Origin of the sequence: Halorhabdus salina, assembly GCF_013839425.1 — an archaeon.
In the GTDB taxonomy this organism is placed as follows: domain Archaea; phylum Halobacteriota; class Halobacteria; order Halobacteriales; family Haloarculaceae; genus Halorhabdus; species Halorhabdus salina.
Genome location: NZ_JACDNP010000010.1, coordinates 1 through 91404, shown reverse-complemented (window position 1 = coordinate 91404; position 91404 = coordinate 1). Strand labels below are relative to the sequence as shown.

Here is a 91404-nt window from a genome sequence, read left to right as displayed (position 1 = left end):
GAGCGAAGCGAGCGAGGACACCCGAGGAGAAAAAGGTGGTTGCCGGACCAGGCGGAGAACCGGTTGCACGCACAGAACGGACTTCTCGTGTGGTTGAGCGAGCGGTAATCCCGCGAGGAGCGAGACGCGACCAGCGGGAGCGTCTCGGAACTGTGAGTGGTGGAACCGCGAACAGAGCGAACGGTGTTTTTGGTCCAGCTTTTCGCGAGTCGGGTTCGCCCCGCGAATCTGACGAAATGAAAAGGTGGTGGCGTGGATTCCGCGGCTTTTTTCCACTGCGACACGTCGGAACACACAATGAGCTATCTGGAGATCACCCAAGACGAGCCGGCCGAGGCAACGGACGGGGTCTGGCTGACCTGCATCGAGTGCGGTGAGACGTTCGCTCCCTTCGAAGGGATTCGCTACACCTGCGACGACTGTGACGGATTGCTCGAAGTTCGCTACGCCGACCTGCCGACCTTCGAGGATTTCGGTGACGAAGCGAGTGCCTTCCACGGGGGCGTCTGGCGGTACAGTGCGGCATTGCCGTTTGACACCGGGGTCACGCTCCCGGAGGGCAACACCCCACTCCACGAGGTGCCCCGGCTGGAAGCCGAAGTCGGCGTCGAGCGCCTCCGGGTCAAACACGAGGGAATGAATCCGACCGGGAGCTTCAAGGATCGCGGGATGACCGTTGGCGTCCGGGTCGCCCAGGAAGTTGGTGTCGATCGACTCGCGTGTGCCTCGACTGGCAACACGTCGGCGGCGCTGTCGGCCTACGGGTCGCGGGCAGGACTGGAAGTGCTCGTACTCCTCCCGGAAGGAAAGGTCGCCGCCGGAAAGATCGCCCAGGCGAGCCTCCACGGGGCACACATTTTGGAGGTCGATGGAAACTTCGATCGCTGTCTCGACATCGTGCAAAATCTCGCCGATCGAGGCGAGGCCTACCTCCTGAACTCGCTGAACCCCTTCCGGCTGGAAGGACAGAAAACGATTGGCCTGGAGATCATGGAGCAGTTCCGCGACGAAGAAGGCCACTTCCCCGACCGGATCGTGCTGCCGGTCGGTAACGCCGGGAACACGGCCGCGCTGTACAAGTGCTTCCGGGAACTGGAGGCCAGCGGAGCGATCGACGCCGAAGATGTACCAAAACTCACGGGTGTCCAGGCCGAAGGGTCGGCACCGATGGTCGAAGCCATCGAGAAGGGGTGGGATCACGTCGAACGATGGGCGGACGTCGAAACGATCGCGACGGCGATCCGCATCGGCAATCCGGTCAATGCACCCAAAGCGTTGCCGGGTATTCGGGAGACGGACGGGACCGCAGTCGCTGTCAGCGACGACGAAATCACCGACGCCCAACGAACCCTCGCCGAGGAGGGCGTCGGCGTCGAACCCGCGTCGGCGACCTCGATCGCGGGATTGCGAAAACTCCGCGAGGAGGGCGAGATCGGTGCCGACGAATCCGTGGTCTGTCTGACAACTGGCCACCTGCTGAAAGACCCCGACGCCGCCGTCGCGGCCGGGACGGAGCCCGAACCGGTGCCAGACGATACCGACAAAGTGCTCGAACACCTGCGCTCCTGAGGAACGACCGGCAGTTGCGGCCCAGGTGGTGCCAGCGGTGCGCGTCAAACCCCAGGCTGACGCGTGTCTGCCGATGTTTTTTGCTGGCTGGCCAACTGTGACGGGTTGCCATGTCAGCCGATCACGAATCAGTCCCGACAGATCACGATCGACAGGTGGGGAACCACCGTAAGGATCGAGATCCGGTGCGTGCCGGCACCGACGACGGAAACGCCGGGGAGGGGGTGGATCGGCAGGCGACAGTCGTCACGGCCGAAACGGACGACCGCGGCGGATCGCCCGTCGAGTCGCCCTCCCCCGTGCATCAGGCAGTCGCAGCGCGAGAATTCCTCTGGCAGAGCTATCGCGGCTCGCGCGAAGACGGAGTCTACATCTGGATGCGGACGGGGGCCGGAGATCTGGGTGACACGGAGAAACAGCTGTAGAAACGTGGGACTGCTCAGAAGCCGTTGAGTTGGACGACCGTCGTATCGAGGATCCGGTCGTCGTCGTTGAGCGCCTCGAGGACGGCCGTCGTCGGCTCGTCGTCGAGATTGTACACCGACATGGCCTCCCCACCGATCGCCTCGCGGCTATTGAACATGCCCGCGATGTTGACGTCGTGGTCGCCCAGCACCGTGCCGATGTATCCGATAACGCCCGGTTCGTCCGCGTTCCGGACGATCAGCATGTAGCCGTGGGGAATCGCCTCGACCCAGTAGTCGTCGATACTGACGATACGGGGGTCTTGATCGGCAAACTGGGTTCCTTCGACGCTGAGGGAGCGCTCGCCGTCGCTGACCGTCACCGTCAGCAGGTTCTGGAAGTCCGGGGCCTCGTGGCTCGTTGAAACGTCGACTTCGACGCCCTCCCGCTGGGCGACGCGGCGGGCGTTGACCGGATTGGCGTCCCACCCGTGCGAATCGAACACGCCCGTCAGGGCGCCTGCCGTGATCGGTTCGACGTCCTCGGTCGCAATCTCGCCGGCATAGTCGACCGCGACGACCGAAGGTGTCCCCCCGAATAGCTGGAGGGCAATCCGACCGGCCGTCTCGGCCAGATCGGCGTACGGGCGGACCATCGGGTACTTGTCCGGCGAGATCGAGGGCGTGTTGACGGCGTTTTCGACTGGTTCGTCCGCGAACGCGGCGAGGATCTGTCGGGCGATCGCCGTCGAAACGGATTCAGCGGTTCCGGTCGTACTGGCAGCGATACCAGGCGTCACGATGACGTCCTCGACATCACGGAGCGGACTGTCCTCGGAGAGTGGTGCGTCCTGTACGGTGTCGAGCGCGGCGCCGTGAAGCGGCCCGTCGCCGACAGCCGAGGCCAGTGCGGACTCCTCGATGAGTGCCGGATCGCCGCAGTTGACCAGGTATCCCTCACCGAGTGCGTCGAACGCGTCTTCACCGAGGACGACATCGGCATCGGCGCTTTCGTGCAATGAGAGGAAGTCCGCCCGGTCGAGCACCGTCTCGTAGTCGACGATCTCGGCACCGATCCGTTCGATCCGTTCGTCCTCAGCGTCGGGGGCGTAGACGACGATATCGAGCCCGAGGTTCCCCAGCCGCTTTGCGACCTCCTGACCGACGTCGTCGAACCCGATCAAGCCGGCCGTTTTGCCGTCGAGTTCCGACCCAAGAATGTCACCTTTCGCCCACTCGCCGCCCTTGAGCCGGACGTGGCCCTGTGGGATCCCACGGCTGGTGGCGAACACCAGTCCGACGACGAATTCGGCGATCGATCGGACGCTCTCTTCAGGGGCGTTGGCGACCAAAACGCCCCTGTCGGTCGCCGCTTCTACGTCGATCGCGTCGACATCGATCCCGGCCTGTCCGACGATCTGCAGGTCCGGAGCGCGCTCGAAAACGATCGAGGTGACCGCTACATCGCCGGCGACGATCAGTGCGTCTGCGGTCTCGGCTTGGTCGGCCAGTGCCGTCGGCCCGTCGACCTCGACAGTCCGGACGTCGTGGCCAGCCTCGGAAAGCAGTGTCAGTCCGATCTCGTCGACCGGGCCCGTGACTACGATCTCCATATCAGGGGAGACTGCACGCCCCGGCATAACGCTTGTTTTCTCCCGCTCGCGACGGGAAGCAGTCCTGGAAGGCACAAACCCCAAAATAGCAAGCCCTATCGCCACGCCGACAGCGATGCCGCCTCCGCAACCGGCATCGAAAGATACGCGTTGTCGCGGCTGATGTCGGCAATGACGAGCGCCTCGTCTTCCTCGATTGCGGCCATGATCTCACCGTCTGATTGACCATCTGCCGCGAGCGCGTCGGGCTGTTGCGACATACTATGTGAGTAAGTAACAATCATACATAAACGTGCCGAAACCCACTGACAGTACCGCGATTCGTCCGCCAACCGTCTGACGATCGGCGACGGTTGGCTAATACAGTTTGGCCCCGACCGAGGCGAAAACCCATACTTTACGGGGTGAAATCGGGCACGTCGACTAAACAAAGATTTAGTACGTGGACCTGGGAGTACTTGCCAGTATGAACGTCGCGGACGTCATGACGCCACGGGAGGATGTCGTCACGGTCGAGATACCGGGCACCAGAGACGACGTCCTCGAGTATTTGCAAGAACGGCAATTCTCGTCGGTCCCAGTCGTCAAAGTGGCCGACGACGGCGAACAGTTCCGCGGGATCGTCACGCGTGACTCGCTGATTAAATCCCCTGATGAGGACCAGCTCGCCTTGCTCGTCGAGGAGGTGCCGACGACGACTGCGGACACTAATCTCACAGATGTCGCTCAAACGATCGTCGAGACGGGCGAGCCACGCGTGCCGGTCGTCGACGGACGGTTGGAAGGCATCGTCACCATCACTGACGTAGTCCGAGCGATCGCCGAAGGGAGCGTCGACGACGGCGATCGACCGGTCGGCGAACTCGCGCGACGTGACGTCAACTGCGTCTACGCCGGAACGCCGTTGCCGGTCGCCGAGCGGGAACTCTCTCACGCCGACGTGCCCTACGGCGTCGTCCTCGACGACGGCGGCGAGATGTGTGGCATGTTGACCGAAGTCGACGTCCTGACGGTCGCCGAGGTCGTCGAGGGCGAAGCCGAGACGGGCGAATCCATCGCCAATCAGGACGACGACTGGATGTGGGAAGGCATCAAAGCCGTCGGGAACAGCTACATGCCCACCCGGAACGTCGAGTTCCCCGACGAGCCGGTCAGCGAGTACATGACGGCCGACCTCGTGACGGTCAACGGCCGCCGGACTGCCCAGGAGGCGGCCCAGCTGTTGATCCGCCACGACATCGAACAGGTGCCGCTGGTCTCGGGTGACGACCTCGCGGGCATCGTCCGCGACATCGACATCCTGAAAACGCTACGATGACCCAGGTCGAGGCGGAACGACTGGTCGAACTGGCAAAGCGCCGCGGTTTCTTCCTGCAATCGGCCGGTGCCTACGGCGGCGTCTCCGGCTTTTACACCTTTGGGCCACAGGGCGCGGCGATGAAACGCAACGTCGAGGCGACCTGGCGCGACCGGTTTGCCATCCAAGAAGGGCACATGGAGGTCGACGCGCCGACAGTCCTGCCCGAACCGGTCTTTGAAGCCTCGGGCCACCTTGACGGCTTCGACGACATGCTCGTCGAGTGTCCCGAGTGCGGAGAGTCCCACCGGGCCGACCACATCGTCGAGGACACCGAGACAGGGATCGAAGAAGCCGAATCGCTGGCACCTGAACGCATCGAAGAAGTCATCGCCGAGTACGAACTCGTCTGCCCGACCTGCGGGACGGGACTGGCCGGCCAGGCGATCGAGCAATTCAACCTCATGTTCGAGACGACGATCGGTCCGGGCTCGTCTTCACCGGGGTATCTTCGACCCGAAACGGCCCAGGGCATCTTCATCGAGTTCCCCCAACTCGCCGAGTACGCCCGCAACCAGCTCCCCTTCGGCGTCACGCAGATCGGGCGAGCCTACCGCAACGAGATCAGTCCCCGGAAGTCACTACTTCGTGTCCGGGAGTTCAGCCAGGCCGAACTCGAACTGTTCATCGACCCCGAGGTGGACGAGCCGGACCTCTCGGCTGTTGGGGACGTTTCTGCGCGGTTCTATCCGGCCAAAGCCCAAGACTGCGAGGGCGGCGGCGTCATCGAGACCACGATCCAGAAAGCAGTCGACAATGGTATCATCGCCGACCCGTGGATCGCCTACTACCTGGGCGTCGCCGCTGAATGGTACCAGCGCATCGGGCTGGACATGGATCGGTTCCGCTTCCGCCAGCACCGCCCGGGCGAACTCGCCCACTACTCCGAGGACTGCTGGGACGCCGAGGGCGATGTCAGCGACCCCGGCAAGGAACCCGACTGGATCGAACTCGGTGGGTTCGCCTACCGGGCCGACTACGACCTCTCGAAACACGATGCCCACAGCGAAGAAGACTTCACGGTCTTCAAACAGTACGACGACCCCGTCACCGTCGAGAAACCGACGGTGGATCCGGACATGAGCTATCTCGGGCCGGAGTTTGGCGGCGCGGCCGGCGATGTCGCAGACGCACTCGAGTCCCTGGCTGAGGACACGCCGGATGCCTTCGAAGGCGAGGACGTGACAGTCGAAGTCGGCGGCGACGAGTACACCGTTCCGGTCGAGAAAACCGGCTTCGCCGTCGAAGAGATGACCGAGTCCGGCGAACACATCACCCCGCACGTCGTCGAGCCCTCACTCGGGATCGACCGGGCGCTTTATACCGCGCTGGATCACGCTTACCGCGAGGACGAAGTCGACGGCGAGGAGCGGACCTATCTCTCACTCCCGCCCGAAGTCGCCCCGACGACCGTCGGCGTCTTCCCGTTGATGGACAAGGACGGGTTGGGCGAGCGCGCACACGAGATCGCCGACGACCTCCGGGAAGCCGGCTTCGCGGTCACGTACGACGACTCGGGGGCGATCGGACGTCGCTACCGCCGCCAGGACGAGGTCGGCACGCCGTACTGCGTGACCGTCGACTACGACACCCTCGAAGACGGGACAGTGACGATCCGGGACCGTGATTCGACCGACCAGCGGCGAGTTGCCGTTGAGGACCTGGCGGCAACGGTCGAAGCCCTCGTCGCCGGCGAGGAAACGTTCGCGACGCTTTAGACCAGTGTTTCCCAGCGCACTCGAACGGCTGAACGACGAGATCGCCCGACGGCTCGTCCACGCGAGTACGAGTGCCATCCCGCTGTCGTACGTGTTCCTCGCGGAGGTCACGTGGCGAGCGGTCCAGCTGTTCCTGGGTGTGGCAGTCCTCGGGGCCCTCGGTCTCGAGATCGTTCGCCTGTACGTCGGTCTGGATTGGGCGATCTTCGATCGGCTCACCCGGAGCTACGAGCAAGAAAACCTCGCGGGCTACTTCCTAGGCGCGGTCGGACTTGCCGTCGTCGCCGTCGCCTTCACACCGCCTGGGGCCGAGTACCTGGTCGTCGGTCTGACGGAATCGCCGGTCGCCGTCCCGGCGATGCTCATGCTCACCATCGCCGACCCGTTCAGTGGGCTGCTCGGGTCGGGTGAACTCCGCCCGGCCAAGCAGACGTGGGTGTTGCTGGCGACGTTCGGACTCTGCCTGTTGCTCGCGGCTCCGTTCGTCGCGACGCCCGTCGCAGTGATTGGTGCGGTCGCCGCGACGCTCGCCGACGGGATCAAGCCGATCGTCCGGGGCTACGTCATCGACGACAACCTGACGATCCCGATCGGGGCCGCCGTGGCGATGGAAGCCGCTCTGACAGTACTGTAGCGATCGTCCTGGCGACTGGCGTCACTCCTCGAGATGAGCGGTCTCGCCGGAAAACGCCAGTTCCCAACTCTCCCCATCACGGACGAGTTTCGTCAACCCCGCAAGCGGTGCGTCCACACCGTCAGTGACACCGGCGAGACCGGCGACCACGCCCCCGATCGTCGCGCCGTGGCCGACCAACAACACGCACTCGGCACTCGCGTCGTCGACGATCCGGCGGGTGGCCTCGCCGATGCGTCGCTGAGCCTCCTCGTGGTCCTCCGGGAACGTCGGTTCTAGGAGCGGGCGATAGTTGGACTCGATCCGTGGCACGCGCTCAGCGAGGTCGTCCTCAGGGAGGCGTTCGGGGAACGAGTCGAACCACTCGGGATTGAGATGCTCACCGAGACCGGGTTCGAGGCGAACCGAGGCCTGGGTGGCAGCAGCGACGTGGCCGGCAGTCTGGGCGGCCCGGAGAAACGGTGACGCATATATTTCGCCGATAGTCACCTCGCTGAGGCGATCGCCAGCCTGTGTGGCTTGCCAATGGCCGTGGTCGGTGAGCCCGGGATCGTGGATGCGATCCGCGTGATCGTCCCAGTCGGGGTCGACGCTATCCTGTCGCTGTCCGTGCCTGAGCGCCCAGACGACGGTGGTCATCCCTGGGTGATTCGGTGACGGGAGTGAAAACAGCGTCGGCTGCTGGCCGCGTGATACCCGGATCACTTTCACCGTGGTATCCGAACGCTTAGGCGCTGTCGGGGCAAACGATGGCCCAATGGCAGCGACAGGCGAGGGTGACGAAGCAGACGGCAAGTCCGTCGACCGGCCGCTCGTCGAAGCAGGCGTACTCGAACAGCGGGCCTACCAGACCCAACTGGCAGCGGCAGCGGCGACCAGTCACACCCTTGTCTGTCTCCCGACCGGCCTGGGAAAGACGACCGTCAGTCTGCTGGTGACCGCCGAACGTCTCGATGATGTCGGCGGGAAGGCCCTCCTGCTGGCCCCGACCAAGCCCCTCGTCCAACAACACGCCGACTTCTACCGCGAAGCCCTCACGATCGACGACGATGAGATCGTCGTCTTCACCGGCGAAGTGCGGCCCGACGACCGCGCCGAACTGTGGGACGAGGCAACGGTCGTGATCGCGACGCCGCAGGTCGTCGAGAACGACATCCTCGGCTCGCGGATCGACCTTTCGACGGTGACCCACTGTACGTTCGACGAGTGTCACCGGGCGAGCGGCGACTATCCGTACACCTTCATCGCCGAGCGCTATCACGCCGAGGCAACGGACCCCCTGGTGACCGGCATGAGCGCTTCCCCAGGCGACGACGAGGAAGCGATCCTCCAGGTCTGTGCTAACCTCGGCATCCGCGAGGTCGAGGTGATGACCGAGGATGATGCCGACGTGGCCGCCTACACCCACCAGACGAGTGTCGACTGGGAGCGCGTCGAACTGCCCGAGCCGGTTATCGAGATTCGGGACGCCCTGCATGCGGTAATCGAGGACCGGATGAGCCAACTGAAAGAACTCGGCGTCACCGGGAAAACCCAGCCGGATGTCTCCGAGCGGGTGATCCGGAAGATCCAGGCCAAGATTCAGGAGTTGATGGACGCGGATCAATCAGAGGGCTATCAGGGAATGAGTCTGCTGGCCGAAATACGGAAATTGCGGACGGCCGTCACCTACGCCGAGACCCAGAGCGTCGAGAGCCTGCGCCGGTACTTCGAGCGATTGAAGAACGCCGCCCGATCCTCCGGAGCCTCGAAGGCCGACCAGCGGCTGGTCAGCGAACCGAAGGTCAGGGAAGCAGTCCGGAAGGCCGAGAACTTCGACGATCTGCACCCGAAATTCAGGCGGACGCGCATGCTGATCGCTCAGACGCTCGGGATCGAAGACGGCGAGCGCGTCATCGTCTTCACCGAATCCCGCGACACCGCCGAGACGCTGACGGACTTCCTGGGTGAGCACTTCGACACCCGGAAATTCGTCGGCCAGAGCGACACTGAGGGCAGTGACGGGATGACCCAGACCGACCAGCAGGAGACCCTGGATGCCTTCCGCGAGGGCGAATTCGAGGTCCTCGTTTCGACCAGTGTCGCCGAGGAGGGCCTGGACGTCCCTGAAGTCGATCTCGTCCTCTTTTATGAACCCGTCCCGACGGCGATCCGGTCGATCCAGCGCAAGGGCCGAACCGGCCGCCAGACTGAAGGAGCCGTCACGGTCCTGATCGCCGAGGACACCCGCGACGAGGCCTACTTCTGGAAATCCCGCCAGGACGAGAAGCGCATGGAGGAGGAACTGCGATCGCTGAAAGACGTCGCCGGCGAAATCGAGTCCCGGCTGGACGAACAGGTCAACCTGACGGCTTTCGACGCCGACGAGGAGAGTACAGCTGCCGACGCGAAATCTGATACCCACGAAGGCACCGGCGGCAAGCGCGAGGACAAAGACGGATCGACGGATGACGATAGCAGCAAGACCACAGACGACACCGACAGCCAGACCGGGCTCGATGCCTTCGCGCCGACCGAGGAGGATGCAGTCGAGTCGGCTGATGACGGAGACGATGGCAACGCGGACGAACCAGAGGGGACAGCCGCCACAGCCGACCGCGAGGAGGGATGTGAGATCGTCATCGACCAGCGGGAACTCGACAGCGCGATCGGCCGGGATCTGGCCCGGCGCGAGGGGATCGAAACCCGGCTTGAGACACTGGAAGTCGGCGACTACGTGCTCTCTGATCGGGTCGTCGTCGAGCGCAAATCGGTCGCGGACTTCCTGGATACACTCACGGGCGGCGACCGGTCGGTCTTCGAGCAAGTCAAAGACGACGCCCGCTACTACGATCGGCCGGTCGTGATCCTCGAAGGCGAGGGCCTCTACGAGGAACGCAACGTCCACCCGAACGCGATCCGAGGCGCGCTGGCGGCGCTGGCGGTGGACTTCGGCGCGAGCGTCCTCCGGACCGAGAACGAAGAGGGGACGGCGGCCTTGCTGGCGACCATCGCCCAACGCGAACAGGAGACCGCTGATCGCGAGATCAGCGTCCACGGCGAGAAACAATCGAAGACGCTTCCCGAACAGCAGGAGTACGTCGTCGCTTCGATCGCCGACGTCGGGCCGGTGACCGCCCAGGCGCTACTCGAAGAATTCCGGACCGTCGAAGCCGTGATGACCGCAAACGAGGATGACCTACAGGAAGTCGAGGGGGTCGGTGAGGTGACGGCCCAGCGAATCCGGGAGGTCGTGGGCAGCGACTACGAGGGGTAAGTGGGATGGCGACGACCAGACCCGTCCGGCCGGACGAACGCGACGAGGTGCCGGATCTGTACGGGATGCTCTTCGAAGAGCCCCAGCAGCGGACGGCCGCGGTCGAGGCGGCCTGGGAGACGCTCCAGGCCGACGACTCGACGGTCCTCCTCGGCGTCGAACACGAGGGCCAACTCGTCTCGACGTGCCAGCTCTCGATTATCCCGTCGGTGACCCACGGCGGGCAACCGTTTGGCGTGATCGAATACGTCGTGACCCACGAAGACTGGCGCGGAGAGGGCTTCGGGACCCGGTGCGTCGAGGCGGCGATCAGCCGGGCGCACGAAGCAGATTGCTACAAAGTGCTGTTGCAGACCGGACGATCTGAACCCCGCGTTCACGACTTTTACGAGCAGTGTGGATTCGATCCAGACGCGAAGACGGGCTACTCGTTGCGGTTGGACGAGTACGGACAACTCGACAGGTTGTAGCTCGCTCGAGTTCACTGCATCCCGAGCGCCGTCGAAAACACCCAGTAGATGCCGTAGCCGACACCGACAGAGGAGGCCAGCGTGATGAGCCAGAAACTGACGGTGACGCCGATCTTCCGGCGGGAAACGCCGGCCGATCCCGCAGCCAGGCCGCCGCCGATCACGCCCGAGATGATGATGTTGTTGAACGAGATCGGGATGCCCAGCGCGATGGCTAACTGGGCGATGATGAACCCAGGGACGAGGGCAGCGATGGAGCGCCGCTCACCCAACTGGGCGTACTCCCGGGAGGTGGCCTGGAGCAGCCGTGGGGCACCCATCCAGGCACCGGCGAGAATCCCGGCACCACCGATCGAGAGCAGCGCGATCGTCGGTAGCCCGAGTTCGGTGACGAACAGCGATTCCAGGGGCCCGGTCGCCAACCCGACCTGGCTCCCGCCCGAGGAAAAGGCCACGACGCTGCCAAGCGCCACCAGAAAGGTCCGGATGCCCCGTTGGACCGACGCCTGGGTCCGCCGACGGATCACGAGAAATCCGAGGACGGCAAAGGCCACGGTGGCGACGCCCCGGACAAGCGGGGACGGGAGGTCGACCAGCATGGTCGCGAACCCGGCGACCGAATTCTGGGTCGCCCCGCCGGAGACGGCACTATCCCGAGTTCGACGTTCGCGATAATGCCCGACACGATGGCGGCCAACAGCGGGACACCGACCGTCTCGGGGATGTCGTCTCGGCGAAGGATCGTCGCGGTCTCGAACGCGAGTCCACCCGAGACGGGCGGGACGAGCAGCCAGAATAGCGCGAGTTCCTGATACTTGGCGAGGGCCGGATCGCCACCCAGCGACAGCCCGACACCGACCATCGCGCCAGTTGTCGCGAACGCGGCCGGCACCGGATAGCCTGTCCGAACACCGAAGGCCATGAACGCCGCCGCTGTGAGGAGTCCGGCCGTCGCGGCCAGCGGCGTGATCTGCGTGTTCAAAATGAGCTCCCTGCCGACGGTTTCCGAGATCGAGCCGCCCTGCAGGAGTGCACCCATGGCCGCGAGGATCCCAATCAGAAACGCCGCCCGCATCGTCGAGATGGCGTTGGCCCCGATCGCCGGCGCGAACGGCGGCGAATTCGAGTTTGCCCCCAGCGCCCAGGCCATCCCGATACAGGTCAGCGTCGCAAGCACTGCCAGCGCCCAGAACGTGAGTGCCATTTCAAGACGACCTCCCGCAAGCGGCGGCCTCACGAGAGACGCTTGACCACGATTGGGATGCCATTGGACGATCGTTCGTTCGGTTTATGTTAACAAGTTGCGGTGCCTTGTCGATCCCGGGGCCCTAAGAGACACGTCAGTCATATACCCCGTCGGTGGAACTATGTGTCAGCTAATACCACACACAGTATGGCGGATTCCTCAGAGACCGGCGAAGGGACCGGCCAAAACATCGAGGGGGAACGACCGGAACCCGAACCGGAAACGGTCACCGAGGAGACGACGACGCACGACGAAGGTGTCGAACTGGAGCGGACGATCGGGCTCGTCGGTGGGCTGGCGATCGGTATCGGCACGATGATCGGGGCGGGAATCTTCGTCTTTCCCGGCCTCGCAGCCTACCAGGCTGGCCCGGCGGCGGCGCTATCCTTCGCGATCGGTGGTGTGATCGCGCTGCTGGTCGCCCTGCCAGCCTCGGAACTCGCGACGGCGATGCCCCGCAGCGGGGGTGGGTACTACTTCATCTCCCGCAGCCTGGGGACGGCCGGCGGCGCGATCGTCGGGCTCGGCCTGTGGCTCGGGTTGGTCTTCGCCGCGGCGTTTTACCTCGTTGGACTGGGCCACTACGTCGTCGCCGTCCTCGATGAGATTGGAGTTGCCCTCACTCTCGGACCAATTCCGCCTCACGTAGTGCTCGGGCTGATCGCCGGAGCCGCACTGACTGCGCTCAGCGTCGGCGGCACCGAGCGGACGGCAGCGCTCCAGAACGGCATCGTCGTCATCTTGCTCGTGATTTTGACTGGTGTCCTCACCTTCGGCGTCCTCGACGCACTGGGCGTGTTCGGTCGCCAGTCCGTTCCCGACACGTTCTTCTCGAAAGGCTACTTCCCGGTGCTCTCGACGGCCGCGCTCGTGTTTACGTCCTATCTCGGGTTCGCCCAGGTGGCGACCGTCGCGGGCGAGATCAAGCAGCCGAGTCGAAACTTGCCACTAGCGATGATCGGATCGGTTATCATCGTGACCGTCTTCTACGCGGTGACGATTCTCGTCGCCACGTCGACCTTCGGCGCGGATCGACTCGGCCAGTTCGGCGAGACCGCGATGGTCAATGTTGGCCGGGACCTGTTGGGGTTGCCCGGTGCCGTGCTGATTCTCGTCGCCGGCCTGCTGGCGACGTTTTCCTCGGCGAACGCCTCGATCCTGAGCGCTTCGCGGTCGATCTACGCGCTGAGCCGTGACGCCCTGCTGCCGCGGAAAGCCAGTGAGATCAACCTGAAGTACGGCACGCCACACGTCGCCCTGGCGATGGCCGGTGGCCCCATTCTCGTGCTCGTCGCGACCGACAGCGTCGAGATCCTCGCGGAGGTGGCATCGTTCCTCCACCTGGTGATGTACGCACTGATCTGTGTCGCCCTGCTCGTGTTGCGCCGTCGGGATCCAGACTGGTACGAGCCGGACTTCCGGATGCCAGGCGCGCCAGCGTTGCCGGCGATCGGTGCCGTCGCCAGCATCGCGTTGATCCCGTTCATGAACGGCGCCTCGATCGTCATCGGGATCGTGATCATGGCGCTGTCCTACGGTTGGTATCGCTACTACGCCCCAGACATCCGACTCAAAGGTGACATCTAACATGACCGAGAGACCGAGCGTACTCGTCCCCATTCGAGTACTCGAAGACGAATCGCTTCCCGAAGGGACCACCGAGTTGCTTGCAAAGGCCCACGTCGTCCTGCTGGGATACCACGTCATCCCGGAGCAAACCGCGCCCGGCCAGGCCCGGATGCAGTTCGAGGACCAGGCCCTCTCGCGTCTCGACGCCTACGAGGAACTGCTGGTCGATGCCGGAGCGACCGTCGATCAGCGCCTCGTGTTCACCCACGACGCTCAGCAGACGATCGATCGCCAGATCGCCGAGTACGACTGTCTCGCCGCCCTCGTTCCCCGAGCGCTTGCCGCGGTCGAGGATGTCCTCGTGGCTGTCCGCGGGACGGTCGGCCTCGACCGACTAGCCCGCGTAGTGGGCGGCCTGTTCGCCGACCGCGGGATCGACGTGACGCTGTATCACGTGACAAGCGAGGACGAGAGTGACGCCGACGTCGAGGTGCTGTTGGACGGGGTGATCGACCGCATGGACGAGAACGGCTTCGACACGGATCACGTCGATACCAGGACCGACCGGGACGTGAAGCCGGTCGACGCGATTGCGGATCTCGCAGAAACCTACGATGTCGTCGTCATGGGTGAATCCGACTCGTCGTTATCGACGTTCGTCTTCGGGATGCCAGCCGACCAGGTCGCCGAGCGGTTCCTCGGACCGGTGCTCGTCGTCCAGCGCGAACCGGCGGCCGACCCTGAGGCGAGCGACGCCGACGACCAGCCCTGAGCGGCCTCGATCAGCACCAACCGATATATATTTCGGGACCGAGCGTTCAGAGACAGTCGTGATGGTGCGTATCGTCGGTGAGTGTGTTCATCTCCGCTAAGTTCTCGATAGTCGTTCGATCAGCACCCAGCCACGAGGTGGATTGCGATGGCTGGTGAGCGAGTGCTGGTCCCCGAAAAGGGACGCAACGCCGGGGCCGCACTGTCGATCGAACTCGACGGCGAAGGCTACGATCTTGAGTGGATCCGCTCACTCATCAATGGCAAAGGCAAACGAGCCGCCAAGACGGGCGAAGGCTTCGAGGAGTTACAGGCCCAGATCGATCGGTTGAACGCGATCAACGACACTGGGGACCCGGACACCGGCTACACCGATCAGATGGGGACCTTCCGGATCGGGTTCAAACACTTCGGGCGACTCAATCCCCGCCCGGTCTTAGAGAAAATCGAATTCACCGATCGCCGAATCGAGGGGTACGAATCGCCACGTGACGCCTGGGAGCAAGGTGCGAGCCGGTTTTACGCGGGCTACGACGCCATACTCGAGGAGCTACTTGGCTACGAAGACGTCGACGTGAGCGTGGGATTCGAATCAGCCGTCGAAGCCGTGCTGGCCGACCGCGGCTATCAGCGGACGGGCGCAACTGGGAGCGACGTGACCTGGGCGGCGATGTCTGGCGATGACGAGATTCCCGAGCGCCCCGAGGCCGTTCTCGTCCCCGAATCCTTCCGGCGACTCGGAGCCGCGCTGGCCCGCGTCGTCTGGGACGAGGAGTCGCCGCTGTACACCTACGACGAGTACGCACACAAGAGCGACATCGACTTCACCGACGAGGAACAGGTTCTGGCCGACGCTAAACCCGGCGTCGCGGGCATTTACATGTTCGTCACCGGCGGGACAGCCAGGGAGTTCGGCCTCGCGATCGAACCGATCGAGGGCGCACAGAGCCGCCTCGGTATTTTCGAAACGGAGACCCAGCAAACCATGGTCGAAACAACGAGTCTGAAAGGAATGTACGATCGCCTGCCCGGGGAGTTTTCCGCCTGGCGGGCGCTGATCGACGTCGTCGAACAGACGGCCCGTGAGTTCGGGTTCAGGGAAATCAACACGCCCGCAGTCGAGCGGACGGAACTGTACCGGGTCAAGTCCGGCGAGGAACTCCTCGAACAGACCTACAGCTTCGAGGATCGGGGCGGTCGGGAGGTGACACTGACGCCCGAACAGACGCCCACCAGGGCACGGATCGTCCAACAGCGCAAGGATCTCTCGACGCCGATCAAGTGGGTCGACACCTCGAAACGCTGGCGCTACGAGAACGTCCAGAAGGGCCGGGACCGTGAGTTCTTCCAGACAGACATCGACATCTTCGGCATCGAATCGGTCGCCGCCGACGCCGAAGTGATCGCCTGCGGGGCGACGATCTACCAGAAACTCGGCGTCGAAGACAGCGTGGAGTTCCTCATCAACGATCGCAACCTCTTGGAGTCAATTCTCCAGGCCGAGGGCGTAGAGAACACCCAGGCGACGATGGAAGTCATCGACGACAAGGAGAAACTCGAAGAAGCGGAGTTCCGGACGGCCCTGACCGAGAGCGGCCTGTCGGCCGAGCAGGCCGAACTGGTCGACGACCTGACGGACATCAGCGGGCCGATAACCGAAGCGATCGACGAACTCGAAGCGATCGCTCCCGACGATCCGGCCGCCCAAACCGCCGTCGACCGAATGGCGTCGCTGGCCGATCACCTCGATGCCTACGACGTCGCCCAGATGTGCAACCTCGACCTCTCGATCGTCCGCGGACTCGCTTACTACACCGGGTTGGTCTTCGAGGCCTTCGACACGCGGGGCGAGTTGCGGGCGCTCTTTGGCGGCGGTCGCTACGACGAGCTCGTCGGATTGTTCGGCGACCAGGACGTCCCCGCCGTCGGGTTCGCCTTCGGGTACTCGACGACTCGAGAACTCCTGAAACGGGAAGGGGTCTGGTCGGAAGAGACCGTTTCGACCGACGTCTACGTTGCCACCGTCTCCGAGAGCGTCAGAGACGTCGGAGTCGAACTCGCAACCGACCTTCGGGCCGAAGGGCTGACGGTCGAAACGGACCTGGCCGACCGGAACCTCGGCAGCCAGTTCGGCTACGCGGACGGAATCAACGCCACCTACGCCATCGTCGTCGGCGAACGCGACCTCGAAAACGACGAGGTGACGCTGCGCGACATGGCGAGCGGCGACGAAGAGAACGTCCCGGTCGACGACCTCGTCGAAATCGTCGGCGATCGGGTGTAGCTGAGCCAGTTCTGCCAATCTCCTGCTCCTGGCCTTCTAGCCGACAGCCTACAGTACCGCTACCGCATAGCGATTGTGAGCTTTTTCGACCCTGTGACAGTGCGCTTCTGTCGTCGCTCAGCATCCATATATCGAAATGTAGTTTACTACGGATTCACTCCTCTTTCTGCCGAGGCTCCAACTTCGAACCGAATCCCGACGAGACAGTTTGTGCCCGCTACTAGAGAGATTGGTCAGAGACGTAGGTCCATAGCCTGGTTCTGCTTTCAAAACAACTGAATTCTGGTGGACTGGGAAATCAAAGATTTTCAGGCGACCAAAATAGTCTGCCTTCTGGTGAAATGAGAGGGCGAACCACGCGTGACGGTGCCGCTGTCACGGTGTGGGCCGGTAACGCTAACCTTTCCGTAAACTCGAGTAAGCCGAGCAGGGAGTAGTGAAACCGGGATCGAGGCGACCGTCGGGAAAGCAGGTTCACATGGAATACACACAACAGGCCAGGAAGCGCCCGAAGTGTGCCGAGTCGGGGGCCGAAACTGGCGAGGCCGCTCTGACTGCTCTCGATCGTCTCGAATCCGCTATCCGGGCACGATACCATTGAGTAACTCTGGGAGTGCCGATGGACCAGTACGCCGCAGCACCTCTACAGGACAGAAACAGCCGGCCCAGCCGCGAGCACTCGATGCAACTCGTCACCGACCGTGGGAGGACGTCAGTAGCCCATAAACCAAAATCAGCTATATTGAACGACGGGAGTGGCGGGTGGAGAGCCAGACAGATCCTCCTCGTGAGGGCTCGCGAGCCGTAAGCCGGCGCCCCATCGTGGAGTGGACGCTTTAGCCCCGGCCGACTGTATCGCGGGCATGGCGTTTCTGGACGGCCCGTACTTGCTCGATTGACGCATGGGAACGTACTACCGAGCCATCGAGGACTGCCGATAGTCGATATCCGACCGATGTCGACCGGATCGCCGACGACGAAGGCAGGAGTGACAGCTGAAAGATCGAGGGCGCGTACACGACGCCCGAGACCTGCTCGAACATGTCGCCTCCGAACGCCCGGAAGAACGCTGGTTCTGGGCAGCCTTTTCGGTCAGAGACCAGCGAACGCGTCCGTGGCCGAACCGGTTGATTTACCACCGGGAGGCCCACAGGTCGGGTATGAACAGCGTCACGGATCGCTTTGCGGATCGACTGGAGCCGATCGGGATCGTGACGGGGGCGTTTCTCGTCGTCGTCGGACTGGGCACGATGGCGGGCCAACCCTGGAGTACGAACGGCAGTACCCTCGTCTCGGTGATTCAGCTACTGGGCGTCGCGGGCATGATCGCCATCGGCGTCGGCCTTGCCTGGCTCGCCCGGACCGAGTGAAAATCAGCGGCGAGATCAGCCTTTCTTTGGTAGGTACGCCATCGCAAGCAGCGCGACAGCGGCGAGGAAGCTGAGAATGGCGACGCCCCAGAGTCCGTTCATCCGCTCGTGGTAGTAGTCGATCTCGGATTGCTGTTGCTGGTAGGACTGGAAGGCATCCTCGCTGGGGAGAATTTTGACGGACGACTCGTCCGGGAAGTACACGAAGTACTGTTGGTCGTTGAGCGTGACGTTGCTCGCCCCTGAGAGCCGGACCGGGTTCGTCCGTTCGGCCGACCAGACCAGCGGAACGCTATCGCCGGTTACGTTCCCGATCGTCGCGTCGTTGCCCTGATACCACACCTCTTGTCCTTCTTCGAGGGTGGCGGTGTCGGGCTCGGGCAGATAGTCCGAAAGAGCGAGCGTCCCGTTGTCGGCCCGGAACACGACAGACCGAACGCCATCAACCGAGACAGTCTCGTTGTAGACAGCCGAGTCGCGGGCGAGACGGTTCGAGACGTCGAATTCCTGGACGAACGTTGCCGAGTCAGGCTCAGTGACGTTCGGTACAGTCACGCGGTAGGATTCGCCCCAGACCAGGGTGACGCCGTCGTCGTCGATCGCCGTGACGGTCGTTTCGTTCTGTCGGTAGGTGAGCGTGTCTTCGACGGCGACCGTCGTATTTTCGGAAGCGTTCGCGACGTTCGAAAGCATCGCCATCGGCGAGTCGGCGGACGTGTTGACCGTCACGCGATAAGTGCCGTTTTCGTAGGGGATCGTCGAGCCGTCTTCGAGCGTCGTCGACCAGCGGGCGTGCTGGCCATCCCACCGGAGATCAAGTGGAGATATCGTCGTGTCGTTGCCGAGTGTCTCGGTGTAGCGGGCCGACTCGTTCGTCCAGACGAGTTCACCGGAGCCATCGCCCGAGCCATCGACACTCTCGACGGCGTACGTCCGATCCTGCACGCTGAACGTGTCGCCGGCAGTGTGTGCCTCGCCCGGCAGCGACACCGACGGGGCCTCCGAGATGCCGATGAAGGCGTAGGCCCCGGCGCCGACGACGAGGAAGAGCACGACAGAGATCGCGACAGCGCGTCGTTGCATATCACGTCGATCCGGCGGGCCACCCAGTAAACGTTACGACACCGGGGAAATCGGTCGAGACTGTTGCCTTCAGCACGGAGAGCATCACGCCGGGTGTGCGTCCGGGAGCGCCCGATGGCGTCGCGGTGGGACGAGAAAGTTCCCCCGGTGAGTGGTGAAAATGTACTCAAGAATGCCGTTGTTGACCCGCTGTCGAATCGCCGGCTCGTCGGTCAGGTCGGCCCCGTTCATCGACTGCCGGACTTCTTCAAAGGCCGTGATGCCCCGTTGGAGTGAGGGAAAGTGCAACGCAGCGACGTCGCCGTCGGTCGACTCACAGTGACGCCGGAGGAGTCGGACATTGCCGTCGCTGTCGCGATTGGCCCGCGCAGCCTTTTGGGCGTGGCCGACACGGCCGAACTCGCCGGCATGCTCGCGAACGTTTTCGATGATCGCGGGCGTGAGTCCGCTGTCGCTGCCCAAGTTCTCCCCAATTCCCTCGACGAGTCCGTCCTCAGCGTGGACGGGGCTGAACAGCTCTGCGACCCGCTGGGGGAAGTTCTGTTCGCCATACCAGTCATCGAGGCGCTGGCGGAGGCGCGAGACGTGCTTGGTCGTCCCGCCGGCAAACGGCCCTGATTCGATCGTCACGTAGTCCTCAGTAGCCTGATTCCCGCGAAATCCAGCCTCAAACCCCATGAATAGCGGCGCAGCCTCGGGGACGGGCTTGGAATCGGGGATTCCGTCCACGTCCTGTTTCTCGGCTGGGAGTCCCTCACCGACAAAGCCAGTCCGGCGGTCAGCAACCGAAAACACGTCGGTGAGTGGTGTCTCGACGGCGACGCCGTTGGCCCGATCACGCTCGCCCCGTAGCGCGCGGTCGGCTTCCAGCACGACGTCGGCCCGGTCGCTGGCGAGGTGGAGGAGGGCGTCCTGCGTGTCAAAAGCCGGGTCCTCGAACGGGGATAATCGGCGCGGCGGCGGCAGGTCGACGGACTCGGGCAGCGAGGCGTCGAAGCGTTCGAAGTAGGCCGGCGAGTAGCCGACAGAGTAGATGAGGCCATCGTTCGAGCGCTCGTAGGCCCGATCCAGCGTCGACAGCGCCGACTCGACGGTCGCCCGATCGGCCTCGGTCGGCGAGCCGGTCCGATCCAGCGTCAGATACAGGAACACCTGGTGACGCGGGAGTTGCACGTTGCCATGGTCGTCGGTCCGGATTCGGTCGTTCCAGGCGTGCTGGCGATCGGGCACCGCTCCAGGGTCCTCAACCCCTGTCGGCACTGGCTCGGCCGTCTGCTCGAGGCACGCACTCAGCGCCGCCGCGCCGCCGGCCGCTACCGCGGCCTTGACGAACTGGCGTCGGCCGAGTCCGGATCGCTCCGCTGGCATGGGTCACTGTTGGGGCTCCGCCCCGAAAACCACACCGCCTCCGGCGACTCCGACGCGCTCCAGCAGTATCCCCGACCGGCGAGCCGCTATAGCTGGACCGATGCTGTCGAGATATCGAAAAAGGCCGTCTCGTAGCCCTCGTGGCGGGCGACCTGTGGCGGCGTCTCGACGGGCACTGAGAGAGTGCGTCCGGTCGGATCTACCGACAGGGTCGTCCCGTAGTGATAGCCCAGGTCGGGATCGAACGTTCTGGTCAATTGCGTCTCGGTTAGCCCGTCGCCACCGGTGAGACGGGCGGCCAATCCCATCCGTGAGAGGCGAATCCGGTTGTGCCGGGTGTGGGGAATCACCGCGAGATATGGACCGGCGTCGATTCCCGGCGGCGCATCGCTGCGGATGGCGACAATATAACGGATGTCGCCGGCCCGCACCGTGGCTGTTCGGCCGGCAAGCGTCGCTGTATCCGGCGCTGTTGCGCCAGCGATCGCATTCCCCATCGGATCGAGCGCGCCGCGCTCGCCGGCCCGGTCGAGACGGTCGAAACGGAGGTCGTTCACCGCACCGCTGTCGAACGAGTACGATAGCGACGCAGTCACTGGATCGCTGAATCGATCGCGAAAGGCCCCCGTCAGCCGGACCGTGGGCGCGCCGACAGTCACGTCGAGTTGATAGGCGCGACCGTCTTCGAGCCCGGTAAAGTTGTCGCCGTGGTGGAGCCCCATCGTCTGGGAGAGCATGGCATAGATCGTCTCCTGGGCGACCAGAGAGCCGTCTCGCTCGATCGTCACCGAGAGCCCGACTTCGGGGACGACGAGGCCAGTCTCTCGATCTCGGACGGTCGCCATCAGGTGAAGCGAGTCGTCGTCTCCCAGCGGAACGCGCTCGGAAGCAGTGCCAGTGACCGTCCAGAAGCGATGGGGGTAGCTGTAGGTCACGACGAGTTCGTACGGACCGGCCGTGACCGAGCCCACGCGATCCATGCCCTCGACGTGACTGGGCACGTAACTCCCTTGGGGCCGCTCAGAGACGATAGTCGGGACGTCGATTGCCCGGGACTCGATCGAGCCACACCCGGCCAGTGTCGTCGCTCCCGCAGCGGTCGCAGTCGCGAGAAACGCCCGTCGGTACACGCGATGTAGTACGGTCCGGCAGTCAAAACGGGTTGCGGTGTCGGTCGCCCCTACCGGGACTCTAGCGGCCCGGTCACTCCGGGCGAACGACGTCAGTACACTCCGGACACGTCGCGTACATGGCCTCGCCGCCGGCACGCTCGTAGGTTATCAGCACCCGTCGCTCCTCGATCGGCGCATCACAGTGCGGGCAGCAGCCGACGGCGTGGCTGTGGTGTTGCATTGGAAAGGGGAACGACTCGGAGCGTGTGACTGTGTGTCGTCAACGACGCTCCACATACAGCTGGTTCGCGAATGAGTAAATAAGCCACCCGACCGGAGTGAAAGTGAAACTGCGGGACAGCGACTGCACGGGCCGCCGACGCGAAACTGGTTTCTCCCCGGGCCGCGAACGCCCCGGCAGTGAGCAGCGAGGTCTATCGGACGATCGCCGAACCCGGGCGTTCGCGGTTCGTGATTTCGGGCTCGGAGTTCATCGGCCACGCCCGGCCCGTCGAGACAGTCCCGGCTGCCGAGTCGTTCATCGAGGAGGTCCGGGTGGAGTACGACGACGCGACCCACAACGTCCCGGGCTACCGGGTTCGAGACGACCCGCTCAGAGAGTACGAAAGCGACGACGGCGAGCCGTCGGGATCGGCCGGCAAGCCCGCACTAAACGTCCTCCAGGGCCAAGACCTACAGAACGTCGCCGTCGTGGTGACGCGATACTTCGGTGGGACGGAGTTGGGCGTCGGCGGGCTCGTCAGCGCCTACTCACGGGCCGTCAAGGAGGCAATCGAGGACGCGAGCGTCACGGAAGAGCGCCCCCACGAACAACTGTCGATCACCGTCGAATATGACGATTCAGGGACGGTCAGAGGGATTCTAGAGAGCGAGGGTGTCGAGTTCGATGGCGACTACGGCGAGGACGTACAATTTTCAGTGCGTGTGCCGACTGCGGAAAGCGACGAACTGTGCGATCGAATCGCGAGTGCGACCAGTGGCCGGGCGGCAATCGAGCGGTGAATAGCCGGGGAGTCCCTCGACTTACTGCGATGTGGCCGCCGGTAACTGGAGTTCGACGACGGTTCCTCCGTCGTCACGCTCCCCGAAGTCGAGACGTCCACCCGACTTCGAGACGATCCAGTTGCTGAGCCAGAGTCCAAGACCGCGCGTGTGTTCGAGTGGGGTTTCATAGCCCCGTTCGAGAACGGCGAGATCGGCGGCCGGGATGCCAGGTCCGTCATCGACGATCCTGACTGAAACCGTTTCCTCGTCGCCCGATTCGTCCCGGGCACACTCGATCCAGACGTGTGGCTGTGGGCTGTCGTTGTGTTCGACAGCGTTCACCAGCAAATTGTCGACCGCCGATTCGACCAGCGGGTGTGCCGAAACCTGCGCCGAATCCGGAAGCGACACGTCGATGTGCGCGTCGGGGTGCTCCTGGCCGACGCGTTCGATCACGTCCGCCAGAAGCGAGGTGAGATCGACGGCCGTTCGATGGTGGTCATCGTCCTCGGTGAGGAGTTGTTCGATCTCGCGGGCGTGATCGCCCAGTTCGACGAGGTCGCTCGCCTGCCGCTCGATGACCGAGACGTGATGGGAATCCTCGAGACGATCGGCCAGGAGTTCGGCCCGCCCCCGGATGACGTTCGAGTGATTGCGAATGTCGTGTCGGAGGACGCGGTTGAGGACTGTCAGTTGTTTGTTCAGGCGTTCGACGTGGGCACGAGTACGTCGCTGTCGAGCGTTGTAAACGCCAGTGACCAGTCCCACGACACCGCCGAACGAGGCCGCGTTCGCAAGCACGTACATCTGGTCGCTCATGACGACGTCTTCGGCCGCCTGGTAGCGGATCATGAGTACGTTTCCCAGCGCGAAAACGACTGCCCCGAACAGACACCAGAGGGCGATCCGAGATACGTGGGAGCCGTCGAAGTCACTCTGCCAGAGCCACCACGCCCCGACGATGACGGCCCCGGCCAATCCCATGGGGACCAAGATGCCATAGAGGACCGTTCGAAGGTTCTCGTGCGGTTCGAGAAAGTGCAAGACGTGGAGCACAAGCAAGACACTCCCGACGCCGGACACGAGCGCGATACCGGCCGCATGTCGGCGCGGCTTCCGGCGTAACATTGCCGTCCCGACCTATTTGGACTACCCGGACCAAAAAGATACGTCTTCGCGGATATCTGGTGGTGGTCCTGGAAGACAGATAGAGAAGCAGAGTCAGGTCGTCCGGAACGCCCGGTCGCCAGCGTCCCCAAGTCCAGGCACGATGTAGCCGTCGTCGTCGAGATGATCGTCGATGGCGACGGTCAGCAGTTCGATGTCGGGGAACTCCGAACGGAGTCGATCGAGTCCCTCAGGGGCGCTGACGGCCGAGAGGATGATCACGCGCTCGGGGTTGGTACCATCGAGTACCTCGTCGATGACGGCACACATCGTCGAGCCCGTCGCGAGCATCGGGTCGGCGATGATGAGGGTGTCCTCGTCGTGGATCTCGGGCATCTTGTTGTACTCGATGGAGATGTCGAACTGGCCCTCACTATCCATGCCACCTTCCTCGTCGCGGCCGGCCGAGATGACGCCCTGTTTGGCACGGGGGAAGGCCTTGAGGAGGCCTTCGACGAACGGCGTCGCCGCGCGAAGGACGTTGACGATGACGACATCGTCCATGTCGCCGACGCGTTCGCCCTCGGTCGTCGTCAACGGCGTCTCGACGGTGACCGTCTCGCGTTGCATGACGCCATCGATGATCTCGTAGCCACAGATACGGCCCAGTTTGACCAGCCCTTTCCGGAAGGCGACCTGTTCAGTATCGACGTCTCGTAGTCGTGTCAGCGTGTCCTGCGCCAGTGCGTGGGAGACGACCTTGGCCCGGTCGTAATTTTCGATAGTCATCGTCGGAACTGAGACGGTGGGACCTCAAAGGCGTTGATATTTGGGCCGACAATCCGCGAGAGAGATCCTCACACGGCGATAAAGCTTATGCGGAGCGAATCCCAATCGGGGCCAAGACGGGAGACGATCTCCGTCAAAACTCCCGTGATCGCTTATGGAAGAGAGTGTCTCCGGCTTCAAGGTTCGCGGCGAATGGATCGACATGGTCGAACACGGCGAGCGAATTGTGCGGGCGATTCAAGACCTCGCCGACGAGTATGACGTCGACGAGACGGTCCTCGAGGAGTTCGACGAGTGGCGACCCAAGAGCCACGAACGACTCGACGAGGACGTCAACGAAAAGACGGCCCAGCAGGCCCGCGTCAACGAAGGCGAAGGCGAAAAGCAAGGCAAAGACCCCGACGACGACCTCCGGTCGGCTGGTGAGAAACTCGCTGACTCATACGAGAACCTCAACGATCCCAATGAGGCAGTCAACAACTGGAGCGAGTCGATCGACTACGTCGCCCGCGCGGCCGACTCGGCCGGCCGGAAGGCGATCCGTGCGGTCGAAGACCGCGTCTACCGCAATGTCATGACCCAGGTCGCGCCCTATTACTTCGACAACGACCTGGTCAGCGCGAACATCCGACGGATCGACGACGAAACCCCGGAATACGTCTTCGAGGTCAACGTCAACGACGACGATCTGAAGATCCGAGTGTCGAACAAACTCGCCGACTTCGATCAAGAAGTCGACCGCTGGCACGTCGATACCGAAAAGGAGATCGAGACGCCGGAAGTCGCCGAGGGCATCGAGGTGCCACGGACCAACCACGACGAAGCCGACGCCAATACGAACTGACGAGCCGGGACAGCAAGCCGGCCTCCCGGGCCGTTCTCGCCGAGATCGCAGCCTATTACCGCACACAGTAGCAACGCCGGAGTATATGGGACTGGCAGTGACTATCGGAACCGTGCTCGTCGCGGCACTGGCCAGTCTATTCATGGCGTGGGCGATCGGTGCCGGCTCGTCCGGCTCGACCCCATTTGCGCCCGCGGTCGGGGCCAACGCCATTTCAGTGATGCGAGCGGCACTGATCGTCGGCGTCCTCGGGCTGGCGGGGGCAGTCCTCCAGGGGGCGGCCGTCACCGAAACCGTCGGCCGCGGGCTCGTTCTGTTTCCCGATGGCGGCGGCCTGACTTCGTCGGCCTCGATCCTGTTGCTCACGATCGCGGGCGGCCTGGTCGCGGTCGGCGTCTTCGCCGGGTACCCGATCGCAACGGCCTTTACCGTGACCGGAGCGGTCGTCGGCGTCGGGTTGGCGCTCGGTGGGGAGCCAGCGTGGGGAACCTACCAGGGGATCGTCGCACTGTGGGTCGCCACGCCCTTTGTCGGCGGCGGGGCAGCCTACGGCACTGCTCGCTGGCTCCGAAGCGGGGCCGGCGGCGAAGCCCGGATCGTCGCCGTGCTGGCCGGGTTCGTCGGTGCCATTCTCGCGAACATTCGCTTTGCCCTGCTGGGGCCGGCGGGCGAACAGGCTTCAGTCGCGGCTGCGATCGCGACGAGCCTGGAGGCGGGCATCGTCGTGCAGGTGGCCGTCACACTGGCTTTCGCAAGCCTCGCATTCGGGGTGGTCTATCAGGGGATGCGCAACGATCGCGAGCGCAGCCAGCGACGGTTCCTGCTCGTCCTGGGCGGCCTGGTCGCGTTCTCGGCGGGCGGCAGCCAGGTCGGACTCGCGATCGGACCGATCCTGCCGGTCGTCGAACCGTACGACCTTCCGCTCGTCGTCGCGTTGCTTGCCGGCGGGATCGGTCTGCTGGTCGGCTCCTGGACCGGCGCGCCACGCATGATCAAGGCGCTGAGTCAGGACTACTCCTCGTTATCTCCACGGCGATCGATCGCGGCACTGATCCCCGCATTCGTCATCGCCCAGATCGCCGTCTTCTTTGGCATTCCCGTCTCGTTCAACGAAATTACCGTGAGTGCGATCGTCGGCAGCGGCTACGCTGCAGGCGGGAGCGGGATCAGTCGGGCGAAGATGGGCTACACCGTCCTCGCCTGGATCGGGTCACTCGTGATCGCACTGGTCGCGGGGTACGGCGGATACACACTCCTCACGATGATCTGAGATCGCGATAAACGCGACGAAACCAGCCCTCAGGACTCCTCAGTCGTATCAGCTTCGTCTCCCGGTTTCTCGGACGATTCCGCGTCGTCCGTCTGCGGATCGTCTTCGGGCACGGAGATCCGCGCTTTCTTGATCCGGGTGTTCTCGACCTGCTGGACGCGAATATCGACGCCGTCGAACTGGATGGTTTCGCCCTCTTCGACGAGCCGGCCGGCGCGGTTGAAAATGAACCCGGCGATGGTCTCGAACTCCTCGCCTTCCGGGAGGTCAAGACCCAGGGCTTCGTTGACTTCTTCGATGTTGACCTCGCCTTTGACCAGGGCAGTGTCGTCGTCGATGAACTCGATCGGGTGCTCTTCTTCGCCTTCCAGAATCTCGCCGACGATCTCTTCGGTGAGATCTTCCATCGTCACCAGGCCCTCGGTCGTGCCGAATTCGTCGATGACGATGACCAGATGGAGTCGCTCGGCCCGCATTTCGGCGAGCAGATCGTCGACGTTCTTCGATTCGGGGACGTGGAGCGTCGGTTCGATGAGATCCTCGAGTGCCACGTCGTCCCTCCCGCCGTACTGGGAATCGCGAACGAGATCACGAATATTGACGACGCCGATGACGTTGTCGAGACTGCCCTCGTAGACGGGGAGGCGGGCGTGGCCACCGTGGATGCACTTTTCGATGGCTTCATCGACCGAGTCATCGACCGAGATAGCGTCCATATCCAGGCGCGGCGTCATGACCTCCTTGGCGATCGTTCGGTTGAACCGGAGCGTGCGCTGGAGCATCTCTCGTTCTTCTTCGTCGAGGACCCCTTCGCGTTCGCCGGTCTGGATCATGTCCCTGATCTCCTCGCGAGTGAGATAGGAGGTCTCGATGGACGAGCGGCCGCCGGTAACCCTGTTGACGACCCCGGTCAGGAAGTCAAACAGGGTGATGAGCGGCCACAGGACCGTTTCGACGAACTGCAAAACGGGAGCGACCCGACGTGCATGTAACTCGGTGTTGTCGACGGCGTAGGACTTGGGTGCACTCTCACCGAACAGGAGGACCAGCGACGTAATTCCAAGCGAAGAGACGATCACGGCCGCTCCCGCGTCGAAGTAGAATCCGACGATCGTGGTCGAGATCGAGGACATAGTGATGTTGACCATATTGTTGCCGACCAGGATCGTCACGAGCAGGCGGTGGGGATCTTTCTTGAGTGTCTTCACGGCAGCGGCACCACGCTTGCCCTCCTCGACCATCGCGTCCAGCCGGTGGGCTGGCAGGGAGAACATCGCGATCTCGGAGGAGGAGAAAAATCCCGACCCCACGAGGAGGCCCAGGATCAGAAGGGCGCCAATCAATGTGACCGCCGTCTGTGACAACTCGACTCCGACGATCGGGACAGTGTACAGGTGGATACTAGCCCCTGACACTGCTGTAAGTGCAGATAACCCCATCAACACCCCCTATTTCCGTGCCGGGAAATTAACTCTTGTGTGAATTACTGTGGCCGCTCGAGGAACGGCCCGCCGACAGACTTAGCCACAGGCGGCCCCAACGAAAGGATATGTCAGATGCTGATCCATCGATAACCCTCTATCGACTCCAGGCGTGTCCGTTCTGCGAGCGCGTCGCTCGCGTCCTAGACGACCTCAACCTCGAATACCAGTCGCGATTCGTCGAGCCGCTGCACTCGAAACGGAACGCAGTCAAGCGATTGACCGGCGCACGGACGGTGCCCGCGATCGTCGACGAATCGACCGGGGTGACCATGAGCGAGAGCGCCCAGATCGTCGATTACCTCGAACGCACGTACGGTGAATCGGGATCGGACGCGTCAGGATCCGCCCGCTCGGGAGGTGCGGCCTGATGGACCTCGGCTTCGACGTTGTCGAGTTTGAAACGACCGACCACGTCGCGGACGGCGAGCAAGCCCCTGAATTCACCCGGCCGCTGGTCGGCGATGAATACTGGGAGGATGTCCCGCTCGCTGACCTACTCGACGAGTCGCCCGTCGTCCTCGTGTTCCATCCCATGGACGGCTCGTTCCCGGCGACGTACGTCTGGAACGAGATTCGTGAGCGCGAGTGGCACGAGTCAGCGACAGTTGTCGGGATATCGATCTCGACGCCCTATGCCCACAAGCGACTGATCGAGTCCGAGGGACTCGAAGACTATCGACTCTTCTCGGATCCGAGCAACGAGATTGCCCGGGAATACGGCGTCACCCACGATCTGGACGGTATGGCCGGCATCGAAGAACCCCGCCCGGCCGTATTCGTCCTCGACGGTGAGGGTATCGTCGAAGACGCCTGGGTCGCTGAGGAGTGGCCCGAATTCCCCGACTACGACGAAATCGAGGACGCGATCGCGTCGCTGTAGCATGGACAGCGAACAACGACTCCAGGCGGCAGCCGAAGCCATCGAGAGCGGCAAGCTGGTTGTCTACCCCACGGAGACTGTCTACGGACTCGGCGCTGACGCGCTCGATCCAGAGGCCGTCGAGGCCGTCTTCGCTGCGAAGAGACGGGACCGCTCGGAGCCGATCTCGCTGGGCGTCGCCGATGTGCCGACCGCTCTCGAGTACGTCGATGCCGGCGAGCGCGAGCAAGCGTTCATGCGCGAGTTCCTCCCCGGTCCCGTGACGGTCGTCGTCAAGCGAGCCGAAAGCATCCCGGATGTCCTCACGGCTGGACGTGAACGCGTCGGCGTGCGCGTGCCGGATCACGACCTCTCGCGTCGCGTGCTCGAAATCACCGGGCCACTGACTGCGACCAGCGCCAACGTGTCCGGGCAAGAGAGCGCGACTCGGGCCGAGGAGGTCGATCGGGAGATCCACGACGCCGCCGACGTAGTTCTGGACGGCGGTGAAACGGCCGGACAAGCCAGCACGGTCGTCGATGTCAGCGATGGGACGATCCACCGACGCGGCGCGAACGCCGATGCCGTTGCCGCGTGGCTGGACGTGAACTGATCTGCCGTTCTTGCCGGGCGCGCTCAAAGGAGTGATCCGAGCGACCGCGTTCGGACGCCACAGGACCCGCGATAGTCGCAAGCCTCGCACTTCTGACGGTTCCGGACCCGCGACGGCGGCCCGTCGAGGGTTCGGACCGTCCGGAGTACCGATCGATAGGCGGCCCGCCGGTGGGCCGACAGCGAGACCCGGCGAACGACCCCGTGGGCCGGATACTCCGCAAACGCGACGTCGATCGGGCGCTCCCGTTCGTAGGACAGGGCCAGGGCGGCGGCCACCAGCCGGACAGACTGAGGTTGCCAGACGCCGGTGTCGGGCGGCTCACCGGTAAACACCAGCGAGGGGGCGACCGGGTCGTCGAGAATCTTGTGAGCGACGCCGCGGCAGTCCCGGCCCTCCAGCAGGACATCTCGGTCGACAGGATCAACGAGGTTCTCCCAGGCATCCAGGCGGGCTTTCGCCCGATGTAGCGCCGAACGATACTGCGTCGCGGTGACGGCGATCGGCTCCGTGTCTAAGTCGGCGTCTTCGAGCAAGCGGGGATATTCGTAGGCGAGTTCGCGGCGCAGGGCAACATCGTCGGGTACGTCCGGGGCCTCGTCGTCACGCCGACGATAGTACAGCTGGCGGGGACAGTAGGCCGCAGTCGCCAGGTCACGAAACGTGGGCACGGCCGAAGGTGGTCGCGTTCCCCGATATAAACGGACGCACTGGCGGACTAGCCGCGAACCACGGCGTCAAAACGAAACGTCGGTCTCGATGTCGGCCGCCGCTTCTTCGAGGCCGTCTTCTGTCGTGTCGGCTGTCAGTCGATCGGCCAGATCGGCGTCGGGAATGACGTCCCGGAAGGCACCCCGATAGCGGTGGCTCACGTTGCGCGCTTCCTGACGGGCCTCGAAGACGCGCCGATATCCTGCGATAGCATCGGGAGCCAGATCCAGTTCTGACGCCAGAGCCGCGTCGTCGTCAGTCTCTCTGAGCCGGTCCCGGAGGCGCACCCACTCGATCGACGCGTCGGTGTCGGACGCCCGGAAGAGGTGTACGTCCATTCGGGCCCCAAAGACCGTCTCGGCGTCCGTGTCGAGGTTGGCAGCAATTGCCTCGTCGTCGCCCCCCTCGTAGAACAACTGGACAAGTTCGACACGCTCGGCGACCGTCAGGGTCGCCTCGAACGTGAATTTCTCGGCCATGACCTCGACGACCGCCCGAAGTCGCCCCCGGATAGTCTCGTCGTCGAGCCCATTGAGGTCAACGAGTGTGCCCCGGTCGTCAGACTGGTCGGCCGTGACGGTGTCGGTCCCTGCCACGTCGACGAACAGCTCCCGGAGGTCCTCGGTTTTCTCGTCCATCAACTGATGGGTGGGCGTCACGACCAATGTAGGTGTCGGGTGGACCTCGATCCGACGCCCCAAAAGGCACCATCTCAGTCTTCAACGATCGACGCGGCGGTCCGGCGACCGTCGGCGATGCGGCCGACGATCCCGGCCCGACTGGTGTAGCTCGCGGCAATCTCGATCCCGTCGGGTAGCGAGAGATCCTCGAGCGCGGCCCACGAGCGGTCGTAGGCCGGCATCCCCGGGCGGAGGATCGACACGTCGAGGACGTCGGCCGACTCGCCGGTGACCGTCTCGAATTCCTCGGCGGCGCGCCGGCCGATGACCGCCGGCTCGGCGTCCAGGGCGTCGGCATCGCCGCTGCCGACGTAGGACGTGAACACACCCTCCCGATCGAGCATGCTGTGATTCCAGGTGCTGCCGTCCGTCAGGAAGCCGTCGTCGATGATGTGAAAACCGTGTCCGGTCCCGTCGAAATTCGATCGTAAGTGGACGACGCCGATCGGGTTGTACGTAAACTGCTCGACGACATCGGCGGCCGCCTCGTCGACGCCATCGAGCAAGGCCGCGGTCGTCGGAGCCGGCGTCGTGAAGGCCACCGTTTCGACGGCGTGAGTGCCGTCCTCGGTGTGGACGAGATAGCCATCACCGTCTCGCTGGACGCTGGTGACGGGCGTGTTCAGGTCGATCGAGTCGGCGTGGGCGTCGTAGATGGCTTCGGGGAGTCGCTGGAGGCCGTCTTCGAACGTGACGATCGATGGCGGATCGACGCCTTCGAGCAGCTTCCGGGCGGCATAGAGGAGGATACTCCGCTCGATGCCGACGTGATCCAGCGCCCGACCCAACGAGTACTCGACGTACATCTCGTCGGGGTCACTGCCGTAGAGCCCGCTGTACAGCGGCCCCATGAACCGGCGGGCCGCCTCAGCGCCGAACTTCCGGGTGAGAAAGCCGTCGACGGTTTCCTCGGGCTGTGGTCCCTTCGTCAGCGGTTCGAGGAGGACTCGGGCCTTGCCCGGCCAGGACAACAGATCGGTCGTAATCGCCTCCCGGACCGACAGCGGCATCGTTCGCAGTTGCCCGTCGTGATAGGCATAGAGTGGCTGATCGTCGTGGCCATACCGGAGTTCGTCCTCGAGGTCGAGCGTCTCGACCAGTGATTGGACCGGTTCGGAAAGCCGCAATCGCTGTGGCCCCGTTTCGAGGACGTGGCCGTCGACGGTCTTCGAGCGGACGACGCCGCCGGGTTCGGCGGCGGCCTCGAAGGTGTGGACATCCGCCCCACGCTCTTCGAGGAAGTGGGTGAGCGCCAGCCCGGACATCCCCGCCCCGACGACCGCGACAGTCATCCGATCACCGCTGGAGGGACTCCAGCACGACCCGCACGCGGGTGACAATTGGCCATAGCCACACGTAGGGAATCGACGTACAAAGTCCCATTGAAGCACCGAGAAGCCACGCAGTTGCGGGTGAGAACCGGCCGAAGACATTCGGGAACAGGGCCATCCCCGTCGCGTCCCGAGCGGCGGGTGCATGACAACACTCGACCTGCGGGACGTCCCACCGCCCCAGCGCCACCCGAAGATCCACGACGCCTTCGGCGACCTGGAGAGTGGCGAGGCGCTGACGATCGTCAACGATCACGACCCCAAACCGCTGTTCTACGAGTTCCAGGCGGAGGTCGAGGCCTTCGACGACGACGGATACACCGTCGAGCGGGAAGACGACGGGAAATTCGTGGCGACACTGCCCAAAGAGTAACCGGAGGGCGAACCGTGACCGATGCCGACCCATCACACGACGACGCCGCACCGGTGACCGAGCAGATTCACGAAAACTCCTGGTCGGCAAACCTCGAAGAGCCAGCACACGCCCAAGACCGCAAGCGAATCGTCGACGGGGCGCTATCGGCCATCGAACACACCGCTTCCGGATACCACGTCAATCTCGTGACCCACGCCGAGCACGGACATCCGGAGACATACCTCTATGAGGTGCTCGAAGCGGAGTACGGAGACCAGTTGGACTGGGACTACGTTGATCAGTGTGGCTGTGGTGGGCACGTCCTGCGGGTTCACGTGCCCTGAGTACACGCCAGGCGTCACGCGCGCCGAGTCGTCGAACGGGACTCGAAACGGCGTCGGCGATCGAGCGAAATCGGGACCGAGGCCGAACCTGTTCGGGACAGGACGATTACGGACGGACAGTCAATGAGACGCCATGGAACAACCCACCGACGCATACGAAACAACCCTGGACGCCCGCGAGATCGACGGCGAACCGTTTGGCGACATCATGGACGCGCTCGCAGACCTGGAACCCAGTGAATCGCTACTGTTGATCAACAGTTTCGAGCCCGAACCGCTCTACGACGTCCTCGAAACGCGTGGGTTCACCCACGAGACCGAACAGGTCGACCCAGAGGAGTTTCACGTCGCAATCAGCCACGCCTGAGCGCGGGTCAGTGAGCAATTCTTACTACCGGCCCGACCGACCGACGAGCAATGGCACGGATCGATCGCCTCCGCGTCTATCCGGTCAAAGGGCTTGATGGCATCGACCTCGATACGGCACGCGTCCTCCCGGGTGGCACGCTGGAGCACGATCGGGAATTCGCGCTCTTCGATGCCGACGGCGACGTCCTCAACGGGAAGCGGACCAATCGCGTCCACGACCTGGAGACGGATTTCGATCCGGACCGCACCGCAATGGCGGTCCAGGCCCCCGACGGGGACCGTCGCGAGTTCGATCTCGACAGCGACGCCGATCGCGAACGAGCCGAAGTGTGGTTTTCGGACTTCTTCGACGTCGAGTTGACGCTCAAGCGTGACGAGTCGCTGGGCTTCGTCGATCGCCGGGAAATGGGGCCATCGGTAGTCAGCACCGCCACGCTGGAAGCAGTCGCTTCGTGGTTCGAGGAATTGACTGTCGACAGCGTTCGCCGGCGACTCCGGGCGAACGTGGAAGTCTCGGGCGTCCCGGCCTTCTGGGAGGACCGGTTCGTCGGCGAGAGAGCACCGGTGTTCGAAGTCAACGACGTCCGCTTCGAGGGCGTGACACCGTGCGGGCGGTGTGTCGTCCCGGAGCGCGATCCTGACACTGGCGAGCCAACACCGCAGTTCCGCGAACGCTTCGTCCAGAAGCGCGAGGAGACGTTCCCCGAGTGGGCCGACGCCGAGGCCTTCGAACACTTCTATACGGTGATGCTCATCGCGTCGATCCCCGAAGAAGACAGGGGAAGCGAGATTGCGGTGGGCAACCAGGTCGAGATCGCCGAGTGAGACGGTCCCGGTCGCGTTCAGTCGGTATCGACGGCTGACAGTTCAATCGGCGTCAAGAGCTGATTGCTGATTCGGCAGCGGCCCGTCGTATTCGTCTGGAACGTACGCACACAGCGGATCGCTTGCCAGCGGATCGCCCGTGGTCGCAAACGCTCGCGAGCGACTGCCGCCACAGACGAACCGGAACTCACAGGCCCCGCACTTTCCCTGGAGTTTGGTCGGATCGCGTAATCGCTCGAAGAGGTCGGCGTTCCGGTAGATGTCGACGACGCTCGCCTCGCGAACCGAGCCTGCTGATTTGGGGAGGAATCCCGATGGGAATACCTCGCCCGTGTGACTGACGAACGCGAAGCCGTTCCCGGCGGTGATCCCGGTCGATCGATCGCCGCCCGAGTCATCACCAGCGTCACTGGGTGGTCGTCCACACCCCTTTCCGCGGCGTTGCTGGAGTGCGACCCGTCGATAGTGGGGCGCTTCGGTCGTCTTGATGTCGAACTCGGCCTCGCGCTGGACGGTTGTGAGCCACTCCATGACGTCTTCGGCACGCTCGGGCGAGATGGGATCGAGCACGGTCCCCCGACCCACCGGCACGAGAAAGAACACCGACCACAGGACGGCCTCCAGGTCGGCCACCAGTTCACGGATCGCCGGCAGCTCGTCGACCGTCTCCCCGCAGACAGTCGTATTGACCTGTAGTGGGAGGCCCTTCTCGCGAGCGGTGCGAGCGGCAGCGATCGTCTGCTCGAAGCTTTCCGCTTCCTGGCGGAACTCGTCGTGGGATTCCGCATCGGGCCCGTCCAAACTCACCGCCATCCGTCGGAGTCCGGCCTCAGCGAGGTCGTCGATCCGATCGGGCGTCAGCGAGGCCGTCCCACTCGGGGTGAGTGTCATCCGAAGCCCTTGTTCGGTACCGTACTCGACGAGTTCTGCCACGTCATCACGGTAGAGTGGGTCACCCCCCGAGAGGACGACCAGTTGCTCGTCGCCGAATTCAGCCGCGTCGGCAAGGAGTTGCTTGCCCTCCTCGGTTGTGAGTTCCTCGGGATGACGGTAGTCCTCAGCCTCGGCCCGGCAGTGTTTACAGGCCAGGTCACAGGCCTGGGTCAACTCCCAGATGAGCACGACCGGCCGCTCGCTCGGGTCGATATCGGTCGGCCGCACGCTACCTCACCCTATTGGAACCAGTACCCGCCTGTCCAACCAGAAATCCCGTGGCATGCCGATCCATGAGAAAACGTTACCGTCGTCGGGCAAGTCGCCCGTGCCGAACATATTCGACCGGAGTCTCGTCACAGCGATTCCCCGCGGTCGGTCCCGACCGTGTCGGCCCGCGCGACGTACAGCGTCTCGACGCCGGGGATTGCCTCCAGTGTGCGAAAGAGGTCGATCATTGCCTCCTCGCTGTCGATCGAGTCGGGATCGACGACCAGCCAGACCGAGCCCTCGCCAACGAACAGCAATTCGACCGGACTCGCTGCTTCCTCGTCAGTGATGGCGTCGATCGATCGCCTGACTTGCGATGAGATGGTATCGGTTGTCATTGCTCCGTGTGGTGACCCAGTCGATTCCTTTGCCGAGTTCAGAGCTGTGGGGGTCGGTCACGCGATCCAGTCGGATCGGTGCCGTCCGGGGCGGTTCCACCGGGCGGTCCTTTCGTCGAGTCAGTGCCATCCAGTGCATGCGCGGCGGTCTTCGCAACGATGGATTCGTCGTCCTCCCGAAGTTCCTGGAGTGCGCGCTCGGCGTCCGGGTCGTCGATCCGGCCAAGCAGTTCCGCCACCCACTCCCGGACGCGGTCGGAGTCATCATCAGTCAGCGCGAGCAATTCCGGCAGGGCACCCTCCCCGCGGCTCTTCCACAGCGAGATGACGGCGTTCCGGCGGACGGCGTGGTGCTCGTCGTCGAGCGAACCCTCGATCCGGTCAGCGTGCCCCTCCCGATCGAGGTGATCGAGGGCAACGATCGCCTCCGAACGAACCCAGGGGTTGGGATCGTCAGTGGCCGAGACGACGGCCGATGGGGTAGTATCGGCCAGTTCACCCAGCGCCTCGACGGCGAACTGCCGGACGAGGGGTTCGGGATCGTTCGTCGCACGGTCGGCGAGCGCGTCGATCACCGCCTCGCCAGGATCACGCTCGGTAAGCGCCAGGGCCGCCCGCTGGCGTTCGGTCGCCGCCTCGGCCACTAAACGGTCGAGCAGGTCAGCCAGGCTGTCGTCGGCAACTGGATCGGTGTCGGCCGCCGCGAAATCCGCCTCGCTCGCTTCACCAAGCGTCACGTCCTCCCGGCTGGTCGTCACGTCCGGATGGTAGCCGCCACTGCTGTCGGCCTCGTCCGCTGACGATGGGTCGCCGTCGCGATCAGACATCACGCGCACCTCCGGTGGCCGTCTCGACAAGTAACACGAGAGCGAGGACGACGGCGAGCGCCCGCGGGAGCGTTGCGGGCACGCCAGCGAACAGCAGCAAGCCCGCCCCCAGTGTGGCGGCGTGCCGGTGGGTCCGCAACGCGGCACTCGCGGTAATCGTTAGTCCGCCGACCGCCAGCGCCATCAGTGGGAGCGAGGCACCGACGATCCCGCCAGCGACGAGGCCAGTCGCCCCGAGCAGGAACGGCGCGACGATGCCCAGCGCGACCAGCAGGCCGGCGGCGACAACACCTGCCAGATAGTCGGCCCGACCGCGTGCGAGGAAGATCGGTGTCCCGGCGACGCCCAACAGCGTCAGTTGTGTGCCCAGCGATCGGGTGGTCACCGCGGCGATCCCGAGTGAACTCCCCAGCGACGCCGCGAGGCCACCGAGCAAGACGCTGGTAACGATTGCCGGGCCGATCCGAAGATTCCGCTCCGCGATCAGCCCAGCCCCGGCGGCCACGCTCGTCCCGGCGATGATCGCTACGACAGCGGGCACGTAGGCCGGTCGCGCGATCGTCCCGGCCACGCCGAAGACGCCGACGAACGTCAGCCCGACCGTCTCGTACCCGTCAGCACCGACGGCAGCCATCGCGATCAGCGATCCAGCACAGGCAAGTGCCGTGAGGGGGACGAGAAACTCTTGGAGGGCAACAAGGTCAAACGGGACGACCGTTCGCGCATTGATCGCCAGCCTGCTCACGAACAGCGTCGCCGCCGCGAGGACCGCCGGTGCCGACAGTGTGACCCGGTCGAGGGTCACGCCACGCACTGACCGCGGCGTATCGACCACATCCAGGGCCGCGACGCGTCCGCTCATCACCAACTCACCTCGCGTCCATCCGTCGAGGCAGGTGTGCCGAGACGGTCGGTCAGGTCGGCGTGGTCGGCCGAGACGACCCGCTCCAAGATGGTAGCCAGATCAGCATAGATCCCCGCGACGGCAGGTTCGGCCAACGAGTCCCGGAGTGACTCGGCGAAGACAGTCAGGTGGCGATCCAGGAAGTCCCGGCGCGCGGCCGCAGCGTCGTCCTCGCCGAGCGCTTCCCGGCGGGCGAGGTAGCCGGCAAACTCCAGTTGCAATCCCAGGTTGTCGTGATGGTCGCGTTCATCTGTATCGACCGAGAGTCCGTAGTACTCGTAGGCACGCGCGAGGTCGACATTGATCGTCTCCCAGGTGGCGTCCTCGCGGTGACTGGACTCGTACAGCGAGACGGCTGGCCCGTCTTTCTCGACAGAGCCGTCCGTGCGGTCAGTGACGGCGGCCATCCCGAGGGCGAACAACCGGTTGTAGCGTGCGCTGAGTTGCTGGGAGTCTTCTTCGAGGGAGAGGGCTGGCACCGTCACCTCGAGAGGTGTCACTGTGATCGCATCGGAAAGTCCGGTTTCAATCCTGCCGTCAGTCAAGCCAGCGTGGAACTCCTCGGTCGGGTGCTCGAACGCCCGGGCGAGCGTCTGGTAGAGCACGCCCCGGGCGGCCGGATCAGGCTCGACAGCTTCACGGTCGAGACGAGTGTCACGCTGGTCCGGCCCAGCGGGGTCAGTAGCGGTCATTCAGACTCGCCCTCCTGGCCCGCCCGGCGGACGCTGATCGCGGTGACGGCGATCACGAGCGCGATCGCGATGCCGGCAACGGCCCAGAGGATCATCTGGAAGGGCGCACCGCCCTCGTCAGGGCCAAAGGGGAAGTAGTACCACTCACTGACGGCTTTCTGGCCGGCCCGTTCGCTGTTCTCGCCGTTCCAGATCCCGAAGGCGACGTTCAGATCCGCGTCGGCGGCCAATTGCGTCCGGTTGTCGACCGAGGCGTTCAACTCCCGCGTGAAGACGACGCTCCAGCCGTCGTCCTCGCCAATCGTGGCCCGCGTCGCCTCGACGCTGACCTGGGGCTGTTCGAACGCTGTCGTCGAGCCCGGGCCGCCGGCGAGCAGTTCCTGGGTGGTCCCGGTACCCGCCCACTGCCAGACGTTCACCAGATTGCGTTGACTGCCCATCGCGATCGCGGGTTGGGTCGTGGCGTTGACGGGGAACTGGATCGCCGCCATGTCCGGGAACGCCCGTGGCGAGTTCGTCTCTCGATCAGTGCTTGAATCGGCCCAGCGCAGGCGGACAAAGAGCGTCTCGTCCGACTGGGCGGCCTCGACCTCAACGGCGCGGACGGTCGTGTCGTCGGCGTTCGGGACACCGCTCGGTGCGCTCGCCAGCGGGACCGTCGCTGCGGGGACCTCACTCCAGCCGTCGGCCCCGGGATCAGCCAGTGACTGATCCACGTTTTCGATGGGAATCTCCCGTGCCGGCCGGGCATCGGCGATCAACGGGACGAGGGCGGCGCTGGCGACCAGTAGGCCCGCGAGCAGCCCGGCAACGAGCAGTGGGCGTCGTCCCCGAGAAGCATCAGTCATCCGCAAACACCTCCAATCGGTACTGCTGGGCAGGATTTTTGTCCTGAAGGATCTCCATGAGTTCGCTGTGGCCGCCGCGTTCGACCTTGGCGCGCTCCCGTTCGATGGTGTCTAACGCGTCGTTCACCTGCTCGCCGAACAGCTCTTCGAGGTACGACCGCGGAATGCGCTCGACGTCGACCGTCTCGCCGTCATCTGAGTGCTGGGGCGGGGCGACTGGCGGGATGTAGTAGACGTTCGGCGTCGTCTGATATTCGGGGTGCAACGGCAGGGCGACCTCGTACTGCTCGACGAGCTTGTAGATCGGCCCGTCCTGATCGTCGAGGTACCCGACCAGCCGGAGCTGGGTCGTACACTGATCCGCACAGGCCGGCGGGTGGGTCTCCCCATCCGGGCCTTCGCCCTCGATGCGCGGATAGCAGAAGACGCACTTCTCTGAGCGCTTCGTGACGGCATTGTAGTAGACCTTCTTGTACGGACAGCCCTCGACGCAGTAGCGGTAGCCACGGCAGCGCTCCTGATCGACCAGGACGACGCCGTCCTCCTCGCGCTTGTAGAGGGCCTTGCGCGGACAGGCCTCCACACAGGAGGGATGGGTGCAGTGGTTGCAGATCCGTGGGAAGTAGAAGTAGTAGTTGTTGGGATGCTCGCCGGCACCCTGGTCTTCGTCCCAGTTGGGCCCCCACTCGGGATCCGTGTTTTCGGGTTTGAGGGCCTTGTCCTCGCCTTCCTTGAGGATTCCCTCGTGGTCGAACTCCCAGTTCTCGCCGTAATCCTGCTGGGAGGGAATCTCACCGACGGAGCGTTCGTTGTGCTCCTCGGACTCCCAGCCGCCGCCCTTCGATTCCCAGTCGCGGGGGTAGCCCTTCCCGGGGCGAGTCTCGACGTTGTTCCAGTACATGTACTCGGTGCCCTCCCGCTCGGTCCAGAGCGTCTCGCAGGCGACCGTGCAGGTTTGGCACCCGATGCACTTGTTGAGGTCCATCACCATCGCGACCTGATGATCGACCCCGTCGGCGATGTCGATATTCTCGTGGGCCATCAGTCACCACCTCCTTCCTTCGGTCGGATGTCACAGCGCACGTCGCTGTTGACCCCGGTCGGCCCCCAGAAGTTCGGGAAGAAATGAAGGTGTTCGCCCGAATCTTCCGGGTACTGGACGAGCTGGGTGGGTTTCATGTACATGGGGATCAGCGAGTTGAAGTTGTCGCGACTGGGGTACTGGTACTTCTCCCAGGCGAAGTAGTGCCGGACGGTCCCGGGTTCGCTGGCCGGGTAGAGCTTGGCGTTAGCCTCGATGGTCGCCAGATCGTTGTAGATCTCGACCGTGTCCCCGTCCTCGATCCCCCGATGCTGAGCGTCCTCGGGGTGGATGAACACCACGGGTTCGCCCCGGTTGAGCTGGAGCATCTTCTCGCTGTCGCGCCACGTCGAGTGGATCGACCACCGGCCGTGTGGCGTGTTGTACCGTAGCGGGTACTCGCTCTGGTCGTTGGTCTCGACCGGACGCTTGTGCGTCGGCAGTTCCTCGTCGACGTCTAAGAACCAGTCATGATCGATGTAGTACTGCTGGCGACCGGTGAGGGTGGGCCAGGGCTCTTTGTCCTGGACAAAATCCTTCCAGGGCGCATAGGCCACCCCGTCTTCCAGATCCGAGGTCCAGTGGCCGCCGGCGGCCTCGAAGCGCTGGGGTTGTTCGACGGTGTCGGCAAAGGTGATCTCGCCGCCATCGTCGGGATTGGTCTCCGTCGAGTGTTCGAGCACGAAGTCACACGCAGCCTCGTCTCCTTCGAGCGCACCGTCCTCGCCGGTTTTCCAGTCCCGGACGTAATCATCGTAAACCGACTGGAGATCGATCTCCCGATCGAATTTGCGATCGTCGATCGGATCGATGTCCTGCTCCTGTGCGATCTCCTGGATCTTCTGAGCCAGTTCCTTGAAGATCTGCCAGTCGGACTTGGCCTCGCCGATGGGCTCGACGGCGGGCGTGAACGGATGCACGTAGGTGTGCATGTCCGTCATGTTGAGGTCATGTTTCTCGTAGTGGCTCGCGGCGGGGAGGACGATATCGGCGTACAGCGCCGTCGAGTCAAGCCGGAAGTTGATGTCGACGACCAGGTCGAGTTTGTCCCAGAGGACCTCCTCGACGGCGATGTTGCCCTTCGCCTGGTTGAAGAAGTTGCCACGCCAGACGAACATCGTCGTGGGATCGGGCCGTGAGCCGTCCGCCCGTTCTTCCGGGTAAACGGGCATCCAGCCCTTCTCGACGGATTCCTCGATCTTTGCGCGGGTGTCGGGGTCCGTGTTCTCGAGGATGCCGGCGTGGTAGTAGGTCCACAGCGTCGTCGGGACACCCCGGACGCTCCCGGTCGGGAAGGAGAGCGATTTCCAGCCCCCGAACGTCCAGATCTTTTCCTGGCCTACGTAGTGGTCGACGCCGGTGCCGTTCCGACCGATATGGCCCGTCAGCGTCACGAGCAGCTGGATGGCGCGATTACCCAGGTCGTTGTGATACCAGTCGTTGACCCCCTTCCCGTGGATGATCTTCCCGCGGTCGACGTCGGCGAACTCCCGGGCAATCTTCTGGTGGGTCTCCTCGCCGACGCCGGTCTCCTCGTGGACGTATTCGGGCGTGTAGTTCGCGAGTTCGTCCTGGAGGTTGTTCCAGACGGAGGTGACCGTGACCTGGCCCTCGGTCGTCTGGACGGTGTCATCGACGGCAAGCTGGGGGTCGAAGTCGAGTTCGATCGACAACGAGTCGTCGTACTTGGCGTCGCGCTCGCCGAGCGAGCCCGGCGCGGCACGCAGGTCACCTTCGCTGTCCTGCATGACCATGACCTTCTCCGGTTCATCGGCGTCGACAGCGAGACCCGGCACCTCGTCAGCGCGCAGGAACTTGCCCGTGTCCGCACGGACGAGCAGGGGCATGTCGGACTGCTCTTTCAGGTGCTCCTCGTCGTAGAGGCCCTCCTCGACGATGGTGCGGGCCATGCCGAGCGCCAGCGCGGTGTCAGTGCCGGGATCTGGGGCGATCCACTCGTCAGTGTGGATCGCCGTCTGGGAGTAGTCCGAGAAGATCCCGACGCGTTTCGCGCCCTCGTAGCCGGCATCGAGGAAGTACTTCGCGTCGGGGATCCGTGTGACGTTGATGTTCGACCCCCACGCGATGATGTACTCGGCGTTGTGCCAGTCGGCGCTCTCGGCGTTGTCGGTCTGGTGACCCCAGGTGATCGGCTGGCCCGGCGGCAGGTCCGAGTACCAGTCGTAGAAGGAGTGAGAGACGCCCCCGAGCAAGTTGACCAGCCGCGTCCCCGACGCAAAGGAAACCGGACTCATCGCCGGGATGGGCGTGAACCCGCTGATCGCGTCGTACCGGCCCGCCTGGACCTCCTCGATGACGTGCTCGGCGATCTCCGTCAGGGCTTCGTCCCAGGAGATGCGCTCCCACTCGCCGGCTCCGCGCTCGCCAGTCCGGCGCATTGGGTACTGGACGCGCTGTTCGGCGTCGACGTAGTCGTTGTAACAGGCCCCCTTCTGGCAGCCCCGCGGGTTGGGATCCGGCAGACTCTCGTCGAAGCGAGGGTAGTCGTTGGCCTGCTGTTCGCGCCAGACCTGGCCGTTCTTGACGTAGACGTCCCACGAACAGGAGCCGGTGCAGTTGACCGAGTGCGTCGAGCGGGCGACCGAATCCCAGTCCCACTCCTCGCGGTAGAAGTCCTCCCAGTCGCGATAGGGGTAATTGCCGATCGGGTCCTCGACGGCTTGCAGACCGTCGAGCGCCCTGTCGGCGACTGACAGGCCGGTCGCACCGACCACGCCGGCCGCGCCGGCACCCAGCAGGAAGTCACGGCGCGAAAGGCCGTCTGTACTGTCGTCGGATGGATTTGCGTCGCTCATTGGTTCTCGATGAAGACGGTTGCAGTCGCGAGTGTCGCTCCGATCACGACGAGCGCGATCCCGGCGGCGGTCGTCGGCCCCACTTCCAGGGCCGCGGCCACGAACGCCAGGCCGCCGATTTTGCTCGCCGTATCCAGGCGTCGGTACGTCCGTCCGGACAGCACCGGCAGGTGATCACTCATCCTCGAGCACCTCCGACTGCTCTCCCTGCTCGTCTGCGTCGGCTGGCGCAGGTTCGCCGTCCCCGCCCCGTTCCCGACTGATCGACCAGTGGACGATGCCGAAGGCGGCGATCGGTCCAAGTATCATCGCGAGCAGGAGTGGCAGATTGACGGCACCAGTCGAAGTTCCCAGCGCCTCGGCGAGCAGGTTGTTCATGCCCGCGATCGAGGCGATCATGACGAAGACGATGCCGGCGACACCGACGCCCGTCTGGACCGGCCGCTCGAAGGGATCAGCCGTGAAGTGGACGCTGTCCCGCCGGCGGTCGATGAACGGCCAGGCGAACACGACCAGGAAGACCAGCGCCGGCAGGGCGACCCCACCGAGAAACTCCGCGCTGATCTCGATCGGCCCGAAATGGAATCCCAGCGACGACGGGAGCACCTTCAGGAAGCCATACAGCCACATGAAGAACCAGTCGGGCATGATCAACGCAGGCGTCCCGGCTGGGTTGTTCGGCCCGTACTCGGCGATGTTGTGGACGGGCAGGAACCCGGAGAGCGCCGAGAGGGTCGCGAGCGTCAGGAAGAACACGACGGCGCTAACTGCCGCCTGGTTGGGGAACGCCGGCAGCCCGACGACGACACTGTCGTCCTCGCGATCGACGGTGTCGCGCGTGGCTCCGCCGTCGGCTGCCGCCGACGAACCGACCGGTTCGACGTCCCCGTCGCGCTCGGCCTCGGTGTGTTTCTGCCGGACGAGCAGTCCCATGTGGGCCGCCAGGCCGACGGCGATCAGCGCCGGAATGAGGAAGACGTGTAAGAAGTACAGCCGTGGGATCGTCGCACTGGAGGGGAAGTCACCGCCGAAGACGATCGCGGCGATCGGATCCCCCAGAATCGGGATCGAGCCGGCGATGTTGTAGCCGATCCCGGTCGCCGTCGAGGCGAACTCGTCGAACGGCAGCGCGTAACCGGTGTAGGCCGCGCCCATCGCCAGGATCGCGAGGAATGTGCCGACGACCCAGTTGATCTCACGGGGATTCCGGTAGGCCCCGTGGAAGAACACCCGCAGCATGTGCAGGCCGATCGAGGCGACAAAGAGGTGGGCCGCCCAGTGGTGGAACCGGCGGATGAACATGCCGAAGGGCACGTCGTAGGTGAGTTGGAGGACGCTCCCGAAGGCCGCCGGCAGGGACTCGCCCTGGAACTTGGCGACGCTGCCCTCGTAGGTCATTTCTGCTGTCGAGGGTTCGTAGAAAAAGGCCAGGAAGATCCCAGTCAGTGCGAGCATCAGGAACGAGAACAGTGCGACCTCCCCGAGCAGGAACGAGTCTTCGGCTGGGAATGCCTTCCCGAGGAATTGCTCGGCGTCGTCCAGATCGAGGCGATCGTCGAACCAGTCATAAAGGCGTCGAGTCCGGGACATCACTCACCCCCCGCGCCGACGTGACCATCGAAGTCGGCCGTGGCGATCAGATAGCCGTCGCTTGCGAGCGTGATCGGGAGCTGGGGCAGCGCTCGGGGTGGCGGCCCCCCTGTCACTGCCGCGCCGTTCGTCGGGTCGAACTTCCCGTAGTGACACGGGCAGACGAGCGTGTCGTCCTCACGGCCCGAGACGGTACACCCCGCGTGCGTGCAGATCTTCGAGTAGGCTGCGTAGCCCTCGACAGTGTAGGCGAGTTCCGTCCCCTCGCCATACTCGGCCTCGGGAAAGCGCACGAGTAGCGTCGGCGCATCACCGATTCCGGGCCGGGGCTCGGGGAAGACCGTCAACTGCTCACCTGCTTCGAGGCGATCGGGCGTGATCCGATTCCCATCCCCATCAACCAGGGGAATGCTCTCACCGTAGATCGGCCCGGTGTAGGTGCGCTGGAAGACCTGCTGGAGGCCGGCCAGCGGCGCAGCGAGGCTCGCAAGGGCGCTGAAGCCGCCCGCAGTCGCCAGGAGTTTGGCGATGTCCCGCCGTTCGACCTCCGCCCGGCCGTCCGTGTAAATACTCGGTCGAACGGGTCCCTGATTCCCGTCGTCCTCACAGGGGCACTCGTTATTCACCGTGACCCCTCCGTTCGGCTACAGCAACATGTGGCATGAACCAGGCGTAATAGGCAACCGTGAGCATGGCCAGCGAGAGGAACAATCCGGTCGCATACAGTCCGAAATACTGGGTTCGCGCCAGGGTGAGGTATTCACCGGTGAACAGCGCAGCGAAGACGATCGACAGGACCGTCAACCCGGCCATGGCGACCAACCCTTCGATCGAATCCGGGGCGTCCTCGTAGGCGACCAGCCACCGATTCTCGGTCTCGAGCCAGGGAAGGACCCGTGCTGGAAGTGATGGGGAATCTCCTGGATCCGAGCGCCGGACCGCCCGGTTCATGAACCGGTGGGCAGCAGCCAGGACGCCCACGAGGGCGAACAGGACGACCCAGATGATTACCCCCACCTGGCTGGGCGAGAGTTTGTTCGGCGTATCGACCAGGCTCTCTAAGGGCTGGATTTCGGAGACGCTCTGGTCGATCGCGATCTCTTCTGACGGGGGCTCGCCGTGTGCGGCTACGAACCACATCGGCAAGAGAACGGCGAGCACCACCACCGCGATGACGAGTGTGGACCGTCTCATGTTGATCACTGTGAACTGATGTCTCCCACTCGGGACGACGGCGGTAGAGCGGAGACGTCGGTCGATTTGTGATTATGTCCCAACCCCCAAAGCTGGAGAACCTCAACGCTGAGGGCCTTTATGTTAGGATATTGTGAAATATGTTCGGGCAGTTGTTTATAAGAGAGCGACGGCCCACCCCGAACCAGTTCGGCCCAAATGAAATATGGATCGTCCGGTTGTACACATAGATAATGGAGGGAATTCGGGCCGAGCTCGTCGTCGAGGATCCACGGCAGTGTGACGTGGCGGCCGCCTCCCGGGGGTGCGGGCCGATCGCGTCGGTCTCACGGAGTGCTGTCCCGGACGCTGAGGGGCGCGTCCACGACGAGTTTACCGTCCGAGACGGCGATCGGCCGGATTCTCTCGGCGACGCGACAGCTATATTCAGCGACGACCGCCGGACCATTTACCGACTGGCGCGCACACCCGGTCGGGGCTGTGTCTGTGAGTGTATCGAGCGAGAGGGCTGTACCGTCCGGAACGTCCAGGCCGCCGACGGTACCTTGTTCGTGACGGTCCTCGCCCGGAACCTCGACGGAATACGCGCCATCGTCTCGGCGCTACGGGAAACCCACGATGACGTCCAGGTGGGGAAACTGGTCAGAGCACCGCCGGAGAACGATGCCGGCTCGCTGTGGGTCACTGATCCGGACGAATTGACGTCCCGCCAACGGGAAGTGCTCCGGACGGCCTACGAGAAGGGGTACTTCGAGTACCCACGGCAAGCGAGCGCCGAGGAGATCGCCGACGACCTCGGGATTGCGACGCCGACGTTCACCGAACACCTGGCGGCGGCACAGCGGAAACTGCTCGCTGAGTGTCTCGAAACCGACGGCGAGCGCCGGACCTCCCCGCCAGGGAATCCCGATGCGGACTGATTAGGATTCCAGATCGTACAGGTCAAGCAGTGTCTCCGCGAGTTCCTCGTCCCCACGCTCGCTGGCCAGCGCCAGCGCTGCCTGGGGCCGGGAAAGCAGACTCGCAACGAGTTGGTCGGCCAGTTGTTCGAGGGCCTCGTGGTGGCGGTCATCGACGTCCCGGCGGGCCACTGCAAGCTGGCGCCGCTTCTCACGCTCTGCCCGCTCGCGGAGACGGCGGGCAGCAGCCTGCAGATCGGGATCACCCTGTTCGGCTCGGCTCGCGTGACGCTGCACAGACACTCAATGGATCAGTACAGCCTAATAGTCTTCATCGAACATCTTCGGCGTCGGTGAGCGTCAGTGATCTATCGATTGGCCGACCCATCATCCGCGCGCCCGTCTTCGACGGTCCGTCGGACGCGTCGCAACTCGGCGACCGTATTGACGTTCCTGACCGAGCGCGCAAGATCGGATTCGGCCGGGAGTTTCGCCGCCGGAATCGTCCGTACTGCCAGTCGATCGAGGATGTCCCGGACGCGTTTCGTCGCCGGTGAGGCGGCGAGCGCCTCGGCCATCGACGGCCGGCGATACCACGCGTGTAGCGGGTGTGTCTCGCCTCCGGTCTCCGGGACGATCGCGTCGATTTCCGGGGAATGGTGGTCCGCAAGCCACGAGAGTACCCCCGGGTCGACCAGCGGAAGGTCACAGGCGAGGACGAGCAGCCACGCCGAGTCAGCGACAGCGACGCCACGTTCCAGCCCCGCGAGCGGCCCCGCGCGATCGCCGTCGTCGACGACGAACCGCACGGCTGTATCCAGGGCGTCGGCATAGCCCTCACGCTGGTCGGTCGAGGCAACGGCGACGATCGGCGTCCCGTCAGTAATTGATGCAGCCACCCGGACGACGCGTTCGAGCATCGGCTCCCCGTCGACGGCAGCGAGGGCTTTCGGACCATCGGCGAAGCGTCGACTCTCCCCGCCGGCCAGGACGACCGCCGTCGCGTCGTCAGTCGGATGCATAGCCATCCAGGCCGGCAAGGAAACTAGCATCGTCGAGGGTCCGTACCAGAGAAGCGACTCCGGATTTCCCGGTTCGATCGGTCGCTGCGACGGCACGCACGCGCTGGGTACCAAGCGGCAGGAACGCCAGCCCAAGATCACTCGCGGTCGATCGCAGGCCAAGCCCGACATCGGCGTCACCGCGGGCGACGCGGCGGGCAGGGCTCTCGACGCCCGGGACCGCCACGTCGTAGCCGTCGATCGCGTCACGCAGTGCCTCGGGATCAGACCGTTCGTCGATCACTGCGTCGAAGGCCGCTCGCAGCCCCGACTCGCGGTCGCGATTGACCAACCGATAGTCCCCGACAGCTAGCTCCTCGATCGATTCGACGTCGGCAGCGTCCGCGGAACGGACCAGGCCCCACTCACGCGTCCAGGTCGCAAGCGTCTGGCCGTCCTCGCGGTCGGTATCGCCGGTGAGGACGGCGACGTCGGCGATGCCGTCCCGGAGCCAGCGGGCACCGCCGCGGGCCCCGATTGTGCGATAACGGGTGGCGTCGATCCCGGCGATCGCGGCCGCGAACCCGGGGTCAGACTCCCCGACCGCCAGTAGGGCGGGGGGTCGATCAGCCGTCGAGAACCGCTCGACGGTGACAGCTTCGCCGGCCGAAAGCACACGGGTGTCTGCCGCCATTTCGACGACCCCGTCGGCATAGGCCAGGCTCGTCGTCGCGCCGCTGCCCCGGTCGACGGGATAGGCCAGGAGTTCATCCGCGCCATCCCGAATCAATCCGACCGGCAGCGCGCGGTGGCGTCCCTCGGCGTACCGTTCTTCGACGGCCAGTCGGGCGTCGACAGTCTTTGTGTCGCGATCGGTGCCCGTCCACCGGCGGAGCGTCGGCGCGACCAGCAACCGGAAAATCGACAGTGCCGAGACGGGATAGCCAGGCAAGCCGACAAGCGGCGTCCCGTCGTACCGGCCCACGACCGTCGGCTTGCCGGGCTTGATCGCGACGCCGTGGACGGACAGTTCGCCGTCTTCCGCGACAATCCGGTACAGCATGTCGCCACTGCCGGCGCTGGTCGACCCGGAGGTGAGGACGAGATCACACGCATCGGCCGCTCGCTGTACCGTCTCGCGAATCGCGTCCTCGTCGTCTTCGACCGTGCCATACGGGACCGGTTTCGCGCCCGCCGCCCGGACCGCACTGGAGAGAGTGGTTTCGTTGACGTCGTAGATCTGTCCGGCGGCGTGATCGAGATCAGTGCCGGGAGCGACGAGTTCCGCACCGGTCGAAATGACGCCGACGTCCGGGCGGGCACGGACAGGGACAGTCTCACGGCCGATCGCCGAAAGCAGCCCCAGCGTTCGCGGCGCGAGTCGCGTGCCGCCACTCAGCGTGCGATCACCGGCCGCGACGTCACTGCCCGCGGGCGCGACGTTTGTCCCGGGTGGGACGGCCTGCTCGACGGCGACGGTCTCGCCCCGGCGCTCGGTGCGTTCGACTTTCACGACGGCGTCCGCGCCGGGCGGCAGGACTGCGCCGGTGGCGATCTCGATGGCCGTTTCCGGCTCGAGATGCCCGGCTGGTTGCTGGCCGGCCGCCAGCGATCCACTGATGGAGAGTTCGACAAGATGTGTCTCCCCGGCCCCCGTCGTGTCCGTCGCCCGGACGGCGTAGCCGTCCATCGCCGCCCGATCGAAGCCAGGAACGTCGATCGGCGCTGTGATCGGTTCGGCGAGCACGCGACCGGACGCGGACTCGACCGGGATCGTCACGACTCGATCAGGGGCCTCGAAGGCCGCGATCGCCTCGCGCGCGTCCTCGGGTGCCACCAGTTCGCGCAGTTCCTGGCGCTCTGTCATAGGATCTCGTAGGCCCCGGGCGCCGAAAAGCACGCTGGTGAACGCGTTCGGCCGGACACTTTCGCCAGCAGGTTCAAGCGGAGTGCTCTCTCTAGTAGAAACGATGAAACCGGTTTCGATTGTTGGCCCCTCCGACGCAGGCAAGACAACACTGGTCGAGCGCCTGACCGAGCTACTCGCCGACCGTGGCCCGGTCGCGACGGTCAAGCACCTACGGTGTCCGCCCGATATCGACACCGCCGGAACCGACACCGCACGCCATCGGGAGGCAGGCGCCACCGAAACCTACGGTATCCAGGGTGATGGAACGTGGTTCGCCACGGGAACAGACCGAACGCTCGGGGATACCCTCGACGACCTCGCGCCCGACTACGAGTACGTGCTCGTCGAGGGATACAGCGACACGGCGCTTCCGGCAATCGCACTCGGTGGGCGAGAGCACGCCGGCGAGGCACTCTTGTCCGCAAGTTCGGCAGACAGCGTGGACCTAGAGGCGGCCGTCCAGGCGATCGAGGGGGTCGACCCCTACGAGACCCTGACAGCGCTAATCGCGCGAGCCGCTGAATCCGAACAGGCCGAGTACGCTGGTGCGATCGCGACCTTCACCGGCCGCGTCCGTGCGAAAAATGGCCCCGACGACGCCCGGACGGAATCCCTCGAATTCGAGCGCTACGACGAGATCGCCGCCGAGCGCGTCGAGACGATCCGGGAGGAGTTGACCGACCGGGAGGGCGTCTTCGAAGTGCTAGTCAATCACCGGACAGGCGTCGTCGAAGCCGGTGCAGATGTCGTCTACGTGGTCGTCCTCGCCGGACATCGGGCCGAGGCCTTCAGAGCAGTTGAGGACACCATCGATCGCGTGAAAGACGAGGTCCCACTGTTCAAAAAGGAAGTGACCGTCGAGGACGATTTCTGGGCTCACGAGCGATAGCGTTGGGGAGCGATGCCGCGCCCCGTTCCCGAGAATCGGTTCATCGAGACTTTCGAGTACTCAGCGGCAATGCTTCCATGTATGTCGATCCGCTCAATATTCCGAAAACGGGCTCGACAGGCTCGTTCGCGAGCTCTCGTGAAGACGCTGCTCTACCGGACGGTGATGGTCCTCGTTACCATCGTCGTCGCGTTGGCGGTGACCGGAGAACTCGACCAGGCATTCAGTATCGGACTGGTCACGAACGTCGTCAAAACGGGGACCTATTACGGGTACGAGCGCCTCTGGGACCGAATCGCGTGGGGCGTTGAGGACGTCAGCGGGTAGCCCGCCAGTCCTCGACTGGGACAGTCTCGCCCGCCTGGAACCCCTCGACGGACTCGGGGACGACCACCCAGCCATCGGCATCAGTGACACTCGACAGTACGCTCGCGCCCGCAACCCGAATCGGTTCGATGTGCTCAGGGACGTCCTCGCTTCGGCGCACTCTCGCGAAGGTTCGAACGCCCGGCTCGCTGACTATCTTGCGGTCCAGTTCCGCGTCGAAAGTATGGATCGACGGCAGATCGCGTCCGGCGGCGCGGGCCAGTGCCGGCCGGAGTAGCTGTACGGCACCGACGTAACACGAGACCGGATAGCCCGGCAGGACCAAGACCGGCGTCTGATCGACAGTCCCGAACCCGACAGGATGTCCGGGCTTGATCGCGACACCGTGGACGACCACCTCGCCGATCGAATCGATCACCGCCGGCAACAGGTCTCGTTCGCCCACGGAAGAGCCACCGGTGGTCACGAGCAGATCTCGATCGGTTCGACTCGCGATGGCATCGGATAGCCTGTCAGCGTCGTCAGTGACGATCTCGGATTTCGTCGCCTGACCACCCCACTGCTCGACCAGTCCGGCGACCATCGTCCCATTGGTCTCGACAACTTCGCCCGGGTCGGGATCGGCCGCGACGAGTTCTTCGCCAGTCGGCACGACCCCGACCGTCGGCGCTTCCCTGGTCTGCACGTCGGTCACGCCCGTCGCGTCGAGAAGCGCGACGTCGGCCGGCCCGAGTCGATGTCCCGCGTCGAACAACTCCCGGCCCGAAGGAATATCCTCACCAACCGGGGAAACGTTTTCGCCAGGCCCAACAGCCGTCTCGACGGCAATATCTTCGTCCCGCTCGGTGACGTGTTCGATCATGACCACGGCGTCCGCACCGTCGGGAATCGGTTGTCCGGTATGGACGCGGACGGCATCGCCGGCCGAAAGCGCCCCATTGGCGGGCCTCAACCGTCGAGGGGACCGACTGGCTGCGCCCGTCGTGTCGGCAGCCCGGACAGCGTACCCATCCATTGCCGCACGCTCGAAGTGCGGAACAGGTCGTTGTGCGTCGACCGACGCAGCGAGCACTCGACCGATAGCGTCGTCCGGAGAGACGGCGTCAGTCCAGTCGTGTGGCACGATCAGTTCCAGCAGTTGCTGGCGGGCGTCGGCAAGTCGCGTCACCGACTGGAACCCGGCTCCGTGACTATGAGCCATGTGCAGAGGTCAGTGCCCCCGGGCAAAAAACGAGTCGGGACCATGTTCGGTCTGCCTACCGGGTGTGTAGAACTGGCGCGCCTTTTTAGGTACCTGGATCACAGAGTATAGAACATGCTCGCGGACCGCTTCGATCGGGAGCTCACCGGGATCCGGGTGTCGCTGACAGACCGGTGTAACTTCGATTGCGTGTATTGCCACAACGAGGGACTCGGCGACACCCGCGGCCCGATGGCCCCCCGCGAGGACGAGCTGGGGACTGCTGAAGTGGTCCGCATTCTGGATGTGGCGGCCGAAATGGGCGTCGACGCCGTCAAGCTCACCGGCGGAGAACCGCTGTTACGTACCGATCTCGAAGCGATCGTCCGGCGCGCGCCCGAAGCGCTGGAGGTCTCGATGACGACCAACGGCATCTTCCTCCCGGATCGGGCCGAAGGGCTTGCCGCGGCCGGCCTCCAACGCGTCAACGTCTCGCTGGACGCGATCGACCCCGCCGCGTTTGCCGACCTGACGAACGCCGGGGCGTCCGACCAGGTCGTTTCCGGGATCGACGCCGCGCGCGAGGCCGAGCTCGACCCCGTCAAGCTCAACGCGGTCGTTTTCGAGCAGACTGCACAACACGTTCCCGATCTGGTAGAGTACGTCGCGGGCCGGGACGGGTTCGTGTTGCAACTCATCGAGTTCATGCCGGAACTCGTCAGGAATCCCGAATGGGCCATCGAAATCGAACGCGTCCACGACTGGCTGTCCAACCTCGCAGTCGATATCGAGTCCCGCGAGATGCACGACCGGACTCGCTACCACGTCCCGGCGGGTGCCGCCAGGGCCGACGCGACAGGCGATGGCCCGCCAGTAGAAGCGGTCGACGGCGTTGGCATCGTCGAGATCGTCGATCCGGTCGGCAACGAGGACTTCTGTGCCAGCTGCCACCGGGTGCGAGTGACGCCGGAGGGCTACTTGATGGGGTGTCTCAACCGCCCCGAGGAGCGCGTCTCGCTGGGTGAGTGTTCCCGGAAGGAAATCCGCGCGGCCTTCGAGACCGCTGTCGCCGAACGCATTCCCTACTACGGCGAGTACATGATACGCGATGACGGCGAATGGGTGCAAAATCCCGAGTACGCCGACCGCGAGGTGCCAACCCCGAGGACAGACGACTAAGCGGTACAGTCGAGTATCATCGAAGACAGCCGGAACGATCAGCCTGTCTCGTCGGCTGTGGTGAGTCGTTCGACGGTCTTCTCGACGACCCGGACATCTCGAATTGCCGTCTCGGGATAGTCACCATCCGCGTCTTTCTCGGCGGCCTTGACCATGTCCCAGACGACGTTCAACCCCGTCGTCACGCCTTGCAGGGCCTCCATCTCGCAGCCGGTCTGGCCGATCGTCTCGACGGCAACGCGGAGGTGAACGGCCTCGTCGTCGACGGTGAACGCCGTGTCGACGTTCGTAATCGGGATCTGGTGACAGAGCGGGATTGTCTCCCAGGTGTGTTTGACGGCCTGGATCGCGCCGATGCGGGCCGTCGCGAGAACGTCGCCCTTCCCGACGGCGTCTTCGCGTATCGCTTCGACAGTCGAGATCGTAAGAGCAATCGATCCGGCCGCAACTGCGCGTCGCTTCGAGGCCGGTTTCTCGCCGACGTCGACCATGTCGGCCGCCCCATCTTCGACATGGGTGAACTCTTCGGTCATACATGGGCGTTGACCGCCAGCAGTGTTGTAGGTTCGGCCGAACCTGATCTAGCGGGTTGCCATCGCGACGAGATGGGCGACTTCCGGCACGACGATTTCCTCGACCCCGAGGACAGCGGCGTCTTTGCTGCCAGGCAAGCAGAAAACCAGAGTCTGGTCGGTGACGCCAGCGGTCGCCCGGGTCGCAATCGCGTGCGTGCCGACGTTCTCGATCGACCGTCGCCTGAAGTGTTCGCCAAATCCCGGTAGTTCGGCGTCGAAGCGAGCCTCGGCGACATCGATCGTCACGTCGTCCGGCGTGATCCCTGTCCCACCCGTCGTGACAATCGCGTCGACGGTCGGGTCATCAACGAGGTCACCGATCGTCGCATCGATTGCGTCGGCATCGTCGCCAACGAGTCGCCGATCGGAAAGCGTCACGTCGGGTGCGTCCTTGGCCACCGCGACGATGGCATCACCGGCAGCATCCGTCGCTTTCGTCCGTGAAGTTGATATCGTCACGAGGGCGACCCCCACCTCGTCGACACCGTGATCGTGGTGTGGACTCATACATACGCGATCGGGAGCCCGATAAAAGAGCCCACCGTCGTCGAAAAACCGCTCCGAGAACGGGTGATGCCGAGAGTTGCCGCGCGCCGGCAATTCGAAATGAATCTTCGGCCGAGCCCTCGCCATTGAGTGTAGCTTCCCCCAGCCGACGCGCCCACCGGCCGTCTCCAAGTTGACGAAAACATAGTGTCATCCTGGCTGCGTCAGAATGCAGTCGCTGATCGAATATCCATAGTGAGTCTCTTGCTTGCCACCGCAAAATCACCCGTCAATTGGGTGGTTGCCCCGTCATCGGACTCCACCCTGCTGTGGGCCTCCGAGCGCGTCACACGGGCCGATCGATCCGTAAAACGACGAGTGGATGTCGTCACTCAGGGATCTGTGAGCGACAGAAGAGCCAAGGGCCAGCTAACAGGCGATGTGTTATATATTAGAACCACTTGCTTGACGTTACTATTGTATAGATCACCTTCTTTAGCGACTATAGTACCGATTTCTGCTAAATGGCGTACCAAATGCTATCACATAATCGAATAATCCGGACCGCCGCTGAGTCCGAGCGTCTTCCTCCAGGCATAGCTGATTGTGGCGTGTATATGCACATGTCTCCGCGGACAGTGGTGCGGATACTGAAACTGTGGGATGGATTCTATTACGTGATATATGTGGTGTATGAATTATGTTTACAGTGAGGCTGTTGCTCAACGTGAAACACTGGTACGGGGCTGTTAAGTGAATAGTTTTCAGATATGTCGAGGAGACGTTCACCAGTATGTCCCCACGCTTTACCAACGACAACGATGACCGTGCGACACAGACGAGCCAGAGTCGACGTCGATTCCTGCTCGGGATGGGCGCCCTGACAGCAGCACTTGCCGGTTGCAGCGGTGATAACGATCAAGAAGCAAACGACAATTCAGCTGACAGCACTCCAACCGAGGGCACTCCAACCGAGGGCACTCCGGGCGACGACTCCTCGACGGACACGTTCGAGCCGGCGGGCGACCTGCCCTACGGCCAGTGGCTGACAACAGACCAAAGTGGGTTGTTTTTTGCCTACGCTAATCTGGACAATTTCCCCGGCGACACCGTAGCTGACTCCAGTGGCTCTTCGGAGCCGCCCGTCGACGATCCGCTGGCTCTGTATCCGCTCGTCATAGGCGGGGCGGCTGTCGGAGTTGGCCGATTGTCGCTTTCGTTTGCTGGGCTCGCCCAGGCCGTGAGCCCGACGGCTACGTCCGACTCGACGGTGAGCGAGGTCACTGTCACCAATGAGACCATAATCGCTGAGGGATCCTTCGCAACCGACCAACTAGATGAACGATTGATCGAGCCGACAGACGAAACGTTTGGTGTTGCCTACGAACAAACCAGCACAGACCGTGGGTACGACCGATACGAGCCCGTTGAGGTTCCCGATTCGGTGAACGATCCACCTGCAGTAGCAGTCACGGACGAGACAGTCATCGTCGGGCCAGACGCCAGCCGACTCGACAAGACGATTGCCGTCGGAGAGGGGGACCAGTCCAGGGTCTTCGAGACTGATGAAACCGCGACGGAACTACTCGAACAGGCCGGGTCCGGTGACCTCGTGGTCGGTCAATTTGGGTCAGCAACAGCTAAGGAACTGTTCGGGAACTTCCAACCCGACGCTGACCTGCAGTTCAGGCCCCGCTCTGGCGAGAATATGGTCGCAGCAGCGGATTTCAACGCGAGCGGGGACACGTTCGAGTCGCAGTTCGCCCTTGCCGTGGCCGACCTCGGTGAAGACAGGCAGGAGACAATCGAGACGTCGTTCGGGACAGCGGCCGTCGACGGGTCGAGATCAGTCGAGGTGAGCGACAACCGCATCACCGCTACTGGGACCTACACTGTCGAACAACTGAGTGATGACCCAGCGGGGCAAGAACTATCGGAGGCAGCGGCTGCGGAGCTGGTGTCGCCAGAGTCGCTGACGTTCCAGTATGAGCCACTACCTGGCCAGCAGTTCGATGAACTCTGGGTGGGGGTCACCGAAGAGACCGACGCGGCAGGGATCCGTGTAGAGGCTGAGTCGGGCGGATACACCGAGTTCGAGCCACAGGAGCGGTCTGTCAGCGCCGATGACAGTGTAGCAGTCCAAGTTGATCCGGACGGGGACTCAGTGACCGTCTTTGCGGTCAACGGCGAAGGTGCGGCCGGTGAACTCACGACTTTGTCCGTCCCCACAGACGAGTTGTCTGAGACAGCGGCCAGCCAGGCGGTTCCGGAAGATGTGCTGTCCTTTAGCTACGAGTCGCCTGATTCTGGCGATTTCGGGTCACTCACGATCGAAGTCGTTGCAGACACGGACGCCAAGACACTCGTCGCACAACCACAGGAGGCGAGCCTGTTCACCGACCGCGTCGGTTCGCTGACCAGCGACGAGCCAGTCGGTGCTGGGACAATTCTCGAGACAGCCGTAGAGCCAGAGGGCGACGAAGTCATTGTGTATGCGACTGTCGACAGTGCAACTGGCGAGGTTGCCCGGTGGCAAGGTCCGAAGTAACCAGTTGATTCTGTTCCCGGGTATCCATACCCGTCGTGCAAGGTACGCGCCCTCTATCTAGCACAGTACCACTCATCAATCTGCCTACCGGATATACTGTTTCACTGGATTCAGTGAGAATCCCATCGATATGGAAGCTGACTAGAGCGAGCAGAGCTGACCCAGCCGCTTATTCGGTCCAGAAAGCCCGCTGTCGATCTTCGATTTCGCTGAGGACCATCGACAACACGTCACGCCATTCCGCCGGATGGGACGCGTCGTCGCCGGGAGTCGGTGCATCCGGACCTGGGTGGACGTGGTCACGCGTGTCGACACGGGCTTTGCTATCGTATTTTCGGCGGTGATGCAGAATAGGTCTCAAGGCCTAACTCGGCAGATTTCAATTTGAGTTGACCCTATCAATCATCCACTAGGTGTCGAATATTCTTTGCTGATTCCTCAAACGATGGTGAGAGTCGTCACAAATCGAGATCTGGTAGTAGAGGGTCTATGAAGGCTTCTGCACCACCAAATATCGTATTTTCGATAAATAGTGTCGGAAGAGGATACAGACCAAGACAAGGTCGTCTTGGGCTTGAAGGAAGCGTGTGGGAGCCAATGGCCCGAGTTATGGCAGGATTGTACATGTAGTGAGAGATAACAGCAGCCAAACCCTCGCCAAATGTCCAGTATAACAGATGAATTACCGTTTCCATCACAGATTGTGAGAGGGCGAGGGACTTGTTGAATCGAGAAGTGCTCCCGCCTCCGCGATAGATTATTAGATCCGTGGACCCGAAAGATGGGTACGATGGCCTCTTCCAGTGGGTACCCTCGAACGAACTGGGGACCGCGGTGGGTCGGTACGTTCTCGACGACCTCTCGGTCAGACGTGCGGCCGAAGCGGCCGGACTGTCCCGATGGACGTTCGAAGAAGGGCTGAAAGACGCTGGCTTCACGTCTCTATCCGACTCATCACCCATTTTATCGGATGCGTGCCGGGAAGACAGAGGGTTCTGGGATGTGTTTCTCGAACTGAAACGGTTGTGCGGTTCGCCGTTTTCATCCACCGACTGTTTCATTTGACGATGTGTCTGAAGATGGAGTGGGTCTATCGTCCGGTGGTAAGTGGAATAAATCCTGCACCGTACAATCGAAATGGATCGCGAGTTTCAACGCGAGTTCTAACGAGGGATCGTATCGATCGCGTTCTATCGCATTGATCGTCTGCCGAGTCACGTCAACTACTTCAGCAAGCTCGCCCTGACTCAGCCCTTCGTCCGTCCGTCGCTCCGAGAGATTGTTTTGCATGGTCAGGTGCGGCGTTTGACGATTCCGAAGCACACGCCGTACAACAGGAAGAGTGCTGACAACGTGATCACGACACCGGAGACGATGCCCGTGATTTCGACGGTGCCGCCAGCATCGAGAACGTACAGCACCGGAAGCACGCTCAATCCGAATCCCATCGCAAGACCGACTAACAGCCCGCTTGCACGGTTGTGTAACTCGTAGTCTCGCTCGTCCTGGAGCGTTCTGTCACTCCATCTCGGTGCGAGAACGGCGATACCGCCACCGATCCACGCGCCCACCAGGTAGACGACAGCCCCGAGCACGTGCTGATCGAGTGCGATACCGGCCAACAGAGCCACCACGGCTACGCCAGCGATTCCATACACGATCGCTCTGTACCGCTGTCGGGTGAGTCTCACCTGTGGTATGGATGGTGTCATGGAGGATTCCTTGGTAGTAAAACGTGTTTTACAGCCACTAATAAAACTGCCGTCGTGTGGTCGCCGTTCTCACTGGACATGATACGCGTCGATGCGCGAAATCGCGACCCGGTAGGCGATCGGGATTCCAATGGTTCCTCCGAGGAGAACGACCGACGCGATCGCGCCCAGCGTCTGGCTACCGATCTCGATGCCGAACGGGAGCCACCCCGAGAGGACGATCGCACCGATCGCTCGCGCCGTCTCGTCGATGACGACAGCGACAGCGATCACCAACAAACTCAACGTGAGCGAAAAGAGGCTATACGCACGTTTACTCGGCGGGACGGCCTGTCGAGACCCGTCGAAGCTGATCGCCTCGAAACGCGGGAACACGGATCCGAGGCCGGTCGCGACGATCGAACTCACGGTGACTGCGACGACACTGGCGACTCCGAGCCCGGCCATCACCGGGGCCGAACTGCTCGCCAGATACCCTGCGCCGACGGCGACCGCTGCGGTCAGCGGTGCGCCGACTATCGTGGCCGCGATAACGTTGCCGTGGACGACGTGCCGGGCTCGCGCCGGTGACGTCAGCAGCGTCGGGAGCACCGCCCCCTGGTTGCCCAGTGGATTCAACGGCAGCACGGCACCGGCAGCCCAGGCGCCGTACCAGACGACAAACCACGGCACGTACCACGGGACCGAGCCAGTCGTGACGGCACCTTCCACGAAGACGATTCCGGCGACGAGCGGTGGTGCGACGAACACGAACTGGTACGGCGATCGGACCGCCCGGCGAAGCGTCGTACTCGCAACGCCACGGGTCGCCGGTGCACGACAGCTCACATCGAAAATAGCGTCGAGTTGAGACTCCGGAGCAGTCGGGAGTGGGCCTTCCTCGCTGTCCGTGCTGGGTGCCCCCTCTGCCAACCACGCGTAGCGGGCGGCCGACACTGACAGGATCGTCCCACCGACGACGACGATCGGCGCGAGGACGAGCAGGACCAGAACATCGGTCATATCGACGGCGGCTCCCGGCGTCGTGGCCACTGCGAGGTGCCCCATCCAGGCTAACGGGGCCGATTCCAGTACCGGCTGCAATCGGTCGACGACGGTCAGCAACTCTCCCGTGACGGAGAGCGTGACATATGCGATCCCGAGGCCGACGCCAAGCACGGTCGTCAGCCGCTGCAGGTTCTTCGAGCGACGGATGAACCCTTTGAGTGCGAACCCGATCGGATACCCGACTGCCGCGGCCGTCGCTGGGATGATCGCCGCTGCGACGGCGATTCCAAGTACGGGGAGTGGTGAGCCAGTTCCGGCGATCAATCCTGCTGCGGCAGCCACCCCGAGTCCGATCGTGTAGACCGAGAATTTGGCGGCGGCCGCGAGTAGTTTCCCACCGACGACGTCGGCAGCCGGACGGATCGTCAGATAGTGTCCGTCGTGGTCGAGATCGCCGTTGCTGCCCAGTCCGTCACCCACGAGCAGCACCGTCAGAAACACCCAGAGAACGCTCGTCGCCATCACGAGCCACGCTGGCGGGGCCGCGCCGGTAGCGAGTGTCGATCCGACGGTCTTGGCCGCCGCGTACGTTTCCAGCAGGAAGAACACACTCAAAATACCCATCAGGACAGTGAACGCAAGCCAGAAATCTTGCTGTCGGACCCAGCGATAGCCCCGAAGCAAGTCCACTCGGGTGAGTTCCCAGGTCTGGCGAAGCGATGGAACCCGGTCGCCCAGGACCCGACCGTCGGCGGATTCACGACCGCGAGTCCTTGACGGCATCGAGGACGTCGCCACAGTGGGTGTAGACGATTCGTCAGCCATCGGTCCGGACTCCCGTTGCGGTCGGATTGCTACCGTCTGCCTTCGGCTGCTCGGTGCTCGAAGGGTCCCGTTCGTCGGTCACCGCGAGGAACGCGGATTCGAGATCCGGAGACTCGTCGGCACGGGCTTTGAGTTTCTCGGGCGAGGCCTCCGCCACGAGCCGGCCGTCGTTGATGACACCGACCGTGTCGGCGAGCTCGTCGACGATCGGCAGGATATGCGTCGAGAGGAAGACCGTCATTTCGCGGGTTACCAACTCGGCAATGGTATCGCGGACGGTCCGTGCCGCACGCGGATCCAGCCCGCTCGTGGGCTCGTCGAGGAACACCACGTCCGGATCGTGAAACAGCGTGGCGATGATGCCGACCTTCTTGGTCATTCCCGTCGAATACGATTCGATACGCCTGTCGGCGTCGGCACGGAGGTCGAACCGATCGAGCAGCCCTTCGATGCGCTCGTCGGCCACGTCGTCGGAGATGCCGTGGAGGCGAGCGACATGACGGAGGTGTTCCCAGGCAGTGAGTTCGTCGAAGACGGGCGGGTTCGCCGGGAGATAGCCGATCTGCCGGGTGAGCTGGGGGCGGTCCGTGATCGGCACCCCGGCGACTGCTGCGCTCCCAGCGGCCGGTTCGGTAAGGGTGACCAGCATCCGCATCGTCGTCGTCTTCCCGGCCCCGTTCGGGCCGAGGAACCCGTAGACGGTTCCCGGTGGGACCGAGAGGGACAGGTCATCGACGGCGAGTTCGTCCCCGTACCGTTTGGTGAGTCCGTCGGCGACGATCGCGTGATCAGGCACGACGACCGCACCTCCGTTGGAGAACGTCACTGTACTCGATTCGGACGAGAGCGGTTTTGGTGTGCGGGATCGGGCGGCCAATCATAGGGTGTAAATCACTCTTTACAGTAAAACATGTTTTACACACCTACTTCAATTTGTCCATAGCGGTATCATCTCACTGTTTAGGTCTCCTCGTTCGGTTCGCTCGCGCCGAGTAACGACGATGCAATCGACGCGTTCACGTCCGCGAACGCGTTCAGGATCGGGAACCCGACGAGCGCGAGGCAGACACCGATGGGGACAGCGAGGAGTCGCTGGGTCGTCGTGTCGAACGTACTCGCCACTTCCCAGCCGAACACCTCGACGTTGAGTGTGCCTGCAGGCGACACCGGGAGGACAACGAGTTCGATCGCCGTGGCGAGAAAGCTGACGAGGAGAACGAACGAGAGGACACCGAGCCAGAACTTCAGCAGAACGAATCCCAGGCCACGCCACGTCGAAGCGGCGCCGAGATATGCTTTCACTGTATCGACGGCCCCACCGTCGTCCCTTTCAACGTCGTCTGGTTCGGGAATATCTGTTCGAAGAAGGGCGTTTGCAAGCCTGCGTTCGAAAGTGCCAAGGTATCGGAGTCCGATGACGGTTCCCAGCAAAATCACGATTCCGATCCCGAAGACCGAAAGGCCGAGACCCAACGCGAATCCGGTAACGACGAGGATGTAGTAGAGTAATCCAAGTGGGAACGAGAGAAAGAGATACAGCAGGTTCCGGTACGTCTGTCGGTCAGTCGGCGATCGAAAGACAGGGGTCAGTACCCCCCTCAGCGAAGAGGTGCCTGTCGGCGAGCGACTCATTGAACGGATTTTACGTCGAACCCAGGAAGACCCATATACGGCGTTTCCGACCGTGAAACACGGACGAACAGTCGGCCACCCTCGTCCAGGTCACTCCGTTCGGGTCGACGAGCCGGGGAACTCCCGACTGGCGATCTGTGCCGTCGTGTCGTTGACGGTCGCAGTCACGAGCACCTCGTCGCCGTCAGGAGCCAGATACACGTTCACGTACATCCCTTCCTGCGGGGTTTCCGTCGATATCTCGTAGCCCGATTCGACTGCTCGTAGCGTGATCCGATCGACGGCCATTTCGCTTTCGAACGAGACCCGGGCGGCATCCTCTTCGGGCACGAACTCGAACGCGAGTGCAGCTGCCGGTACGGCCTCTGCCACCTCGGACGGAACATCCGGATCCTCAACCGGCGTCATGGTCGGAGTCGGTGTCGTCGCCTCGACGAAGTCGAAATCCACCGCGTCCTGAGCGAACGTGCTCGATACCGACACCCGATTTCCTTCGAACGACAGCGATCGATCCTCGCCGGTCGCGCCGAGTTGGTTCTCGATCGTGTCCCGCGTCTCGTCTGTCACCTCCGGTTTCTGTATCGCCATTTCGCCCGTGATCTCCGCTGCATCGGGCCGAAACGTAAGCGAACTCATCACGTCGTCGGTTGCAGTGATGAACGCAGGCGAAGGGCCGGCGTTTTCCGCCTCCCAGAAGTAGGATTCGAAATCGACCGAACCGGCCCACCCGATGACGAGGTGACCGGAGCCGGCGGTCTCGAACAACCACGCGAGGGTGTCGTTTTCGTCAACAGCGCGGGGTGTCTCGCCACGGTGGGCTGCGATCGCGGCTCGGGTCCGATCTGCATTTTCGCTCATGACAATGGCACCCCCACTGACTGCGACGACACTTCCGTCATCGTTGACTGGTTCGTAAAGCGTATATTCCTCGGATTCGCCGAGTCGCTGAAACTCTATCGTCGCAAACGGCCCGTCCCCGCCGGAGCGAAGTGTTTCGTCTACTCGCGTCGTGTCGACATCACCGAGACCCACAATAGCATTGTCAGCGACGAACAACTCGGTCACGCCCTGGTTCGGTTGGGCTGGATCGTACAGATAGCCCAGGCCGACGATACCAAAGGTGAGTAGACCCGTGAAGATGATTTGCCCACCTGTTCGAATCGGCACCTGCAAGAGTGGGTCCGCGATCTCGTCGGCGTCGGGGAAGTCCGGGACGCGAGTGGTATCGTCCTCGTCGGATGGGACCACCAGCGGAAGCAATGGATTGATCGCAGATTCGTCCTCGGACAGGGTGAAGTCGACATAGCCAGTGAGCGTCGTACCCTGGGTCGCCGGAATCCAGTCGGCGTGTGTCGAATCGCTCTCGCCACGTTCGGCACAGCCGGCGATGCCAACACCAGCGGCGGTTGCGCCGAAAACGAGAAGCTCACGACGGGTTAGGCCTTGCATACGTTCAACGCAATTCACTGGATTCGGACCACGATACGGTTCGACGAACTGTACATCACCGCGGATTTCGTGTCTGTACAAATCGATGCCTTATATGTTTTCGGCCGTGATTCCCGCCGAGAACTCCGCCAGCCGCTGTTTTAGGGATCGTTGCCGTACGACACAGTGCATGTTTCGAGAACGAAATGCCCTCCCGCTCCTGACGGTAGTCGCTGTCGCACTCGTTGCGACGAGTGGCCTCGTCGGGTTCGTGGCTGCGGAATCGCCCACCACAGTTACGGAGACTGATCCGGCTGTGGATACTTCGACTGCTGAGGACGTGATCGAGTCGTTCCGAGATCGACTGTCCTCGCTTGAGACAGTGTCGTTCACGGAGACGAGCGTAACGGAAGCGAACAACGATACGTACAGCTCAACCCGGCGTATTGTCGTCGACCGTGAATCCAACCAGAAACGCACCGAGCGGCTCGGTGGAGCCAACTACGACAACACGACCACGGTCATCAACGAGAGTTCAGCGGTCAAATACAACGAAGACGAGAACAGAGTCCAGGAGTACGAGTACAACAGCGAGAATCTGCTCCCGACGCTTGCGGCCCTGGCGAAGGAATCCGCCGTCGAGTACGAGTACCGCGGGACCGATACTGTCGAGGGGACGGACGTGTACGTCCTCGAAGGAACGCCTCGCGAGGAAATGACCGGCGACGCCGAAACGACGTTGACGGTGTACGTCGATATCGAATCGAACTTCCCGGTCCAGATGAAGAGCGCGACAGACGGTGAGGACTACAGCTACAGCGCGACCGTCACCTACGAGAACGTCACGCTGAACGAGGAGCTCCCCGAATCGACCTTCGAACTCGACGTCCCCGAGGATGCGACCCGGCCGGGCGAACCGGACCTGCCTGAGATCACGTCCTACGACGACTACGACGCGCTGCAATCGAACGCCACGCTCTCGGTCCCCGCCGCGGAATTGGCCGACGGGTTCACGTTCGATCGCGCCAGCATTGTCGACGGTGACAGCTACACTTCCATGACGGTGAGTTACTCGAACGAGAACGAACACGTCACCGTGTCCGTTCGAGACGAGACATTCGTCGACTACAGCGAGGTCGATCGCTTCGAAGAAGTGTCAATCGGCAACGAAACCGGGTGGTACTACTCCCACGAAGAGAGCGACTACGGGTTCCTGCGATGGACCCAGGACGACCAGTCCTACAGCGTCTTCGGTGAGTTCAACGAGAGTGAATTGATCGACATCACCGCGTCCGTCGCGACGCAATAAAGCACCGTCCAGATCGAGAGCCGTCCCGAACGGCCACCACAACGTTTTCTTCGATATCGGAACATTCTTGATCGAGATGCGTTCGCCCTCCGCTCTTCGAGAGAAATATCGGGTTGTAGAATCGTGGCTCAACGACCACGTCTTCGTTTCGTGGTTCCTTCTTGCGGTGATCCCCGGAGGAACGTACGCAGGCGCTCAACGTCTGTTGAACGGCGGGGGATATTTTGATGCGCTGGTACAGGGCATCCTGTTCGGGGTCGTCGTCGCGACGTTCACTCTCCTCTTCCGACAGTGGCGACAGCAGTGATCCAAAACAGAGTGGGGACGGGATGGAGCGTTATGAGAGGGGGCGATACCCCAACAGCTCGTCGTCAGCCAACACAGCAACCGGTTCGTCAATCGCGAACACGACTCGCAACGACGGCGAGCGTCGCCGCGACAGTCGCGATAGCGATGCCTGCTTTGAGCTTCGACATGCCAGTTTCGGCTATGGGCCCAGACCATACAAAACGAACCGCCGCGTTTCACGGGCAGAAACGCGCGGTAGCGGCGACTTCGAACTATGTCAGAGTGGGACTGAATTGAAGTGCGGATACCCGATTAAGGCCGCTTCAGATGGATGTCTTCACGTATGGCCGAGACACGTATCACGTTCGGGCAGTTGGCGAGTCAACAAAACCTCGTCATCGTCGTTTCGATCCTCATCGCCCTCCCTGTAGCCGACGCGTTCTGATCGACCGTCGGTGGTCCAGGGATCGCCGGCGACTTCCTGCTATTGTTGTTGCTCGCGGTTGGCGTCCCAACAGCCTACAACGACTACCGGCCATCAGATGAGCAAACATGGGTAGCGATAGTCTGGACGATCGGTGGCTGTCTTCTCGTCACAATTGGCTTCGTAGGCAGTTATCTTCTCTTCGCCGACGTGCTCGATCAGTCCCTGCTCGTGGCATCAGTTGGCGCATATCTGGTCGTGTTCGGGAGTGTCCTCGCGTTGCTACAGGCCCGTCAGCGATCGAACAAGCCTCTTCCCTGACTCAGTGAAACAGTATCAAATTGGTGAAGTTATGAACCATTTTCGAGACCAATGAATTTCACCGCGAAGATTGAAACAGACGCATGGACAATCTTGATCGCCGCCGATTTCTAGCAGTAAGTCTCTCAACGACCATCGGCTCCATAGCGGGCTGTGGCGTTCCTGATGCAAAAGTCAGCGGACCATACGATTGGGCACCGAAACAGGACGACGGGATGGTCACTGCGTACATAGATTATACACTCTCGGAAGATACCTCCCGAATCAATCCCGTTCTCCCGCTGATCGTTCCTTCCAGCGAGCAGAACAATAGCGACGATGCCCTCGCATCTACGCTCTCGAATGTAGACCGTATTGCAGACCCACTGCTGACGTTTCCCTTGGAGACTGGCGGTCTCGTTCTCGGCACTGCAGTCCTCTCGATGGCTACCATCGGTCTGGGGCCACTCGTAGACCCAGCTCGACCGACTGAAGGGGCGACGGAGCTGTTTTTCACCAACGGCGTCACCGTTGGGGTGGGCGATATCGATTCGAGTGACGTCGATGAGACACTCCGATCGGGTCCCGAGCGGTCCCGGTTTGAGAGCGTGGGAGAAGATGGGGAATACACGTTGTACAGGAGACAATCGGATGATAACGGATTCGTCGCTGTCGGTGAATCCGCAGTCATCGTGGCAGAGTCACAGACGCAAGTCGAAGCCGTTCTAGATACGCGCCACGGCAGTCGAGAAAACGTCGTCGAAGCTGACGATACCTTCTCGGCTCTCATTGATGAAACGGATACTGGACACGTCCTAGTCGGCTGGAACGCACCGATCGAACCCGCTCAGTTCTCAATCGGTGACGAACGGATCGACTCGACGGCGGCATTCATCTCAGCGAACGACGACGTAGTCTCGTCGGTCACGTTCGAACCAGACGACGGAGAGATTAGAACCGACCTCGCACTCAGTGCCGACGACGACGTAGACGAGAGCCAGCTCGATGAACATCTGGGATCTGCCAGTGCTGATCACTCACTTTCGATCGACGAAAATCGGGTAACAGCGTCGGGCCGATATACTGAGAGTACTGTCAATCTCAACTTCGTCGCTGACAGGACCACAACCACGCGACCGACGGTAGCGAGACGGGACGACCTTCCCCAAGAGGTCGCCGAAGCTATTCCGGATGGCGCGTTCGAGTTCAAAAACGCAGAGGAGGAGTCTACCGTTCGTGTCAGACTGGTGGGTGAGTTCGACAATGCGGAGATTACTATCCAGGCTGTGGAATCCGGGTTCAGTTCCACGTTGTCCGTCCCGACATCAATCCGGTGGATAGACGTCTCGGTTGATCCCGATGGTGATGTCGTTGTTGTCTCGGCCACGGTGGACGGTGCATCCGGCGTCGTGGCCAGGCACGAAGTGTCCTGAATAGCGTTTCAAGCCGTAACTCCGCGGAGTTGACAGTACTGGTCGCGATCGCGGTCGTGGTCAGGAGCCCCCCGGAGAGCGCGGGAAGTCCGAAGACCGACAATGCAGTCGTTTCCAGAACGGGACTTCCCAAATCAGGATCGGCCAGCCCACGATGCCGAAGGCGATCCAAGCGATACTGCGGAGGAGTTCCTCACCGACGATCCGACGGTGGTGTTTCACTGAGTGATGGAAGTGCCTCGAACGATACGGGTTCCGTCCGCTTCACGATGAGAAACACTGCGTAACTGGTTATGTCGGTTGTGGTCGTGTACGATGACATGCAGAAGGACCCGTCTGACCGAACTGGCGATGGGACTGTGCGCCTGTCTCGTCGTACTTTCCTTGCCGGCTGTGGGACGGCTGGCCTCGCCGGACTGACGGGATGTCTGGACACGATCACTGCCGTCGGCGATTCCGTACTGAAGGAACTCGTCGTGTTCAACAACCGGGCCGCCCCGATCGACGGGACTCTTACTGTCGATGCCCCGACCGGAACGCGGATACTCGAACGATCGTTCGATCTCGACGCCCGGTCTGCCGAGATGACAAACGGCGAAGCGATGGTCGTCTACGGCGACGTCTGGCGAGACAGCGGGCGCTACCGGATCGTGATCGAGCGAGACGATAGTAATCGCCGCGAGGACACCCGGATCGAACGATCAGTACGGATCGAAGACCCGTCTCAACAAAAACTCGGGGTGGTTTTCGAGGAGGGAACCGACCGTGTCAACATGACTGTCGCCCCGTCGTTCGACGAGTTGCATCGGTTTCGTTCTCGGCGCTGAGACGCCTGACTGTGCCGTTGAACGAACATCACGACTCAACTGGATATCCACCCCGATCAGGTATCTCGAGCACGACTGCACTCCCGTCGTCGTCGGATTCGATCGAGAGGTCGCCACCGAGACGGGTGACGGCCCACGAGACGAACCACAGACCCACACCAGTGCCGTGTCGGAGTGGCTGTTCCTCGCCGTCGAGCAAGACGACGCGTTCACGGTCCGGGATACCTGGTCCATCGTCCTTGACAGCGATCGCGACGCCGTCATCAGTTGAACTCACACCCACCGCTACTGACGGGATCTCATTGTCACTGTGTTCGACGGCGTTCTCGATGACCTCCAGTAGCGCCGTCCGGAGCACAGCGCGATCGGTGCGGACCTGGCTGTCGTCCGGAATCGAGCGATCGATGCGACATCGGTACCGTCCCCTCAGGTCCTCAGCGATCGACTCGAGCAACGCGTCCAGATCGATGTCCGCTATCGTCAGGGTCTCCCGGGTGACGATCCGTTCGGCCCGTTCGGTCGTCTCACCGAGATCGACGAGTTCCGTGGCCGTCGAGCGAATGCGTTCCGCGAGTTCGTCCGCCGATTGTTCGTCCGCATCCAGCGCTTCGGCGAACCCACGTATCGCATCCAGATCGTTTCGGAGATTGTGTCGAAGGACGCGATCCAGGACTTCGAGACGCTGCTTGCGCGTCTCCCGATCAGTGACGTCCTGAAATAGATACGACGATCCGATCCGATCACCACGTCGGTTCGTTAGCACGGACTGGCTCACTTCGAAGTGGCGACGACCCTGTGGCGTCGATAGCGTCGTCGGCTCCGCATTCGGGACGTCGAGATCACTGCCGAGAACGGTCGTGATCGGCTGGCCGGCGTCCCGCGCGACATCGATCCCGAGGTCACGCTCGGCGGCGTCGTTTGCGTCGACGAGCCGTTCGTTTCGATCGACCACGACGACCCCTTCAGCCATCGATTCCAGTACCGACGAGCGCGCGAGCGGACCTGTCCCAGGAGTCACATCGAACACTCCGAAGGGGAACACAGCGATCGTGAATCCGAGAGTGGTCACGCCGAGAAGTGCCGTCATCTCCCAGGGGAGAACGGCAGGGTCAAATCCCTCTAACGACCCGAGGACGAACAGGAGCAGCGAGACGGCCGCACCACTCACCGCGAGCGTGGCGGCGTGTCTCCGGAGCAGGTCGTTCGCCGAAACGGCCGAGCGGATCACCACGAAAACGCCGAACAACCCCGTGCCGATCAGACCAGTCTGGAGGACCGATGCCAGAATACGAACGATCTGGACGAGCGGCGGCTCGAAGAATCCCCCGGACAGCGTCGTCACCCCGAGGAGGACGACGTACACGACGGCGATGGCTGTCGTCCGGCGGGTTACACTCGGCCCACGACCGGTGTAGGCAAAGACGAACCCACTCCAGAGCGGCACGGCTAGCATCCAGCCGATCATCAGTCCGTAGATGGCGATCGGTCCCGCGATGATGCCGGTCCGTGTACCGGCGAGGATCCCGGCGACCACACCGAGGACGAGCCACAGCGCTCCGACGGAGACGGCCCCCGGTTGCTCGCGATGCCGGATCGCGAACCCAGTGAGCACGAGCAACGACAGCGCGGAACCGACATCGATCGCCAGCAGTGCCGTGGCACCCATCACTGGGAGTCACCACCGTCGGGGCGGCGGTCTCGCCGGGTGGCCGAGGACAGTCGCAGTGTCAGGCAGGCTGGGTCATCCCCACGTCTGTCGACCCGCCAGCCCGCCTCATCGGCGGCCAGTTCCGCGACCGATACGACGAGATCGGCGATCGCGTCCTCGCGCCCAAAGGGCGAGATCGTGATGACGGTATCCTCGTCGTCAGCGATCGCTACCGTAATATCGGGAGGGCTCTCCCCTGCCCCGAGCGCGAGCGTCTCGACGGTCGCTTCCAGCAACTCCGGATAGACGGTGGCTGCGCCTGCCGAGTCCGGGGAGCGTATCGTTATGTCGTCGTTCCGTCCCCGGACGGCGGCGATCACGTCGTCGACGGCGATGGGCGCTGTCGCCCCGGTCCGTTCGGCGACCGCCTGTTCGACGTCCCTGACGCGCTCGACCAGCCGTGCGACGTCGGTCGCCGTGCGTCGAATCCGGTCGCCGGCCTCGCCCGGGCCCTCCTCGTCGTCGAGGACGGCCGTCGCGAGATCCGCAACCGTCCCGAGCCGTTCGCTCGTCGCGCCAGCGACGACCTGCGTGAGGACACCGAGGCGGCGTTCCCGGCGGCGGCGTTCGGTAACGTCCTGACAGACGATCATGTATCCGACGTCGTGGCCTCGATCGTTGGTCAGGGGATCGCCATTCGCCGTGACGACGCGACCGTCGGTCGTCTCGACGTCCACTGAATCGGCTGCGTCGCGGATCGTCGTCTCGGGGAGTTCGGGAACGATCTCGTCGAGTGGACGGCCACGAACTCTGGCGTCGTCCAGACCAAACAGCGTTCGAGCTGCCGAGTTGTGGTCCTGGACTGTCCCGTCGGAACCGATCACGAGCACGCCTTCGCCCATCTCCTCGATGACGCGATCCCGCCCGACGACTGATGCGACCGGCAGCGTCTCGAAGAGCCGATACCGGCGCGTCGTTACGGTGAGCAGGGTCGCCGCCGTCGCGACGGCGAGCGGCGTGACGATCGGCGCGTCGATGGTCGTCGCAAGAAAGGGGAGCAAGAGGATCGATCCGATAGCCCCCGTGAGCGAGACGATCTGTCCAATGGGGAACGCTTTCCGGCCGAGCGTCGTCGTGAGGACGAGAAAGATGCCGATCGTCGCGACCGCCTCCGTGAGGACGATCGTGATTCCCAGCAGCGCATTGAAGCTCCCGAGGAGCGGACTGAGCGCCGAGCTGGCCACGGTTACACCGACATTGAGTGCGACCAGAGCCAGGAGTAACACCGCGATGGCCGGAAAGACGATCGACGACGTTTCCCGATCACGTCCGGTGTACTGGAGGGCGAACAGGAACCAGAGCCCACCGACGACCGCCGGAATGTCGATCGCGAACAACACCCAGAGGCCGCCAGACGTGAACGTCGGTGCCCCTTCGATCCCGAGGAGTGTCCGTACTGGCTGGAGATCCACAACGAACAGATGAAGCAGACTCCCGGCAAGCAGCGTGATCGCGACGCCGATCAACGGGACGGTTGTCGGATCGTCCCTATAACGGTGGATCGTCACGACGAACGCCGCACTCGTCAGAATCGCGATCACGCTGGCTGCCAGCGCGATCGGCGAGGTAGCTACGACCATCGGTTGCTGCCGTCTCTCTTCCGGTTCGAGAACGGTTCGTCGGGCATTACGGTGGTTCTGTCACTCCAGTGGACCCACAGTTCGGAGCGGCAAAACGTTGGGTGAACAGGATCGACTGGCCGCCGACCCCGGGCGGCACTCAGTCAGCGACATGCACGGTCGCGTCCAGACCGCCATCGTCGATCGATACCGAGAGCGATCCGTCGACGGCCCGATACTGCTCGCGGTGGTGGCCGTCGTCGCGGATCTCCATCTCCGTCCTGACCAGGCCGGCGTCCCGGAGGTCGTTGAGGCGTCGATAGACGGTCGGTCGGGAAACGTCGGTGATCTCGGCAATGGAACGTGCACTCCGGGACTGATCGGTGATTGCCTCGAACACCCGTCGGGTGTACTCGTCGCCGAGCAGTTCGAGAAGGCGGTCAGTCGAGACTTCGGGTTCCGGACTGTCATGTCGAACGGGGACCACTGGTTGGGCGGACATATCTATGGAAACGGACGGCGGTACCCTGGAACCTGGCTCTAGCTATCGGGATCAGACCGCGAAAGGAGTCTAGCTATGCAGATACTCACCGCGAAGACGATGCGTTTTACCCGTTCGACGCGGAACGATCTACGAACACCCGAACCATGCCCGACGGCGAAGGCCCCGCCGAGCTGGAAGCGCTGGTCGTGGACGACGAGCGCGAGGTGGCCGACGCGTACGCGCTCCGACTCGAGGGGTTCTGCGGGGTCGAGACGGCCTATGGCGGCCCCGAGGCACTCTCGATGATCGGCGAGCAGACGGCGGACGTCGTCCTCCTGGACCGACACATGCCCGACATGTCGGGCGACGAGGTCCTCGAACGGCTCACCGAGGAGAACTTCGACGGCCGCGTCGTCATGGTGACCGCCGTCGATCCAGGGTTCGACGTGCTGGAGTTGCCCTTCGACGATTATCTCTGTAAACCCGTCGAGCGCGAGGATCTCCGGGCCGTCGTCGATCAGCAACGGCAGATCCTCGCCTACGAGACGCTCGGCGAGTACTTCAGTGTCGAATCTAAGCGAGCGGTCGTCGCCGCCGAAACCCGACCCGATGAACGAGACAACCACGACGAGTACGCCACCCTCGCCGAACGGGCCGAGCGACTCCAAGCGCGCGCCCGACGACTCCTTGAGGACGACACGCTCCTCACGGAGTTCGATGCTATCGGCCGCGAAGAGCTGTGAACATCGAATCCCCCCGGTAATCACGTTGCGCTACTGCGCCATCACGATACGCCGAGTTCGTCCTCGAAAAACACGTCGAGCAGGGTCCGCTGGCTCGCACGCAGGTGATACAGCAACGTTGATCCGGTGATGCCCAGCGAGTCGGCGACCTCCTCGGCGGTGCTGTCCCGCGGCGACTGGAAGTAGCCCGCCAGATAGGCCGTTCGGAGCACCGTTCGCTGTCGATCGGTCAGCCGCTCATCGAGCGCGTCGCGGAACTCGCGGGCGGTCGTCGCCGACCGCTCGCGCTCGTGTTTGGCACGGACCGTGACGTCGTAGTCTCGCCGGACAGCCTCGACCATCCGCCGGACGTCCCCCTCGGGCGGGAATTCCACGACGATCTCGGCCGTTTCGCTCCCGTAGGTCGCCTCGCGGACCGATCCGCCGAGCGTCGAGACCCGTACCAGGGGATCTGAGCCGTCGACTTCGACTTCCAGGCGCTCACCGGGCGACGCGGTCCCGACAGATCGGACATTGGCGATTCCGTCGATGGACTCGGCCCCGCCCGGAATTGTCGATTCTGCCTCGGACGTCTCGTCCGTGACGGTGACGTAACACAGCAACGCGTCATCACCGCTTGCGACCAGTCCATCGAGCCGTACGTCGCCTTGTAGTTCCTCCGCCAGCGTGACGAGCGCAGACTCCCCCTCGACACCGAAGGTGACCTCGGTCACCGTATCCGACAGCAACAGGTTCCGGTTGCGAGCGGCCGAGACGGCGAACCCCGCGACCTCGCCGAGCGTTTCGAACCGGGAGCGTTCCCGCTCGGGAAACGCGTCCGTCCGATCCGCGTAGAGAGCGATCACGCCGTAGACGGTGGTTCCGTAGGCAAGCGGGACAACGAGGATCGACTGGATGCCGTCGGCGAAGGCCGCGACGCGAACGTCCTCGGGAACTCGCGAGTCCTGGGCGATCGGCTGTGCCAGCTGCACCTCGGCGGTCTCGATCGCCTGTTCTTCCAGTATCTCGATCGAGCCGTCCAGTGCTTCTTTGACGGCCGTGAAGGTCTCGCCCGTCTCGCCCGCCGACGCGAGAACCGAGATCCCGTCGCCACCCACTGTCCGTTCGCCGGCCCACGCGAACGCGTAACGATCGGGATCGACGAGTTTTCGACAGATTGTGGCCGCTATCTCGGTCCGGGACGTCGCCTCGACGAGCGATCCCAGGACCTCCGAGAACGCCGCGTCGATGACGGCCCCGCGCTCGCGTTCGGCCTGCAAGCGTTCGATCCGCTGCTTTTGACGGCGGCGACTCGTCACCTCGCGAACGTAGACGACGACACTTTCCCCGACGTGCCGAACGGAAACCGAAAACCACCGCTCCAATTCAGGGTAGTAGGCCTCAAAGTCCGTCACCCGAGTCGCGCCTTCGAAGGACTCCCGCAGCGTCGTGTCCACCGATCGAGGAAACACCTCGTCGATCGGCTGACCCGCCGGTTCGCCGTCGAGATCGAACAGCGACCGCACGGCTGCGTTGGTGTCGGTTACGGTCCCGTCGGGTGTCGTTTCGAGGACGCCGACGGGTGCTCGCCGGAGCGATTCGTCCATGTGGTCCTACGTACCGGCATTCGACTCTTGGGTGTTTCGGCGCGTTTCCAAGAGAAGGGAGGGAGTAGTGACGTGGGCCGGAGGATGACGGCTAATTTTGTCCGGACGAGGACGCCCGAACGGGGCGGGGACCGATAACTCTCGAAACCCGGTCGCAATACTGCTCGTCTTCCTCACCGAATTGCTCACGGAGCCACGGTTCCTCCGCGAACGGAAGGTGCACGAGCCAGGCGACGTTCAAATGCACGAACGACGACTGCTGGATGGGTGAGTACCAAGCCGATGAGAACGGGGCGATCACTCGGCTGAGGATGGGGCGCTTTTGACCGCGCCGGCTTTGTTGAAATCCTATTAGATCAACACTTCCCCATTGTAACAGCGGGTAGTTGGGTAGGCGACTCTACCGCACAGTTATCACTCGTACATGGAAATGACAACGCATGGTGAATCAACCCTCTCTCCGAGGATATGGCGCGGCGATTGTTGTTGGTGTCGCCGTCATCTGTATGGGGGTGATTGCGCTTGGGTTCAGTATGCCTGATCGACTCTTCGAGAGTACTGTGGGTCTCGTCGCGTTCTTCAGCGCCGGTCTACTGATGGTCGTCTGCGCAGTGCTTGCGAATCTCTACGACCTCCGAGGCGTTCTCCACGATGAATTCGGTTGATCACTCACTGAACGCCCGTAACCGAAATAGCAACCACGACTCCACCAATCAGTGCTTGGCCACGAAACGATGGTTCTTCCAGCCACGCATTGATACTCATGAATATCCCGTCACAAGATAGGCAGATGATGATTCTGTTGTGGCCGACTGGACGCGTTTTCACTAGTATGGATACGCACCCTCTCACTCAGGGATGGGCTGTCTCACATCACTAGCGATTAGAGCGCGCGGTCGAGATTGTGTGTAACCACCGAGGGCAAAGCCGTTTAGGGAACCCCCCAAACTCTCAAAAGCTAATCTCGAAGCGAGCACCGCCGTCTCGCTCGTTCGTGAGCGTAAGGTCCCAACCGTGGGCGTCGACGATCCGATCGACAATGGCCAGCCCCAGGCCGGTACCGCCGTCCTCGACAGTGTATCCGGGCTCGAGGACAGCATCGCGCTCGTTAGCCGGAATACCCTGGCCGTCGTCGGCAACGTAAAAGCCGTCGTCGAGCGAACCTACGCGTACCGTCACGGCTCGGCCGCTCGCCCCGATTCCCGGCGATCGCTCCTGCCCCAAAGAACCGTCCGGGACGGCGTGTTCGATACTGTTCCGGAACAGGTTCTCGAAGAGCCGTCGGAGACGTTCGGGATCGGCCGCCGTCTCCGGGAGCCCATCGGTCATCTCCAGCGTGGCGTCGTCAGTCTCGACGGACCCCCAGGCGTCCTCGACGGCTCCGCCTACCGACACCGACGGCGACGGATCGAGGGCCTGGGACCCGCGAGCGAGCGTGAGCACGTCTTCGATAATCTCCTCCATCCGGTCGTGGGCGTTCGCGACTGCCTCGAAGTGCTCGGCGTCGCCCGTCTCGCGTGCGGCCCGTAAGTGTGCCTTGGCGACGTCGATGGGATTGCGGAGGTCGTGACTAATCACGCTGGCTACGTCACCCACACTGACGGCGCTTTCAGCTGTATCACCAGCGCCCTCGCGAATCACGAGAAATCCAGACCAGCCCGATTCGACAGTACAACAGGTTCGAACCTCTCGGTGTTCGATCCCGACGCGGGCGATGAACGTCGTCTCGGCATCGGAGACTGCTTGCTCGAGAGTTTTATCGTCTTCACTGGAGACGGTCACCAGGTCTGCAAGCGGCGTTCCAGCCTCGACACTGCCGAACGTCGCGTCAAAGGTCCCGTTGCTCGCCGTGACGACGATCTCGTCGTCCACCCACTCGTAAGTGACGACTGGATCGGGATAGGCGTCGATCGGAATGGACGGGTCCTGTTCGTCAGTCATCCGTACTTAGTACGGCTTTCGATCGGGGCTGGATCCATCGCGCTGTTGAGGCCAAGACGTGCAAACACCCTCGATCGTTCGAGATGTCGTTCGCCCAGGCTGTCGCACATACGACGTTACTCAGGCCACTGCATTTAGTACTGTCGTGGACTGCAGAGTCAGAAACATGGCCCGTTGAAGAGCAGGCGATCCGTTCCTGGACGAAACGCCTTTGTCCGCGTTGGACACAGTCCACAGCATGCGAAACGCTGTCGCCCTGATCGCACTGGCCCTCCTCGCCGCCCTCGCAGGCTGTAGCGACGTCCAGCTCAGCGGACCAGATGTGCCGTCCGGTGCCGAGGCCGAACGTGGCTACGACACACTCAAGACAGTCGAGGGTGTCTTCGAATATCGGCTTGACGACGGCGACAGAACATCGAACACGACGGTGAACTATCTCAGCCGACCGGTCGACGGAATGGTCCGCCAGCGTGTGCTCCCGCCGTCGAATCAGTCGAGAGATATTACCGTCAACAACGGGAGCGTCGCCTGGATATACGATGTGAGTGCTGACTCGGTCACCCGCATCGAGATCGGAAATCTAAACATCTCGGAGACAGGCAACCAGGAGTTCGTCAGGCGCGTGTTCGGTAACGTCTCGAGAACGAACGACGGTTCGCTCGTCTCCGATTCACTGCTTCCAGTCGGACCGCTAGGTGGCAGCAGCGGCGGGACAGGACTGACGACCGCCGACCTCGTCGGCCAGATCCGCTTCAACGTCACGTATCTCGGGACGCGGACGGTCGCCGATCGACGCACCCACGGCGTCGAACTGGATCCGGTCGGGGGGAACGCGACCGATGGACTCGGCCAGTACATCGAGAACGCGACCTACTGGTTCGACGCGGAGTACTTCTATCCGCTCCGCACCGAGACCGTGATCAACATCAACGGCGACGTGACTCGATCCGTCCAAGTCTACCGAACCGTCTCGTTCAACGTCGATCCCGACCCGGAACGGTTCCGGTTCGATCCGCCGCCGGACGTGACAGTCCAGACGCCATCGATGTCCAGAACGACGACGTTCGAGACAGTCGCCGCGGCCGATGCCAACGTCACCTTCGACATTCCGAATCCCACGTTGCCCGGGAAGTTCGAGTTCGATGAGGCACGGATCTCCCGAAACGGAAACCGAACAGTTGTCTCGTTACAGTACGCAAATTCGACGCACGAGGTGAGTGTCGTAACGCGGGACGGTCCGACGGACGTGGCCCTCGACGGTGAATCGGTCTCCCTCAAGGGAGTGAATGCGACGATGACCATGGCAGGTGAAGACACAATTTTCGCGTGGTCCTGCAGCGGTCTGGACTACGTCGTGCAGGGGAACTTTTCGACCGATACGCTCCGATCGATCGCCGCAGATGTGGTCGCGAGGTGTTCCTGTGACGAATCGAACTGATCGTCCGGGTACCGACAGTGGGCTCGCATTCAGTCGTCGGCGATCCACTTGCCGACGTAGCCGCCGACCAGGCTCGCGCCGACCGTGTAGATGAAGTACACAACGAAGAATACGCCCGGGAGGACAGCGATGACCACGGAATCGTCGGGGAGACCGACGTACAGCCCGACCGTCGTGAAAGCCGCCAGAACGAACGCCGGCACCGCCGCGAACAGGCCTGCCAGCGCGCCGACGCCGATCCCGCTGGTGTCCCGTCGGGAATCGAGATACCCGGCGATGCCGCCGCCGATGGCCGGCGACAGCGGGACGAACGAGAACACGGTTCCGACGATCGCCCCAGTCACGCCGAGAATCCAGCCCGGCGTCCGCTGGTTGCTTGCTCGGGCTCGACCGTGGGCGACGACGACGGCGACCGCGATCAACACGAGCACGCCGCCGATCGTCATCAGGCCGAACGACATCCATTCCAGCGTCGAGCCGATCGCGTCGATCGCTTCCGCCTCGGTGAGAACGTCGGACTGGAACTCCGGATCGTGGATCACGTCGGCGATCAGTGACCGGTCCACGAAATCTTGCAGCAGGAAGCCACCGACGATGCTGAGCAAGCCGATGACACCCAGGAGGGCGGCAATCCCCCAGTCGACGAGTCGATCGAAGACGACCATCGACTCGGCGTTCGAGGGCGTCTGTTCGAGTGGGTCAGAATGTGCCATACTCGATCCGTGGGCGCCGGACCGCATAAGCCCGGAATCAGTGTTTCTCAGGCTGAAGCGGACAGTCTGATGGATCGTCCAGCTTACCTTCGGCAAGGCCGTTGCAAAAGGGAGACACACGACAGAACGAATTATGTCGCAATCGCTCGAAGACGAGTGACTCACCGTACGTGGTGAGTGCGACGAGCCTAGGACCTTCGAGGTGGACGTTCGTAAATCCACCAGCGAAGGTCCCCGCGAGACTGTCCATCGTCAAACTGTCGTACTTGACGCAGGACTCGAAGGCGAGGATGTCCTCGCCATTGACCGTGACTATCTCACCATCAGCCAATTCGAGAAGCTGAACTTCCTTCTCACGGTCGGCAAGATATAATACGTCATCGCCCTCGACGACCATCACTGAGGCCCCCTCACCGGCCCCAGCCTGCTTGAGGAAGCCGGTGACGCCACGGTCGGGGGTGGATTGTGCCGGAAAAATTCGAACGTGTGAACGACCGTGAGAATCGAGGCTGTCCTGTGCAGGGTACAGCTCTCTACATGATGAAATAGACGCGCGAGAATGCACAGAAACAAGACATGGTCGTTGTTGGGTATCGTGTGAAAGCCAAGGGCCGGATTTGAACCGGCGATGGGCGGCTCTGCAGGCCGCTGCGTTAGGCCGAACTCTGCCACCTTGGCACAGTAGTCACTCGCCAGTCTGTCGATTTATGTTTTTCGAGTGGCGACTGCCTATAGTTCAGTGAGTGACGAATGATTGAAAAATGTCGCCACTCACAAGAACGACAGTAGCCGATCGAATTCCCCACAATTGAATACTATCCACGTGAATTTATCAGGATGTAAAAACGTTCTTGGGCGTCCTCACTCTGTGCTTAGACACACATGTCGACACTCGACCGATCGTTCCCCAATGAGCACAGTACCTGGCATCTGATCACGCTCGGCGCAGTCCTGATCGTCACTAGCCTGGGGCTTGCCGGCTGGCTCCTTCTCAACGGAGATATTCCCGGCGGCCTGAGTACACTGCTGTTAACCATTGCTGGTGGCCTCTTCGTCGCGATCGGCAACGCAGAATCATCACGGCCGAGTGCCTAATCGATTTCCTCCCGGCTTGTCACCAACGCTCCAGCGTTTTATGCTCTAATTTTCGACGGTGTTGCCACTCACGGCGTAGTGGCACTTCCATAACGACGAAAAACCCACCCAGAGGAGACAGATGTCTCTCTTGGATGGGTTGAATGTAGTATGAATGGAGGCGGCGAACCGAGTTTCCCAGAGACTCTCGTACTCCAGTACTCACCGGAACGCAGGCGGGCTTAACTTCCGTGTTCGGAATGGGTACGGGTGTAAACCCCGCCGCTATGGCCGCCTTAACGCCGATCCGCGGAATCGAACCGCGCAAGGCCAGCGATCGGTTGATGCACAGCCAATGTACGTGCGATCCAGTTTGCGCCTGGACGCGATGCGTCGCGTTCACATGCGGTATGAATGGTGGCTTCGGTCAGTTAGTTCTCGCGGGCTAAACACCTCGTTACCTCGGTGCGTACACCCCGAGTCTATCGAACTCGTCTTCTACGAGTGACCTCAGCGGTACCTCTTTTTCAGGTGGGTTTCCGGCTTAGATGCGTTCAGCCGTTACCCCGTGTGGCGTGGCTGCCCGGCAATGCTCTCTCGAACAACCGGTACACCAGTGGCCACCATCCGTAGTTCCTCTCGTACTATACGGACGTTCCTGTCAGGTACCAAGCACCCCCAATAGATAGCAGCCGACCTGTCTCACGACGGTCTAAACCCAGCTCACGACCTCCTTTAATAGGCGAACAACCTCACCCTTGCCCGCTTCTGCACGGGCAGGATGGAGGGAACCGACATCGAGGTAGCAAGCCACTCGGTCGATATGTGCTCTTGCGAGTGACGACTCTGTTATCCCTAGGGTAGCTTTTCTGTCATTCATTGCCCGCATCAAGCGGGCAAATGAGTTCGCTAGACCACGCTTTCACGTCAGCGTTCCTCGTTGGGAAGAACACTGTCAAGCCATCTTTTGCTCTTGCGCTCTTCTCCGGATCTCTGACCCGGATGAGATGGCCTTAGGGCGCGCTCGATATTCTTTCGAGCGCGTACCGCCCCAGTCAAACTGCCCGGCTATCGGTGTCCTCCTCCCGGAGTGAGAGTCACAGTCACTAACGGGTAGTATTTCAATGCTGACTCGGTGGCGTGCTGGCGCACGTACCTGTGTAACGTCTCCTACCTATGCTGCACATTAGCGACCATGTCTCAGCGACAGCCTGCAGTAAAGCTCCATAGGGTCTTCGCTTCCCCTTGGGGGTCTCCAGACTCCGCACTGGAATGTACTGTTCACCGGGCTCAACGTTGGGACAGCGAGGCTCTGGTTAATCCATTCATGCAAGCCGCTACTGAAGCGGCAAGGTACTACGCTACCTTAAGAGGGTCATAGTTACCCCCGCCGTTGACGGGTCCTTCGTCCTATTGTACTAGGTGTTCAGATACCCGCACTGGGCAGGATTCAGTGACCGTACGAGTCCTTGCGGATTTGCGGTCACCTATGTTGTTACTAGACAGTCCGAGCCTCCAAGTCACTGCGACCTGCTCGTTTCCCGAGCAGGTACCCCTTATCGCGAACTTACGGGGCTAAATTGCCGAATTCCCTAACGTCGATTGATCCCGACAGGCCTTGGCTTTCTCCGCCAGAGCACCTGTGTCGGTGCTGGGTACGAGCACCGTACTATCTTTTCATGGGCCCCAGGTTGAACCAAATTGCTCTATCTCGCCGTTCGCCCGCTTCGTGCCATTACGGCTTCCACGAGCTTTGACGATTCGACCGGGCGAATGCCCGGCATGGTCTACCCCGAGGCGTCGACATTGAACGTACGGTGGTACTGGAATATTAACCAGTTTCCCTTTTGATCCGCTCGAGTTGCGACGGATCTTAGGATCGACTAACCCTCGGCTGACGAACAGTGCCGAGGAACCCTTGCTCTTCAGGCCGTCAGGATTCTAACCCGACTTTCGCTGCTACTAAGACCAGGATTTTCGTTTCTACGCGGTCCACACGAGTTCTCACCCGTGCTTCCACCCGCGCAGAACGCCAACCTACACAACCACCCTGTAACAGGTGTGGCTAGGTATCGGTGGTGGACTTGAGCCCCGATCATTTTGGGCGCCTCAAACCTCGGCCGGTAAGCTGTTACGCTTTTCTTGGAGGGTAGCTGCTTCTAAGCTCACCTCCCGGCTGTCTAGGGCTTGAGACCACCTTCGATCGCACTTAGTCCACACTTGGGGACCTTAACCCAGCTCTGGGTTGTCTCCCTCACGGTACACAGGCTTACCCCGCATACCGGACTCCTCGCGTCAATGGCGTCCGTAGGTTCGGAGTTTGACAGCCGCGCCGACTCCTCTCGGAGGCGGACACGGCAATCAGTCGCTCTACCCCACGGACTACCTCAGCGAAGGTCATGCTTCGACATGTTTCGGTTGGAACCAGCTGTTGCCGGACTCGATGGGCCTTTCACCCCTACACATAGATCACGAGAGGGTATTGTAGGACACCAACTCTAACAGGCTTCCACGTAGCTTTCGCCACGCTTCACCTTGTCCATGCGTAGATCGTCCGGATTCGGGTCGTGCCCGTATGACTCCCCGCCCTTGAAGACGGCGGCCCTCGTGCAAAGCACTGCGGCCATGTCGGTTTCCCTATGCCTTCCCCGATAATCGGGTTAGGCTCGCCATACAAGCACACTCCCTGGTTCGTTTTTCAAAACGTACGACTGAACACCGGCTTCTCTCGAGTCCTACTGTATCCTCGCGGATAGGTCGTTTATCGAGAGACCTTTTGTGCCCAGTCGCTCCATCGTCAACTGATTTCAGGCCCTATTTCGCCTCCCTTCTGAGGGTACTTTTCAGCGTTCGCTCACGCTACTTGTTCACTATCGGTCTCGGGACGTATTTAGTCTTGACAGTAGATGCCTGCCAAATTCACGAGGGATTTCCAACCCCCGCTACTCGGGAACTGGCGCACGTCGTACTTGACCTCGTTACGGGGCTGTCACCCTGTATCGCGCTCCATTCCAGGAGACTTCAAGAGGACGTTCCGACGATGAGTGCCAGTCCACACACCACATTGGCCGTAAGGCCTTCGGTTTGGACTGTGTCGCGTTCACTCGCGGTTACTGACGACATCACATTCGTTTTCTCTTCCTGCCGATACTGAGATGTTTCAGTTCTCGGCGTTCCCCATTGCGCAAGGCAATTGCGGTGAGGAGTTCCCATTCGGGAATCTCAGGTTCTACACCTCCGTGCGGCTCCCCTGAGCTTATCGCAGCTTGGCACGCCCTTCGTCGGCGCCCGAGCCGAGCCATCCACCAGCTGACATAGCAGCCACGTCGAGTGTGAACTCGACGCAACGCGTCCAGTGGACGCCTGGATCGCACGTACACACGGTATCATTCACACGCCCGTCGGTGGCGGTGCGTGCATCAACCCTTCCCATCCACGCGTTGACGCGGGATGGTGCATCGGTCGTCCGTACCCAATCAAAGCGCCGTCCCACACTTAAGGGGCACGGATTCGATCAGATACGAGCCATGGACCCACTGGGATTTGAACCCAGGGCATCCTCCTTGCAAAGGAGGCACTCTACCGCTGAGCTATGGGCCCTTCCGCCGTACAATGTTAGCCCTGGTAGTCCATAGGTGCCCAACTGGCTGTCAGCAAACGTGCAGGTGGGTCGGGGCAACGCCCCGATCCCGGTCAGTAGGAGGTGATCCAGCCGCAGATTCCCCTACGGCTACCTTGTTACGACTTAATCCCCCTTGCGGAGCCCAGATTTGACCGTCGCATGACGGCCTCATCCGGACCCCACTCGGGTGATTTGACGGGCGGTGTGTGCAAGGAGCAGGGACGGATTCACCGCGCGCTTCTGACACGCGATTACTACCGAATCCAGCTTCATGAGGGCGAGTTTCAGCCCTCAATCCGAACTACGACCGGGTTTAGGGGATTAGCGCGTCCTCTCGGACTGGCATCCCACTGTCCCGGCCATTGTAGCCCGCGTGTCGCCCGGCACATTCGGGGCATACTGACCTACCGTTGCCCGTTCCTTCCTCCGCTTTGGCAGCGGCAGTCCTCCTAGTGTACCCAGCCATCGCAAGATGCTGCTGGCAACTAGGAGTGCGGGTCTCGCTCGTTGCCTGACTTAACAGGACGCCTCACGGTACGAGCTGACGGCGGCCATGCACCTCCTCTCAGCAGCGTCGGGTAAAGTCATCAACTTGACCGTCATCACTGCTGTCGGTGCCGGTGAGATGTCCGGCGTTGAGTCCAATTAAACCGCAGGCTCCTCCGGTTGTAGTGCTCCCCCGCCAATTCCTTTAAGTTTCATCCTTGCAGACGTACTTCCCAGGCGGCTCGCTTCGCGGCTTCCCTACGGCACAGCGCAGGCCCGTAGCCTGCGGCACACCTAGCGAGCATCGTTTACAGCCAGGACTACCCGGGTATCTAATCCGGTTCGAGACCCTGGCTTTCGTCCCTCACCGTCGGGTCCGTCTTCTCGAGGCGCTTTCGCCACCGGTGGTCCGTCCAGGATTACAGGATTTCACTCCTACCCCGGACGTACCCCTCGAGTCTTCCGGCCCCAAGCCAGACAGTTTCCGCCGGACGCCGACGCGTTGAGCGCGTCGATTTCCCAACAGACTTGTCTGGCCGGCTACGGACGCTTTAGGCCCAATAACAGCGGCCATCACTCGGGCTGCCGGTATTACCGCGGCGGCTGGCACCGGTCTTGCCCAGCCCTTATTCTTGTACCACCTTAGGGTACAGAAAAGCGAGGACTATATGCCCTCGCACTCGGAGTCCCCCTATCGCACTGTCGTGCAGTGTAAAGGTTTCGCGCCTGCTGCGCCCCGTAGGGCCCGGTATCTTGTCTCAGATACCGTCTCCGGGCTCTCACTCTCATGACCCGTACCGATTATTGGCACGGTGGGCCGTTACCCCACCGTCTACCTAATCGGCCGCAGCCACATCCTGTGGCGCCGGAACGTTTCCAGCTCGCCGCACTCCAGCATGCGAGCTGTATCGGGTATTAGCCTCAGTTTCCCGAGGTTATTCCCGTCCACAGGGTAGTTTGGCCACGTGTTACTGAGCTATCCGCCACGGGTCCAAACCCGTGCGACTAGCATGGCTAAATCGGACTCCGATAGCAATGGCCTCCGGCAGGATCAACCGGAATGTCTCCCCAGAATGGGGAGGGTTAGGCGGGAACACACCCAAAAGGGTGTGATCGCTATCGTAGCACGTTCGCTGACACCCAGTCGGGTGTCACCGAACTACCAGGGCTAACATCAGATCCCATCTATACGGCGGACCGCAGGGGTGGAATCCTCATGTCTTCCGGACCACATCGTAGACCAGGAAGGGCCATAAACCCTTCGAACCGGCCCCGAACCGAAGTTCGGATGGTCCGTCGCGACCAGGGCAAATCGGGCCCCGTCCGAGCCGCGTTCGTATTCAATCCGAAGTGCCCTGTTACACTTAAGGGCATCGGATTGAATCGCACCACGCGAGTGGCACGACGCGATCGGAGGGGCGCCAATTGCCCTTCGTCGCTGCGTATTTCTTCAGATGGGAGGTTAATACTTAAGCCCGTCGAAGAAGACCCGCCACGTCATGCGATTACAAGCAGGTCGGGATGGCTTCCCTTGACATGGGCGTGTTACGAACACTACGTTGCGGAAAGGAGCCACTACGTCACGGAACAATGCTGCGCGGCTGGAGGCCGACAGTTCATGCCGCGCCTGTTGCACGTCGGTCACTGCCGAGTGGATGCCGCGCACCGGAGGCTAGTACGTGCGCGACCGAGAGGCTATCGACTTCCTCGTGAGAATTACGGAAGGAATCTAGAGAAGGAGCTGCCCAGATCAGATCTCGTTGAGGTGCTCGACGCCCTGCTTAGAGACGTTGCCTTTGGTAATATCACCAGGCATCCAGTCAGGTTTGTCGTCAGGTGCGGATTCCTCCCAGGCCCAGCCTTCATAGACGTGGACTTTCTTTGTGCCCTTCTCGCGGAGCCGAAGTGGCTCCGGGTTAGCTTCGTTTTCACTCGGTGCCGGATCGAGCCGGCGTGCCGCTTTCAGAGCTGCCTGCCGAGGGGTGCCCCCCGAGAAGACGCTTGACTCAGTACCGTCGTCTTCGCGTAGCGCGAAGTTTCGTTTATCCGTATCACGTGCCATGGTTTCGACGCTCCATGCCAACTCAGCACATGGCCCATTATAAAAATACCCCCCGATCGAAGGGGGGCTAGGCACAAAATATTTAAGGGGAAGTCCGAAGGCTTGCGATATTCGGGGCAAATCGGGGCAAGATGAACGAAAATATTGCCGCGCGCGTAAACAGAGCGTAGCGTACCTGTATCCTGTCACGCCCGGATCCTGGCACGGTAAGCTTAAGTGTGTGGTCCGGCGATGCTCAGGGTGAGATACCGCGATGGTGCGAAAGAAGAAGCTTAGCCCGAGTGGCGCAAAAGACGAGGACGGCGAGTATCACAACGTCCACATCAACCTCCACGAAGACGAGCTAGCCGTCGCCGGCATGGAGATCGGCGACGAGGTCTTCGTTCGGGTTCGGGACAACAAGATCATTATTCAGCAAGCAAACCCAGACGACGTCGAACACGAATTCTAATGCACTATCGATGGGACGACACCCGGAGAACACACGGGGTCGACCACGACGAATGAGTTTGTACGATATCGCAAAGCCGCTGTTGTTCAAGCTGTCACCCGAAACTGCCCACTCACTCGTGCACGGTGGGTTAGACATCGTCAACGGGACACCAATCACGACAGTGCTCGAACGTGCGTTCCTCGTCGAGGACGAGCGCCTCGCCGTCTCAGCATTCGGGTGTGAGTTTCCGAACCCGGTCGGTGTGGCAGCCGGCTTCGACAAGACGGGCGAGATTCCCGGCGCATTGCGCTCGATGGGGTTCGGACACGTGGAAGTCGGTGGCGTCACGGCCGAGCCACAGCAGGGCAACTCGCGCCCACGCGTGTTCAGACTCGTTGAGGACAAAGCGATCGTCAATCGGATGGGACTGAACAATCCCGGTTCGGACGTTGTCGGCCCGCGCCTGGCCGAAACTGACGTCGACTATCCCGTGGGCGTGAATCTCGGCAAGTCCGAAGGCGTCCCAGTGGAGGATGCCGCCGAGGACTACCGATATACCTACGAACAGGTTGCCGCTGGCGGTGATTTCTTCGTCGTCAACGTCTCCTGTCCGAACTCACCGGGGTTCCGGGAGCTACAGAACCAGGAACCGATGGCAGACATCTTCGAGACGTTGACCGATGCCGGCGCGAGTCCGCTCCTGGTCAAACTGTCGCCCGACCTCTCGGAGGCGGCGATCGAAGACGCACTCGAACTCGTCGCGGAGTACGACCTCGATGGCGTCGTCGCGACGAATACGACGACGGATCGACCCACGTTATCCAGCCCGGATCGGGTCGAGGAGGGCGGGCTATCAGGGAAGCCACTCGAAGGGCAAGCAACCCAACTGGTCAGGTTCGTCGCCGAGCGGACCGACGTGCCAGTGATCGGCGTCGGTGGCGTGTTCACTGCCGCTGATGCGTATCGGAAAATCAGGGCCGGCGCGAGCATGGTCCAAGTCTATACTGGCTTTGTCTATCGCGGGCCGACCATCGCGCGTGATATCAATCGCGGATTGTTGACGCTACTCGAACGCGATGGGTTCGAAAACGTCGAAGACGCAGTCGGTGCCGATCTCTGATTTTGCCAGCGGGCAACGACGGGAAATAGAAGTTATCGATAGTCCGTTACGGTAACGGCGTGATCAACGTCGACGCTGATCCAGGTCGTGCCGATCTCCGGCCACTCGGCGTCGGCGGGAAAGACGGTGAGTGTAGAGGGGTCCTCGCGGTCGTCGAACGCTCGATCGAGCCGTGAGGACGGATCCGCTTCCGCCGCCGGAACGGCGGGAAGCTCGAACGTCGCTTCCGGACTGGTGTTGTCGGTCGAAGACATCGAATGTGACTCCTGAATCAATGTATGTGAGGGAGACACATATACCGACGCGAAGCGGTAATACTGACCAAAGTGACCCATAACCATTACAAATCCGTAGATAACCGAGTTTATCCCGACATGAATACTCCATATATCCATCTAAATGTGGAAATGGTACTCATATGGACATCACAGACCAGTGTTCGACGAGAAACGGATATCCACGTCAGTCGGTGGTGAAAAGCCGTTACTGTAACGGTCCCAGATCGAACTCGAAGGCCACCACCGGGAGTTCCAGATCGTGCCCAACCACCTTTTCCGCTCGAAGCTACGCTCCTCGCGCAAAACGTGGGCGAAAAATACCGCTACTCCAGCCGTTCCAGATCGAACTCGAAGGCAACCACTGGGAGTTCCAGATCGTGCTCGACAAGGACCGCCGGGTGGAGTTCGCCGATCACGCCGACTGCATCGCCGTCGATCTCGACGGTCGCGACCCGGCCGTCGATGAACGACGGGTGCTCAGTCGGTGGTGTCGCAAGCTCGGCGTCGAAATCATCGACGAGCACCTGAAGCCGGGCCTTTGCGTCTTCGTAGGACACGTCATGGCGCGCGAGCGCGCCCGCGACGTGGTGAGCTTCGGCAACACCAGTGGTTTCCGCGTCGTCGCGCTGGGCAACGAACCCGACCTCAGCGAGGTCCTGGGGATAGCGACGGTGGGTGTTGTTCTCAAGGACCTGCATGATCGAAGGGAGCAGCCACGTCCTAACGACGGTGTAGTCCTCGCTGTAGGGGTTCGTGACGCTGACGGGTTCGCTGGCCCCCAGCACGTCCCCATCAGTGTCGAGACGCATTCGTTCCCGAAGTTCGTCTTCGCTCGTCAAATGGAAGTTCAACAAGTCCTGGAACCCGAGTCCAACCAGAGCCGTCCGGACGGCCTCCGCTAATCGGGCGCGCTCGTGACGACCGCCGATCGTCCCGACTTCAGGGTAGCGGGGCTCAAGTTCGTTGAACCCGTAGGCGCGCCCGACGTCGTCGATGACGTCGACCGGGTGGAGCACGTCGACGCGATACGGTGGAATCGTCACGTTGTAGGCCGATTCGCCGTCTGCTCCGGTCGATTCACCGTCCAGTCCGGACCGTTCGAGCAGGTCGATCACGTCATCGTCCGCGAGTTCGATCCCGAGCGTGCGCTCGATCCGGTCGTGAGCGACGGTTTTGGTCTTCGTCGTGAAGTCCGGCCGGACCAGTTCAGCACCGTACTCCGCAGGCGGATTCTCGTACTCGACGCGGACCTCTTCGATCGTCCCGCCGCGGGCGTCTAAGGCGTAACAGACGACGTTGAGCATGTGATCGATCGTCCACTGATCGGTACCGGTCATCTCGATGAAGAGGTCCCGTGACTCGGTCGAGACCTCCGTCCGGCGGCCGTTGACCACGGGCGGGAACGAGAACAGGCCGATCGAATCGTAGATCGCCGGGACGCGATCGTACTCGGCGACGAGATCGGCGTATTCCTCGCCGATGTGGTGGCCTGCAAGGACCTCACCGGGCGTCATTTCGGCGTCGCCCTCCAGCGGCACGAAAGTATCACCGTCGCGTTCGATGCCGGTGTAGCGAACTGACTTGCCGCTGCCATCGTCAGCAGCCTCGCCGCCCTTCAGCATTGTCAGGTCGTGCACCCCGATCGCGCCTTTGGCGCGCTTGCGACCCATCGTCGCGTGGAGTTTCTCCTGGAGTTGGATCAGGGAATCCAGCGACGCCTCGTCGAGATCCAGGCCACGGACGACCGCGCCCGTGACGTACGGGCGTTCGTCGGGAACATCCTCAATACGGATCGTCCAGTCGGGGTCGTTCGTCGAGGGGACGTAGACGCCCCGATCGTCGCCATACTGGTAGCGCAACGACCGGGCGACCCCTTCGACGGAAAGGCGATCCAGTCGGTCGGGCTCGAACTCGAAGCGCAACTCGCCCTCGTCGGTTTCGCCCTCGTACTCCAGACCGAGTTCGAACAAATCGTCCCGGAGGTCGTCGTCGCTTTTCTCGCCGTGGCCGGTCAGTTCCCGCAGTTCGTCGGGAGCGATGTCAACAGTGGGCATCAGTAACGCACCTCCTCAGTACGGAGATAGTCAAGATCCACCAGCGTGCCGTGGACGTCACGGATGTCCTCGGCGCCGGTGACGAGCATCATCAGTCGCTCTAAGGCGAGTCCCCAGGCCATCACGTCACAGTCGACGCCGAGGGGATCGAGCATCTCCGGACGGAAAATGCCGGAGTTGCCGATCTCGACGACCTCACCCGTGACCGGGTGTTCGCCGAAAAGCTCGAAACTCGGCTCCGTGTAGGGGTTGTAGGTCGGCTTGAACTCCAGGTCCGTGATCCCGAACTGTTCGTAGAACTCCGTGAACGTGCCCATCAGGTCCCGGACAGAGAGATCCTCGGCCATCACCCAGCCCTCGATCTGGAAGAACTCCAGGAGGTGAGTCGCGTCGATCTCGTCGTTTCGGTAGGCCTTCTCGACGGAGAAAAAGCGCTGTGGCGGTTCGAGGTCGCCTTTCGCGACGCCGGCGAGGTGACGGGCCGACAGCGATGTGGTGTGGCCGCGGAGGTCGACCTGGCGGGCCATCTCCTCGCCCCACGGCGAGTGATACCCCTCGCCGTCCGGACCGACGCCCTCCCGGTGGGCGCGTTCGACGTCCTGCCGGACGCCCCCCGGAAGGTCGTCCATCGGCGGCACGTCCAGCGCGAACTGGTCCCAGTGGGTGCGGGCGGGGTGGTCCTGGGGCATGAACAGCGCGTCGTTGATCCAGAACTCCGCGTCGGCGTGTGGGCCTTCCATCTCCTCGAAGCCCATGCCGACGAGGACCTCCTTGACGCGCTCGGCCATCGAGCGCAAGGGGTGGACCTTCCCGCCGTCGATCGCTTCGGCGTCGGCCTCGACGTTGTACTCGGCGAAGGTGACGTCCTCCCACTCGCCGCTGGTAAGGAGGTCGGGCGTCAGGCGATCCACTTCCTCGGCCTCCTCGATGCCGGCCATGAGTTCCGTCACGCCCGCGTCGGTGAGTTCGACCGACCGGACGGTCCGCTCGTCGCGCTCGATCAGGTCGCGCCGCTCCAGTTGATCAAGGACGTTTGCATCCTCGACTGATTCGCCCGCGTCGATCGTCTCCAGAGCGGTCGCTTCCGGATCAGCGTCGAGATCGACGCCGGGTTCGGCGCTGATCTCGCCCGAATCGATCTCGCCGTAGCCCTTCCGGGCGAAGTTCGACAGCGCGATGTCGACGGCCTCGCCGTCCAGGTCCGCGGCACCGATCACCTGTCCCATCGAGACGCCCCCCTCGTCGGCGCCTGCCTCGACGGCGGCGCGATAGAGGCGGTGTTCGGGCAGGCCCTCATCGAGATAGGATCGGCCTTCATCGGTCAGCGAGACGGATTCTTCGGTCGTTTCGGTGACGGTGAGGAGCCCCGCGTCCTCGAGTTCGAAGGCGGCCCGCGTGACGGCCGCGGTGGCCAGGCCGGTCACCTCGCTCAATTCATCGACGGTACGCCTCTCGTCTGCGCTCGCGGCTTCGAGCACCGCGAGTTGGTCGCTCGGGAGTTCCATCAGTTGTTGTCGGATACACTGGGGTTGCTTAGTTAACGGTTCTTACTTAGAATCGTAACGCTCTACGACAACTAACCTGAAAAAGTTGCATACGATCTACAGATGTAGTATCGAGGCAAGACTATGATTTCGTGCCATGCGTCGTTCGAGTATTGTGGAGTCAGACCTCGGTTGTGACAAGCTAAGCCGGGCGGTCAACCGTCTCGAATAGATCCGCCTCACCACGACCAACAACCCCCCTACACAAGAGTGTAAGTAAATATGACGCGTTTTTCGTTCCGAAGGGATGGGTCTGGAGACTCAGTGATTGACTAACCGAGTCGTTATTGGCACTGACTAATTTCAGGACTACAATAGGCTATTGTAGCTTATAACAGCTATAATATTAGAAGGGCCACGACGACAAAATATAGTAAAAATACTATATTTTGAGGACTATCATATGGAACTGAAGGTATATATCGAGGGATAAATGCTGCAAGTGCGACGATGAAAGTAACCAACAGGAAGATCGAATTGACCCCAAGAAACAAAATA

87 protein-coding genes, 2 tRNA genes, 3 rRNA genes and 1 pseudogene are annotated in these 91404 nt (G+C 62.6%); 39 read left to right on the top strand and 54 right to left on the bottom strand.

Annotated features, from left to right (window positions below; genetic code table 11):
• Positions 1–297: 297 nt before the first annotated feature.
• Positions 298–1569: a threonine synthase gene (gene thrC, locus HZR20_RS12305; protein ID WP_181687039.1), complete on the top strand. Its 1272-nt coding sequence runs from the start codon at positions 298–300 to the stop codon at positions 1567–1569.
• A gap of 110 nt (positions 1570–1679) precedes the next feature.
• Positions 1680–1994 (top strand): hypothetical protein, encoded by a 315-nt coding sequence (locus HZR20_RS12300; protein ID WP_181687038.1) that lies wholly within the window; start codon positions 1680–1682, stop codon positions 1992–1994.
• A 14-nt stretch (positions 1995–2008) separates the two neighbouring features.
• Here HZR20_RS12300 and HZR20_RS12295 read toward each other — a convergent pair whose 3' ends face one another.
• Together HZR20_RS12295 and HZR20_RS12290 are read right to left on the bottom strand one after the other, a co-directional pair.
• Complete coding sequence (locus HZR20_RS12295; protein WP_181687037.1) at positions 2009–3586, bottom strand: NAD(P)-dependent oxidoreductase; 1578 nt, start codon at positions 3584–3586, stop codon at positions 2009–2011.
• A gap of 95 nt (positions 3587–3681) precedes the next feature.
• A complete protein-coding gene (locus HZR20_RS12290) occupies positions 3682–3846 on the bottom strand; it encodes a DUF7556 family protein (RefSeq protein WP_181687036.1) in 165 nt (54 codons plus the stop codon).
• 206 nt (positions 3847–4052) lie between these two features.
• On the opposite strand from HZR20_RS12290, the gene HZR20_RS12285 reads away from it, so the two are divergent.
• The 3 genes from HZR20_RS12285 to HZR20_RS12275 are packed head-to-tail and all read left to right on the top strand — an operon-like array spanning position 4053 to position 7295.
• Positions 4053–4904, top strand: a complete 852-nt coding sequence (locus HZR20_RS12285) for a CBS domain-containing protein (protein WP_181687035.1) — start codon at positions 4053–4055, stop codon at positions 4902–4904.
• Positions 4901–6661 (top strand): glycine--tRNA ligase, encoded by a 1761-nt coding sequence (gene glyS / locus HZR20_RS12280; protein WP_181687034.1) that lies wholly within the window; start codon positions 4901–4903, stop codon positions 6659–6661. Before HZR20_RS12285 ends, glyS begins: the two co-directional genes overlap by 4 nt.
• A 28-nt stretch (positions 6662–6689) precedes the next feature.
• Positions 6690–7295, top strand: coding sequence for a dolichol kinase (locus HZR20_RS12275; RefSeq protein WP_181687042.1), 606 nt, complete (start codon positions 6690–6692; stop codon positions 7293–7295).
• A gap of 21 nt (positions 7296–7316) precedes the next feature.
• On the opposite strand, the gene HZR20_RS12270 is transcribed toward HZR20_RS12275, so the two are convergent.
• Positions 7317–7934, bottom strand: coding sequence for a histidine phosphatase family protein (locus HZR20_RS12270; RefSeq protein ID WP_181687033.1), 618 nt, complete (start codon positions 7932–7934; stop codon positions 7317–7319).
• Positions 7935–8052: 118 nt separating this feature from the next.
• Here HZR20_RS12270 and HZR20_RS12265 point away from each other — a divergent pair, with 118 nt between their 5' ends.
• On the top strand, positions 8053–10551 hold the full coding sequence (locus HZR20_RS12265; RefSeq protein ID WP_181687032.1) for a DEAD/DEAH box helicase: 2499 nt from the start codon (positions 8053–8055) through the stop codon (positions 10549–10551).
• A gap of 5 nt (positions 10552–10556) precedes the next feature.
• Positions 10557–11021: a GNAT family N-acetyltransferase gene (locus HZR20_RS12260; RefSeq protein WP_181687031.1), complete on the top strand. Its 465-nt coding sequence runs from the start codon at positions 10557–10559 to the stop codon at positions 11019–11021.
• 11 nt (positions 11022–11032) lie between these two features.
• Here the strand turns inward: HZR20_RS12260 and HZR20_RS12255 are convergent.
• A pseudogene (locus HZR20_RS12255) lies at positions 11033–12225 on the bottom strand (anion permease).
• A 189-nt stretch (positions 12226–12414) separates the two neighbouring features.
• On the opposite strand from HZR20_RS12255, the gene HZR20_RS12250 reads away from it, so the two are divergent.
• From HZR20_RS12250 to HZR20_RS12235, 4 genes are all read left to right on the top strand, one after another.
• Complete coding sequence (locus HZR20_RS12250) at positions 12415–13854, top strand: APC family permease (protein ID WP_181687030.1); 1440 nt, start codon at positions 12415–12417, stop codon at positions 13852–13854.
• A gap of 1 nt (position 13855) precedes the next feature.
• A complete protein-coding gene (locus HZR20_RS12245; protein ID WP_181687029.1) occupies positions 13856–14608 on the top strand; it encodes a universal stress protein in 753 nt (250 codons plus the stop codon).
• 147 nt (positions 14609–14755) lie between these two features.
• Positions 14756–16891, top strand: coding sequence for a histidine--tRNA ligase (gene hisS, locus HZR20_RS14635; protein ID WP_258560441.1), 2136 nt, complete (start codon positions 14756–14758; stop codon positions 16889–16891).
• A 1160-nt stretch (positions 16892–18051) separates the two neighbouring features.
• Complete coding sequence (locus HZR20_RS12235; RefSeq protein WP_181687028.1) at positions 18052–18261, top strand: hypothetical protein; 210 nt, start codon at positions 18052–18054, stop codon at positions 18259–18261.
• Positions 18262–18276: 15 nt separating this feature from the next.
• On the opposite strand, the gene HZR20_RS12230 is transcribed toward HZR20_RS12235, so the two are convergent.
• The 4 genes from HZR20_RS12230 to HZR20_RS12215 form a co-directional block, all read right to left on the bottom strand.
• Positions 18277–19344: a hypothetical protein gene (locus tag HZR20_RS12230; protein WP_181687027.1), complete on the bottom strand. Its 1068-nt coding sequence runs from the start codon at positions 19342–19344 to the stop codon at positions 18277–18279.
• 84 nt (positions 19345–19428) lie between these two features.
• The gene (locus HZR20_RS12225) at positions 19429–20712 is read right to left on the bottom strand and encodes a DUF7405 family protein (RefSeq protein ID WP_181687026.1); all 1284 of its coding nucleotides are present in this window, start codon (positions 20710–20712) and stop codon (positions 19429–19431) included.
• 86 nt (positions 20713–20798) lie between these two features.
• Positions 20799–21842: a DUF7350 domain-containing protein gene (locus HZR20_RS12220; protein WP_181687025.1), complete on the bottom strand. Its 1044-nt coding sequence runs from the start codon at positions 21840–21842 to the stop codon at positions 20799–20801.
• A 73-nt stretch (positions 21843–21915) separates the two neighbouring features.
• Positions 21916–22065, bottom strand: coding sequence for a DUF7837 family putative zinc-binding protein (locus tag HZR20_RS12215; RefSeq protein WP_181687024.1), 150 nt, complete (start codon positions 22063–22065; stop codon positions 21916–21918).
• Positions 22066–22244: 179 nt separating this feature from the next.
• Here HZR20_RS12215 and HZR20_RS12210 point away from each other — a divergent pair, with 179 nt between their 5' ends.
• Positions 22245–22847, top strand: a complete 603-nt coding sequence (locus HZR20_RS12210) for an IMPACT family protein (RefSeq protein WP_181687023.1) — start codon at positions 22245–22247, stop codon at positions 22845–22847.
• Positions 22848–22868: 21 nt separating this feature from the next.
• Here HZR20_RS12210 and HZR20_RS12205 read toward each other — a convergent pair whose 3' ends face one another.
• Positions 22869–23957 carry a sensor histidine kinase gene (locus HZR20_RS12205; protein ID WP_181687022.1) on the bottom strand — a complete coding sequence of 363 codons (1089 nt, stop codon included), beginning with the start codon at positions 23955–23957 and terminating at the stop codon, positions 22869–22871.
• Between the two features lie 93 nt (positions 23958–24050).
• A complete protein-coding gene (gene upp / locus HZR20_RS12200; protein ID WP_181687021.1) occupies positions 24051–24725 on the bottom strand; it encodes a uracil phosphoribosyltransferase in 675 nt (224 codons plus the stop codon).
• Positions 24726–24879: 154 nt separating this feature from the next.
• Between upp and HZR20_RS12195 the strand changes: the two genes are divergently transcribed.
• Both HZR20_RS12195 and HZR20_RS12190 read left to right on the top strand, forming a co-directional pair.
• A complete protein-coding gene (locus HZR20_RS12195) occupies positions 24880–25569 on the top strand; it encodes a DUF5828 family protein (RefSeq protein ID WP_181687020.1) in 690 nt (229 codons plus the stop codon).
• An 85-nt stretch (positions 25570–25654) separates the two neighbouring features.
• Positions 25655–26839 (top strand): inorganic phosphate transporter, encoded by a 1185-nt coding sequence (locus HZR20_RS12190; protein WP_181687019.1) that lies wholly within the window; start codon positions 25655–25657, stop codon positions 26837–26839.
• 29 nt (positions 26840–26868) lie between these two features.
• Here HZR20_RS12190 and HZR20_RS12185 read toward each other — a convergent pair whose 3' ends face one another.
• A complete protein-coding gene (locus HZR20_RS12185; RefSeq protein ID WP_181687018.1) occupies positions 26869–28278 on the bottom strand; it encodes a hemolysin family protein in 1410 nt (469 codons plus the stop codon).
• Positions 28279–28388: 110 nt separating this feature from the next.
• Here HZR20_RS12185 and HZR20_RS12180 point away from each other — a divergent pair, with 110 nt between their 5' ends.
• The 3 genes from HZR20_RS12180 to HZR20_RS12170 are packed head-to-tail and all read left to right on the top strand — an operon-like array spanning position 28389 to position 29795.
• Complete coding sequence (locus HZR20_RS12180; RefSeq protein WP_181687017.1) at positions 28389–28691, top strand: glutaredoxin family protein; 303 nt, start codon at positions 28389–28391, stop codon at positions 28689–28691.
• On the top strand, positions 28691–29203 hold the full coding sequence (locus HZR20_RS12175; RefSeq protein ID WP_181687016.1) for a redoxin domain-containing protein: 513 nt from the start codon (positions 28691–28693) through the stop codon (positions 29201–29203). Before HZR20_RS12180 ends, HZR20_RS12175 begins: the two co-directional genes overlap by 1 nt.
• Before the next feature lies 1 nt (position 29204).
• Entirely contained in the window at positions 29205–29795 is a 591-nt protein-coding gene (locus tag HZR20_RS12170) for an L-threonylcarbamoyladenylate synthase (RefSeq protein ID WP_181687015.1), read from the top strand.
• Between the two features lie 23 nt (positions 29796–29818).
• Here the strand turns inward: HZR20_RS12170 and HZR20_RS12165 are convergent, their stop codons facing one another.
• The 3 genes from HZR20_RS12165 to hemG form a co-directional block, all read right to left on the bottom strand.
• A complete protein-coding gene (locus HZR20_RS12165) occupies positions 29819–30466 on the bottom strand; it encodes a CRISPR-associated protein Cas4 (RefSeq protein WP_181687014.1) in 648 nt (215 codons plus the stop codon).
• Between the two features lie 66 nt (positions 30467–30532).
• On the bottom strand, positions 30533–31144 hold the full coding sequence (locus HZR20_RS12160; protein WP_181687013.1) for a hypothetical protein: 612 nt from the start codon (positions 31142–31144) through the stop codon (positions 30533–30535).
• 74 nt (positions 31145–31218) lie between these two features.
• Positions 31219–32478: a protoporphyrinogen oxidase gene (gene hemG / locus HZR20_RS12155; protein ID WP_181687012.1), complete on the bottom strand. Its 1260-nt coding sequence runs from the start codon at positions 32476–32478 to the stop codon at positions 31219–31221.
• Positions 32479–32662: 184 nt separating this feature from the next.
• On the opposite strand from hemG, the gene HZR20_RS12150 reads away from it, so the two are divergent.
• The 4 genes from HZR20_RS12150 (at position 32663) to HZR20_RS12135 (ending at position 34410) form a co-directional block, all read left to right on the top strand.
• Positions 32663–32890, top strand: coding sequence for a DUF2249 domain-containing protein (locus tag HZR20_RS12150; RefSeq protein WP_181687011.1), 228 nt, complete (start codon positions 32663–32665; stop codon positions 32888–32890).
• 14 nt (positions 32891–32904) lie between these two features.
• Positions 32905–33216 (top strand): CGCGG family putative rSAM-modified RiPP protein, encoded by a 312-nt coding sequence (locus tag HZR20_RS12145; protein WP_181687010.1) that lies wholly within the window; start codon positions 32905–32907, stop codon positions 33214–33216.
• Positions 33217–33349: 133 nt separating this feature from the next.
• Positions 33350–33583 carry a DUF2249 domain-containing protein gene (locus tag HZR20_RS12140; protein WP_181687009.1) on the top strand — a complete coding sequence of 78 codons (234 nt, stop codon included), beginning with the start codon at positions 33350–33352 and terminating at the stop codon, positions 33581–33583.
• A gap of 50 nt (positions 33584–33633) precedes the next feature.
• The gene (locus HZR20_RS12135; protein WP_181687008.1) at positions 33634–34410 is read left to right on the top strand and encodes an MOSC domain-containing protein; all 777 of its coding nucleotides are present in this window, start codon (positions 33634–33636) and stop codon (positions 34408–34410) included.
• Between the two features lie 42 nt (positions 34411–34452).
• Here the strand turns inward: HZR20_RS12135 and HZR20_RS12130 are convergent, their stop codons facing one another.
• The 12 genes from HZR20_RS12130 to HZR20_RS12075 all read right to left on the bottom strand — a co-directional run bounded on the left by HZR20_RS12130 (position 34453) and on the right by HZR20_RS12075 (position 45903).
• Positions 34453–35571 (bottom strand): TIGR04053 family radical SAM/SPASM domain-containing protein, encoded by a 1119-nt coding sequence (locus HZR20_RS12130; protein WP_181687007.1) that lies wholly within the window; start codon positions 35569–35571, stop codon positions 34453–34455.
• 128 nt (positions 35572–35699) lie between these two features.
• Positions 35700–35951 carry a hypothetical protein gene (locus HZR20_RS12125; RefSeq protein ID WP_181687006.1) on the bottom strand — a complete coding sequence of 84 codons (252 nt, stop codon included), beginning with the start codon at positions 35949–35951 and terminating at the stop codon, positions 35700–35702.
• A 38-nt stretch (positions 35952–35989) separates the two neighbouring features.
• Positions 35990–36778: a HEAT repeat domain-containing protein gene (locus HZR20_RS12120; RefSeq protein ID WP_181687005.1), complete on the bottom strand. Its 789-nt coding sequence runs from the start codon at positions 36776–36778 to the stop codon at positions 35990–35992.
• A complete protein-coding gene (locus HZR20_RS12115) occupies positions 36771–37640 on the bottom strand; it encodes a hypothetical protein (protein WP_181687004.1) in 870 nt (289 codons plus the stop codon). Before HZR20_RS12115 ends, HZR20_RS12120 begins: the two co-directional genes overlap by 8 nt.
• On the bottom strand, positions 37640–38374 hold the full coding sequence (locus HZR20_RS12110) for a molecular chaperone TorD family protein (RefSeq protein WP_181687003.1): 735 nt from the start codon (positions 38372–38374) through the stop codon (positions 37640–37642). The genes HZR20_RS12115 and HZR20_RS12110 overlap by 1 nt, the downstream gene beginning before the upstream one ends.
• Positions 38371–39222, bottom strand: coding sequence for an ethylbenzene dehydrogenase-related protein (locus HZR20_RS12105; protein ID WP_181687002.1), 852 nt, complete (start codon positions 39220–39222; stop codon positions 38371–38373). Before HZR20_RS12105 ends, HZR20_RS12110 begins: the two co-directional genes overlap by 4 nt.
• Entirely contained in the window at positions 39215–40264 is a 1050-nt protein-coding gene (narH, locus tag HZR20_RS12100) for a nitrate reductase subunit beta (protein ID WP_181687001.1), read from the bottom strand. Before narH ends, HZR20_RS12105 begins: the two co-directional genes overlap by 8 nt.
• On the bottom strand, positions 40264–43119 hold the full coding sequence (locus HZR20_RS12095; protein WP_181687000.1) for a nitrate reductase subunit alpha: 2856 nt from the start codon (positions 43117–43119) through the stop codon (positions 40264–40266). Before HZR20_RS12095 ends, narH begins: the two co-directional genes overlap by 1 nt.
• A complete protein-coding gene (locus HZR20_RS12090) occupies positions 43116–43301 on the bottom strand; it encodes a hypothetical protein (RefSeq protein ID WP_181686999.1) in 186 nt (61 codons plus the stop codon). Before HZR20_RS12090 ends, HZR20_RS12095 begins: the two co-directional genes overlap by 4 nt.
• A complete protein-coding gene (locus HZR20_RS12085; protein ID WP_181686998.1) occupies positions 43294–44709 on the bottom strand; it encodes a cytochrome b in 1416 nt (471 codons plus the stop codon). The genes HZR20_RS12090 and HZR20_RS12085 overlap by 8 nt, the downstream gene beginning before the upstream one ends.
• On the bottom strand, positions 44709–45335 hold the full coding sequence (locus tag HZR20_RS12080; protein WP_181686997.1) for a QcrA and Rieske domain-containing protein: 627 nt from the start codon (positions 45333–45335) through the stop codon (positions 44709–44711). Before HZR20_RS12080 ends, HZR20_RS12085 begins: the two co-directional genes overlap by 1 nt.
• A complete protein-coding gene (locus tag HZR20_RS12075) occupies positions 45328–45903 on the bottom strand; it encodes a hypothetical protein (RefSeq protein WP_181686996.1) in 576 nt (191 codons plus the stop codon). Before HZR20_RS12075 ends, HZR20_RS12080 begins: the two co-directional genes overlap by 8 nt.
• Positions 45904–46136: 233 nt before the next feature.
• On the opposite strand from HZR20_RS12075, the gene HZR20_RS12070 reads away from it, so the two are divergent.
• Positions 46137–46823, top strand: coding sequence for a helix-turn-helix domain-containing protein (locus HZR20_RS12070; protein WP_181686995.1), 687 nt, complete (start codon positions 46137–46139; stop codon positions 46821–46823).
• Here the strand turns inward: HZR20_RS12070 and HZR20_RS12065 are convergent, their stop codons facing one another.
• The 3 genes from HZR20_RS12065 to HZR20_RS12055 all read right to left on the bottom strand — a co-directional run bounded on the left by HZR20_RS12065 (position 46824) and on the right by HZR20_RS12055 (position 49670).
• A complete protein-coding gene (locus HZR20_RS12065; protein ID WP_181686994.1) occupies positions 46824–47099 on the bottom strand; it encodes a hypothetical protein in 276 nt (91 codons plus the stop codon). It abuts the gene before it with no gap.
• A gap of 71 nt (positions 47100–47170) precedes the next feature.
• A complete protein-coding gene (gene mobA / locus HZR20_RS12060; RefSeq protein WP_181686993.1) occupies positions 47171–47824 on the bottom strand; it encodes a molybdenum cofactor guanylyltransferase in 654 nt (217 codons plus the stop codon).
• Positions 47811–49670 carry a molybdopterin biosynthesis protein gene (locus tag HZR20_RS12055; RefSeq protein ID WP_181686992.1) on the bottom strand — a complete coding sequence of 620 codons (1860 nt, stop codon included), beginning with the start codon at positions 49668–49670 and terminating at the stop codon, positions 47811–47813. The genes mobA and HZR20_RS12055 overlap by 14 nt, the downstream gene beginning before the upstream one ends.
• Before the next feature lie 103 nt (positions 49671–49773).
• On the opposite strand from HZR20_RS12055, the gene HZR20_RS12050 reads away from it, so the two are divergent.
• Positions 49774–50601, top strand: a complete 828-nt coding sequence (locus tag HZR20_RS12050) for a molybdopterin synthase (RefSeq protein ID WP_181686991.1) — start codon at positions 49774–49776, stop codon at positions 50599–50601.
• Between the two features lie 12 nt (positions 50602–50613).
• On the top strand, positions 50614–50928 hold the full coding sequence (locus HZR20_RS12045; protein WP_309484933.1) for a DUF2061 domain-containing protein: 315 nt from the start codon (positions 50614–50616) through the stop codon (positions 50926–50928).
• Here the strand turns inward: HZR20_RS12045 and HZR20_RS12040 are convergent.
• Entirely contained in the window at positions 50918–52129 is a 1212-nt protein-coding gene (locus HZR20_RS12040) for a molybdopterin molybdotransferase MoeA (RefSeq protein ID WP_181686989.1), read from the bottom strand. The two genes, HZR20_RS12045 and HZR20_RS12040, sit on opposite strands and share 11 nt — an antisense overlap.
• A gap of 114 nt (positions 52130–52243) precedes the next feature.
• Here HZR20_RS12040 and moaA point away from each other — a divergent pair, with 114 nt between their 5' ends.
• Positions 52244–53287 carry a GTP 3',8-cyclase MoaA gene (gene moaA / locus HZR20_RS12035; RefSeq protein WP_181686988.1) on the top strand — a complete coding sequence of 348 codons (1044 nt, stop codon included), beginning with the start codon at positions 52244–52246 and terminating at the stop codon, positions 53285–53287.
• A 38-nt stretch (positions 53288–53325) separates the two neighbouring features.
• Here the strand turns inward: moaA and moaC are convergent, their stop codons facing one another.
• Together moaC and HZR20_RS12025 are read right to left on the bottom strand one after the other, a co-directional pair.
• The gene (gene moaC, locus HZR20_RS12030; protein ID WP_181686987.1) at positions 53326–53820 is read right to left on the bottom strand and encodes a cyclic pyranopterin monophosphate synthase MoaC; all 495 of its coding nucleotides are present in this window, start codon (positions 53818–53820) and stop codon (positions 53326–53328) included.
• Between the two features lie 48 nt (positions 53821–53868).
• The gene (locus HZR20_RS12025; RefSeq protein WP_181686986.1) at positions 53869–54369 is read right to left on the bottom strand and encodes a MogA/MoaB family molybdenum cofactor biosynthesis protein; all 501 of its coding nucleotides are present in this window, start codon (positions 54367–54369) and stop codon (positions 53869–53871) included.
• A 772-nt stretch (positions 54370–55141) separates the two neighbouring features.
• On the opposite strand from HZR20_RS12025, the gene HZR20_RS12020 reads away from it, so the two are divergent.
• Positions 55142–56896 carry a hypothetical protein gene (locus tag HZR20_RS12020; protein WP_181686985.1) on the top strand — a complete coding sequence of 585 codons (1755 nt, stop codon included), beginning with the start codon at positions 55142–55144 and terminating at the stop codon, positions 56894–56896.
• A 1041-nt stretch (positions 56897–57937) separates the two neighbouring features.
• On the opposite strand, the gene HZR20_RS12015 is transcribed toward HZR20_RS12020, so the two are convergent.
• The 6 genes from HZR20_RS12015 to HZR20_RS11990 form a co-directional block, all read right to left on the bottom strand.
• Complete coding sequence (locus HZR20_RS12015) at positions 57938–58186, bottom strand: helix-turn-helix transcriptional regulator (protein WP_181686984.1); 249 nt, start codon at positions 58184–58186, stop codon at positions 57938–57940.
• A gap of 2 nt (positions 58187–58188) precedes the next feature.
• On the bottom strand, positions 58189–58527 hold the full coding sequence (locus HZR20_RS12010) for a DUF2178 domain-containing protein (RefSeq protein WP_309484932.1): 339 nt from the start codon (positions 58525–58527) through the stop codon (positions 58189–58191).
• Positions 58528–58677: 150 nt separating this feature from the next.
• Positions 58678–60378: a hypothetical protein gene (locus HZR20_RS12005; protein ID WP_220132770.1), complete on the bottom strand. Its 1701-nt coding sequence runs from the start codon at positions 60376–60378 to the stop codon at positions 58678–58680.
• Positions 60379–60412: 34 nt separating this feature from the next.
• Positions 60413–61216: an ABC transporter ATP-binding protein gene (locus tag HZR20_RS12000; RefSeq protein ID WP_181686981.1), complete on the bottom strand. Its 804-nt coding sequence runs from the start codon at positions 61214–61216 to the stop codon at positions 60413–60415.
• A 164-nt stretch (positions 61217–61380) separates the two neighbouring features.
• Positions 61381–62052: a sensor domain-containing protein gene (locus tag HZR20_RS11995; RefSeq protein ID WP_181686980.1), complete on the bottom strand. Its 672-nt coding sequence runs from the start codon at positions 62050–62052 to the stop codon at positions 61381–61383.
• Positions 62053–62142: 90 nt separating this feature from the next.
• Positions 62143–63501 carry a hypothetical protein gene (locus HZR20_RS11990; RefSeq protein WP_181686979.1) on the bottom strand — a complete coding sequence of 453 codons (1359 nt, stop codon included), beginning with the start codon at positions 63499–63501 and terminating at the stop codon, positions 62143–62145.
• A 169-nt stretch (positions 63502–63670) separates the two neighbouring features.
• On the opposite strand from HZR20_RS11990, the gene HZR20_RS11985 reads away from it, so the two are divergent.
• The 6 genes from HZR20_RS11985 (at position 63671) to HZR20_RS11965 (ending at position 68061) form a co-directional block, all read left to right on the top strand.
• Positions 63671–64789 carry an outer membrane lipoprotein-sorting protein gene (locus tag HZR20_RS11985; protein WP_181686978.1) on the top strand — a complete coding sequence of 373 codons (1119 nt, stop codon included), beginning with the start codon at positions 63671–63673 and terminating at the stop codon, positions 64787–64789.
• A gap of 76 nt (positions 64790–64865) precedes the next feature.
• A complete protein-coding gene (locus HZR20_RS11980; protein ID WP_181686977.1) occupies positions 64866–65096 on the top strand; it encodes a hypothetical protein in 231 nt (76 codons plus the stop codon).
• Between the two features lie 468 nt (positions 65097–65564).
• Positions 65565–65822, top strand: coding sequence for a hypothetical protein (locus tag HZR20_RS11975; protein WP_181686976.1), 258 nt, complete (start codon positions 65565–65567; stop codon positions 65820–65822).
• 83 nt (positions 65823–65905) lie between these two features.
• Positions 65906–67234 (top strand): hypothetical protein, encoded by a 1329-nt coding sequence (locus HZR20_RS11970; RefSeq protein ID WP_181686975.1) that lies wholly within the window; start codon positions 65906–65908, stop codon positions 67232–67234.
• Between the two features lie 102 nt (positions 67235–67336).
• A complete protein-coding gene (locus tag HZR20_RS14630) occupies positions 67337–67459 on the top strand; it encodes a hypothetical protein (RefSeq protein WP_258560440.1) in 123 nt (40 codons plus the stop codon).
• A gap of 95 nt (positions 67460–67554) precedes the next feature.
• On the top strand, positions 67555–68061 hold the full coding sequence (locus HZR20_RS11965) for a twin-arginine translocation signal domain-containing protein (protein ID WP_181686974.1): 507 nt from the start codon (positions 67555–67557) through the stop codon (positions 68059–68061).
• A 28-nt stretch (positions 68062–68089) separates the two neighbouring features.
• Here the strand turns inward: HZR20_RS11965 and HZR20_RS11960 are convergent, their stop codons facing one another.
• From HZR20_RS11960 to HZR20_RS11950, 3 genes are all read right to left on the bottom strand, one after another.
• Positions 68090–69727, bottom strand: a complete 1638-nt coding sequence (locus HZR20_RS11960) for an ATP-binding protein (RefSeq protein WP_181686973.1) — start codon at positions 69725–69727, stop codon at positions 68090–68092.
• Complete coding sequence (locus tag HZR20_RS11955; RefSeq protein ID WP_181686972.1) at positions 69727–71349, bottom strand: PAS domain-containing protein; 1623 nt, start codon at positions 71347–71349, stop codon at positions 69727–69729. Before HZR20_RS11955 ends, HZR20_RS11960 begins: the two co-directional genes overlap by 1 nt.
• Positions 71350–71488: 139 nt before the next feature.
• Positions 71489–71830, bottom strand: coding sequence for a winged helix-turn-helix domain-containing protein (locus tag HZR20_RS11950; protein ID WP_181686971.1), 342 nt, complete (start codon positions 71828–71830; stop codon positions 71489–71491).
• Positions 71831–71976: 146 nt separating this feature from the next.
• Here HZR20_RS11950 and HZR20_RS11945 point away from each other — a divergent pair, with 146 nt between their 5' ends.
• A complete protein-coding gene (locus HZR20_RS11945; protein ID WP_181686970.1) occupies positions 71977–72555 on the top strand; it encodes a response regulator transcription factor in 579 nt (192 codons plus the stop codon).
• A gap of 41 nt (positions 72556–72596) precedes the next feature.
• Here HZR20_RS11945 and HZR20_RS11940 read toward each other — a convergent pair whose 3' ends face one another.
• A complete protein-coding gene (locus tag HZR20_RS11940) occupies positions 72597–74141 on the bottom strand; it encodes a bacterio-opsin activator domain-containing protein (RefSeq protein ID WP_181686969.1) in 1545 nt (514 codons plus the stop codon).
• A gap of 97 nt (positions 74142–74238) precedes the next feature.
• On the opposite strand from HZR20_RS11940, the gene HZR20_RS11935 reads away from it, so the two are divergent.
• Together HZR20_RS11935 and HZR20_RS14625 are read left to right on the top strand one after the other, a co-directional pair.
• Positions 74239–74412, top strand: coding sequence for a hypothetical protein (locus tag HZR20_RS11935; RefSeq protein WP_181686968.1), 174 nt, complete (start codon positions 74239–74241; stop codon positions 74410–74412).
• A 262-nt stretch (positions 74413–74674) separates the two neighbouring features.
• Positions 74675–74806: a hypothetical protein gene (locus HZR20_RS14625; RefSeq protein ID WP_258560439.1), complete on the top strand. Its 132-nt coding sequence runs from the start codon at positions 74675–74677 to the stop codon at positions 74804–74806.
• A 286-nt stretch (positions 74807–75092) separates the two neighbouring features.
• Here HZR20_RS14625 and HZR20_RS11925 read toward each other — a convergent pair whose 3' ends face one another.
• Positions 75093–76082, bottom strand: coding sequence for a sensor histidine kinase (locus tag HZR20_RS11925; protein ID WP_181686967.1), 990 nt, complete (start codon positions 76080–76082; stop codon positions 75093–75095).
• 238 nt (positions 76083–76320) lie between these two features.
• Between HZR20_RS11925 and HZR20_RS11920 the strand changes: the two genes are divergently transcribed.
• Positions 76321–77520: a LolA family protein gene (locus tag HZR20_RS11920; RefSeq protein ID WP_181686966.1), complete on the top strand. Its 1200-nt coding sequence runs from the start codon at positions 76321–76323 to the stop codon at positions 77518–77520.
• Positions 77521–77549: 29 nt separating this feature from the next.
• On the opposite strand, the gene HZR20_RS11915 is transcribed toward HZR20_RS11920, so the two are convergent.
• The 3 genes from HZR20_RS11915 to HZR20_RS11905 form a co-directional block, all read right to left on the bottom strand.
• Positions 77550–78233 carry a DUF5518 domain-containing protein gene (locus HZR20_RS11915; RefSeq protein WP_181686965.1) on the bottom strand — a complete coding sequence of 228 codons (684 nt, stop codon included), beginning with the start codon at positions 78231–78233 and terminating at the stop codon, positions 77550–77552.
• A gap of 37 nt (positions 78234–78270) precedes the next feature.
• The gene (locus HZR20_RS11910; protein ID WP_181686964.1) at positions 78271–78798 is read right to left on the bottom strand and encodes an AIM24 family protein; all 528 of its coding nucleotides are present in this window, start codon (positions 78796–78798) and stop codon (positions 78271–78273) included.
• Between the two features lie 37 nt (positions 78799–78835).
• Positions 78836–78911 (bottom strand) — tRNA-Cys (locus HZR20_RS11905).
• Positions 78912–79115: 204 nt separating this feature from the next.
• Here HZR20_RS11905 and HZR20_RS11900 point away from each other — a divergent pair.
• Complete coding sequence (locus HZR20_RS11900; protein WP_181686963.1) at positions 79116–79328, top strand: hypothetical protein; 213 nt, start codon at positions 79116–79118, stop codon at positions 79326–79328.
• 155 nt (positions 79329–79483) lie between these two features.
• Here HZR20_RS11900 and rrf read toward each other — a convergent pair.
• The 5 genes from rrf to HZR20_RS11875 form a co-directional block, all read right to left on the bottom strand.
• A 5S ribosomal RNA gene (gene rrf, locus HZR20_RS11895) occupies positions 79484–79606 on the bottom strand.
• A gap of 113 nt (positions 79607–79719) precedes the next feature.
• A 23S ribosomal RNA gene (locus tag HZR20_RS11890) occupies positions 79720–82637 on the bottom strand.
• A gap of 198 nt (positions 82638–82835) precedes the next feature.
• A tRNA-Ala gene (locus tag HZR20_RS11885) sits at positions 82836–82907 on the bottom strand.
• 98 nt (positions 82908–83005) lie between these two features.
• Positions 83006–84477 (bottom strand): 16S ribosomal RNA (locus HZR20_RS11880).
• Together the 16S, 23S and 5S rRNA genes with 1 tRNA gene alongside form the textbook arrangement of a ribosomal RNA operon.
• 688 nt (positions 84478–85165) lie before the next feature.
• A complete protein-coding gene (locus tag HZR20_RS11875) occupies positions 85166–85477 on the bottom strand; it encodes a non-histone chromosomal MC1 family protein (protein WP_181686962.1) in 312 nt (103 codons plus the stop codon).
• A 253-nt stretch (positions 85478–85730) separates the two neighbouring features.
• On the opposite strand from HZR20_RS11875, the gene HZR20_RS11870 reads away from it, so the two are divergent.
• Positions 85731–85928, top strand: coding sequence for a hypothetical protein (locus tag HZR20_RS11870; RefSeq protein ID WP_154552935.1), 198 nt, complete (start codon positions 85731–85733; stop codon positions 85926–85928).
• Between the two features lie 52 nt (positions 85929–85980).
• A complete protein-coding gene (locus HZR20_RS11865; RefSeq protein ID WP_181686961.1) occupies positions 85981–87030 on the top strand; it encodes a quinone-dependent dihydroorotate dehydrogenase in 1050 nt (349 codons plus the stop codon).
• A gap of 32 nt (positions 87031–87062) precedes the next feature.
• On the opposite strand, the gene HZR20_RS11860 is transcribed toward HZR20_RS11865, so the two are convergent.
• From HZR20_RS11860 to pheS, 3 genes are all read right to left on the bottom strand, one after another.
• Positions 87063–87284 (bottom strand): hypothetical protein, encoded by a 222-nt coding sequence (locus HZR20_RS11860; protein ID WP_181686960.1) that lies wholly within the window; start codon positions 87282–87284, stop codon positions 87063–87065.
• A 347-nt stretch (positions 87285–87631) separates the two neighbouring features.
• Positions 87632–89362, bottom strand: a complete 1731-nt coding sequence (pheT, locus tag HZR20_RS11855; RefSeq protein ID WP_181686959.1) for a phenylalanine--tRNA ligase subunit beta — start codon at positions 89360–89362, stop codon at positions 87632–87634.
• Positions 89362–90867, bottom strand: a complete 1506-nt coding sequence (pheS, locus tag HZR20_RS11850) for a phenylalanine--tRNA ligase subunit alpha (protein WP_181686958.1) — start codon at positions 90865–90867, stop codon at positions 89362–89364. The genes pheT and pheS overlap by 1 nt, the downstream gene beginning before the upstream one ends.
• Positions 90868–91404: the final 537 nt, after the last annotated feature.

What these genes read in the sequence shown, in the direction of transcription:
- thrC (WP_181687039.1), top strand. Translation starts at nt 298, where the DNA reads ATGAGCTATCTGGAGATCACCCAAGACGAGCCGGCCGAGGCAACGGAC.
- HZR20_RS12300 (WP_181687038.1), top strand. Translation starts at nt 1,680, where the DNA reads ATGTCAGCCGATCACGAATCAGTCCCGACAGATCACGATCGACAGGTG.
- HZR20_RS12295 (WP_181687037.1), bottom strand. Translation starts at nt 3,586, where the DNA reads ATGGAGATCGTAGTCACGGGCCCGGTCGACGAGATCGGACTGACACTG.
- HZR20_RS12290 (WP_181687036.1), bottom strand. Translation starts at nt 3,846, where the DNA reads ATGTCGCAACAGCCCGACGCGCTCGCGGCAGATGGTCAATCAGACGGT.
- HZR20_RS12285 (WP_181687035.1), top strand. Translation starts at nt 4,053, where the DNA reads ATGAACGTCGCGGACGTCATGACGCCACGGGAGGATGTCGTCACGGTC.
- glyS (WP_181687034.1), top strand. Translation starts at nt 4,901, where the DNA reads ATGACCCAGGTCGAGGCGGAACGACTGGTCGAACTGGCAAAGCGCCGC.
- HZR20_RS12270 (WP_181687033.1), bottom strand. Translation starts at nt 7,934, where the DNA reads ATGACCACCGTCGTCTGGGCGCTCAGGCACGGACAGCGACAGGATAGC.
- HZR20_RS12265 (WP_181687032.1), top strand. Translation starts at nt 8,053, where the DNA reads ATGGCAGCGACAGGCGAGGGTGACGAAGCAGACGGCAAGTCCGTCGAC.
- HZR20_RS12260 (WP_181687031.1), top strand. Translation starts at nt 10,557, where the DNA reads ATGGCGACGACCAGACCCGTCCGGCCGGACGAACGCGACGAGGTGCCG.
- HZR20_RS12250 (WP_181687030.1), top strand. Translation starts at nt 12,415, where the DNA reads ATGGCGGATTCCTCAGAGACCGGCGAAGGGACCGGCCAAAACATCGAG.
- HZR20_RS12245 (WP_181687029.1), top strand. Translation starts at nt 13,856, where the DNA reads ATGACCGAGAGACCGAGCGTACTCGTCCCCATTCGAGTACTCGAAGAC.
- hisS (WP_258560441.1), top strand. Translation starts at nt 14,756, where the DNA reads ATGGCTGGTGAGCGAGTGCTGGTCCCCGAAAAGGGACGCAACGCCGGG.
- HZR20_RS12235 (WP_181687028.1), top strand. Translation starts at nt 18,052, where the DNA reads ATGAACAGCGTCACGGATCGCTTTGCGGATCGACTGGAGCCGATCGGG.
- HZR20_RS12230 (WP_181687027.1), bottom strand. Translation starts at nt 19,344, where the DNA reads ATGCAACGACGCGCTGTCGCGATCTCTGTCGTGCTCTTCCTCGTCGTC.
- HZR20_RS12225 (WP_181687026.1), bottom strand. Translation starts at nt 20,712, where the DNA reads ATGCCAGCGGAGCGATCCGGACTCGGCCGACGCCAGTTCGTCAAGGCC.
- HZR20_RS12215 (WP_181687024.1), bottom strand. Translation starts at nt 22,065, where the DNA reads ATGCAACACCACAGCCACGCCGTCGGCTGCTGCCCGCACTGTGATGCG.
- HZR20_RS12205 (WP_181687022.1), bottom strand. Translation starts at nt 23,957, where the DNA reads ATGTTACGCCGGAAGCCGCGCCGACATGCGGCCGGTATCGCGCTCGTG.
- upp (WP_181687021.1), bottom strand. Translation starts at nt 24,725, where the DNA reads ATGACTATCGAAAATTACGACCGGGCCAAGGTCGTCTCCCACGCACTG.
- HZR20_RS12195 (WP_181687020.1), top strand. Translation starts at nt 24,880, where the DNA reads ATGGAAGAGAGTGTCTCCGGCTTCAAGGTTCGCGGCGAATGGATCGAC.
- HZR20_RS12190 (WP_181687019.1), top strand. Translation starts at nt 25,655, where the DNA reads ATGGGACTGGCAGTGACTATCGGAACCGTGCTCGTCGCGGCACTGGCC.
- HZR20_RS12185 (WP_181687018.1), bottom strand. Translation starts at nt 28,278, where the DNA reads ATGGGGTTATCTGCACTTACAGCAGTGTCAGGGGCTAGTATCCACCTG.
- HZR20_RS12180 (WP_181687017.1), top strand. Translation starts at nt 28,389, where the DNA reads ATGTCAGATGCTGATCCATCGATAACCCTCTATCGACTCCAGGCGTGT.
- HZR20_RS12175 (WP_181687016.1), top strand. Translation starts at nt 28,691, where the DNA reads ATGGACCTCGGCTTCGACGTTGTCGAGTTTGAAACGACCGACCACGTC.
- HZR20_RS12170 (WP_181687015.1), top strand. Translation starts at nt 29,205, where the DNA reads ATGGACAGCGAACAACGACTCCAGGCGGCAGCCGAAGCCATCGAGAGC.
- HZR20_RS12160 (WP_181687013.1), bottom strand. Translation starts at nt 31,144, where the DNA reads ATGGACGAGAAAACCGAGGACCTCCGGGAGCTGTTCGTCGACGTGGCA.
- hemG (WP_181687012.1), bottom strand. Translation starts at nt 32,478, where the DNA reads ATGACTGTCGCGGTCGTCGGGGCGGGGATGTCCGGGCTGGCGCTCACC.
- HZR20_RS12150 (WP_181687011.1), top strand. Translation starts at nt 32,663, where the DNA reads ATGACAACACTCGACCTGCGGGACGTCCCACCGCCCCAGCGCCACCCG.
- HZR20_RS12140 (WP_181687009.1), top strand. Translation starts at nt 33,350, where the DNA reads ATGGAACAACCCACCGACGCATACGAAACAACCCTGGACGCCCGCGAG.
- HZR20_RS12135 (WP_181687008.1), top strand. Translation starts at nt 33,634, where the DNA reads ATGGCACGGATCGATCGCCTCCGCGTCTATCCGGTCAAAGGGCTTGAT.
- HZR20_RS12125 (WP_181687006.1), bottom strand. Translation starts at nt 35,951, where the DNA reads ATGACAACCGATACCATCTCATCGCAAGTCAGGCGATCGATCGACGCC.
- HZR20_RS12120 (WP_181687005.1), bottom strand. Translation starts at nt 36,778, where the DNA reads ATGTCTGATCGCGACGGCGACCCATCGTCAGCGGACGAGGCCGACAGC.
- HZR20_RS12115 (WP_181687004.1), bottom strand. Translation starts at nt 37,640, where the DNA reads ATGAGCGGACGCGTCGCGGCCCTGGATGTGGTCGATACGCCGCGGTCA.
- HZR20_RS12110 (WP_181687003.1), bottom strand. Translation starts at nt 38,374, where the DNA reads ATGACCGCTACTGACCCCGCTGGGCCGGACCAGCGTGACACTCGTCTC.
- HZR20_RS12105 (WP_181687002.1), bottom strand. Translation starts at nt 39,222, where the DNA reads ATGACTGATGCTTCTCGGGGACGACGCCCACTGCTCGTTGCCGGGCTG.
- narH (WP_181687001.1), bottom strand. Translation starts at nt 40,264, where the DNA reads ATGGCCCACGAGAATATCGACATCGCCGACGGGGTCGATCATCAGGTC.
- HZR20_RS12095 (WP_181687000.1), bottom strand. Translation starts at nt 43,119, where the DNA reads ATGAGCGACGCAAATCCATCCGACGACAGTACAGACGGCCTTTCGCGC.
- HZR20_RS12090 (WP_181686999.1), bottom strand. Translation starts at nt 43,301, where the DNA reads ATGAGTGATCACCTGCCGGTGCTGTCCGGACGGACGTACCGACGCCTG.
- HZR20_RS12085 (WP_181686998.1), bottom strand. Translation starts at nt 44,709, where the DNA reads ATGTCCCGGACTCGACGCCTTTATGACTGGTTCGACGATCGCCTCGAT.
- HZR20_RS12075 (WP_181686996.1), bottom strand. Translation starts at nt 45,903, where the DNA reads ATGAGACGGTCCACACTCGTCATCGCGGTGGTGGTGCTCGCCGTTCTC.
- HZR20_RS12070 (WP_181686995.1), top strand. Translation starts at nt 46,137, where the DNA reads ATGGAGGGAATTCGGGCCGAGCTCGTCGTCGAGGATCCACGGCAGTGT.
- mobA (WP_181686993.1), bottom strand. Translation starts at nt 47,824, where the DNA reads ATGCATCCGACTGACGACGCGACGGCGGTCGTCCTGGCCGGCGGGGAG.
- HZR20_RS12055 (WP_181686992.1), bottom strand. Translation starts at nt 49,670, where the DNA reads ATGACAGAGCGCCAGGAACTGCGCGAACTGGTGGCACCCGAGGACGCG.
- HZR20_RS12050 (WP_181686991.1), top strand. Translation starts at nt 49,774, where the DNA reads ATGAAACCGGTTTCGATTGTTGGCCCCTCCGACGCAGGCAAGACAACA.
- HZR20_RS12045 (WP_309484933.1), top strand. Translation starts at nt 50,614, where the DNA reads ATGCCGCGCCCCGTTCCCGAGAATCGGTTCATCGAGACTTTCGAGTAC.
- HZR20_RS12040 (WP_181686989.1), bottom strand. Translation starts at nt 52,129, where the DNA reads ATGGCTCATAGTCACGGAGCCGGGTTCCAGTCGGTGACGCGACTTGCC.
- moaA (WP_181686988.1), top strand. Translation starts at nt 52,244, where the DNA reads ATGCTCGCGGACCGCTTCGATCGGGAGCTCACCGGGATCCGGGTGTCG.
- moaC (WP_181686987.1), bottom strand. Translation starts at nt 53,820, where the DNA reads ATGACCGAAGAGTTCACCCATGTCGAAGATGGGGCGGCCGACATGGTC.
- HZR20_RS12025 (WP_181686986.1), bottom strand. Translation starts at nt 54,369, where the DNA reads ATGAGTCCACACCACGATCACGGTGTCGACGAGGTGGGGGTCGCCCTC.
- HZR20_RS12020 (WP_181686985.1), top strand. Translation starts at nt 55,142, where the DNA reads ATGTCCCCACGCTTTACCAACGACAACGATGACCGTGCGACACAGACG.
- HZR20_RS12015 (WP_181686984.1), bottom strand. Translation starts at nt 58,186, where the DNA reads ATGCAAAACAATCTCTCGGAGCGACGGACGGACGAAGGGCTGAGTCAG.
- HZR20_RS12005 (WP_220132770.1), bottom strand. Translation starts at nt 60,378, where the DNA reads ATGCCGTCAAGGACTCGCGGTCGTGAATCCGCCGACGGTCGGGTCCTG.
- HZR20_RS11995 (WP_181686980.1), bottom strand. Translation starts at nt 62,052, where the DNA reads ATGAGTCGCTCGCCGACAGGCACCTCTTCGCTGAGGGGGGTACTGACC.
- HZR20_RS11990 (WP_181686979.1), bottom strand. Translation starts at nt 63,501, where the DNA reads ATGCAAGGCCTAACCCGTCGTGAGCTTCTCGTTTTCGGCGCAACCGCC.
- HZR20_RS11985 (WP_181686978.1), top strand. Translation starts at nt 63,671, where the DNA reads ATGTTTCGAGAACGAAATGCCCTCCCGCTCCTGACGGTAGTCGCTGTC.
- HZR20_RS11980 (WP_181686977.1), top strand. Translation starts at nt 64,866, where the DNA reads ATGCGTTCGCCCTCCGCTCTTCGAGAGAAATATCGGGTTGTAGAATCG.
- HZR20_RS11970 (WP_181686975.1), top strand. Translation starts at nt 65,906, where the DNA reads ATGGACAATCTTGATCGCCGCCGATTTCTAGCAGTAAGTCTCTCAACG.
- HZR20_RS14630 (WP_258560440.1), top strand. Translation starts at nt 67,337, where the DNA reads ATGCAGTCGTTTCCAGAACGGGACTTCCCAAATCAGGATCGGCCAGCC.
- HZR20_RS11965 (WP_181686974.1), top strand. Translation starts at nt 67,555, where the DNA reads ATGCAGAAGGACCCGTCTGACCGAACTGGCGATGGGACTGTGCGCCTG.
- HZR20_RS11960 (WP_181686973.1), bottom strand. Translation starts at nt 69,727, where the DNA reads ATGGGTGCCACGGCACTGCTGGCGATCGATGTCGGTTCCGCGCTGTCG.
- HZR20_RS11955 (WP_181686972.1), bottom strand. Translation starts at nt 71,349, where the DNA reads ATGGTCGTAGCTACCTCGCCGATCGCGCTGGCAGCCAGCGTGATCGCG.
- HZR20_RS11950 (WP_181686971.1), bottom strand. Translation starts at nt 71,830, where the DNA reads ATGTCCGCCCAACCAGTGGTCCCCGTTCGACATGACAGTCCGGAACCC.
- HZR20_RS11945 (WP_181686970.1), top strand. Translation starts at nt 71,977, where the DNA reads ATGCCCGACGGCGAAGGCCCCGCCGAGCTGGAAGCGCTGGTCGTGGAC.
- HZR20_RS11940 (WP_181686969.1), bottom strand. Translation starts at nt 74,141, where the DNA reads ATGGACGAATCGCTCCGGCGAGCACCCGTCGGCGTCCTCGAAACGACA.
- HZR20_RS14625 (WP_258560439.1), top strand. Translation starts at nt 74,675, where the DNA reads ATGCCTGATCGACTCTTCGAGAGTACTGTGGGTCTCGTCGCGTTCTTC.
- HZR20_RS11925 (WP_181686967.1), bottom strand. Translation starts at nt 76,082, where the DNA reads ATGACTGACGAACAGGACCCGTCCATTCCGATCGACGCCTATCCCGAT.
- HZR20_RS11920 (WP_181686966.1), top strand. Translation starts at nt 76,321, where the DNA reads ATGCGAAACGCTGTCGCCCTGATCGCACTGGCCCTCCTCGCCGCCCTC.
- HZR20_RS11915 (WP_181686965.1), bottom strand. Translation starts at nt 78,233, where the DNA reads ATGGCACATTCTGACCCACTCGAACAGACGCCCTCGAACGCCGAGTCG.
- HZR20_RS11900 (WP_181686963.1), top strand. Translation starts at nt 79,116, where the DNA reads ATGTCGACACTCGACCGATCGTTCCCCAATGAGCACAGTACCTGGCAT.
- HZR20_RS11875 (WP_181686962.1), bottom strand. Translation starts at nt 85,477, where the DNA reads ATGGCACGTGATACGGATAAACGAAACTTCGCGCTACGCGAAGACGAC.
- HZR20_RS11870 (WP_154552935.1), top strand. Translation starts at nt 85,731, where the DNA reads ATGGTGCGAAAGAAGAAGCTTAGCCCGAGTGGCGCAAAAGACGAGGAC.
- HZR20_RS11865 (WP_181686961.1), top strand. Translation starts at nt 85,981, where the DNA reads ATGAGTTTGTACGATATCGCAAAGCCGCTGTTGTTCAAGCTGTCACCC.
- HZR20_RS11860 (WP_181686960.1), bottom strand. Translation starts at nt 87,284, where the DNA reads ATGTCTTCGACCGACAACACCAGTCCGGAAGCGACGTTCGAGCTTCCC.
- pheT (WP_181686959.1), bottom strand. Translation starts at nt 89,362, where the DNA reads ATGCCCACTGTTGACATCGCTCCCGACGAACTGCGGGAACTGACCGGC.
- pheS (WP_181686958.1), bottom strand. Translation starts at nt 90,867, where the DNA reads ATGGAACTCCCGAGCGACCAACTCGCGGTGCTCGAAGCCGCGAGCGCA.